Consider the following 109,940-nt stretch of genomic DNA (forward strand, 5'->3'; position numbering starts at 1 on the left):
GTCGTGGCGGCAGCCGCAGCGGGGCCCGTGGGGCCGCGCGCGGTGGCACCGGCGCCGGGGGCCGCGGCGCCGGTGGCCGTGGCGCGGCCGGGGCCGGCGGCGGCGCCGGGCGCGGCAGCAAGGACAAGAAGAAGGGCGCCACCGGTGAGGACTTCTGGGACGACGGCCAGGACTGGATCGACGACGAGGACTCCGGCACCACGGTGCTGAGGTAGCCGCCACCCGGTCGACGCGCGTGGGGACGACCGTCGGCCGTCAGGGTGCTGCGGTCAGCACTCCTGCTCGACCTGCGCCAGCGCCTCGTTGCGCTCGGCGCGGGCCTCGTTGCGCAGCGCACGGGTGCGCTCGATACGGGTCTTGTTGCCCGACTCCTTGGCCCGGGCGAAGCGCGCCTTGGCCTCCCTCAGGTCGGCCTTGGCCTCGGCGAGGGTGGCGGTGGCCTCCTCGCAGGCGAGGTCGCGCTGGGTGAAGGAGCGCGTCACCGCGGTGCCGGTGTTGCCGGACTCGTCGGTGGCGCGCACGGCGAAGGTGTGGGCGCCGGGCTCGGTGGTCAGCGTGACCGGGCTGGTGCAGGCGGCGAAGGCCGCACCGTCGACCGAGCACTCGTAGCCGGCGACGTCGTCGTCGGCCGAGGTGAACGTGAAGGTCGGCGCCGACTCGACGCTGGCGCCGTCGGTGGGACCAGACGAGATGGTCACGACGGGAGCGGTGGTGTCGGCGGGCTCGTCCGGCACGGCGTCGAGCACGAACGTGCGACGCACCGACTGCCCCTGCAGGCCCGACTCGGCGCGGGCGCGGAAGTCGACGGTGTGGGGGCCGTCCTCGAGCTCGCTGATGTCGACGGTGTAGGGGCTCGTGCAGTCGACCCATGCGCCCTCGTCGACCCGGCACTCCTTGGTGGTGGAGCCCTGCTCGGGCACGTAGAAGGTGTAGGTCGGCGCCGAGGTCACCGTGGCCCCGTCGGCGGGTCCGCCGTCGACGACCACGGTCGGGGCGTCCGTCATGTCCGTACCGAACGTGAGTGAGGCGCTGCTCAAGGTGCCAGTGTCCAAGCCGGCCTCGTCAGCGACACGGATGGTCCACTGACCATCAGGGTCGACTCCCGCGAATGCCTGCGCCAGGTCCACGACTCCTCGGGAATTGGAGGCACGGTACTGCCCACCGGGGATTTCGTAGGACGACGTGGTCGGCGCCGAGAGGAAGGAGTCTGCACCGGAGTCGCTGAAGGTGTAGGTCCCGTTCAACCCGCGGCATGTGCGGTTCTCATCGGCGAGGACAGCCGTCGTGCCGTCGGGCGCAATGAGGCTGATGACCAGGTCGGCGACACAGCTGTGGTTGAGGGTGATCTGAGCAGTGATCGCCGAGCTCGTGGCAGACGAGACCGGTATGCCTGCATTGCTTGTCGTGTAGTCGCCGATGAAGGCCGGCACCCCGGACGTGGCCGGGAAGGAGGTCGGGGCGGCGGAGGCCGGGGCCGCGGCGCTGACGGCGAGCCCGCCGGCAGCGAGCAGCAGGGTCGAGGCGAGGGCGGCGGCACGGCGGACGGTGCGGCGGCCACCCCCTGTCGGTGCGGTGGTGAGGTTCATGGATCGTCCGTTTCGGGTTCTGGTCAGACCCCAGAGAGCTGACGCGTGGATGCGGGACCATCGTCGGTCGTCGCGATCGCCCGCGAAGAGTTTTTGCTTTCTTTCACTCAGGTCGCAATGACCATTGCCACCCGTGCAGACGGAAGCTCGGGCGGAGTCCCCCTGGCCCTCTCGGCACCGGAGGCATGGCCCGTTCGGGCTAGTACCCCGATCGATCGGGTGGCGGACGGCAGGAGGGCCCCCGGTCGTCCGACCGGGGGCCCTCCTCAGCGCCGTGACGCGGGGCTCAGCTTCCTTCGCAGGCGTTGGTGCCGGCGGTGCCGGAGAACGCCGGGAGGCGCTCGCCGCCGCTGGCCACCAGGGAGAGCTCCGCGGCGCCGACGGATCCGGTCGCCTCGGCCAGGCGGGTCAGCGCCGTGACCATCGTGGACTCGGCGACGTCGACGACCTGGTTGGCCGTGCCGGAGCCGCTGCACACCAGGTAGCGGTTGTAGGAGGCCGTCCAGTCGACCAGGCGGTCACCGGCGACGCGGCCCTGGTCGTTCTGGTCGGCCTGCAGGGCGTCGTGCCCCTGGCCGCCGTAGATCAGGTCGGAGCCGTTGACGGTGATGCGTCGTCCGTCGGTGTCGACCGACGGCGCCACGGCCATCCACAGCGCCGGGACGCCGATCCACTTCTTGGTGTCGAGCAGGTCGTCACCGGCACCACCGAAGATCCGGTCGTGGTCGGCGCCGCCCCAGACGACGTCGTTGCCGTCGCCGGCGAAGGTGACGTCGTCGCCGTCGCCGCTGTTGACGAGGTCGTCGCCCGCCCCGGCGTGCAGCGAGTCGAGGCCCGTACCGCCGAGCAGGAGGTCGGCGCCGCCGACCGTGGGCTCGGTCTGGGTGACCACCCGCACCAGCGAGTCGTTGGGTCGCACCGTCTCGGTGAGGAAGCCGGTCTGGTTGCGGATGACCTCGTTGGTGCGGCCCAGCGTCGCCGCCGCCGTCGGGACGTCGACGCCCTGGTCGCCCAGGAGCGCGTCGTCACCGTCGCCGCCGTCGAGCACGTCACCGGAGACGGCCTGCCCGGCGTAGGACGACTGCGGCCGGCTGGTGCCGGTGGCGTCGAACTGGCCGTAGAGGTCGTCGTCGCCCTGACCGCCGATCAACGTGTCGCTGCCCGCCCAGATGCCGGGGCCGGAGTCGGCCATGGCCACCTGGCGCACCACGCGCGGGCCCGAGGGACCGCCGGCGAGGAGCTGGTTGGGCCCGCCGCGGGTGATGCGGCCGTTGTCGCCGAGCACGACGTCGGTGTCGGCTCCACCGTCGATGGAGTCGTTGCCGTCGACCAGACCCGTCGCCGAGCTGTCGGACGTGGCGCGCACGACGCTGAGCAGCCGGTCGTCGGTGCCGTTGCCGCTGATGACGACCCCGGTGTTGGAGGAGCCGCCGCCCAGGAGGTCGTCCTGACCGGTGCCGCCGAGCAGCGTGTCGTCGTCGGCTCCGCCCTCGGCGTAGTCGTCGCCGGTGCCGGTGTCGACGCGGTCCTTGCCGCCCTGCCCGAAGGCGAGGTCGCGGCCGTCGCCCCCGACGAGGGTGTCGGCACCGCCCGTGCCGGCCGCGGCGCGCGCCGTGGCGCGGTCGAGGTCGAAGAGCGCGATGTCGCGTCGGGTCGTGCCGTCGGCACGCAGGCCGTCCTGACGGACCAGGCGGGCGTTGTCGCCGGCCAGCACGTCGTCGCCGGTGCCGCCGTCGAGGGCGTCGGCCCCGTCGAGCTGACCGGTGCCGGTGCGGGTCGCCCCGATGACGCCGTCGGCCGAGGAGCTGCCGCCGGTGAGGGCGTCGTCGCCCGCCTCGCCGAAGAGCCGGTCGGAGCCGGCGTCACCCTCGAGGCCGTCGTAACCGTCGCCGCCGCGCAGCTCGTCGTCGCCGCCCTGGCCGAAGACCAGGTCGTCGCCGACGCCGCCGCCGAGGCGGTCGGGGCCGTAGGTGGAGACCGGTGCGGTGCCGCCGGTGGCGGGCTGGTTGAGCAGGGTGACCTTGGCCGGGTCGGCCGTGGTGCCCGCACCCGTGACGGTGCCGTTGTCGCCGAGGACGAGGTCGTTGCCGTCACCGCCGTCGACGGTGTCGGTGGAGACCCCGTCGTAGGAGCCGGCCACCCACGAGCCACCGATGAGGTGGTCGTCGCCGGCCTCGCCGAAGAGCGTGTCAGCACCGGCTGCGCCCTCGACGGCGTCGACGCCGTCGCCGCCGTAGACGGTGTCGTTGCCGCCCTGGCCGAGCAGCAGGTCGTCCTGACCGTTGCCGTAGAGCGTGTCGGAGCCCGAGACGGCCGCGGCCGGGGCTTGGGTCGTCGCGGTGTCGTAGAGCGTGATGCCCACCGTCGGACGGATCCGCGCCCACCAGGTGCGCGCGGCCGCGGTGTTCTGCGACGGCGGCACGAGCTTGGCGTTGTCGCCGGCCAGGATGTCCTGGCCGTCGATCTCGTCCACGCCCTCGTCGCCGACGAGGGTGTCGGCGCCGTCGGCCTGACCCGCACCGGAGCGGTTGAGCGTCAGCGGTCCCGAGGTCGAGGACCCACCGACGAGGAGGTCGGCACCGTCGTCGCCCTGCACGAGGTCGGCGCCGTTGCCGCCCTCCACGTTGTCGTCGTCGGGCCCACCGAAGACCTGGTCGTCGCCGGCCTGGCCGAAGACCCAGTCGGAGGCGTAGCCGCCGTAGAGCTTGTCGTTGTCACCCGAGGCCGGGGTGGCCAGGAGGGTGGCGTCGACGCCCTCGACGATCGAGCCCGTGGTGCCGGGCTTGAAGGCCAGGGCGGCGTTGCCGCCCGCGACCACGTCGACACTGCCGTCGCCGAGCACCTCGTCGGCCCCGTCGGCGACACCGGCGGTGTCGCTGCCGCCGGCGAGGAGATCGGTGCCGGAGCTGCCGCGCACGACGTCGTTGCCGGCGTCGCCGTAGAGGATGTCGCCGTCGGCGTCGCCGGAGACCAGGTCGTTCCCGGCATCGCCGTGCAGCAGGTCGGCGCCGTCGCCACCGCGCACGAAGTCGTCACCGACGCCGCCGCGGATCTTGGTCTCGTCGCCCTCGCCGGCGTCGACGAAGTCGCCTCCGGCGCCACCGTCGAGCTCGTCGGTGCCCTCGCCGCCCAGGACGCAGTCACCGTCGCCGGTCGCGCCGGTCAGGCCGGCCAGCTCCACGGTCCCGGTGTCGCCCAGCACGGCGCCGCTGGCCGGGCGGCCCTCGACCCTGCCGTTGCCGTCGAGGTCGGCGCGGCCGTCGCTGAACACGACACCGGCGAGGACCCCGGAGTAGCGTCCGCCGCCGGCGGCCAGGACGTAGCCGTCGGTGACCTGGAGGCCCTCGAGCTGCCCGTCGTCCTCGGCCGTGCCGGAGAGGTCACCGTTGAGGTCGACCAGACCGACCACGATGCTCGTGGAGGGGCGGCACACGATCGAGCGCCCGGCGCCCAGCGGAGCCGACGGGTCGGCGGGCTCGCCCTTGACCACGTCGTCGCCGGCGTCGCCGACGAGCAGGTCGCTGCCGGTGCCGCCGGCCAGGGTGTCGTCACCCTCGCCACCGCGGGCCAGGTCGTCGCCGGCGTCGCCGGAGAGCGTGTCGGTGCCGCCCGAGCCGTAGATGCGGTCGCGACCGTCGCCACCACGGACCACGTCGTCGCCCTGGTCGTCGACCAGCACGTCGGAGCCGTCGCCGTCGAGGAGGTCGTCGCCGCCGCGGCCGCAGACGATGTCGTCGTCGCCGCCGCCCGACAGGGTGTCGGCCCCGGCGCCGCCGAGCACGTAGTCACGGGCGTCGCCGCCGGTGACGGAGTCGACGCCGCCGTCGGAGGCCGCGCCCTGCTCCTGGCAGGAGGCGAGCACAGAGGCCTCGCTGGGCAGCGCGACGGTGAGCACCGAGACGTCGTTGTCGATGATCTGGGTGCCGCTGGCGGAGCTCACGGTGATGGTGACGCGCTGGTCGCGGCTGATCCCTGCGGTGTCGAAGGCGCCGCCGACGGTGAGGTCGGAGCCGTCGCCGCCGTTGACGGTGTCGGATCCGTTGCCGCCCACGAGGACGTCGCCGGAGTCGACGAGGGCCGCGATCGCGGCGTCGTCGTCGGTCGGGAAGAGCGAGTCGACGTCCATGCCGAGACCGCCCTCGACGACGTCGTTGCCGTCGCCGCCCTTGACCTCGTCGGTCGAGGGGCCGCCGCTGGTGCGGTCGTCGCCGGCGCCGCCGTCGACGGAGTCGCGGCCGGCGCCGCCGTCGAGGATGTCGTTGCCCGAGGCGTCACTCACTGTGTCCTCGCCGTCGCCGGCGTCGACGGTGTCGTTGCCGGACCCGCCGGTGACGGTGTCGGCACCGCCGCCGGTGACGACGGCGTCGTTGCCCGCGCCGGCGTCGACGACGGCCTTGGTGGTGACGGGCACCGTGGTGACCTTGGTGGATCCGCCCTCGGTGCTGAGGAGCTGTCCGGGGTAGAGCCGCACGATGTCGTTGCCGCTGCCGGCGTCGGCGAGGATGCGACCGGTGGCGGGCACGTCGTACTCCTGCACGATGTTGAACGCGGTCACCTCCACCCGGGTCGGACTGAGCTGGCGCACGGTGAACTTCTCGTTCTGCTGGCCGGTGTAGACCTTGCGCTCGCCGGCGTAGGACTCGCCCATCAGCAGGCGCAGGTCGTCGCCCTCGCGCTTGGCGAGCACGGGCTCCTCGGTGGCGCAGTTGAACTCGAAGAGGGTGAGGCGGGGGCTGCGGACGATGTCGAACTCCTCCTCGATGGAGAAGAGGAACAGGTCGATGCTGAAGTAGAACTGCAGGAAGAAGACGATCCCCGAGGAGACGTTGAAGGCGCAGCTGGGTCCGGCGCTGGCTCCGATGAACTCGTCGGTGTAGATCTTGCCGCTGCCGTCGGGGTCGAAGGCGTCGAGACCCAGGTCGAGCACCACGCCGCCCTTGATCCCGGCCTCGGCGAAGCCGATGCTGACCGCGGCGCCGGCCTCGACGGTAAAGGTGAGCTCGATCTCCGGGACGTCGTCACCCTCCTCGAGGTCGTCGATGTAGAAGCCGTCCTTGAAGACCGACCCACCGCCGGTGAGCTGGTCGGTGGCGCCGGGGTCGATGGCCTCGATCTTCTGGGTCAGCCCGCGGGTGTCGAAGCCGAAGGCCATGCGGCCGTCGATGCCGATCTCACCGCCAATGGAGGCGCTGACCGGCACCGGGCCCACCATGAAGGGGCCGAAGCTGCGCGAGACGCCGACGTTGAAGCCGAGGTGGCCCAGGTCGACGTAGAGCAGGGTGGCGTCGCCCTCGCCGAGCAGCAGGTTGTAGACCTGCTCGGAGTCCTGGAGCACGGGCACGCTGATGCTGGGCAGGTCGAAGTAGGCCTCGGAGGAGACCTCGGTGACGGTCTTGGGCTTCTCCTGCTCCTCCTCGGCGGGCACCTCGGCGCCCTCCTCGCCCTTCTTGTCGTCCTCGTCCTCCACGTCGCAGGCCGACTCGGCGCCGACGTTGCTCTTGCTGCTCTTCTCGGTCTTGGTCGTGCCGTCGTCGAGCTTCTCCACCGCGGTCGAGGAGCAGGAGCCGACCTTGAGGGAGTCGGCGTCCATCTCGAAGCTGCCGCCCTCGTCGATGCTGCTCAGGCTGACCAGCTCGGGCTCGTCCTTGAGCTCGGGCAGGTTGCCGACGAGCTGCTGGAAGGCGATGAGGTTGGTGATGAGGCCGAGGTTGGGGTAGCGCTTGACCAGGATCGAGAGCATCGAGACCGGTCCGGCCCCGACCAGGGTGGCGAGGTCGTTGATGACCGGGATCGGGGCGCTGAGGGTCTCCACGACCGGGTTGAGCGGGGCCAGCCACTGGCGGGCCTTGCCGAAGCCCTCGCCGACGGCCTTGTAGAAGGTCGTGGCGTCGAGGTAGGTGTTGTCGAAGGACAGGTCGGAGAACACCTCGTCCTCCCAGGTCAGCGAGATCGCTCCGACGGTGTCGAAGAAGCCGAGCTCACCGGCGAAGGACTCGGCGTAGACGTCGAGGCCGCCGGTGCCGGTGGCCGAGGTGTTGAAGCCGAGCTCGCGGTCGTAGATGGAGGGCAGGTAGACCCGGCCGTCGTTGCCATTGGCGTCGGCAGCGTCGATCTCGACCGCGACGTCGGCCTGCAGGCCGGTGTCGCCGAGGTCGACGAGCACGCTCGGCATGGTGCCGACCACGGCGTCGATGCACCGGGCAGCGGTCGGGGCCGGCACGGAGCCGGCACCGGCGGCGTCCTCCCAGTAGGAGGCACGCGTCCAGGCGTGGCAGCTGTCGTCGGTGCGGTCGGGCAGCCGTGCCTCGACGGTCGCGGTCAGCGGGGTGGAGGTGTCGGGCAGCTGGAGGTAGGGGCCGGTGCCCTTCTGGATGCCGACGGTGACCGAGAGGTCCCAGTCGACCGTGGTGACGACCTCGGCGACGGTGTCGATGGAGACGCCGGGCAGGCCGGCGTCGAAGGCGACGGGCTGCTCGGTGACGGTGCCGCTCAGGGCCAGCGGCGCCGAGATCGAGGTGACGTCGGCGACCTTCGACGACGACGTGCACGAGCTGGTGCAGCGCAGGGTGACGTCGACGGGGGCGAGGGTGGTCTCGGGGGTGTCGGCGATGCCGTTCAGGGCGTTCTCGACGGCGGTCTCGAGGGTGCCGGCGTCGGCGGTGGTGGCGATGCCGGTGACCGACTGGACGTCGAGGGCCTGGCGGGCCGCGCCGCTGAAGGCACGGACGGCGGCCGGGACGTCGGCGGCGGCGTCGAGGTCGGCGCCGACGAGCGGCATCGTCACACCGGCGAGCTCGCCGTCGAGGGAGTCGCCGAGGGTGCGGTCGAAGCCGCTGAGGGCGTCGACGAGGAACTGGGTGGCGAGCGGCTGGCCGGCCAGGTCGGCGCCGGTGCCGCCGGAGCTGTCGGTGGCCTTGAGATCGAGCCGCACGGTGTCGGAGCCGTCGAGCGGCACGGTCGCGCAGGCGGCGACGTCGGCCCCGCCGGTGTTGCCGGGGCACTGCTGGGCCGCGCCGGCGAGGGCCCGGTCCTGCGTCAGGGAGTCGCGGAAGTCGGCGAGCGGCACGAGGGCCTCGGTGCTGCCGGAGTCGGTGGTGACGGTGACGCCGATGCGCAGGTCGGAGCCGGTGGCGCCCACGGTCAGCGCGGCCGAGCCGTACTCGGCGTCCTTGCCGCCCAGGGCTGCGATGTCGGCGGACGCCACGTCGGTGACGGTCTCGACGGTGCGGGTGTCGGAGCCGACGTAGGAGGCGGCGGTGGCCAGGTCGACGGTGAGGTCGACGGTGGCGCTCGACTCCGAGCCGAGGAGCACCTGGGCGGGCTTGCGGACCCCGTCGTCGTCGACGGCGTCGGTCACGATGCGCAGCTGGCTCTCGCCGGCGGCCAGGCGCAGCGGCACGCTGTCGCTCTGGTCGCTCTCGCTGCGGGTGGTGGCGAAGCTGAGGCGGTCGCCGTCGAGGCCGAAGGTGGCCTCGGTGCCCGGCGCGATGGCCGGGATGGCGGCGGCGAAGGCCTGCAGGGTCGAGACGTCCTGGGTGTCGGCGGGCGCCGCGGTCCCGGTGGCCGAGCCCTGGAGCCCGAGCAGCACGGCGTTGAGGCCCTGGCGGGCGCGGTTGAGCTCGGAGGGCACGACGTCGAGCAGCGGCAGCGTCTTGTCGGCGCCGAGCTCGGGAGAAGGCGAGGCGAAGGAGAGCAGCACCGCGGCGTAGTCGTCGATGAGCTTGTCGCGCAGCGCCTCGGGGTCGCCGTTGATGACGTAGGGGTGGCCGGCGGTGAAGCCGACCTCGGCCAGCGGACCGTCGGTGCAGGTCACGGTGGTGGCGCTGTCGACGGTGAACTGCGTGCAGATGCTCGCGGTCGGGTCGGTGGGGGCCAGGTCGTAGAGCTGACGGTTGACCACGCGGTCCTCGGCGGCCGTGTCGTCGGCGACACCGAACTGGGCGTAGAAGTCGGCGGACTCGTCGACCAGGGTGGCGCCGTCGGAGGCCTCCCCCATGGTGCCGTTGCGCGAGGGCACGAGGTCGAGCAGGCGCAGGTCGTCGTAGGCGCCGCCGGTGGTGACCGTGGGCAGGGCGCCCGCGGCGAGGGTGGCCCAGGTGGCGTCGATGGTGCCGTCGGCGCCGACTAGGCGCTCCCCGGCTCCGCCGCCGGCGGCGATGGTCGGCGCGTCGGCGACGTCGAGGGAGGCGGTGGCGCTCAGGGCGACCGAGCCCTCGGGCTCGGCCACGACGGTGCTCTGGCCGTCGTCGAGCAGGTCGGCCACCGGGAGGGCGCCGGCGACCTCGCCGTACTGGAGGGCGACCGTGCCGGTGGGCACGGTGACGCGGGCCGCGGGCTGCCCCGCGGCCTGGGTCAGGTCGTAGTCGGTGACGTCGACGTCGACCTTGAGGAAGCCGATGCGCGCGGCCATGGCGGTGTCGCCGTCGAGGCCCGCGTCGACCGAGCCGATCTCCCAGAGCCTGCCGTCGGGGCCGGGCTTGAGGTAGGCGACCGGGGTCTGGTCGGCCTCGGCGAGGGTGGGCTGGTCACCCTCCTCGAGCGGGGCGGGGTCGACGAGCCCGAGACCGAAGGTGGCCTCGAGGTAGCGCCCGGCGGTGGCGACCGTGGCGTCACCCGCGGGCGGCTCCACGGCGCCGGGGGCGTCGCCGGTCTGGGGGCAGGAGCGCACGCCGTCGGCGACGACGGCCTGGCAGAGGCCGGTGAGGCCCGTGAGCGGGGCGAGGCTGCCGCTGCCGCCGGTGAGCACGTCGGCGCTGCGGGAGGCGGCGTCGTCCTGGCGGACCGCGACCTCGAGGGCGCGGGTGTCGGGGGCGTAGGTCACCGTGCCGTCGAGGCCGAGGTCGCCGATGGCGCGACCGAGCTCCTGGATCGAGCCGGTGACGGTGCGGGCGGTGCGCTTCTCGCCGTTGCTGGCGAAGCTGGTGGTGAGCACGGGGAAGCCGCCGCCGCCGGTGACCTCGACGTTGTCGGTGGGGGCGGTGCCGACGGTGGCGGCGGTGACGCCGGTGATCCTCACCGTGGGGTCGGGCGAGGCCCACGTGACCGTGGCGCCGTCGTCGACGCTGACCCCGGTGGTGGTGGCCTGGCAGTACTGCACCTGGCCGGGGCGCGGGGCGCCGCTCGGCGGGTTGGTGTCGGCGGCACCGCAGGTGATGGTGGCGGTGGCCTGCTGGCTGAGCAGGTCGATGAGGTCGTCGGCCGGGGAGTACAGGTCGGACAGGTTCGCGTCGAGCAGGGGCAGCTCGGCGTCGGCGGCCCCCTCGGCGCTGCGCAGCGCGGTCGCGTACTGGGTGAAGCCGGTGAGCGCCTGGGTGCGGGTCAGGGCCGTGAGCTGCTCGAGGGCGGTCTCGCGGGCGATGACCGGCGTGGCGTAGGGCGTCTCGGCGTCGGCGGCACGCGTGCCGACGGTGACGGCGCCGTGGGGGCCGCCGTCGAGCAGGTCGCTGGTGAGCGAGACGTCCATCGAGACGTCGTCGGCGCCGGGGAGCCGGCGGGTCGCGAACATCTCGGCGGGGTCGCTGAGCTGGAGGTCCTCGGTGGTCAGCGCGCCGCGGCCGTTGGGGTCGCGCAGCCGCAGGACGGTGGTGGTGTCGATGCGCCCGGCGCCCTCGGCGGCGAGCTCGACGAACCCGTCGCGCACCGTGAAGGGGGCGATGGGGAGGTCCTGGCCGGCTCCGGCGCTGCTGCCGGCGGGGCGGGTCCATACATGGGTGGTGAGCTCCGACTGACCCACGACGGAGAACTCGCGCAGGTCCTCGGCGGAGTCGTCGAAGCGGAGGCGGACCTGACCGGTGAGACGGCCGGTGGCCTCACCGGCGAGCTCGGCCGCCCCGAACTGCATGCGGTCGTCGGCGTAGGTGAGGGCGACCGGGGCGGTGCCGGTGAGGTCGATGTCGAGTAGCCACTCGATGCTGTCGGCCGGGGCGCTGGCCAGCGGGGTGACGGCACGCATCTCGAGGGCGGGGTCGGCGGAGATGACGTCGTCGATGGTGTCGAGCGTGGCGTTCTTGTTCAGCACGGCCGCCGTGACGCGACGGCCCAGTGCTGTGTCGAGCTGGAGCACGTCGCGCACCGAGAGGTCGGTGAGCGGGAAGTCGTCGGCGAGCGCGGGCTGCTGGGCCGCGGCTCCGAGCGCGTTGCCCAGGCCGAGCAGACCGATGACGACGTCGGAGGCCGACGTCGAGCCCACCGGCGGGGCGGCCTCCGACGGGCTGACGGACAGGGTCGCCGCGGCGACGGCCAACGCCGTGGGGGCCGCGACGACCCCCAGCAGACGGCGGGAGCGACGCAGGACGGCAGGACGGGAAGCACGCACGAGGAACTCCGGACTCACACGGCCGGGGCAACCCCCTGTTGCGCACACTCGGCCAGGAGAACCTCACCACGTCTTCACCCTCGTGGCCCATAGTCGGTTCGAGCCTGAGAGAACAGTAAAAAGGGATGGTTCTGGGTCAAACGCTGGACAGACGCCCCGCCGCGGGGTAGGGCCCTTCGACCCTTCCCTGCGGCGCGGCTGTCACTGCCGGCTCTTGCCCCCGCGGCCGCAGGAGAAGGTGGCCGCGAGGTCGGCGGAGGTGTCGTCGGCGCCGGTCAGCGGGAGGTCGGCGGTGGCCTCGCGTCGGGTGATCTCGATGCCCTCGGAGCCCTCGCTGGCGAAGTTGGCGCCGTCGAGACTGAGCACGGCGCTGGTCTCGATCTCGCCGCCGGCCTGGTAGACGTTGAGCGTGTTCTGGTCGTCCTTGCCCCACGCGGCCATGTAGATCGCCTTGGGCTGGCCCTCCTGGGCTGAGCGGATGACACGGGCCTCGCCGGAGTAGGTGGCCTCGGCGCCGCCGGAGACGGTGAGCTCGACGGTGCAGCCCTTCTCGGCGTCTCCCACCGGGCCCGAGGCCGAGGGCGACGGGGCAGGGTCGGCCTGGCCGCCGTCGCCGTCGTCGCCGCTGCACGCACCGAGGGTGAGGGCGAGGCTGAGGGAGGGCAGGACGAGGAGGGCACGGCGCAGTCGCATGGGTAAAGTCAAGCACCCTTCGACGTCGGCGCGACGCCCCGTCAGCGGCGTGTCCGGGTCGCGCGGACCACACGGTCGGGGCCTGTGGATCCTCCCCCGAAATGCCCACCGGGGCGACACACATGACGTGTGTCGCCCCGGTGGTGCAGCCGGACGGCCCTGGTGTCCTAGGGTGGACAGGCGGTCCGGACCATTCTCAAGCAGCGGCAACAGAGAATGGCCCGGACCGCGTCTGTGTCTCCCGGCTGGTGGTGGTGCTCAGCTGTGCGGAGAAGCGTGGGGGTCGTGGACCCCCGGGAGAGTCACCCCGGGGCGGCTCGCGCCGCCCCGGGGCTCCTCACGTGTCACACGAGGGTCAGCGGACCCGGGTGTTGTTGGAGCGGTCGCGCAGGGTGGCCGCGGTGCCCTTGACGATGGCGAAGTACTTCGTGAAGCGCTTGCCGTTGACGTCGGGGGCGTTGACCTTGGCGATGCCCTCGGAGTTGAGGACGGCGGTGCCGACGAGCTTGGAGCTGCCGTCCTTCTTGATCCGGTAGAACTCGGCGACGGCCTCGTTCGCACCGGCGGTGACGCCGGCGGAGACGCGGAGGCGGTCGGCCTGGGCGCCGTTGTTGTTGGCGCTGAGGACCGCGGTGACCGGCTCCTTCTCGACCGGGTCCGGGTTGCCGACGAAGACGACCTGGTCCTGGGCGGTGACGACGCCGTTGCCGTCCGTGGCGGTCACGGTGATGTTGGCCGTGCCCTCCTCGGTGCCGACGAAGGTGTAGAAGGCCTCACCGTTGGCGTTGGTCGTCGTGGTGAAGTTGGCGTCGCCGTCCTGGCCGGAGCCGGGGCCCTGGCGGATGAACTGGACGTCGAGGTTCGACACCGGGTTGCCGTTGCCGTCGACCACGCGCACGGTCTCGGTGACCGGCGAGCCCACCTGGACCTCGCCCTCGGGCGAGGACGTGATGGTGGCGGTGGCGTCGGCGATGTCGAAGTCGTACCAGTTGATCGTGTACGTGTCGGTCAGCGCCTCGGTCGGGCCGGCGACGGCGGCACCGTTGACGACGGTGGTCGTCGGGGCGTTCCACGTCGCGGTGATGGTCTGGTCGACCTCGCGGATGCTGAAGGCAGAGAACTCGACGTCGTCGATGAAGTCCGTGGTGACCGTGTTGTTCGACAGATCGGCCAGCGTCGTGTTGTCGGTGAGCTGCACCGTGACGTCGGTCAGGTTGCCGAACTGGTCGGTGGCGTAGACGTCGAAGTAGACCTCATCGCCGGTGCGGGCCTCGGGCAGGAAGTCCGCGTCGTCGTTGAACCGGTCGTTCGGGACGATGGTGACGTCGCCGCCGTTGAGCGGGTTCGACGAGTCGAAGTCCGCGGTGGCGGTGTCGGAGGCCGACGGCGTGGTGCCGGCGGTCGCGACGGTGGCGGTCACGGTGGCGGTGGCGTCGCCGTCGTCGTCGAAGTCCTCCGAGCGGCCGATGCCGACCAGGAACTCGGCGACACCGGCGTTGTCGGTGGCGACCGTGATGGTCTGGCCGAGGTCGCGCAGGTTGCCGCCCTCGGTGCCGTTGGCGCCGGTGTAGGTGCCGTCGGTGAAGAACGCGTCGCCACCGATGGTGAGCGTGACGTTCTGGTTGGCGACCGGGGCGCCGTTGGCGTCGACGACCTCCACCTGAGCGAGGTCGGCCTCACCGGGGGTGGTGTTGGCGTCGAGACCGGTGATGTCGACCGTCGAGGCCGCCGGGGCGGTGGCCTGCGAGAAGATCACAGCGAGCGTGTCGCCCTCGAGGGCGTTGTCGATGTCGCCCTCGGAGTCGTCGTAGTCGGCCGTGTCGGCGGTGACGGTGCCGTTCTCGGTGGGCTGGGCCACGCCGGCCGCGGTGGCCACGTCGTCCAGGGTGGCCGAGAAGCCGCCGTTGGCCCCGGTGGTGACGGTCAGCGTGGGCTGGTCGGCGCCGGTGGTCTGGTTGAAGCCGGCGTCGCCACCGGTGTAGCTGAGGTCGATCGGGCGACCGGCCAGGGCCGTGCCGTCCTCGAGCAGCAGCGTGCCGGAGACGACGATCTCGCCGCCGGCCGGGGCCGAGGCGGGGTCGGCGTTGGTGATGTCGAGGGTCGCGTCACCGGCCTTGAAGGTCAGCACGTTGCTGACCGGGACCGCACCGTTGCCGGTGTTGGGGTCGGCGGCCACGCCGGCGAACAGCGTGAAGGTGCCACCCTCGGTGACGGTCGGCAGCGGGATGTCGGCCTCGCCGTTGGTGTCGGTCGGCACGGTGCTGGTGCCCGTGGCCGGGAAGCGGCCCTGGGTCGTGGTGCCGTCGAAGGCGGTGAAGGTGAAGTAGTACTGCACCTGCTGCACGCCACCGAAGTCGATGCCCTGCTGGTCCTGGACCTGCACGGTGATGTCGTCGGCGTCGTACTCGTTGAAGTCGAAGGCCGCACCGTTGGAGGAGTCGGCGTCGAGCGAGGAGGCGACGGGCACGTACTGGCCCAGGGCGACGTCGTTGGAGCGCTTGTCGCCGAGGTTGGCCTGGTAGCCGGTGGCGGCGGTGGCGTCGGCGTAGTAGTAGGCCGAGGCGTCGGTCTGGGTGAAGGTGGCCTGACCCTGAGCGTTCGTCAGCTGCGTGGCGCCGGTGGTGGAGCTGGCGACGCGGGCACCGGCGATCGGGCGCTGGTTCTGGTCGAGCACGGTGACCGTGACCGGCACCTGAGCGCCACCGGCGGTGGGCTGCCCGGCGACGGCGTTGACCGTGGTGATGGTCTGCTGGTAGAGCGCGAAGGCCTCGGTGTCCTCGGAGGCCTCCGAGGCGCGCACCAGGAGCTCGTTGGTGGAGCCGTACTGGTAGCCCGCGATGTTGAGGATGCCGGCCCAGGTGCCCGTGGTGGGGTTGGTGCCGGTGGTGGTGCTGACCGCGGTGCCGCCGGCGGCGAAGGCCGCGCCGTTGAGGAACTCGAGGTCGGGGGTGGCGGCCGGGTCGGACGAGGTGCCGTTGACGATGACGTTCTGCTGACCGCCGCCGTAGGGGGCCTGGAAGACGCCGACGGTGTCGCCGTTGGTGATGTTGACCGTCTCGACGGTGTTGTTGGCGGCCACGGGGGCGGCCGCGGTGTCCTGGTCGGTGTCGGTGCCGGCGACGTTGCCGGTGGCGCGGATGGTGACCGCGGGGGCGCCGGCGACGGCCGAGGCGTCCCACTCGATGCCGAAGACGCCGTTGTCGTTGCGCGTCGTGGAGCCGATCTCGGTGAAGTTCACACCGTTGAGGCTGTAGGAGAAGGTCACCGAGGTGACGCCGGTGCCGGCCTGCGCGGTGAGGCGGTAGGTCGAGTTGGTGCCGTCGGCCTGGGCCGAGATCGGCAGGGTCGGGTCGACGAGGGTGACGACGTTCTCGGACCCGGTGCCCAGGGTGAGGGGCGCCGCGTTGGCGATCGCGGGGACGCCCGTGACCGCGAGGGCGGCGATGGCCGTGGTGGCCAGTCCCCGCTTGATGCCGCTGCTGTTCATGTGGAGATGTTCCTTCCGGAAGGTGAAGTGAGCCTCCGACACCTGCCGGACGACTCGCCAGGCCCCCGCTGGGACCCGGGCCCAGGTCTGCCGAGCAGACCCAAACAGTGAGGACCCTAGGAAGGTAAAGAGGTGAGCACCCCCTTTTATGTGTGCCGATTTTTGATCCGCAATAACTATGTTGGCGCTCCGTCGTTGTGGTTCCTGAGACGGAGCCCGAGGTGCTCCTCTACCTTTCTCCTGCACGACGACGTGAGGAGTACGAGACCCCCATGAGCCTTGCGTCCCCCCCGACGCGCTCGCCGCAGCGACCGACCCCCCGACCGCAGGGCCCGGCATGACGGGCCGGCGACGCGGTCGTCCGCAGCAGATGCCCGACGACCCCAGCTCGCTGCGCTCGCGCACGTTCGGCGCCTGGCCCCGCTCGGCGTGGCTGCTGGCCACCTCGCGCATGCTCGGCACCGACCTGGAGCTGGCCAGCCGCTCGGCCTTCGTGGAGAGGCTCAAGGGCCTCGGCCTGGCCGCCGACCTCAGCCGTGTCAGCCGCTGGGAGTCGGGCCAGCAGGCCGTGCCGACCAAGGTGGTGCTCGCCTACGAGGGGGCCCTCGGTCTGCCGTCGGGCTCGATCCTGGCGACCTCGCGCAGCCTGCTGCGCAACTCCGCCCCCACTCCCCCGCCGCCCGAGCGGGCGACCTACGGCGAGGAGGACAAGGGGCCCCAGCTCGTGCAGGGGCTCCTCGAGCGCGCCCTGGCCGGCGACGCCCTCTGCGGCGGCGAGTGGCTGCAGCTCACCGTGGAGTTGGCGCGCTTCGACTACTTCTTCCTCATGGCCGACTCCTGGCAGGTGCTCTGCGGCCGGCTGGTCAACGAGCTCTCGCGCACGATGGGCATCGACCACCTGCGCCGCTACGAGGCCTGCGTGACCCTCATCGGCCACGACATCGCGCGCCCCCACATGCTCCACGCCCTGGGCTCCTGGCTGACCCACCCCGACGTGCAGCTCGCCGCCCCGGCGGTCTCGCTGCTGCGCGAGATCCCCGACGCCCCGGCCGGCGAGCTCGTGCTGCGGCTGCTGCGCAGCGACAACGCCACCCTGCGCGAGGCCGCCATCGGCGTCGCCGCCGGCAAGGCCGCGCGGGGCCACTTCGACACCCTGGCGCTGCGCAAGCTGGAGAAGGTCGCGGCCCGGCGCCTCGACGCCCACGAGACCACCCGGGCCGCGGTCGACACCATCGACCTGGTCGCCCACCTGCCCGACGACGGCTTCGAACGCGTCATGCGCGGCCTGCGCGACCCGGCCAAGCGGCCCCGGCTCCAGCTGACCCGCGACAAGGGCCTGCTGCTGCCGGCCCAGCACATCAACGCACTGTGCCGCACCATCGCCGGTCAGGCCCAGGCGGTCACCCCCACCGCGCGACCGGCCGAGCCCGACGCGCTGCTGGAGAAGCTGGTCAAGGAGCTGCTCTTCCACGTGCACGGCGTGCGACGCCGCATGGCCGGGCGGGTGCTGGCGCTCAGCCCCTACGGCCCCGCGGTCGCCGACGCCTGCGTGCCCCTGGCCGGCGGGGTCAACGAGGTGCTCGCCGCCCGGGCCTGGGACTCCCTGCTCGTGCTCGGCCACGGCAATCGTCGTGACGAGGTCGTGGCGCTGGCGGTCGGCGAGCCCCGCACCGGTCTCCAGGGCGAGGCGTTGGTCAGCGTCGGGCTCGGCCGGCGCCACCTCGACGAGGACGAGGCCGAGAAGCTGCTCGCCGTGGCCCGGGAGACCCCCCACGCCGACGTCAGGGCCTCGGCGGTCTTCGCGCTCGGCATGGCCGGCCCCGGGCACATCGCCGACGCGGGCCGCGCCTCGGAGGAGTCGGCGCGCGCCGCGCGCTGGTGGGCGGCCACCGGCCCTGCGATCTACGACGCCGACAGCTCCCCGGGCCCCGCCGCGACCGCTCTCTGAGCCCCTCGGGAGATCGGTGGGGCACGAGTCGGCCTCGTCCGGACCGACTCGTGCGACCGCGATCACCCCTGCGGGTGGAACGACCACCCGGACGTGGTGAGTTCACTCGCGACAGGTGCAAGACAACAGGCCGCGAGCCCTGGGGGGAACCGCCCGTCGGGGTGGGGCCGGCCGGTGACGCGCCACCGGGGCCCGCGGCCGGGGCGACCGACCAGCGGCACGGCGCCCGCCGCCCGCCGTGCGACCCCGCGGGGGATGATCAGCGCGTGAGCGCCACTCCTCCCGGACCCGTCCCCGGACCCACCGGCCCGAGCCTGCCCGTGCCCGACGGCCTGGTCGAGGCCTTCTGGGCCTACGAGCGGGCCCTGATGGCCGACGACGTCGAGACCCTCGACCGGCTCGTCGCGCGCGCCTCCACCACGCTGCGCGGCGACGCCGCCGGGCTGCTGGTGGGCCACGACCAGGTCAGCGCCTTCCGCCGGTCGCACGGCCCATCACCGCGGCGACGGATCGTGCAGACCCACGTGCAGGTCACCGACCCCGACCACGCCCTGGTCGTCGCCGTCACCGAGCTCGAGCGCGGCGGCCGCGGTCAGCAGACCCAGCTGTGGGCCCGCGGCGTCGATGGCTGGGTCGTCACCGCCGCCCACGTCTCGACGCCCGCCCCCGCCCTCGACAGCCGCATCTGGCGCGTGGTCGGCGACCCCCTCGTGCCCGGCGCCGCCGGCGGCCCGCTGGCCGGGGAGAGCCTCGCGGTCAAGGACCTCTACGCCGTGGCCGGCCAGGTCGTCGGCGCCGGCAACCCCGCCTGGGAGGCCGCCGCCCCCGTCGAGCGCGGCGACGCCCGCGTCGTCGACCTGCTCGTCGAGGCCGGCGCCTCGGTGCGCGGCATCGCCCGCACCGACGAGTTCGCCTACTCCCTGGCCGGCACCAACCACCACTTCGGCAGCCCGCCCAACCCGCGGGCGCCGTACCGCGTGTCGGGGGGATCCTCCTCCGGCTCGGCCTCCGCGGTCTCCCTGGGTCACGCCACCATCGGTCTCGGCACCGACACCGGCGGCTCGATCCGCGTGCCGGCGGCCTACCAGGGCCTCTACGGCATCCGCACGACGCACGCCGCCATCGCCACCCACGGGCTGCTCGCGCTCGCGCCGAGCTTCGACACCGTCGGGTGGATGACCCGCGACGCCGACCTGCTCGCCCTCGTCGGCGAGGTGCTGCTGCCCGACTCCCCCGGCGGCTCGAGCGACCTCGTCGTGGTGCCCGAGCTTCTGGGACTGGCCACGCCGCCGGTGCGCGCCGCGGTGGAGGGCTGGATCGGCGACCAGGGGCTGGTCGTGCGGGAGAGCTGGCCGCTCGGGGAGCTCGACGCCTGGCGTCGCGCCTTCTCCACCTGGCAGGCCTGGGAGGCCTGGCAGGTGCGCGGGGCGTGGCTGGCCGAGCGGCTCGACACCCTCGGGCCCGACGTGCGCGGCCGCTTCGCCGCCGCCTCGGCGGTCTCGCGCGCGGAGGCCGACGCAGCCCAGGCGGTCGTCGCCGGCGCCCGCGCCCGGGTGCGCGAGCTCGTCGGCGACCGGGTGCTCGTGCTGCCCTCCGCGCCCTCGGTCGCCCCGCTGATCGGCGAGGACCTCGGCCGCGTGCGCGAGGCCACCCTCGCCCTCACCTGCCTGGCCGGGCTCGGTGGCCTGCCCGCCGTGTCGCTGCCGGTCACCACCAGCGACGGGCTGCCCGCGGGCGTGTGCCTGGTCGCCGGCCCGGGTCGCGACCGCGACCTGCTCGCGCTGGCCGCCAGCCTCGCGGGCTGACGCAGAGCGCGACGGGGTCACAGCGGCCCGGGTCGCCGTAGCCGGGTCGCCGTAGCCGGGCCGCCGCAGCCGGACGGGCACTGTCGGCGTACGCGGCGGCAGCGGCCGGACGACAGCCCGTAATCGCGCGGCGCCCGCCCACCCGCGGTCGTCGGTGGCGGCACAGTGCCCGTCCGGTTACGCCAGGGTCGAGGGAGCCACCCGGGCGGCCAGCCGGGCGTGGACCGCTCCGAGCAGGGTCGCCAGGGCGACCAGACCCCCGGCGACCACGAGCCCGGCGCCGAGGTGCCAGCGCAGCAGGGCCGCCCCGGCGGCGGCGCCGAGCAGGATCAGCGCGACCGCGAGCACGCGGCGCCCGGAGCCGCCGCCCTTGCCGCTGCCGAGCACGGAGTCGGCGGCGAGGCCGGTGATGGTCGAGGTGACCACGACGGTGGTGACGTCCTTGACCGCGATGAAGCGCGCGGTGGCGGCCTGCACGCCCATCGCCGCCCCGAGCGCGGCGGTGACCGGCAGCGCGACGGCCTCGGCGGGGGTCTCGCCCGGGGTCTCGCCGAGCGCGAGCAGCAGCACCCCGAGGCCCACGCAGACGACGGCCACCGCGGTGAAGAGCAGCGTTGTGCGCCGGGTCCAGGCGCCGCCGGCGCGGCGCAGCACCCGCCCGCCGAGCGCCGCGCCGGCCATGAAGCCCACCAGCGCCACCACGGGCCCGAGCACCGGGAGGTCGTCGGCGCCGACGATCGCCATGCCGAGGATGACGACGTTGCCGGTCATGTTGCCGGTGAAGACGCGGTCGAGGCCGAGGTAGCCCACGGCGTCGACGATGCCGGTGGTGAAGGTCAGCACGAGCATGAGCACCAGGTGCATGCGCTCGTGCGACACGGCGGCGAGGCGGGAGGTCACCGGGTCATCCTCGCCGGGCGTGCGGGTGGGGGTGGGTGGCCGGGTCGTTTCGAGACGCTCGCTGGCGTGGTCCCTGAGGAGCGAGCGCAGCGAGCGTCTCGAAGGGCTCGCTCCTCAACTCCGTGGCGGTCGGGTGGTTTCGAGACGCTCGCTGGCGCTCGCTCCTCAACCACCGTGGCGGTTGCGCTCGCTGGCGCTCGCTCCTCAACCACCGTCGGAGTTGCGCTCGCTGGCGCTCGCTCCTCGACCACCCGAGGGTGGGTCAGGAGCAGGAGTAGCACTCGGTGTCGCGCAGGTACTGCAGCAGCACGGCGGCCTGGGCGCGGGCACCGGCGGCGTTGGGGTGGGCGGGCACGCCGACGGCGGGGTCGTTGACCGAGGGGCCGTAGGTCTCGGCCCAGCGGGTGACGGGGTCCTGGCACAGGTCGTGGCCGCCGGTGTGGCTGAAGGTGTCGACGAACTCCGCTCCCCCTCGTCGCGCGGCCCGCTCGACCATGCGGTTGAGCTGGCGGAACTTCGCGGCGATGTAGGCCATGTCCTCGTCGCTGGCCGGCACGGTCGGGTAGCAGCCGTGGTCGGGGATGACGTGCATGTAGTCGAGCACCAGCACACGGGCGCGCGGGGCGAGCCGGTGCACGGCGCGGAAGGCCCGCACGAGCTTGATCTCCGAGGCGCGGATCTGCTCGGCCAGCTGGTCGGTGCCGCCAGCGGTGTACTTGGCCTTGCAGCCACCGAAGGGCAGGCCCGCGCCGGAGTCGGTGAGGGGGTTGTCGACCGGCAGCACGCCGAGGCAGTCGAGGCCCGCCGAGGCGATGCCGGCGTCGTTGCCGCCGATGCCGATGGTCACCAGCTCGGTGCGGCGGGTGAGCCGGTCGAACTGCGGCGGGTTGGTGCCGCCCAGCGGCAGCCCGGTCTGCGGACGGCGGAAGTCGCGGGTGGTCGCCGAGCCACAGGAGGCGTCGCGGAAGCGGTCGGCGCCGAGGGCCTCGGCCACGATCTTGGGGTAGTTGTGGTGCGACTGCGCGCAGTCGACCGGCACGTGCGTGGTGTCGGGCACCCCGTCGCGATTGACGAGCACCACGTCGGCGGTCCAGGAGTCGCCGAGGGCGACGTACTCGGTCAGCGACGGCAGCCGGCGCCGGTCGGGGGCCTGCGTCGCAGGGGCCCGGGTCTGTGTCGGCGGTGCGGTCGTGGTCGCCGTGTCGGTCGGCGCGGCCTGGGCGTCGGGCCCGGCCAGGGGCGTCACGCCCGGGGTGAGCAGGGCCGCGGCGAGCGCGAGCGCGGCGAGGGGGGCGGCGGGCACGAGTCGGCGCGAGGACCTCATGCGGAGACCAACGTCACACTCCCACCGAGGTCACGCCCCGGACCCGACGTCGTCCGGCGGCGGCGACCTCAGGCCGTACGCCGCTCCCGCGGGCCCGCGAGCTCCTGCGCGGCGCGGGCCAGGTCGTCGACGCCGGCGGCCAGCCACTCGGGCCGGTCGGTGGCGAGGTCGAGGTGGAAGCCCGACAGCGAGGCCTCGACCAGCGTGACCACGCGGCGCACCTTGCGGGGCGGGGCGCCGCAGCGCACGAAGTAGGTGCGCAGCGCGGCCGCCCACAGCTCGTTGGCCGCGCGGGCCTCGGAGAGGTAGGGCTCGTCGCCGATCAGGCCGGTGGCCGCGGCCTGGCAGTAGGCGGTGAGGCAGCCGTGCATCGGCTCCTCCTGGTAGGTCTCCCAGAGCCGGTTGACCCCCGAGCGCACCGTGCGGGCGGCCGGGAGCGCCTCGACGATCTCGATGGCGCGCTCGGTGACGCGCGTGATGACCGCCGAGACCAGGCCGTCGCGGCTCTCGAAGTGGTAGATCAGCATGCGGTCGCTCGTGCCGATCGCCGCGGCCACCGGGCGCAGCGTCAGCCCGGTCAGACCGTGCTCGAGCACGTGGTCGGTGACCTGGTCGAGCAGCTGGGCGCGTCGGGACATCCCTCGAGTGTAGCGATCGCTACGGATCGAGGGATGTCCCGGCACCCGGGACGCTGCTCGCCGCGGGTCAGGAGGTCGACACGGAGGCGCAGATCGCCGTGGAGGTCAGGGCGAACGGGTCCGACGAGACCGCCTGGACGCGCCAGACCTTGGCGCCGGGTCCGAACGACGCCGCCTGGTTCTGCGTCACCAGGATGTCCTGGACCGGCTGGCTCCCACCCGGCGCCAGCACGTAGCCACCACCGAGCGGAACCTTGGCCCCGGGGCAGACCGCGTTCGCCGCCGCCGTGAACACCGCACCCGCCGGCGTCGCCGTGACCGTGGTGGAGGCGGAGCTGTCGTCGTAGCCCGACACGCCGGCCGGGCCCTGGATGCCCTGGGGCCCGGTCTGCCCCTGGGGCCCGGTCGCGCCCTGGGGCCCGGTCCCGCCCTGGATGCCCTGGAGGCCGGTCTCGCCCTGGACGCCCTGCTCGCCCTGGGGTCCGCGCTCACCCGTGGCGCCGGTCAGGCCGCGCTCGCCCTGGGGGCCGGTCGCACCGGTCTCGCCGCGCGGGCCCTGGGCGCCGGTCTCACCCTGCTCACCCTGCTCGCCCTGCGGTCCCACGAGCAGCGCGCCGTCGGCGAAGTCGGCGGCCTGGAGCGTGCCGTCCTGGATGTCGACCGACTTCACGCCGTTGTCGCGCAGGTCGACGCTGCGCACCCGGTTGTCGATGATGTCGACGCTGCGCACCATGCCCTGCACCGCGGCGTGGGCGGTGCCGGAGCCGATGAGCACCGCCAGGCACAGCCCGGAGGTGACGTTGGCGAAGGTGAGTCGCGAGCCGATCGCACGGGCGGAGGGGCGGGAGGGGCGGGAGGGGAGGCGCATGGTGGTGCCTTTCGGACGAAGCGCCCGCGAGCGCGGGCGGGTCGGGTGATCGCCCACACCCTGCGGAAGGACGGCCGGAGCCGACCGGGACTCGCGCGGCTCTTTACCGTCCCACCGCAGTCTTTACCGGCGCGACTAGACCAGTCGACGCCCGCCGGCCGGCATCACCGCAGCGCCGCGCGCTGGGCCGCGACGACGGCGTCCATGGCGGGCCGCGCGGAGCGGGCGAGGTGGGGGAAGCCCAGAAAGCCGTGCGGCATGCGGTGGAAGTCCTCGACGCGGGCGGGGACACCGGCGGCGGCGAGCGCCTCGGCGTACCGCACACCCGAGTCGTGCAGCGGGTCGAGCCCGGCCACCACGACCAGCGCCGGGGGCAGGCCGGCGAGGTCGGGCGCCAGCAGCGGGGAGAGCCGCCAGTCGGAGGCGTCGACCGCGGTAGGGCCGGGCTCGGGCAGGTAGTGGCCCAGGAAGACCTCGAGGTCCTCGAGGCTGACCACGACGCCGTGGTCGTTGGCGGTGAAGGAGTCGTGCTCGCGCAGGGCCTCGGTGAGGTCGGTGGCGGGGTAGAGCAGCGTCTGGTGGCGCAGCCGCGGACCGCCGCGGTCGCGGGCGAGCAGCGCGACCACCGCCGCGAGGTTGCCGCCGGCCGACTCCCCCATCACCGCTACCCGCTCGGGGTCGGCGCCGAGCTCCGCGGCGTGCTCGACCGCCCACAGCAGGGCGCCGAGGCAGTCGTCGAGCGCCGCCGGGAACCGGTGGGTCGGGGCGAGCCGGTAGTCGACCGAGACCACCACCGCGCCCACCTCACGGCACACCACGCTGGAGGCCCAGTCGCCCTGCCGCGCGCTGCCCAGCACGAAGCCGCCGCCGTGGAAGGCCAGCACCAGCGGGCGCCCCGCGGCCGGCGGCGGCCCGGGCGGGGTGTAGACGCGCAGCGGCACCTCGCCGTAGGCGGCGGGGTAGGCCGTCGTCCGCACGACCACGCCAGGCTGCACCCGCCCCAGCACCACGCCGAGGGCTCGGCCGACGGGCCCGCGGTCGGGCAGGGCGAGGGCCTGCACCCGCTCGAGGCGGGCGGGGTCCATGCGCGCCACCGAGAACGACGGGCTGGCGCGCATCACCGCGTCGACCAGGCGGATGCCCGGGGTGAGTCGCGGGCGAGGGGTGGGCACGCAGGGATCGTAGGTCGGCGGGGTGGTGGTGGTTTCGAGACGGTCGTCGCTGGCGCTCCTCCCTCCTCAACCACCGGGGGCGTCGCTGGCGCTCCTCGCTCCTCGACCACCGGGCCCCGCGGTGGTTGAGGAGCGAGCGCCAGCGAGCGTCTCGAAACCACCCCACCGGAGAGTGGGCGGTGGTTGAGGAGCGAGCGCCAGCGAGCGTCTCGAAACCACCCCACCGGAGAGTGGTTTCGAGACGGTCGTCGCTGGCGCTCCTCCCTCCTCAACCACCGGAGGCCGACGCTGGCGCTCCTCCCTCCTCAACCACCGGGGGCGACTACTCGGGGAGCGGCTCGGTGGGGAGGTCGCCGAGGCCGGCGAAGGCGTCGAGGTAGGGGGTGATCTCGCCGCGCACGGTCCAGGAGCGCAGCTGGTCGGCGGTGCGGCGGCTGGTCAGGGCCCGGAAGAGGTCGAAGCCGGAGGCCTCCAGCCGCACGGGCGCGTCGTCGGGGTCGACCCCGCCGTCGCCGCCGTGGCTGCACCAGCGCCAGCCGCCGGGAACGGGGTCGACCAGGGCGATCGGGGGGAGGTCGCCGACGGCGTCGGCGAGCCGGCCCGCCATGCGCCGGCGTACCTCGGCCAGGCCCGGGGTGTCGCGCGCGCCGGGCTCGCCGACGGCGCCGCGCAGGTCCTGCTCGTGGATGACGACGTCGTTGAGGGGGCGGCTGCCGTGCTCGCCCATCCAGGCCACCAGCCGCGGTGCGACGTCGTCCCACTCGGCGACCAGCTCGGCCACCGGACGGCCCCGGCGCCGGTCGACGTGGGCCTGGGTCCAGGCGGGGTCGTGGTCCTCGGGCTCGTCGCCGTCGAGCACGTCGACGGGCAGACCGACGACGTGGCTGAGCAGGTCGCGCACGGTCCAGTCGGGGCAGGCCGGCACGTGGCGCTGCACCTGCTCCTCGTCGAGCCCGGTCACCAGCGCTCGCACCCGCTGTCGTGCGACCTCCCACTGCGACACCGGGTCGTTGCCCGGGTCGGCGCCCGCACCGGTCAGGTCCTCGCCACCAGCCACGTCGGCCTCCTCCTCGTCGTTCTTGCTCGTCGTTCTTGCTCGTCGTCCCTGCACGTCGTCAGGGGCCCACCACCCCGCGGCCGGCGCGCCCCGGGTCCTGCCTATCGGCGCGCCGGGCCGGCCAGGAACCCCCGCCCGGGTGACCCCGGAGACGTGCTCGCGCCCGCCTCGGCGACTCACGTGACGTGTCCCTCAGATTGGTCCTCACCCATCGTGGGTAGATCATGGGCTGACAGTTCCTCCGGGGGGAGGTTTCGCCGTGCCTGCAGGAGGAACCGCACGATGATCGAGACAGTTCGCCGCGCACTGCGCTGGCGGTGGCCGTGGATGGTGCTCGTGCTCGTGCCCGTCGCGGTCGTCGGCATCTGGTGGGTCGAGGCCCAGCCGACCCGCGCCGAGGCCGTCAGCGTCGTCGGCGTGACCCCGGCGTCGGTGGAGTACGCCAACCCCGACCTGGTGCAGCTCACCGTCAACCGGTACGCCGTGCTGCTCGCCTCGCCCACGGGGCTGCAGGGGGTCTCCGACGACACCGGCATCGACGTCGACGAGCTCGAGCAGGCGGTCTCGGTCGAGTCCAGCCTCGACTCGGCCAACCTGCGCATCGTGGTCGACGCCGCCACCGAGGAGCGCGCCGAGGAGATCGCCGACGCGGTCGCCGCCCACGCCCGGGTGCTCGGCGCCGACGACGACGCCACCGACGTCTCGGTGCTCTCCCCCGCCGTCGTCCAGGCCCCGCCGCTCACCGCCTCCAAGCGCGTGCTCGAGGCCGTGCTCCTGCTCATCGCCCTCGTGGTCGCCCTGGGCGCCGCCTGCGCCGTGGAGCTGGCCCGCCCCCGCATCCGCACCGGCGGCGACGCCGAGGCCGCCACCGGCGCGATGGTCGTGGCCGGCATGCGCCGCTTCCCCCAGCCCGGCCTGCTGCGGCGCAACGTCGTCAGCGACGACGAGGTGCTGCGCGCCGCGCGCGCCCTGCGCACCGGCCTGCTGGCCAGCGAGCGCAGCGCGCCGAGCGGCCCGATCTGCGTGCTCGGCAGCGAGCTCGGCGCCGGCGGCACCACCATCTCCTTCCTGCTCGCCCGCTCGGCCAGCGACGCCGGCGAGGCCGTGCTGCTCATCGACGGCGACCTCGAGGGCACCGGCCTGAGCAAGCACCTGCTGCTCCCCCAGGACGTCGGCCTCGACGACGTGCTCGCCGGGCGCGCCGACCTGGAGGCCGCCATCGACCGCGAGGGCCGCGTGCCCGTCGTCGGCACGCGCCGCAAGCTCGGCTCCGACGCCCTCACCGAGCGCCGCCTCGGCGAGGTGCTCAAGGAGGCCGCCGGCTCCTGGGAGCGCGTGATCGTCGACGCCCCGCCGGTCGGCAGCCAGGGCGCCGACGTCGTCGGTCTCCACGCCGCGTCGGTGCTGCTGGTCGTGCCGCTCGGGGCGCCGGTGCACCGGGTGCGCCGCGCCGCGCGGCGCCTGGCCCGCCACGGCATCCCCGTGCGCGGCGTCGTGCTCAACCGCGCGCCGCGAGGGGTCGTGGAGTCGATGCGCACCGTCGCGACCGTCAGCCACGCCGATGGCTGAGCCGCAGCCCGCCACCACCGGCTCCACCGCGGCCGCCGGTCGCCGCTCGCCGCTGCGCCCGTCGCGCTCGACGGTGGTGCTGATGTACCACGGCTTCTGCACCACCCGCCGCGCCGACGACCCGGAGAACCTCTTCGTCGAGGTCGCCCGCCTCGAGGAGCAGATGACCTGGCTGCTGGCCCACGGCTGGGAGGCGCTCGACCTCGACGGCTACCGCGACGTGCGCGCCGGTCGCCGCTCGGGTCACCGCACCGTCCTGGTCACCATCGACGACGGCTTCGACTCCGTGGCCGACCTCGCCGCACCGGTGCTGCACCGGCTCGGCGTGCCCGCGGTGCTCTTCGTGCCCTCGGGCCTGGTCGGCGCCACCGCCACCTGGCTGCCCGAGCCCGCCTCCAGCCCGCTGCTGCAGCCCGAGCGGCTGCGTGGGCTGCCGGCGCTCGGGGTGGAGATCGGCCTCCACGGTCGCGACCACCGTGACCTGCGCGGCATCGACCCCGACGAGCTGCACCGCCAGACGGCGCTGGCCCGCGCCGAGCTCGCCGACTTCCTGGGCGCCCCGGCCGTGCGGTGCGTGCGCTCCTTCGCCTACCCCTACGGCGCCCACGACCGCGCCGCCCGCGCCGCCGTCGCCGCGGCCGGCTTCCTGGAGGCCTTCTCGGTCTTCGACGACGCCGGGCCGATGGCGGTCTCCCGCGTCGACGTCAACGCCACCGACACGCTGCGCTCCTTCCGGGTCAAGCTGATGCCGCAGTACCGCCGCGCCTGGCGCGCCCTCGAGAGCGCCCCCGCCCTGCGCCGCCTGGTGCACAAGGTCAGCACCCGCACGCCCAACCGCACCCCCGACGGCCCGCCCGAGGCCGCACCCACCGCCGTGCCGAGCGAGCCCCCCGTCGTCGAGGCGCCGGTCGCCGAGGCGCCGGAGCAGGCGGCCTCGGAGCCGACCCCCATCAGGCGCCCGCAGCACACCGGCGCCGCACCCACGACCACGCACCGCACCACGACCCAGCGCGCGGCCTTCGCCTCCGCCCCCGAGCCCGACCCGTCGACCGGCACCACTCCGCCGGCCGACGGCAGGGGGCCCCGGGGATGACCACGCTGCTGCCGGCCGCGCCCGCGCGACCGGCCCGCGGACCGGCCTTCCTGGGGCCGCTCCGGCCCCTGGTGCCGCTCCTGCCCGCCGCGCTGACCACGCTGGCCTGCGTCGTGGGCTGCGTGGTCGGCGGGATCGCCGCCGGGCTGCTGCTGGCCGAGCTCGGCGTGCGCTTCGGCCCGGCCGCGGTGGTGGCGGTCGTCGTGGCCACCGGCCTGGCCGCGGTGGTGCCGCGCCGCCCCGAGACCATGCTCGCGGCGGTCGGGCTGACCCTGCCGCTCGGCCCCGTGCCGGTCGGCCCCGTCGAGGTCGTGCAGCTCACGGTGGCCTTCGCCGTGGTCGCCCTGCTGGGCCGCGCCGCGCTGACGCACGGGCTGCGGCTGCCGGCCCCCGCGCTGGCGGTGCCGCTGCTGGCGATGCTGCTCAGCGCCGCGCTGGCCACGCCGCTGGCCCGCGGCAGCGACGTGGCCTTCAGGCTCGACGTCCAGCTGCTGCTGCTGGTGCTGCTCGCCGTGGCCGCCGCCAGCGCGCTGCGCAGCCGCCGGGCGCTGGTGCTCGTCACCGCCTCGACCGTGGCGGGCGGGGCGGTCGCGGCCGGCTGGGCGCTGGTGAGCTCCGGGCCCTCGACGACGTTCTACGGCGGCGCGGTCGTCAGCGGCCGCGCCCAGGGCGTCTTCTCCCAGCCCAACGAGCTCGGCCTCTTCAGCGCCGTGCTGCTCGTGGTGGCCATCGGCTTCGGCACCACCGCGACCTCGCGCCGCCAGCAGCTGCTGTGCCTGGTGGCCGGTGGGCTGCTCGCCGCGGCGCTGGCGCAGTCGCTCTCGCGCGGGGCCTGGATCGGGGCCGTCGTCGGGCTCGTCACGCTGGCCCTGCTCAGCCCCCAGGCGCGCCGCCCGATCGGTGCGCTGGCCGGAGCCGCCCTCGCGGTCGTGGTGGTGCTCCAGCTCGCGGGCGCCGGCATCGCCGAGGCGCTGCTGGCCCGCCTCGACAGCGTGCTCAACGCCAGCGACAACCCCTACGACCAGCGTGGCCAGATCTGGGCCGAGGCGCTGCGCCAGCTCGCCGAGCGCCCGGTGACCGGCCAGGGCCCCGGCGGCTTCCCCTACGCCGCGCGCGGCCTGAGCGGGGAGGGCATCGTGCTGGAGATCGAGCACGCCCACAACCTCTTCCTCGCCGCGGCCAGCGAGTACGGCGTGCCGGGCCTGCTCGCCCTCCTCGCGCTCATGGCCGGTGTCGTGGTGACCGCGGTGCGCGCGACGCGGCTGCTGGCCGCCGGGCCGCACCCCCGCGACGCCGGCGTGCCCGTGGCCCTGGCCGCGGCCCTCGTGGCCGTGGTGGCCCACGGCATGGTCGACTACCCGCTGCGCAACGCCGCCGTGGTCACCACCGTCTTCCTCGTCGTGGCCCTGCTGGGCGCCTGGCACCTCCACGGTGCCGACGTCGCCGCGCCGCCCGCCCCCGACCCCGCCCGCGCGCCCGACCTCCACCTCGCCGACGTGCCGGTCGTGGCCGTGCACCCCAGCCTCGTGCCGACCCCGGCCGGTCGCGCCGCATCCGCCGGCGGCGGCGCAGCGCGCCCCGCGGCCGAGCGCCCGCGGGCCGCGGCACGCTCCGGCGCGCGCCTCGCCGACCTCGCCGGCCGGGTGCGCGGCACCGAGCGCCCCGACGGCCCCGGTGAGACCCGCGCCGCCGACCTGGCCGGCGTCGTGCGGCCCCTCGCACCGCGGCGCCGGACGTCCTCCGACCCCGACCTCCCGGCGCCCGACCCCGGCGCCCGCCCCGAGCCCGCCGACGCCCGGCCCATCGGCGACACTGGAGCCGGTGAGGTCGATCTCGACCCCGCCCACCGCACCACCCGCACCCCCCTCCCGCCGCACCAGCCCACCCGCGCCCCGCGCAGCACGGAGGACACCCGATGAGCAGCACCAGCACCGGCCCGACCGACCCGCTCGGGTCCGAGACCGGGTCGCGCGGCGGCGCTGACTCCGCATCACGCGGCGGGTCGGCCACCGGAGCCGTCACCGGGTCGGCCGCCGAGCCGGTCGCGACGCATGACGCCGCCGACCGCCCGGCCACGCCCCCGCTGCGGTGCGTGGTGGTGACGCCCTACGCGACCCTCGGCGGCTCCGAGCGCTGGCTGCTCGCGCTGCTCGACGGCGCCGCCGCCCGCCTCGACGCCGAGGTGTGGCTGCTCGAGGACGGTCCGCTGCGCGCCGAGCTCGAGCGGCGCGACGTGCCCACCCTGGTGCTGCCCACCGGCCCCGACGCCCGCTCGCTGGCCGCCCGCGGCGCCGACCTGGCGCGCCGGCTGCGCGCGGGAGCAGCCGACGTGCTGCTCGCCAACGGCGTGAAGGCCGCGGCCGCCGCCGTGCCCGCCGCCCGGCTGGTGGGCGTGCCCGTGGTGTGGGCCAAGCACGACTTCTCTTTCGACTCCACCCTGGCCCGCCCCCTGGGCGCGCTCGCCGACGCCGTGCTCGCCACCTCGGCCGCCGTCGCCACGGCCACCGGCCGGGACGACGCCGTGCTCGTGCCGCCGCCGCGGCCCTCCCGCGAGGTCGCCTCGCGCCTGGAGGCCCAGTCCTTCTGGTCGGCGGCCGGTGTGCCGGTGCCCGACCAGGCCCCGGCCGGGGCGCCCCCCGGCGAGACCCGCGCGACCGGTCCCGCTCACGCCCCGACCGCCGGGCACCGCACCCTCGCCATGCTGACCCGTCTGGTGGCCTACAAGGGCGTCGACACCGCCATCGCGGCGCTCGCCGAGCCGGCCGCCGCCGGCTGGGACCTCCTCGTCGTCGGCCCCGACGACCCCTCCGAGCCCGGGGAGCGCGCCCGCCTCGAAGCCCTCGCCGCCGACCTCGGCGTGGCCGGACGGGTGCGGCTCGTGCCCGAGGTCGACGACGCGGGCCACTGGCTGGCCGCCGTCGACGCCGTCGCCGTGCTCACCCGCAGCGCCGGGGCCTTCGGCCGCGAGGGCTACTCCCTCGTCGCGCTCGAGGCGCTCGCCGCCGGCGTGCCGCTGCTCGGCGGCCGCGGCAACCCCGAGGTCGAGCGGATGGCCGCCGCCGCGGGCCGGGTCGTCGCCACCGGCGACCCCGCGACGCCCGACGGGGCGCGGGCCGTCACCGACGTGGCCCGGGGCCTCGCCGAGCTGGCCGACCCCGACGTACGCCGCGCGACGCGGCTGGGCGCCGAGCGCCTCCACAGCGCCCACCCCGACGCCGCCACGTGCACCGCCCTCACCGTCGGCCTGCTGGCCGAGACCGCCGGACGCCCCGGCGCCGGCCTGGCCCCGGCCGAGCCGGTCACGGTGCTCACCTGCTTCAAGGACGAGGCCGGCCACGTCGACGGCGTCGTCGCCCGCGTGGTCGAGCAGCTCGGCCCCGACGACGAGTACCTCCTCGTCGACGACCACTCCACCGACGGCACGAGCGAGGAGCTGGCCGCCTGGGCGCGCCGCGAGCCCCGCATCCGCGTGCTGCCCGGCCCCGGGGTCAACCTCTCCGCGGCGCGCAACCACGGCTTCGCCCACGCCACGCACGCGGTCGTCGCCTGCACCGACGCCGGCGTCGAGCCCGCCCCCGGGTGGCTCGACGCGCTGCGCACGCCCTTCGCGGAGCGGCTGCCCGCAGCGCCGAGCGACACAGCGGCCGCGGCCGACCAGGGCGGCCCCGTCAGCCCCGCAGGCCCCGACGCGGTGGGCTCCAGCGGCCGGGGCGTCGACCTCGTGGTCGGCGTCTACGAGGTCGACGGCGGCGACCCCTGGCGCGACGCCGCGCGGCTCGCGCTCTTCCCCGCCGTGGCCGAGGCACGCCGGCGCACCCCGCTCGTGCGGATGGCCGGCACGCTGACCGGTCGCCGCTTCGACGCCGCCCGCCTCGACGGTCGCTCGATGGCCTGCACCGTGGAGGCGTGGAAGCGGGCCGGCGGCTTCGACGAGTCCCTCTACTCCTCCGAGGACGCGGTCTTCGGCACGGCGGTGCGCGCCGCCGGCGGGCGCAGCGTGCTCGCCCTCGACGCGTGCGTGACCTGGGCCCAGTCGGGCCGGATCGGTGAGACGGCCGCGATGTACCGCAAGTACGGCGAGTGGGGCGGGCGCGCCGGCTCCTGGCCCCTGGTCAGCCGCGACCTCGTGCGCGGCTCGGCCTACCTCGTCGCCCCCGCGCTCGCCGTGCGCGGCGGAGCCGCGACCCGCGCGCTGCTGGCCCTGGGGGCACTGGGCTACCTCGCGGTGCCGCTCAGCCGCGCCCGGGCCGAGCACGCCGACCCCGCCACGGTGGCCCTGATGCCCCTCGCCCTGGCCCTCAAGGACGTCGCCAAGGCCGTGGGCTGCGCCCGGGGCAGCCTCGGCCGGCTGCGAGGGGACCGCGCGTGACCTCACCGCACCCGCCGGCCCCCGCGAGCGGCCCGGCCGGCCCCGACGAGCCCCCGGCCGACACCCCGGCCGACACCTCGACCGGGACCTCGGCACCGACCTCGGGCGTCGGCGAGCTCAGCCGCCGGGCGGCCCTCAACACCGCCGTGCGCAGCGTGGCCGAGATCCTCGGCAAGGTGGCGACCCTGGCCTGGACGGTCGCGGCCGCCCGCACCCTGAGCACCGAGGACTTCGGTGCGGTCTCCTACGCCCTCACCCTCATGCTGCTGCTCAGCTCGGTCGCGGCGTGGGGCTTCGACTCGGGCCTGGTGCGCCGCGGCGCCGCCGAGCCCGACTCGCTGCCCCGGCTCTACCGCGCCACCCAGGTCGAGAAGACCGGGCTCGGGCTGGTCGTCTTCTCCGTCGCCTCCCTGGTGGCGGTGCAGTCGCGCGCCGACACCGGCACCTGGGTGGTGATCGTGCTCATGGTGCTGGCCGGCTTCCCCGAGATGTGGAGCCAGAGCGCCCGCGGCGCGGCCGCCGTGCGCCAGAGCGCCGCCGCGGTCTCCAGCGCCCTGGTCGTGCAGCGGCTGGTCACCGCCGTGGTCATCGTCGCCGCGCTGGGCCTCGGCCTCGGACCGGTCGGCGTGGCCTCGGGCTTCCTCGTCGGCACCCTCGCGGGCTGGGGCGCGCACGTGCTCGCCGTACGCCACCTCGACCTGCACACCCGCACCCGCGAGCTGACCCGCGAGGACCTCGCCGCGGCGGCCTCGGGCACCTTCCTGCTCGGGGTCTCCAGCCTCGTGCTGATGCTGCTCTTCCGCCTCGACGCCGTGCTGCTGGCCGCGCTCAAGGGCGACGAGGCGGTGGCGGTCTACTCGGTGGCCTACCGGCTGCTCGAGACCGTGCTCTTCGTCGCCCACGCCATCAACCAGGCCGTGCTGCCCGTGCTCAGCTCGACCTCCTCGACCCTGCGCCGCCGCAACGCCTTCGAGCGGGGCGTGGCCGTGGCCGGCTTCGTCTACCTGCCCTTCGCCGTGGTCTGCGTCGTCGAGGGCGAGCGGGTGCTGCGGCTGCTCTTCGGGGCGCCCTACGGCGAGGCCGCGGCCCCCGTGCTGGCCTGGCTGGCGCCCGCGCCGATGCTCTTCGCGATCGCCTTCTTCGGCAACTCCCTCATGCTGGCCCAGCAGCGCAACCGGCTGCTGCTGGCCTCCTCCGTGCTCGCCCTGGCCGTCAACACCGGGCTCAACCTGGCCCTCATCCCGGCCTACAGCGGGGTCGGCGCCGCGATCGCCACCAGCGTGGCCTACCTCGCCCAGAGCCTGCTGGTCGTCTACGTCGTGCGCGACCTGGAGGACCGCCCCCGGCTGCTGCAGCCCCTGACCTCGGCCGCCCTGGGCGGCGTCGTGCTCCTCGGCGTGCTGCTCGCCCTCGACCTGCCCGTGGTGGTCGAGCTCGCCCTCGGCGGCGTGGTCTACCTCGCGGCGTGGGCGCTGGCCTCGCGGCGCCTGGCCCCCGACCAGTACGCCGTGGTCGCCGGCGTCGCCCGCCGGGTCGCGCGTCGGTGAGCGGCCGCTACGCCCGCCTGCGCCGGCCGCGGCGGGTCCTGGTCTCGACCGACCTGCCCTGGCCGGCGCTCTTCCTGGGCGAGCAGCTCTCCCACGCCCTCAACCACGGGCTGCCCGCCCGCCGGCGCAGCGGGCCGCTCGCCGCCGCGGTCGGACGCCGCGGCCTGCCCGCGCCCGCCGTCGCCTCCCTGGTCGCCCGGCTGCCGCACCGCCCCGCCCCGGCCACCGACGCCGTGCTCGACGCGGTGCGCGAGGCCTGGCCGACCCTCGTCGCGGCCGCCGGTGGTGCCGGTGACCCGGGCGACTCGGGTGACGCGGGTGACGCCGGTGGCTCGGGTGACGCCGGGGCGCCGGGGGCCGGACGCCTCGTCGGCGACGTGCCCGCACGGCTGGCCGCGCTCGAGGTCGACCGCTCGGGGCGCCGCTTCGTCTTCGTCTTCGCCGACGACCCCCACCCGCTGCTGGTGCTGAAGTCGCCCGACGCGACGGCCGACGGTGCCGCCGAGGCCGAGGCCCTCACCCGCGCCGCCGCGCTCGGTCTCGCGCCCCGCTGCCTGGGCCGCATCGCCGGGCTGGAGGCCCAGGAGGGGCTCGCGGGCCGGCCGCTGTGGGTGCGGCCCCCCGGGCGTCCCGGCTGGAGCGGCGCCTACAGCGACGCCTACGCCTCGCTGGGCTCCGGCCTGGAGCGGCTCGCCTCCGCCACCGCGGTGCCCGGCGGGCCCGACCGGCTGCTCGCCGACGCCCAGCCCGCGCTGCCGCTGGTGCGCTCCCCCCGCACCCGGCTGCTGGTCGAGGCGGCGCTGCGCGACGTACGCCACCTCACCCACCGCAGCCTCCAGCACCACGACCTCTCGGCGCAGAACTGGCTGGTGCGCGACGACGCGCTGGTCGGGCTCGTCGACTGGGACACCGCGATGCCCGACGGCGTGCCCGGCCACGACGCCCTCCACGCCGCCGTGTCGCTGCTCGAGCACGGCGTCGGCCTGCGCTCCCGCTCGCCGGAGCGCGTGCTGAGCACCTTCACCCGCGCCTGGCACGAGGAGCCGCTGCTCGCCCAGGCCCGGCGCGCCCACCGCGCCTGCCTGGTCGCCGCCACCGGCTCCGAGGCCCTGGCCGACCGCCTCGCGGAGCCGCTCCAGCTGGCCTTCTTCGCCCGCCGGCTGGGCTGGGTCGCCGTCGGCGACGGCCACGCCGCCCTCGACGTCGACACCGCCGAGCGCATGCTCGACCACGTCGCCCGCGGCTGAGGGTGCGCCGCCCGCGCCCCGTCCTACTGACCGTTGCGACCACTGGCTGACAGTCCTGACGGTCGGCCAGTGGTCGCAACGATCAGTAGGACGCCCCGCCGACCCGGCCCCTCAACGGGCGGCGGCCGGCTCCGACACCGCGGCCCGCTCCTCGGCGGCGACCTCGCGGTGGTGGCGGCGCACGAGGGCGGCGCGCACGGCCACCCGGCCCCGGGCGGTGCGGGCGTGGGCGATGCTCTCGATCATCGGCTCGCGGGTGGCGAAGCGGCCCTTGTAGCCCTCGTCGCCGCGCAGGAAGCGGAACTCGCGCAGCCCCGACTCCAGGGCGGCGCGGATGATGCGCACCATGAGCACGAAGCCGACCGACTCGTGGTCGTGGTCGGGGTCACGGCCCAGCTGGTAGCAGTACGACGCCCCCGCGAACTCGAAGACCAGCGCCGTGGCCACCGGCCGGCCCGCGATCTCCAGGAACCACAGCCGCAGCCAGCCCTGGGCCAGCGCGGCGCGGGCGAAGGCGGCGGTGAAGCCGCCCTGCCGCTCGTCGAGCAGCGGGCTCTCGCCCTCCCAGCGGCGCGCGTGCAGGTCGAAGAGCGTGGCCAGGTCGGCCTCGATGGTCGCCGTGGTGGCCAGCCGGTAGGTGACGTCGTGGGCGCCCTCCAGCTTGGCGGTCTTGCGGCGCATCTGGGCGCGCAGGTTGCGGCTGCGCGAGGCGAGGAAGGACTCCCAGTCGTCGTGCTCCACGAGGTCGACCACCGGGCTGACCTCGCTGCTCACCTGACGCCCGCCGAGCGGCTGCCACCACGGCTCGTCGAGCGGCATGTCCTGGAGCAGCACCACGTCGGCGCGGACCCGTCCGCCCTCGAGGGCCTCGCGCAGCAGCGCCTGGGCGCGCGGGCGGTGCTCGGGGGCGCAGACGGGGCCGAGCTGGTCGGCCGGGCCGTGGCCGATGAAGCGGGCCTGGCGCAGCACCCGGCCGGTGACCACCAGCGGCAGCACCACCGTGGGGTCGGCGAGGTCGTCGCACAGCACGTCGGCCTGCGCCCCATCGCCGTAGAAGTCCCACCAGCACGACGCCCAGGTGTGGGTGGCGAAGAGGTTGCCGGCGTCGTGCGCCAGACGGTTCCACGCGGCCGGGGAGGGGCCGGCGGTCAGAGGCATGCGCGGAGTCTAGGGTCCGCGCGGCCCCACCGTGGGGCGTTGGGCCTCTACCCGACCACCGGGGTGAGGTGCGCCCCGCACGTGCCGCGGGCGCTCCACCCGCGGCCCGACCGGCCGCGGCTCCTGCCTAGGCTTGCCCGATGCGCACGGCAGCGGCACCCGACCTCGGCGCGGTGCGCCGGCTGCAGGGAGCGGCCACCTCGGTGGTGCAGGACGCCGAGTGGCTCGAGAGCTGCGCCGCCGTCTTCGCCGAGCCCCGCCGCACCCGCGTCGTCGCCGTCGACGGCGCGGTGGCCGTGCTCGCCCACGGCGGGCCCCGCGCCCCGTGGTGGGAGGTGCCCGGCGCGGTCGAGGTCACCGAGCCCGTCGACGTGCTCGCCGCCGACGCCGACGCCGCCGCCCGGCTCGCCGAGGCCCTCGCCGCGCAGGCGCTGCCGCTGATGCTGCGACGGGTGCCGCGCGACTCCCCCGTCGTCGACGCGCTCGAGCGGGCCTACGGACCCCGCGCCGTGCGGGTGCGGCGCGACGGGCCCGGCACGCCGTACGTCGACCTCGCGGGGCTGGACGCGCCCGACGCGGTGCTCAACTCCGGGCGCCGCTCCGACCTGCGCCGGGCCCGCCGCCGCGCCGAGGCCCTCGGGCCGGTCGGCGCGCAGGTGCACGCGCCCGGGCCCGGGGAGGTCGACGCGCTGCTCGACGCCGCCCTGGCCGTGGAGCTGCGCAGCTGGAAGGGCCCGGCGGGCACGGCCCTGCTGCGCGACCCGGTGCGCGAGGGGTTCTACCGCCGCTACGCCCGGGCCGCGGCCGGCGCCGGCGTGCTGCGCGTGGCGCTGCTGCACGTGGGCGACGACCTCGCCGCGATGCAGCTGGCCGTGGAGCGCCACGGGGCGCTGTGGCTGCTGAAGATCGGCTACGACGAGGCTTTCGCCCGGGTCTCCCCGGGCCAGCTGCTCCTGGCCGAGGTGATCGGCTGGAGCCTGGGGCGCGGACTGGACCGCGTCGAGATGCTCGGCCAGGAGGAGGCGTGGACACGGGTGTGGACCCCCCGCGTGCGTCCCCACGTGCAGCTCGGCCTCTTCCCGCGCTCGTCGCGCGGACTGGCCGCGCTCGGGGTCGGCGCGGCCCAGCAGACCCGGCGTCGGGTCTCCGACCGGCTCGCCCGCGGCTGAGCCGCCCGGGTCGCCGAAGGGCGCCGCGGGCGGTGCCGCGACGCGTGCGACACGGCGTCGGGCGAACCTCGGCGTACCTCTTGAACTGTGACAGTACCGCTGTCACAGTAGGGCGTGCAGGCACCGTCCCGACCCCCGAGAGGCCGCCCCATGAGCACCGCCAGCTCCATCTACGAGACCGAGCACGACGACTTCCGCGCCATGGTGCGCTCCTTCATGGAGAAGGAGGTCGTGCCCTTCCACGAGCAGTGGGAGAAGGACGGCCAGGTCAGCCGCGAGGTGTGGACCAAGGCCGGCGCGCAGGGCCTGCTATGCTTCGACGTCGACGAGCAGTACGGCGGCATGGGCATCCAGGACTTCCGCTACAACATGATCGTGGCGGAGGAGATCTCCAAGGTCGGCGCGAGCGGGCTCGGCTTCCCCGTGCACACCGACATCATCGTCCCCTACATCTCCTCCCTCGGCACCGAGGAGCAGAAGCAGCGCTGGCTGCCCGGCCTGGTCAGCGGCGAGCTGATCTCCTCGGTCGCGATGACCGAGCCCGGCGCCGGCTCCGACCTGCAGGGCATCAAGACCTCCGCGGTCGACAAGGGCGACCACTACGTGCTCAACGGGTCGAAGACCTTCATCTCCAACGGCATCATGAGCGACCTGGTCATCGTCGTCGCCCGCACCGACCCCGACGCCGGCCACCAGGGCATCAGCCTGCTCGTCGTCGAGCGCGGCATGGAGGGCTTCGAGCGCGGCCGCAACCTCGACAAGATGGGCCTCAAGGCCCAGGACACCGCCGAGCTGTTCTTCGACAACGTCATCGTGCCGAAGGAGAACCTGCTGGGCGAGGAGGGCCAGGGGTTCATCTACCTCATGGTCAACCTGCCGCAGGAGCGGATCTCCATCGCCGCCATCGCCGTCGCCGCCTGCGAGCACGTGCTCGACCTGTGCCTGTCCTACGCCAAGGAGCGCGAGGCCTTCGGCCGCCCGATCGGGAAGTTCCAGCACAACCGCTTCCTGCTGGCCGAGATGGCCACCGAGGTCCACATCGCGCGCGTCTTCGTCAACGACTGCGTGATGCGGCTCAACGCCGGCGACGTCGACACCTCGCTGGCCTCGATGGCCAAGTGGTGGACCACCGAGCTGCAGAAGAAGCTGGTCGACCAGGGCGTGCAGCTGCACGGCGGCTACGGCTACATGATGGAGTACCCCATTGCCAAGGCCTACGTCGACAGCCGCATCCAGACCATCTACGGCGGCACCACCGAGATCCAGAAGGAGATCGTCGGGCGCTCCCTCGGCATCTGAGCCACGCACGCCGGCGACGGCCTCGTCACGACGGGGGTGTCGCCGGCGTCTGCTTGGGTGGAGCCCCACGTCTCGGAGGTCCCCCGTGCCCCTCGCTCCTCCCCGCGCCCTGCGCCGCTCCCGGCGCCCCGGCGCCCCCCTCGTCGCCGGTCTCGTCGGTCCCGTCGCCGGTGCCGTCGTCTCCGGGTTGCTGCTCGGCGGTCTGCTGCCGGCCGGCCCGGGGGTCGCGGCCGCCCCGTCGACGTCCTCGGCGACGGCGGCCGACCGCCCGGTCCACGCGTCCGCCGAGGTCCGCCGGGCCCCGCGGCGCAGCCTGGAGGAGCGGATCGAGCGGCTGCCGCACGTCGTGGGCGTGAGCCGGCGCGGGCCGCGCGTGCTCGACGTACGGTTCCGCCAGCCGGTGGACCACACCGTGCGCGGCGGGCCGACCTTCGTGCAGCGGGTCGTGGTCACCCACCGCGGCGTGGGTCGGCCCACCGTCGTGACGACCAGCGGCTACTCCCTGCCCGGGCCCGCCCCGACCGAGCCCACGCGCCTGGTCGACGGCAACCAGGTCGGCTTCGAGCACCGCTTCTTCGGGCGCTCGCGCCCCACCGATCTCAGCCCCGAGTCGTGGCGCACCTACCTCACCCTCGAGCAGGCCGCCGCCGACGAGCACCGCATCATCGCCTCGCTGCGCCGCCTCTACCCGCGCCCGTGGCTGAGCACGGGCGTCTCCAAGGGCGGCATGGCCGCGGTCTACCACCGCAGGTCCTACCCCGACGACGTCGCCGGCACGATCCCCTACGGCGCACCCGACGACGTCGTCGACACCGACGACGCCTACAGCGACTTCCTGGACCGGGTCGGCACGAGCGCGGGCTGCCGCGACCGGCTCGTGGCCCTGCAGCGGGCCGTGCTGGTGCAGCGCGAGGCGCTGGCGCCCCGGTTGGCCGACCTCGGCCCCACGAAGATCCTGGGCGGGCCCGACCGGGCGCTGGAGTTCCTCGCCACCGACCTGGCCTTCGGCTTCTGGGCCTACCGCGGGCAGGAGGCCTGCCCGACGCTGCCGCGCGACCCCGCCGCCCTGAGCCCGCGACGGCTGTGGGCCGAGGTCATCGACGTCTCGCCCCCGATCGCCTACGTCGACCCCGTCCTGCGCCGCTACGCGCCCTACTACGTGCAGGCCGCCACCCAGCTGGGCTCACCGCAGCTCGACGAGTCGGCGCTGGCCGACCTCCTGCGCCATCCCGGCGCCAACACCGCCGCCGAGCTCGTGCCGCGACGGCTGCGCCCGCTCACGCTCGACCCCAGCGCCATGCCGGCGGTCGACGCGTGGGTGCGCGAGGAGGGGCAGCGGATGCTCTTCGTCGACGGCGGGGTCGACCCGTGGCACGCCGAGCCCTTCAGCTGCGGCGACGACCCGGCCGCCGCCGCGGCCCGCGCCTGCCTCACCACCGTCGTGCCCGGCGGCACCCACGGCGCGCCGATCGCCGACCTACCCGACGCCGAGCGCGACCGGCTGGTGCGCACGATCCGCCGGTGGGCCGGCCTGGCGACCTCGAGCGCCGACCTCGCCCCGCGGGGATGGGCCGTCGCCGAGGACGGCCCCACCCCTGCCCGCCTGAGGGGCCTCGCCCCGGCGCGGGTCCTGCGGTGAGCACCGGCCTCGAGCTGCGGGTGGCCGCCACGGGCGAGCTGGGCGCCGCGGAGCTGACCGCGCTGCGCGCGCTGTGGCACGACGCCTTCGACGGCGACTTCGCCGACACCGACGCCGACCACGCGCTCGGCGGCGTGCACGTGCTGGCCCACCTCGACGGGGTCCTGGTCGGCCACGCCAGCGTGGTGCCCCGCAGCATCCTGGTCGGCGAGGGCGACGCGCTCACCGTGTGGGACGCGGGCTACGTCGAGGCCGTCTGCACGCTAGGCCCGGTCCGCGGCCGCGGCGTGGGGCGCGCCGTGATGCGCGCCCTGCAGGAGGAGCTCGTCGCCCGTCACGACCTGGGCGTGCTGAGCACCGGGGTGCCGCTGTTCTACGAGTCGCTGGGGTGGCGCTCCTGGCGCGGCCCGTCGTACGCCGTGCGTGCGGGCGGGCGCCAGCGCACCCCCGAGGACGACGACGGCCTCATGGTGCTCGTCGTCGACCCCGACCGCCCGCTCGACCTCACCGCGCCCATCGCCTGCGGGGAGCGCCCCGGCGACGACTGGTGACGGCACCTGCGTGCGGCGGCCTGCCGGCGTCTGCGCAAGTAGCGCAATTGCGCGCGGGCGACCACGGCCCCGGCGGAGATTTGCGCGGTCCGTGCCTCGTGCGGGGCCCGGCGTCTGCGCAACTGGCGCAATTGCGTGCGGGCGACCACGGCCCCCGCGGAGGTTTGCGCGGTCCGTGCCAGGCGCGGGGCCCGGCGTCTGCGCAACTGGCGCAATTGCGTGCGGGCGACCACGGCCCCCGCGGAGGTTTGCGCGGTCCGTGCCAGGCGCGGGGCCCGGCGTCTGCGCAAGCAGCGCAATTGCGCGCGACCGGCCGCGGCCGCCGCAGAGGTTTGCGCGGTCTGTGCCGCGTGCGGGGCCCGGCGTCTGCGCAAGTGGCGCAATTGCGCGCGGGCGACCCCGCCCCCCACGGAGGTTTGCACGGCCCGTGCCAGGCGCGGGGCCCGGCGTCTGCCCGGGCAGCGCACTTGCGCGCGCAAGACGACGGCCACCGCACGAGTGGGCGCTGTCTGCGCAGCGCCGGGGCCGCGGGCGGTCGGGGGCCGGGTCAGCCGACGACGGCGTCGCCGACGATCAGCCAGGTGCCGTCGGTGGGCTGCAGGGTGAGTCGGCGCACCTCGCTCTGCTGGCCGCCCCCGGAGGAGTAGGTCAGCGACACGTCGACGGTGCGGCCCGAGCCCGACGTGCCCGTCACGGTGACGGCGTCGATGCCCGACCAGAAGGACGCGTAGTCGTCGTAGCTGCCGACCCGTGCCTGCAGCTGCGGCGACAGGGCCGGCCAGGTCTGCGACGGGTCGCCGGGCAGGGCTGCGTAGTAGGACTGCACGAAGGCGGCCGGGCTGCTGCTCGGGGCCTGGTCCGCGGGCGTCGGCGTCGGGGTCGGCGTGGGAGTGGGTGTCGGGGTCGGCGTGGGGGTCGGAGTCGGCGTGGGCGTGGGCGTGGGGGTCGGTGTGGGGGTCGGCGTCGGCGTGGCCGAGCGATCCCGCCCGTTGCCGTTGCCGTTGCCGTTGCCGGCGCCGTTGCCGGTGCGGGCGGAGGCCTGCTCGGCGCGACCGGCCTCGTCGACGCCGTCGTCGCCGACGACCAGTGCGACCGCTCCGCCGGCCAGGGCCAGCACGAGGAGCACGACCGCGGCGACGAGCCACGGCGCCCGACGCCGCCGCGAGCCGTCGTCCGAGGCCCCGGCCGGGGTCGGCGCCGGGACGGGCACCGGGGCCACGGCGGGCACGGTCCTCGTGGCGACCGCCTGGGTCGCGATCACCTGCGTGGCGTCGGCCCGGGCGGCGCCGGCGGGCACGGCGCGACCGGCGGCCAGCGCGCGCAGCGACTCCGCCGCCTCGGGCATGCTCGGGCGACGGGTGGGGTCGGGGTCCATCATCCGCTCGATCACGGGGCCCAGGGCCTGCGCGCGCTGCGGCGGCGGGGGCGGACCGTCGGCGATGCGAGCCAGCACCTCGAGCGCGCTGCCCTCGCCGTAGGCACGGCGGCCCTCGACCGCGGCGTAGAGCGTGGCGCCCAGGGCCCAGACGTCCGCGGCGGGCGTGGGGTCGCCGCCGCGCGCCAGCTCGGGCGCGAAGTAGGCGGGGGTGCCGAGCACCAGACCGGTGCCGGTGAGCTGGTCGTCGCCGGCGGTGCGGGCGATGCCGAAGTCGGAGATCTTGGCCGTGCCGTCGGAGGTCACCAGCACGTTGCCGGGCTTGACGTCGCGGTGCATGGTGCCGCGGGCGTGGGCCGCGGCGATGCCGTCGGCCACCTGGGCGCCGATCGCCGCCGCACGCCGGGGCGTCAGCGGGCCGTCCTGGTCGACGACCTCGGTGAGGTTGCGCGACGCGACGTACTCCATCACCAGCCACACCTCCCCGCCGTCCTCCACCGCGTCGAGCACCGAGACGACGTTGCGGTGGTTGAGCGCGGCGGCCGAGCGGGCCTCCCTCAGCGCGCGGGCGCCGTCGATCGCGACGCCCGGCAGCGCTCCCGCCCTCTTCACCGCGACGTCGCGGCCCAGGGTCTCGTCGTGGCACAGCCAGACCGCGCCCATCCCTCCACGGCCGATCTCGCGCACGATCCGGTAGCGGCCTGCGATGGGGTCCGGCGTCATCTGGCTCCTCCGTCGGGCCCGCGGCCCGGGGTCTGTCGGCGCGACGGGGGTCTCCCCGGCGCGTGGTCGACCACCCAGTGCACCACAGGCCGCCAAGCACGACGACCACCCCTGAGGGTGCCGCCTTACGGTGTACGTCACATCGTCAGGGGCCTCAGGCTCCCACCCAGTACGCCGGCGGGTCCTCCCCGACCCGGCCGTCGGCGGCCTCGCGCAACAGGTCGGCGTGGCCGGTGTGGCGGCCGTACTCCTCCAGCAGGTCGCACAGCAGCCGGCGCAGGCTGGCGTGCCGCCCGGCGTCGTCGGCCATCGCCACCTCCTGGTCGAGCCCGCCGGCGGCCAGAGCGGCGGCCAGGCGGACGCGCGAGCGCGCGACGGCGCCGTCGTAGAGCGCGTAGAGCACCGCGGGCGGCTCGTCGGCCGCGGACGTGAAGGACCAGTCGTCGCCGGGCGGCGCGGTCATCCCTGCGAAGTAGGCGTCCCAGGTCGGACCCAGCGGGTCGTCGGACAGGCGGCAGGCGAAGACGTCGTCCTCCACCAGGGCCAGGTGCTTGAGCAGGCCCCCCAGCGTCATGGCCGAGACGCCCAGCCGGGCGGACAGCCCGGCGGCGTCGAGACCCTCGGCCTTCCAGCGGAAGGTCGCCCGCAGCCGGTCGAGCGACCCGACGAGGTGGTCGACCTCGTCGCCGGCCGGCGGGATCTCCCAGGGCATCGCGGCAGCGTCGTGTCGGTCCATGGCCACACGCTAGGCCCGGGCGCCGACGTCCGTCGCTAGCCTGCCGTCATGGCCCCCTCCCCCCACGACGAGCGGGCGCTGCTCGCCGACGCCCTCGACCGCCAGCGCGAGGAGGTCGCGGCCATCCTCGACGGGCTCGACGACACGGCGGCCCGCGCGCGCCTCGTGCCCTCCGCGACCACGCCGCTGGGCCTGGTGAAGCACCTGACCTTCGTGGAGCGGGTCTGGTTCCACTCGCGCGTCGCCGGCGTGCCCCGCGCCGAGCTCGGCCTCCCCGACACCGTCGACGAGAGCTTCGTGATCGACGAGGAGGACACCGTCGCCTCGGTGCGCGCGACCTACCTCGCCGCCTGCGAGCGCTCGCGCGAGATCGCGGCCGGCCGCGACCTCGACGAGACCTACTCCTCCCACCACGGCGAGACCAGCCTGCGGGCGGTGCACCTGCACCTGCTCACCGAGCTGGCCCGCCACGCCGGGCACGGCGACATCCTGGTCGAGCTGCTCGGCTCCGAGGGCTGAGCCACGCGCGCACCAGCAGGCGTGGGAGTCACGTGGGGAGGACCGCCAGGCCCTCCCCACCCCCGGCCGGCTCGGACGCCGGAGCCCCGAGCGGCGACGACACCGCCGGCGACACCATCGAGGGCATCACCAGGGGCAGCACCACGGTCACCGTGGTGCCGACACCCGGCGCGGAGTCGACGCCGACCCGACCCCCGTGCAGCTCCACGATGGCCTGCACGATCGACAGCCCCAGACCCGTGCCCTGGATGGCGCGGAGGTTGGCCTCGGCCGAGCGGAAGAAGCGGGTGAAGAGCTGCGCCTGCTCCTCCTGGGCGATCCCGATGCCCGTGTCGCTGACGACCACCACGTGCTCGTCGGCCCCCCGCTCGACCGCCACGGTGACGGCGCCCCCGTCGGGGGTGAACTTCAGCGCGTTGCTCACCAGGTTGGTCACGGCCCGCTCCAGCTTGACCGCGTCGCCGCTGAGCTCGACCGGGCCGGGCGGCAGGTGGAGCGCGACGTCGAGCGAGCGCTCGGGCACGCAGTCGACGACCGCCGCCGAGGCGCGCGCCACGACGTCGCGCAGGTCGAGGCGCTCGACCTGGAGCCGCACGGTCGCCTCCTCCACGCTGGAGAGCATCAGCAGGTCCTCCACGAGCGCCGAGAGCCGGCGCGAGTTGCTGCTGATCCGGGTGAGCACGGCGCGCTGCGGCCCGGTGAGCTCGCCGACGTCGCCGTCCTCCAGCACCTCGGCGAAGCCCAGGATGCTGGTGATGGGGGTGCGCAGCTCGTGGCTGACCGTGGCGACCAGCTCGGTCTTGGTGCGCTCCAGCGCGCTGAGGCGCTCCACCGCCTCGCGCTCGGCCTCGAGGGTGGCCAGCAGTGAGCGGTGGGCGCGCTCGCGGTCGGTGACGTCCTCGGCCGTGGCGAGGTAGCCGGTCAGTCCGCCGAGCGAGTCGGGCACCGCGGTCAGCGTCATCCGCAGGATGCGCTCCTCCTCGCCCCGCCGCACGCGCCAGTGGGCGTCGCGCACCCCCTGGGCCACCGAGGCCCGGCAGATGTCGGCGAAGACCGGCGCCGCGCCCACGGCGTCGGCGTGCCGGCGCAGCTCCTCCTCGGCGAAGAGGGCGTCGGGCCGGCAGCCCACGACCTCGTCGGCGCGGCGGCCGAAGACCGCGGCGGCGCCGGGGTTGAAGAGGGTGACCGTGCCGTCGGCAGCGGTCGCCACCACGGCGGTGCCGGTGGCGGCGTCGACCAGGCGGATCATCGTCTCCCGCTCCTGCTCGGCGCAGGCGGTGGCCACCCGCTGCTGGGTGACCATCACCGACAGCGGGAGCAGGATCAGCCCGCAGTCGAGCAGGAAGAGCTGGAGCACCCCCAGCGACACCTCCGGCGGCAGGTCGAGCAGCGCCCCAGCCGCGGCGACCGGCCCGAGGCCGGCCGTGGTCAGGGTCGTGCTGACCACCGCCACCACCACGAGCACCACCATCGACTCGCGCAGGCTGCCGCGGAAGGCGTGCCAGGTGAACATCGGCATCACCGCGAAGATCAGCTGCGGCAGGTCGGTGGGCACGAAGACCGCCACCGTCGTGCCGACGGTGAGCGCGAGCTGCACCGCCCTCTCACCCGTCGAGGCCAGCGCCTGGAACTCCAGCTTGTCGAGGAAGAGCGGCACCAGCACGACCGCGGCCGCGGCGTGGGCGCCCCCCGCGGCCAGCGCCACGCGCCACGTGCTCTCGACCGGTGCCCCGGTGAGCAGCAGCGTCGTCACCCAGCCCGCCCCGGCGACGGCGGAGCCGACGGCGATGGCCCCGATCATGCGCGAGACGTCGCCCTGGTCGCGCAGCCGTGCGCGCCCGTCGGGGCGGCGGGCGACGAGGAGGGTCTCGGTGACCACGGCCCCGAGCACCGTCGAGACGCCGAGCCCGAGCGAGACTCCCCCGCCCGCGCCGTCGAGCAGGTGGGCCAGCACCAGGAGGCCGAGCAGCGCAGCGACGACGTGCGGCCTGCGCCGCGGCGGCGTCGTGAGGTAGAGCCCGGCGGCCAGACCGGCCGGGGGCCAGACCGTGGGGGTCAGGCTGTCGGCCGCCACGGTCTGCATCCCCGCGAGCGCGCCGAGGAGCACCGCGAGGAGCAGCAGGACCCGGCGGGGGGTGCCGTGGGTGACCGGGACGGGCGGTGCGAGGCGCGCCCGAGAGCGTCGCGCACTGGTCGTGGACATCGTGCCTCCGTGTGCTCGCCCTGCCGCGTCGCTCAGGGGGGTCGACGCACTCAGCGTCCGCGGTCACCGGTGGAGCCCGTACGGCGCCACCCCGCGGGGGCACCCCCTCCGATCGGCCGGTCGGGCCGCGGGGTGATCAGCCGGGTGGCGGGCGCCGTGCACCCGCTGGCGCACCCCGCCGGGCCACCCCGCGGCGCGGGCGACTCGTGGGCCCGGGCTAGGCCGTCGGCCCGGCCCCCGGCGTACAGCCCTGGCGCGGGGTGCGGGTGATCCCCCGGACCCGCCGCGACCGGGCCCAGGCGAGCACGGTGTCGCGCCGCAGCGAGGGCCCTCGCCCGGCGCGCTGCTCGACGTGGCCCGCGGCCACGGCTTCCCACAGTGCGTGCTCGGTGCAGTCGGCCAGGTCGGCGGCCTCGCGCCACGACACCCACCCCCGCCGCTCGGCGGCGTCGGCGCGCACGTGGGCGGCGTCGAAGACCCACCGCCCCTCGCGCTGCTCGGCCGGGATCCTCCCCCGCCGCGCCAGCCACACCGCCTGGCTCCGCGTCAGGCCGAGCACCTCGGCCGCCTGCCTGCTGTCGATCCACTCCCGAGAACGCACCCGAGAATAATTCCGTGCCACGTGCGGCGGACCGCACCCCAGCGGCGCCGGATCGCAGCAAGTCCTGCACCACCTGGCGCGCCCGGTCGAGGAGGGCCCGGCGGACCCTGGACAGACACGGCGAGGCCGGCGGGCCCGGCGCTGTCGGGTCTGCGCGCGGCGCGGGCGACGCCGCCGCCGTCGGGCTGCCATCATCAGCCGATGAGCACACGATCCAAGGACGCCCCGTCGAGCGAGGAACGCCGCGCCGAGGTCATCGACCGCGCCATCGGCTGGCTGGAGGACACCCTCTACGTCGTCATCGCCGTCGTCCTCGCCATCTGCGCCACGGCCCTGGTGGTCGACCTGGCCCGCGGCGTGCCCGACCTCTTCGTCACCGGCGGCCAGGCACCCGTGCTCGAGGTGCTCGACGCCGTCCTGCTGGTCTTCATCGTCGTGGAGCTGCTCTTCGCCGTGCGTGCGACGGTCGCGCGCCGCGAGCTCGTGGCGGAGCCCTTCCTCATCGTGGGCATCATCGCCTCGATCAAGGAGATCGTGGTCGTCTCGGTCAAGGCCGCCGAGGCCACCGGCAAGGGCGACGTCTTCCGCGACGACGTGACCCTCATCGGCGTGCTCGGCGTGCTGACCCTGCTGCTCGCGGCCGCGGCCTACCTGCTGCGGCGCAAGGAGCGCGAGCCCGACGAGGGCCGCGAGGACGACGACGCCGTGGCCGACAGCACCGCCTCGCCCGACAGCGAGCAGCACGCGTCCTGACCCGGCACGACGAGCGCCGGGTCGCGCGGGTCAGACGTTGAAGCGGAACTCCACCACGTCTCCGTCGGCCATGACGTAGTCCTTGCCCTCCATGCGCACCTTGCCGGCCTCCTTGGCCTTCTGCATGGTGCCGAGCTCCATGAGGTCGTCGAAGGAGACGATCTCGGCCTTGATGAAGCCGCGCTGGAAGTCGGTGTGGATCACGCCGGCGGCCTCGGGGGCGGTGGCGCCCTTCGGGATCGTCCAGGCCCGGGTCTCCTTGGGGCCGGCGGTGAGGTAGGTCTGCAGGCCGAGGGTGTCGAAGCCGACCCGGGCGAGCACGTCGAGGCCGGGCTCCTCGACGCCCATCTCCTCGAGCATGGCGCGGGCCTCGTCGTCGTCGCCGAGCTCGACGAGCTCGGACTCGAACTTCGCGTCGAGGAAGATCGCCTCGCTGGGGGCGACCAGGGCGCGCATGCGGTCCTTGAGCTCCTCGTCGGCCAGCTCGTCGGCGTCGCAGTTGAAGACGTAGATGAAGGGCTTGGCGGTCAGCAGCGACAGCTCGCGCACGAGTGCGCGGTCGACCTTCGTGTCGATCACCGGGGTGCCGGCCTCGAGGTGGCCGAGGGCCTCCTTGGCGGCCTCCAGGTTGGCGGTGACGGCCTTGTTGCCGCGCGCCTCCTTCTCCAGGCGCGGGATCGCCTTCTCCACCGTCTGCAGGTCGGCCAGGATCAGCTCGGTCTGGATGGTGGAGATGTCGTTGCCGGGGTTGACCTCACCGTCGACGTGGGTGACGTCCTCGTCGCGGAAGACGCGGGTGACCTGGCAGATCGCGGCCGACTCGCGGATGTGGGAGAGGAACTTGTTGCCCAGGCCCTCGCCCTCCGAGGCGCCGCGCACGATGCCGGCGATGTCGACGAACTCCACCGTCGCCGGCAGCACCTTGGCCGAGGAGAACACCTCGGCCAGCCGGGCCAGACGCCCGTCGGGCACCCCGACCACACCGACGTTGGGCTCGATGGTGGCGAAGGGGTAGTTCGCCGCGAGGACGTCGTTCTTCGTCAGGGCGTTGAAGAGGGTCGACTTGCCCGCGTTGGGGAGACCGACGATGCCGATGGTGAGTGCCACGGGCGGAGACTCTACGGGCGGGCGCCGACCCGGCCGCAATCGCGCCCGGGCCGGGCCGCCGCGCCCCCGGCCGGGCCGAGGCGGGCCCGGGGCCGACCCAGCGCGGGCTCAGCGCGGGCTCAGGGCGGGCTCAGGGCGGGCTCAGCGCAGGTCGACCTGCTCGTTGTCGCCCTCGATGCGCGAGCCGGTGAGCTTGGCCTTGACCAGGTTGGTCAGCGAGATGATCGTGCTGCCGCCCGGCGCCGACCAGTACTCCGCGGAGTCGGGGGTGACCTCGACGAGCACGTTCTCCGGGTTCTCCGGGCCGCCCTCGAGCCAGGAGTCGGTGAAGCTGCTCCACAGCTCCTTCAGCTTGGTCTCGTCGTTGACGACCGAGGCGGTGCCGGCCACCGAGACCCAGGAGCCGTTGTTGGAGTAGGACACGTTGACCCGGGAGTCGGCCACGAGGGCCTGGACCTTGTCGGAGCCGCGCTCGGCGATGAAGTAGAGGGTGCCGTCGAAGTCGACGTCCTGGGTGGCCATGGGCTTGCTGAGCAGCTTGCCGCTGGGGTCGAGGTAGGTCAGCATCGCGACCTTCGAGTCCTTCAGCAGCTCGACGACGCGCTGCTCCTGCTCGCTCGTGCTCTGGTCGTGGGCGCTCATGGTGCCTCCTGGGGATCGTGGGGCGGACAGGTCCTGCCCGCCCCTCGAACGTACGTCGACCCCGCGGCCCCCACCCTCACCCCGACGGGCCCCGCCCGGCCCGCCCCGCCCGACTGCGGACCCGCCCGCCGACCCGCCCGCCGACCCGCCCGCCGACCGCCCATCCGACCGGGTGGTCCAGTCCGGTGTGGCACCAGTCACACTGGGCGCAGCAGGGCCGGCGTACGTCGGCCACGCCCAGCCGCTCGGAGGCACGATGACCGATCTCAGCGCACGACCCGCCCGCGAGGCCGACCAGAGGATGCGCGAGGCCGGCGCCGCCGACGCCCCGGGCCCCGGCGAGCTCGCGACGCCCCTCGACCTGCTGCTCGCCGACGCCACGCGCGGCCCGCTGCGGCGGCTGCTGCCGGGCATGTCGGGGGTGCGCTTCGGGGTCGGGCTGGCCCGTCACCCGCGTCGGGTGGTCGTCCGCGTCGCCGGCCTGGGCGCCGAGCTGGCCAAGGTGCAGGTGGGCCGCTCCGAGCTGGCCCCGCACCCCAAGGACCGCCGCTTCAGCGACGAGGCGTGGGAGAAGAACCCCTTCTTCCGCCGCACCCTGCAGAGCTACCTCGCCACGGGCGCGGCGCTGCGCGGCCTGGTCGCCGACGCGGGCCTCGACCACGGCGACGGCCAGCGGATGGGCTTCGTGGTCGACAACCTCGTGGAGGCCTCTGCGCCCACCAACAACCCCGCGCTCAACCCGAAGGTGCTCAAGCGGGTCATCGACACCGGCGGCGGCAACCTCGTGGCCGGCGGGCGGCGCTTCGTGCGCGACTTCGCCACCGCACCGCGGGTGCCCTCGATGGTGGAGGCCGACGCCTTCGAGGTGGGCGAGGACATCGCGGTGACGCCCGGCGAGGTGGTGCTGCGCACCGACGTCTTCGAGCTGATCCAGTACACCCCGCAGACCACCAAGGTGCGCTCGGTGCCGCTGCTCATCGTGCCGCCGACGATCAACAAGTACTACGTCATCGACCTCGCCCCCGACCGCAGCCTGGTCGAGCACCTCGTGCGCGCCGGGCAGCAGGTCTACTGCATCTCGTGGCGCAACCCCGACGCCCGCCACGCCGACTGGGGCCTCGACACCTACGGCCAGGCCATCGTGGAGGCGATGGGCGCCGCCCAGGACATCGCCCGCCAGGAGCAGGTCGCGATCCTCGGCATCTGCTCCGGCGGCATGCTCGCCTCGATGGTGATGGCCCACCTCGCCGCCACCGGCGACCTCGACCGGGTCGCGGCCTTCAGCCTCGCCGTGACCGTGCTCGACCAGTTCGAGGCCGGGCTGCCCAGCGCGCTGCTCTCGCACAAGGGCGCCGCCGCCTCGACCCGCGCCTCGCGGGAGAAGGGCTACCTCGACGGCGCCGCGCTGGCCGAGATCTTCGCCTGGCTGCGGCCCAACGACCTGATCTGGAACTACTGGGTCAACAACTACCTGATGGGCCACGCCCCCAAGGCCTTCGACATCCTCTACTGGAACGCCGACCCCGTGCGGATGACCGCCGCCATGCACCGCGACTTCATGGACCTCGCGATCCGCAACGCGCTCACCGAGCCCGACGGCTCCACGATGCTCGGCTCGCCGGTCGACCTGGCCAAGGTCGACACCGACGCCTACGTCGTGGCCGGCATCGCCGACCACCTGTGCAAGTGGGAGTCGTGCTACCGCACCACCCAGCTCTTCGGCGGCGAGACCCGCTTCGTGCTCTCCACCAGCGGCCACATCGCCGCCATGGTCAACCCGCCCGGCAACGAGAAGGCCAGCTTCCAGACCGCCGAGGACAACCCCGACACGGCCGAGGCCTGGCTGACCGGGGCCCGCAAGGTGCGCGGCAGCTGGTGGGAGGACTACGCCGCCTGGCTGGCCGAGCGCACCGGCCCGGAGCGCAACCGGCCCCGCCGGCACGGCTCGGCCCGCTACGAGCCCGTGGGGGCCGCGCCCGGCGCCTACGTCCACGACCGGTGAGCCCCACGATGGCGACCCGGGGCCCCGGCGGGCCCGGCGGCCCGCGCGCCGACGACCGCGGCCCGGCCGCCCCCGACCGGATCCGCACCATCGCCGTACGCCGCATCCCGGTGCGGGTCTCCGTGCGCCCGGGCACCGGCGCGCTGACCGGCGAGCCGCCGCTGCTGCTGTGCAACGGCATCGGGGCCAGCCTGGAGGCGCTCCAGCCGCTGGTGGACTCCCTCGACCCCCGGCGCGGGGTGGTGCGCTTCGACGTGCCCGGCGTCGGGGGGTCGCCGGCGCCGCCGGTGCCCTACACGATGGCCGGCATCGCCTCCTGGCTCACCGCGCTCATGGACCGCCTGGGCCACCGGCGCTTCGACGTGCTCGGTCTCTCCTGGGGCGGCGGGCTGGCGCAGCAGCTGGCCTTCCAGTCGCCGCGACGGGTGCGCCACGTCGTGCTCGTGGCCACCGGCACCGGCTCGCTGATGGTGCCCGCCCACCCGCGGGTGCTCTCGCGGATGCTCACCCCCAAGCGTCACCGCGACGCGGGCTACGCCGCCTCGATCGCCGGCGACATCTACGGCGGCACCATGCGCACCGACCCCGCCCGTGGCGCCGCCCTGCTGCACGAGGCCACCCGCAGCGGCCCCCGCCGCGGCTACTACCTCCAGCTGCTCGCCGGCGCGGGCTGGTCGAGCCTGCCCGCGCTGCCCCTCCTGCGCCAGCGGGTGCTGGTGATGGCCGGCGACGACGACCCGATCATCCCGCTGGTCAACGCCCGCGTCATCGCCCGCCTCGTGCCGCGCTCGCAGCTGCACGTCTACCGTGGCGGCCACCTGGGGATCCTCACCGAGAGCGACGAGCTGGCCCCGCTGATCGACCACTTCCTCGACGACCAGGAGCCCGACCGATGAGCACCCCTCCCCCCACCTCCGGCACCGCGACCTCCGGCACCACGACCTCCGGCACCGCCACCGAGCACGCGGCCGAGGCCGCGGCACGGCCCGACGGCGACCTCAGCGGAGACCCGAGCACCACCGGCCTGGAGGGCGTGGAGCTCACCGACTCCCCCTTCTCGGACTTCCTCGGCTTCGAGCTGCTGCTCGAGGACGACGACCGCGAGCTGCTCGGCCGGGTGCGCGCCTTCATGAACCGCGAGGTCGAGCCGGTCATCAACGAGCACTGGACGCGCGGGGAGTTCCCCCACGAGCTGGTGCAGGGCATCGCCGACCTCGGCATCGCCGGCCTGGCCTACGACGCCCCGGGCTGCCCCGCCCGCGGCGCACTGGTCGACGGCCTCGTGGCCATGGAGCTGAGCCGCGTCGACCCCTCCATCGGCACCTTCATGGGCGTGCACGGCGGGCTGGCCATGGGCTCGATCGCGCTGTGCGGCTCCCCCGAGCAGCAGCAGCGGTGGCTGCCGGCGATGGCGCGCCTGGAGCTCATCGGCGCCTTCGGCCTCACCGAGCCCGAGACGGGCTCGGCCATCTCCCAGGGGCTGTCGACCACAGCGCGCCGCGACGGCGACGCCTGGGTGCTCAACGGCGAGAAGAAGTGGATCGGCAACGCCTCCTTCGCCGACCTCGTGGTCGTCTGGGCCCGCGACGAGGACGACGGCCAGGTCAAGGGCTTCGTGGTCGAGAAGGACACCGAGGGCATGACCTTCGACGTGCAGCGCGACAAGATCGCCCTGCGCGTGGTGCAGAACGCCGAGATCCACCTGCGCGACGTGCGGGTGCCGGAGGAGAACCGGCTGCAGGAGGCCCACTCCTTCCACGACACCTCCCAGGTGCTGCGGGTGACCCGCATGGGCGTGGCCTGGCAGGCCGCCGGCTGCGCGCGCGGCGCCTACGAGCACGCGCTGCGCTACACCAAGGCTCGCGAGCAGTTCGGGCGCCCGATCGCGTCCTTCCAGATGGTGCAGGACCTGCTGGTCAAGATGCTCTCCAACGTCACCGCCTCCACCGCGATGAACGTGCGCGCCTCGCAGCTGCAGGTCGCCGGTCTGCTGCGCGACGAGCACGCCTCGCTGTGCAAGGTCCACAGCACCGTGCGGATGCGCGAGACCGTCGGCTGGGCCCGCGAGGTGCTCGGCGGCAACGGGATCCTGCTCGAGCACCACGTGGGCCGCTTCGTCGCCGACGCCGAGGCCATCTACTCCTACGAGGGCACCCGCGAGATCAACACCCTCATCGTCGGTCGCGCGATCACCGGCGAGAGCGCCTTCGTCTGACGGGCGCGCCGCGCCGGCGGTGCGAGCGGAGGCCTCGCACGAGCGGGTCGAGGCCGGGCGGGTCGCGCAGGTGGGTCCCGCGGGCGGGTCCCGCGGGCGCGTCGGGGCCGCCCGAGCGATGGCGCGCAGGTGGTGCGTAGGTTCGGTCCCATGAGCCACGCACCCGTCCTGCGACCGATCCGCGACGACTTCCCGGCGCTGTCGCTGGGGGTGGCCCACTTCGACGGGCCGGGCGGCTCGCAGGTGCCGCGCGCGGTGGCCGACGCCGTCGCGGGCGCGATGACCGCGGGCCTCGGACAGCGTGGGAGCGACACCGCCACGGAGCGTCGTACCCAGGCGGTGGTGGCAGACGCCCGGGCCGCCGCCGGCGACCTGCTCGGCGCCGACCCGGCCGGCGTCGTCTTCGGCCGCTCGATGACCCAGCTGACCTTCGACCTGGCCCGCACGCTCGCGCGCGGGTGGGCGCCCGGCGACGAGGTGGTGGTCAGCCGCCTCGACCACGACGCCAACGTCAGGCCCTGGGTCATCGCCGCCGAGCGCGCCGGCGCCACCGTGCGCTGGCTCGACCTCGACCCCGTCACCGGCGAGCTCGACGACCCCGCCACCGCCATCGGCCCCCGCACCCGGCTGGTCGCGGTCACCGCGGCGTCCAACCTGATCGGCACCCGCCCCGACGTCGCCGCCGTCACCCGGGCCGCCCGCGAGGTCGGGGCGCTGTCGTACGTCGACGCCGTCCACCTGGTGCCCCACGCGGCCGTCGACGCGACCGCCCTCGGCGCCGACGTCGTCGTCTGCTCGCCCTACAAGCTCTTCGGTCCGCACCTCGGCGTGCTCGCCGCGCCGCCCGCGCTGCTGGAGCGGCTGCACCCCGACAAGCTGCTCCCCTCGACCGATGCCGTGCCGGAGCGCTTCGAGCTCGGCACGCTGCCCTACGAGCTGCTGGCCGGCGTCACCGCCGCCGTGGACTACGTCGCCGGTCTCGTCGAGGCCTCCTCGGTGCCCGCCGAGCTGACCCGGCGCGAGCGGGTCGTGGCCTCGATGGGCGCCGTCGAGCGCCACGAGGAGACGCTGCTGGCCCGGCTGCTCGACGGTCTCGCCGCGCTGCCCGGCGTCACGCTCGTCGGCTCCCCGGCCCACCGCACGCCCACCGTGCTCTTCTCCGTCGCCTGCCACCCCGGACCCCGTGTGCACGCCCACCTCGGGGCGCTCGGCGTCAACGCCCCCGCCGGCAACTTCTACGCCCTCGAGACCTCCCGGCGCCTCGGGCTCGGCGACGAGGGGGCCGTGCGCGCCGGGCTCGCGGCCTACAGCAGCGACGACGACGTCGACCGGCTGCTGGCCGGGGTCTCCGCGCTGGTGCGCTGACCGGCTGGGGCGCCGACCAGCTGGAGCGCTGACCCGGCGGCGTACCGACCCGGGCCCGCCGGACCGGGGCCCACCCGGGCGCCCGCGGCGTCGGTGGCGGCGCCTAGGTTGTCAGGGTGCGCCTCGCGACCTGGAACGTCAACTCCCTCCGCTCCCGCATCGAGCGCGTCGAGGCCTTCGTGCAGCGCCACGACGTCGACGTGCTGGCCCTGCAGGAGACCAAGGCCCGCGAGGAGCAGCTGCCGCTGATGGGGCTGCAGTCGCTGGGCTACGAGGTGGCCTCGGTCGGCTACAGCCAGTGGAACGGCGTGGCCCTGCTCAGCCGCGTCGGCCTCGAGGACGTGCAGGTCGGCTTCGAGGGCATGCCGGGCTACGGCGACCCCGTGGCGCCCGAGGCCCGCGCGATCGGCGCCGTCTGCGGCGGGGTGCGGGTGTGGTCGCTCTACGTGCCCAACGGCCGCAAGCCCGACGACCCGCACTACGTCTACAAGCTCGACTGGCTGGCGCGGCTGCGCGAGGCCTCCCGCTCCTGGCTGGGCGAGGACACCGCGCTGGTCGGCGACTGGAACATCGCGCCGCTCGACTCCGACGTCTTCGACATCGAGCAGTTCCGCCGCTCCACCCACGTCACCCCGCCCGAGCGCGCGGCCTTCCAGGGCTTCCTCGACGACGGCTACGCCGAGGTCACCCGCGAGCACGCCCCCGGCTACACCTACTGGGACTACTACCGCCAGCGCTTCGAGCGCGACCGCGGCCTGAAGATCGACTTCGTCCTCGGCTCCCCCGGCCTGGCCGCCCGCACCACCGGCGCCTTCATCGACCGCGATGAGCGCGCCGGCACCGGCGCCTCCGACCACGCCCCCGTCGTCGTCGACCTCGCCGACTGAGCCCCACCTGCCCCGGCCGGCCCCGCGCGCGAGCCGCCCCCTCCAGCCCCTCCTGTCACACCGGTCGGCCCGGACCCGCACCTGTCGGCCCGTGCGTCGGCCGACCGGTGCGGGTTTCACCAGCCGGCCGGTGAAACCCGCGACCGCCCCGCCGCGTGACGCCCCGCGGAGGTCGCCGTACCGGAGGCTCCGGCCGGAAATGGCGCCAGACGACGACCCCGGGGCCGGCCGAGCTGTCGTAAGCCGCCACTTCCCGCACCCCACCGCGCGCCCCGGGGGACGTCGAGCGCCGAGCCCCACCCGTCACCTCAGCCCCACCGGTCGGCCCGGACCCGCACCTGTCGGCCCACGCGTCGGCCGACAGGTGCGGGTTTCGCCAGCCGACCGGTGAAACCCGCGACCGCCCGCGACCACCCCCGCCCGTCCCCACCCCACTGTCGGTGGCGTACCGCATGCTGCGGGCATGGAGATCACGACGGTGCTGGGGGTGCTCGGGGCGGGGCTGGTGCTGGGGCTGGGCCTCGGGGTGGCCCTGGGGGTGCTGTGGGCCCGGTCGCGGCCCGAGCACGTGGGCGCGCTGGGCCAGGGGCTGGTGGAGCAGGCCGAGGTGATGCAGGGGCTCGACCGGCTCAGCGACCAGCTGGTCGACCTGGAGCACCAGCGCGCGACGTGGCAGGGCCAGCTGCGCGAGCAGGTGGCCGACGTGCGCCACTCCACCGACGTGCTGCGCCGCGAGACCCAGTCGCTGTCCACGGCGCTGCGCAAGCCGCAGGTGCGCGGGCGCTGGGGCGAGCTGCACCTGCGCCGCGCCGTCGAGCTGGCCGGCCTGGTCGACCGGTGCGACTTCAGCGAGCAGCACCGCCTCGACGACGGCGCACGACGCCCCGACCTGGTGGTGCACCTGGTCGGCGAGCGCCACGTCGTCATCGACGCCAAGGTCCCGCTCGACGCCTACCTCGACGCCACCTCCACCGACGACGAGACCGAGCACGCCGCCCACCTCCAGCGCCACGCCCGCCAGCTGCGGGCCCACGTGGCGCTGCTGTCGTCGAAGGCCTACTGGCGCTCGCTGCCCGAGACCCCGGAGTTCGTGGTGCTCTTCGTGCCGGCCGAGTCGTTCCTGGCCGCCGCGCTCCAGGCCGACCCCGGGCTCATCGAGCACGCCGCCGAGCGGCAGGTCGTGCTGGCCACCCCGACCACCCTCATCGCGCTGCTGCGCACCGTGGCCCACGGCTGGAGCCACGAGGTGCTCGCCGAGCGGGCCGCCGAGATCCACCGCCTCGGGCGCGACCTGCACTCCCGGGTCGCCACGCTGGGCGGCCACCTCGACCACGTCGGCCGCTCCCTCAACGCCGCGGTGGGCCACTACAACTCCGCGGTCGGCTCGCTGGAGTCGCGCGTGCTCGTCACCACCCGCCGCTTCGCCGACCTGGGTGTCACCGACGACCCGCTGCCGACGCCGCGCACCGTGGAGCTGCGCGCCGTCGACCGGCGCGCCGCCCCCGAGGAGCCCGACGAGCGCCCTAGCGTGGCGTGGTGACCGGTCGCTCCCGGCCCGTCACCGAGGCAGTGAGGTGATCAGGCGATGACGTCGCACACCCTGTGGGAGGAAGGCCGCGCTCCCGCGCACGAGATGGTCGCGCTCGGCGTGGCCGTGCTGCTCACCGCCTCCGCCGTCGAGCTGCTGGTCGGCGCGGCCGTGATCGGCTGGCTCTTCGACCTCGCCTTCGTCGCGCTCGCCCTCGCGCTGGCCCTGCTGGTGCGCCCCCGCGACTTCTTCACCGTCGGCGTCCTGCCGCCCCTGCTCATGGTCGGCGTCTTCGCGATGCTCGGCGCCACCCGCCCCGGTGCGCTGGCCGACCCCGGCGACGGCGTGGTGCAGGTCGTCGTCACCGGGCTGGCCGACCACAGCCTCGCCCTCGTCGTGGGCTACGCCCTGTGCCTGCTGGCCCTCGCCGCGCGCAACCAGGTACGCCGCACCGGCGCACCCCTCCCCGGCTGGGCCACCGCGTGGCTGGAGCAGCGCGCGGGCGGCCCGGGCGGCCGCGGCGACCTCAGGCGAAGCGGTCCGGGTCCCCGGCACCCCGCCGGATGACCTCGGGAGCCCCCTCGGACCAGTCGACCACCGTGGTCGACTCCGCCGGGGTCTCACCCGCCTCGATGACCAGGTCGACCTGGTGGTCGAGCTCCTCCTTGACGTCCCAGCCGCTCGTGCGGGGCTCGGACTCCCCGGGCAGGATCAGCGAGCTGCTCAGCAGCGGCTCCCCGAGCTCGGCGAGCAGCGCCTGCACCAGCACGTGGTCGGGGATCCGCACGCCGACGGTCTTCTTCTTGGGGTGCAGCAGCCGCCGCGGCACCTCGGGGGTGCCCGGCAGGATGAAGGTGTAGGGCCCCGGAGTCGCCGCGCGGATGGCGCGGAAGGCCGAGTTGTCGACGTGCACCATCTGGCCCAGCTGGGAGAAGTCGCGGCACACCAGCGTGAAGTGGTGCCGCTCGTCGAGGCCGCGGATCCGCAGGATCCGGTCGCGCCCCTCGCGGTTGCCCAGCTGGGCGCCCAGGGCGTAGCCGGAGTCGGTCGGGTAGGCGATCAGCGCGTCGTCGCGCAGCGCCTCCACCACCTGGGCCAGGAGCCGGGGCTGGGGGTTGTCCGGGTGCATGTCCACGTACCTCGCCACCGCTCGAGACTACGCCGCCCCGGCCCACAGCATCCGCCCGCCACTCACGGCGGGTCCGGGGGCGGCTCACAGCCCACGCAGAGGTGACCCGGGCTGACTGGGACCAGACCACCCCAGCCCCCGACCCGTCTGCGAAGGGACCCGGCCATGCCCGCCCGCACCAGCCCCCGCGCCCTGCCCGTCCGCACCCCCGACACCCCGCGCCCGAAGATCGCCTACGTGCTGCCGGTCTACGACGAGGCCGACAACGTCGCGCCCTTCCACGCCGCGCTCACCGAGGCGACCGCCGTCCGCGACGACCTCGACTGGGAGTTCCTCTACGTCAACGACGGCAGCCGCGACGAGTCGCTGGCCCGGCTGCTCGAGCTGCGCCGCCACGACCCGCGCGTCGGCGTGCTCGACCTGGCCCGCAACTGCGGGCACCAGATCGCGGTCACCGCGGGCCTCGACGCCGCCGGCGACGCCGACGCGGTCATCGTCATGGACACCGACCTCCAGGACCCGCCCCGGGTCAGCCTGGAGATGGTCGGGCTGTGGGAGGACGGGGCCGACGTCGTCTACGCCCAGCGCCGCTCGCGGCGCGACACCCTCTTCAAGCGCACCACGGCCTGGGCGTTCTACCGCGTGCTCGACCGGCTGGCCTCGGTCGACATCCCCCGCGACGTCGGCGACTTCCGGCTCATGGACCGCCGCGTCGTGGCCGAGGTGGCCCGCTACCGCGAGCAGGACCGCTTCCTGCGCGGCATCGTCGCCCACGTCGGCTTCCGCCAGGAGGCGCTGCTCTTCGACCGCGACGAGCGCCACGCCGGCACCAGCGGCTACCCGCTGGGGCGCATGCTGGCCTTCGCCGCCAACGGCATCCTCGGCTTCTCCACCTCCCCGCTGCGCATGATCACGCGGCTCGGCTTCGCGCTCTCGGCGCTCAGCGTCGTCATGGCGGCCTACGTCGCCTCGGTGCGGCTGCTGCGCCCCGAGGACTCGGTGCCCGGCTGGGCCTTCCTCGGGGTGGGGATGTTCCTGCTCGCCGGGCTGCAGCTGGTGATGATGGGCGTCATCGGCAGCTACGTCGGGCGCACCTACACCCAGGTGCAGGGTCGCCCGCTCTACTCGTTGGCCCTCACCGCCCGCGGCGAGCACTCCGGCGTACGCTCGCTGCCGCAGACCCCGCCCGACCTCCGGACCCAGCACGGGAGCGTGTCCTGACCTCCTCTCACCCGGCCCCGCAGCCCGTGCCGCCGCGCGAGCCCGCGAGCGAGCCCCCGAGCGCCACCCCGAGCACGCGGCCGTCGCGTCGCGAGCGTCTGCGCACGCTGCACGAGAGCACGCTGGTGCGATTCGTGGCGGTCGGCGCGGTCAACACCGGCATCGACGTCGGGCTCTTCTGGCTGCTCCACGACACCCTGGGCATCGTGCTGGCCAACGTGGTCTCCACCGCCGCGGGCATGACCTTCAGCTTCGTGGTCAACGGCCTGCTGACCTTCCGCGCCGAGCGGCTGCGGCTCGGCGACGCCGTGCGCTTCGTGGCGAGCACCGGCACCGTGCTCTTCCTCGTGCAGCCGCTGGTCATCTACGCCCTGCTCGCCGTGCTCGGCGACGACGCGGTGCTGCTGGCCAAGCTCGGAGCGATCTGCGTCGTCATCGTGCTCAACTTCTGCGCCTACCGCTTCGTCGTCTGGCCCCGCCGCCGCACCCGCGCCTGACTCAGCCGGGCCCCACCACCGGCCCCACGTCGACCACCGCGTCCGACACCGTGCCCAGCACCGCGTCCAGCACCGCGGCGGCCATCGCCCGGCGAGCGGCGCAGCGGGCGGGCATCGTGCGCCCGTAGTAGGGGAAGGTGATGAGCGCGAGCAGCAGCGCCCAGCCCTGGCCGACCCGCCACGTCGCCTCGTCGACGTCGAGCAGCTCGCGCAGCAGGGCGCGGCCGGGGGCGTCGAGCACCTCCCACGCCACGACCAGGTCGACGGCCTGCCGGCCGACCCCGAGCGCGCCGAGGTCGAGCACGGCGGCGAGGCGGCCCTCGCGCACGAGCAGGTTCTCGGCCAGCAGGTCGCCGTGCAGCCAGCCTTCCGCGACCGGGCCGGCGACCTCGAGCGCCGCCTCCGCCACCAGCGCGCTCTGCCAGACGACGCGCACGCGGTCGAGGTCGAGCCCGAGGTCGGCCCACCTCGGCAGGGCGGCGCACACGGCCGCCGTCTCGCGCAGGTCCTCGTCGAGGTCGCCCAGCCGGCCGCCGCGGTAGCCCCGCAGCGCCGGGTCGGCCGCGGCCTGCGCCGGCACCGGGGCGGCCCACAGCCCCCGCAGGACCGCGGCCAGGTCGCGCGCCAGCGGCCCCGACGACCCGGCGTACGGCGTGAGCGCCGGCACCGCCGGCGGGGTGCCCTCGATCCACCGCGTCACCGACCAGGCCTCGGGGTAGCCCTCCCCGGGCCGCCCGCTCGCGACCACCTCGGGCACGACGACCCCGGGCGGCAGCGCGGCCGCGACCAGCGGTCCCCAGCGCCGCTCGGTCACCAGCGCGCGCGACCCGCCGTGCTGACGGGGCAGGCGCACCAGCAGGTCGTCGCCGAGGCGGAAGAGCCGGTTGGAGGAGCCCGACGCCTGCCCGTCGCCGCCCAGCGCCCGCAGCGGCAGGTCCGCGAGGTGTGGGTGCTGGGCCGCCAGCAGCCGGCGCACGAGCGGCTCGTCGACCTCGAGCTCGTCGTCGTGCAGCCTCACCCGAGCACCCTTCCGCGCCGTCCGGGTCCCGTCCGGGGGCCTACTGCGCGCGGGCCGCGGCCTTCATGTCGCGGCGCAGCTCCTTGGGCAGGGAGAAGATGAGCGACTCCTCGGCGCTGTGGACGGCCTTGGCGTCGGGGTAGCCGCGCTCGGCGAGGTAGGCCAGGACGCCCTGCACGAGACTCTCGGGCACGCTGGCGCCGGAGGTGACGCTGACGGTGCGCACGCCGTCGAGCCAGGCCTCGTCGATCTCGGAGGCGTCGTCGACGCGGTAGGAGGCCTTGGCGCCGGCCTCGAGGGCCACCTCGACCAGGCGCACGGAGTTGGAGGAGTTGCCCGAGCCGACCACGATCAGCAGGTCGCAGCCGTGGGCGATCTCCTTGACCGCGAGCTGACGGTTCTGGGTGGCGTAGCAGATGTCGTCGCTCGGCGGGTCGAGCAGCTCGGGGAAGCGCTCGCGGATCGCGGCGACCGTCTCGAGGGTCTCGTCGACCGAGAGCGTGGTCTGGGAGAGCCAGGCCACGCGGGAGGGGTCGCGCACGACGATGCCGGCGACGTCGGCGGGGCTCTCGACGAGCTGGATGTGCTCGGGGGCCTCGCCCGCGGTGCCCTCGACCTCCTCGTGGCCGGCGTGGCCGATGAGGAGGATGTCGTAGTCGTCGGCGGCGAAGCGCTTGGCCTCGTGGTGGACCTTCGTGACCAGCGGGCAGGTGGCGTCGATGGTCTTGAGGGTGCGCTCCTCGGCCTGGCGGTGCACCTCGGGCGAGACACCGTGGGCGGAGAAGACGACCGTGGCGCCCTCGGGCACCTCGACCAGCTCCTCGACGAAGATCGCGCCCCGCGCCTCGAGGTCGGCCACGACGTGCTTGTTGTGCACGATCTGCTTGCGCACGTAGACCGGGGCGCCGTAGAGGTCGAGCGCCTGCTCCACGGTGACGACCGCCCGGTCGACGCCCGCGCAGTAGCCCCGCGGCGCCGCCAGCAGGACGGCCTTCTCGGCCTCGTCGGGCGACAGGATCGGGGGCATCCCCATGTCGGTGCTCATGGCCCCCATCCTAGGCGGGCCGCGGGGAGCCTCCCGGCGGGCCGCCGGGCGGGGTCGGCGCCCTCCCCCGGGCCGGGTCCCCGCCGTGTCCCGTGCCCTCCCCCGCGCTGTCCCCCCGCGCTGTCCCCCGTGCTGTCCCCCGCGCGGTCCCGTCGTGCAGTCCCCCGTGCTGTCCGTCGTGGTGTCCCCACCGTCGCCTAGGGTCCTCGCATGGCCATGGAGACCTCCGCGCAGTCGCCGGCCCCGGTGCGCCAGGTCGCCAACGCCATCGCCGGCTGGATCGACCGGCTGGGCGCGATCTGGGTCGAGGGCCAGATCGCCCAGGTCAACCGTCGCCCCGGCGTCCAGACCGTCTTCATGACCCTGCGCGACGCCGTGGCCGACCTGTCGGTGACCGTGACCTGCTCGCGCACCCTCTTCGACGGGCTCAACCCTCCCCTGGTCGAGGGCGCGAGCGTCGTCGTCCACGCCAAGCCGTCCTACTACGCCAACCGCGGCACGATCTCGCTCTACGCCCGCGAGATCCGCATGGTCGGCCTGGGCGAGCTGCTGGCGCGCCTCGAGCGGCGCCGCCAGCTGCTGGCCGCCGAGGGCCTCTTCGCCGCCGAGCTCAAGCGCCCTGCGCCGTTCCTGCCCACCCGCGTCGGCCTCGTCACGGCGCCCGGCTCGGCCGCCGAGCGCGACGTGGTCGACAACGCGCGTCGCCGCTGGCCGGCGGTGGAGTTCGAGACGGCCTACGCCGCGATGCAGGGTCCCCGGTGCGCCAGCGAGGTGATCGAGGCGCTGGGCCGCCTCGAGCGCCACGCCGACGTCGACGTGGTCGTCGTCGCCCGCGGCGGCGGCGCGGTCGAGGACCTGCTGCCCTTCTCCGACGAGGCCCTGCTGCGCGCGGTGCACGCGATGCGCACCCCCGTGGTCTCCGCGATCGGCCACGAGCCCGACTCCCCGCTGCTCGACCTGGTCGCCGACGTGCGCGCCTCCACGCCCACCGACGCCGCCAAGCTGATCGTGCCCGACGTGGCCGAGGAGGCCCGCGGCGTGGCCTGGGCCCGCGACCGGGTGCGCTCCACCCTCGACGCCTGGCTGCGCCGCGAGGCCGAAGGGCTCGCCGCCCTGCGCTCGCGTCCGGCGCTGGCCGACCCCCGCACCCTGCTCGACGCCCGCTCCGCCGAGCTCGACGCCCTGCTCGAGCGGGCCCGCCGCACGCTGGGCCACCGCCTCGACCGCGCCGCCGACGACGTGGGCCACCAGCGCGCCCGCGCCCGCGCCCTCTCCCCGCTGGAGACCCTGCGCCGCGGCTACGCCGTCCTGCAGGACGCCGAGGGCCGCGTCGTCACCTCCGTCGACGACCTGGCCCCCGCGGGCGTCGAGGTCTCCGTGCGCGTCGCCGACGGCCGCATCCACGCCACCACCACCCGCACCACCCGCCTCGAGGAGCCCACCGATGCCTGAGCAGCCGCAGACCCCGTCCTACGAGGCCGCCCGCGAGGAGCTCGTGGAGGTCGTGCGCCGCCTCGAGGCGGGCGGCACGACCCTGGAGGAGTCACTCGCCCTGTGGGAGCGCGGCGAGCACCTGGCCCGGGTCTGCCAGGACTGGCTCGACGGCGCGCGCCAGCGACTCGACGCCGTGGTCGCCGCCGACCGCGAGGGCTCCGAGGACTGAGGCGCGACCCCGGGGGCCGGTGCCCCGGCAGACCTCGTCAGGCGCCCGAGCCGCGCTCGGGCAGGGTCTCCACGGTGAGCTCGCCCAGCAGCTCCTGCAGCTCCTCGGGCGTCGCCGAGCCGTAGACGACCACGGTGCGCTCGTCGTCGCCGCTGCCGGTGGTCGCGACGTAGGCCGTGTCGCCGCCCTCGTCGGTGAAGGTCTGCCAGCTCGTGGCGACGTCGGAGTCGGGAGTGGCCAGCGCCTCGCCCTCGACCGCCTCGGGGTCGACGAGCTCCTCGACGAGGTCGTCGACGTCCTCGGCCTCCTCGTGGAGTCCGGCGAAGCTCTCCTCGGGGGTCAGCAGCGCGAGCTCGAAGACCGGCTGCTCGCCGGGGGTGTAGGTGACGTCGTTGACCATCCAGCCCTCGGGCACCGCGGCGGGGTAGACGATCTCGCTGCCGGCGCCCTGCACCGGGCGCACGACCTCGCTGAGGTAGTCGACGCTGGTCGGCTCGAACTCCGGGGTGTCGCGGAAGGCGCCGCGGAAGAGCACGATGCCGATCACCGCCACGACGAGCACGATCATCGAGCCGATGAGACCGCCGGTGGTGCGCTGGTAGCGACCCGGCTTGCCCTGGGGCTGACCGGCGCCCTGGCCGGGGGTCTGTCCGGGGGTCTGTCCGGGTGCCTGGCCCTCGGGCGCGGGCTGCGACGGGGTGCCGGGGGTCTCGCTCACGTGTCCATGCTGGCAGACCACCGGTACGACGGCGCCCCGTGGGCTGCCATGCTCGCCGGGTGCAGATCCAGGAGGCCCTCGCCGGGAGCCTCGCCGACGTCGTGGCCGTGGTCGCCCTCCTCGCGCTGCTGGTCACCGCCTACGCCCACCCCCGCCCGCTCGTCGAGGCCGCCGTGGCGGTCGTCGCCGGGCTGGCCGCGCTGGCCACGGGTCGGCTCGGGCTCGACGCGGTGGGCAGCACGCTGGGCCACCTGGCCCCGGTGGTGGTGTTCCTCGCGGCCGTGCTCGTCGTGGCCGAGGTGTGCTCCCGCGCGGGGCTCTTCGCCGCCGCTGCCGCCGTCGTACGCCGCACCGACCGCGGCGACCCGCGCCGGCTGCTGCTCGGCGCCTTCGTGCTGGCCGCGGCCGTCACCTGCGTGCTCAGTCTCGACGCCACCGTCGTGCTCGTCACCCCCGTCGTGGTGGCCGCCGCCCGCGGCGCGGGCTGGTCCTCGCGGCCGGTGGCCTGGGCCTGCCTGCGCATGGCCAACTCCGCCTCGCTGCTGCTGCCGGTCTCCAACCTCACCAACCTGCTGGCGATGCGCGACCTCGACCTCACCTTCGCCGGCTTCGCTCTCGCGATGGCCCCCGTGCTCGTCGTGGTGCTGGTCGTCGAGTGGGTCGCGCTGCGCGTGCTGTTCCGCCGCGAGCTGAGCCCGGCCACGGCCTCCGGGGCGGGCGCGGTCGGCGCGGTCGGCGAGGCCGGTGCGGGCGAGGACGGCGGCGTGGCCGCGGTCGCGCCGCCCTGGGAGCGCGTGCCGCTGGTGGTCGTGGCGCTCATGCTCGCGGGCTTCGCGGTCGGCTCCCCGCTGGGCGTCGAGCCGGGCTGGGTGGCCGCGGTGGCCGCGGTGGTGCTGGTGGGCTGGGCCGCCCGCCGCGGGCTGCTGACGTGGCCCGAGGCGGGGCGCGCCACCCACCCGTCGTTCGCGCTCTTCGTGCTCGGTCTCGGCGTCGTCGTGGCGACCCTGACCACCGGCCCGCTCGGCGACGCGGTGGGACGCCTGCTCCCCGCGCCCTCTGGCGCGCCGTCGTGGACCGACCTGCTGGTCGTCGCGCTCGTCGCCACGGCGCTGGCCAACCTCGTGACCAACCTCAGCGCGACGCTGCTGGTCGTGCCGCTCGTGGCCCCCCTCGGCACCGACGCCGTGCTCGCCGCCCTGCTGGGCCTCAACATCGGCTCCGGGCTGACCTACACCGGCTCACTGGCCAACCTGCTCTGGCGCCGCGGCCTGGGCCACAGCACGGCCGCACCGTCGATGCGCACCTTCCACGCGTGGTCGCTGACCACCACCCCGGTCGTGCTCCTCGCCGCGGTCACCGCCCTCGCCCTGACCTGACCCCAGCCGACCCGACCCGAGCCGGCCTGGCGCGGCCCCTGGTGACCGCCGCCTCGCGGCACCTGTCGGCCCAGACCCGCACCTGTCGGCCGACGCGTGGGCCGGCAGGTGCGGGTATCACCAGCCGACCGGCGAAACCCGCCGTCGTACGCCGCCGCCGCACCGGGCACCTGTCGGCCCAGACCCGCACTTGTCGGCCGACGCGTGGGCCGACAGGTGCGGGTATCGCCAGCCGACCGGTGAAACCCGCCGCCGCAGTCAACCACCGCAGAAGCGGCTCAGGATCCGGGTTTCGTCCGCTGACGCGGGCACGTGGGGGACAGATCCGCCGCGGATGAGGCATGATGCGGGTGTGACGACGTACCGGATCGCCGAGGCCGCCGAGCTGCTCGGGGTCAGCGACGACACGCTGCGCCGGTGGGTCGACTCGGGCCGGGTGGCAGCGATGCGACCCGACGGGCCGGCGGTCATCGCCGGCGCCGACCTCGCCGGCCTGGCCGAGACCCTGGTCGACGAGCCCGACCGCGAGCGCACCCGCGCCTCGGCGGTGAGCGCGCGCAACCGCCTCGTGGGCATCGTCACCCGCGTCAGGAAGGACACCGTCATGGCGCAGGTCGACCTCGTCTGCGGGCCCTACCGGCTGGTGTCGCTGATGAGCGCCGAGGCCGCCGACGAGCTCGGCCTCGAGCGCGGCGTGCGCGCCATCGCCTCGGTGAAGTCCACCAACGTCGTCGTCGAGCGGCCCACCTGAGGTCGGTCGGGCCGCACCCGCACCGCAGATCCCGCCGCAAGACCCCGCCTCAGAGCCCGCCCCAGCCCACCGCACCACCCCGCACCACCACGCAGCCGCCGCCGCAGACCAGGAGCGAGACATGAGCAGCACCACCCCCCGCCGCACCCGCACCAGCCGCCGCCTCGCCGCGACGGCCGCCGCGGTCGCGCTCGTCCTCCCCCTGGCCGCCTGCGGCGACGACGCCGACGGCAGCAGCGACACCGGCGGTGGCGCGGGGGACGGCGCGGGCGACACCACGATCACCGTGCTGGCCGCCGCCTCGCTCACCGAGACCTTCACGACCCTGGCCGAGCAGTTCGAGGCCGACCACGAGGGCGTCGAGGTGGAGCTGGCCTTCGACTCCTCCGCCACCCTCGCCGGGCAGGCCGTCGAGGGCGCTCCGGCCGACGTCCTCGCCACCGCCGACTCCCGCACCATGGACACCGCCGCCGACGTGCTGGCCGCCGACCCGCAGGTCTTCGCCACCAACACCCTGGTCATGGCGGTGCCGGCCGGCAACCCGGCCGACCTGTCGGGCTTCGAGGACGTCGCCGACGGCGACGCCACCTACGTCGTGTGCGTCGACACCGCCCCGTGCGGTGCGATCTGGGCGGCCATCGCCGCCGAGGAGGGGGTGACCTCCCAGCCGGCCAGCCTCGAGGTCGACGTCAAGGCGGTGCTGGCCAAGGTCACCGGCGACGAGGCCGACGCCGGCTTCGTCTACGAGACCGACGCGGTCGCGGCCGGCGACCAGGTCGAGACCTTCGAGGTTCCGGGCGCCGAGGACCAGGTCACCGACTACCCCATCGCCCAGCTCGACCAGGCCGGCGACCCGGAGCTCGCCCAGGAGTTCGTCGACCTGGTGCTCTCCGAGGCCGGCCAGCAGGTGCTGGCCGACGCCGGCTTCGGGCAGCCGTGACCCCACCCCCCGACGCGGGGGCGACCACGCTCTCCGGCTCCCACCTCGGCCGACCGCCGCTGGTGCTCGTCGTGCCCGGCGCGGTGGCCGCGGCGCTGCTCGTCGTGCCCCTCGTGACCCTCGTGCTCGACACCCCCTGGGGCGACTTCCTCGACCAGCTCGGCTCGGCGCCGGTGCTCGCGGCGCTGCGGATCACCGCGCTGACCTCCGCGGTCACCGTGCTCGCCTGCCTCGTGCTGGGCACCCCCCTGGCGTGGCTGCTGGCGCGGGTCGACTTCGCCGGCCGCTCGGTGCTGCGCGCGGCGGTGGCCGTGCCGCTCGTGCTGCCCCCGGTGGTGGCCGGCGTCGCGCTCGTGACCGCGCTGGGCCGCAACGGCGTCGTGGGCTCGCTGCTGCGCGAGACCACCGGCCTCACCGTGCCCTTCACCACGACCGCCGTGGTCATCGCCCACACCTTCGTGGCCATGCCCTTCTACGTGCTGAGCGTGGAGGGCGCGCTGCGCACGGCCGGCGAGCGGTACGACGTCGTCGCGGCCACCCTGGGCGCGACCCGCTGGCACGCCTTCCGCCGGGTGACCCTGCCGCTGGCGATGCCGGGCGTGGTGGCCGGCGCCGTGCTGGCCTGGGCCCGCTCGCTGGGCGAGTTCGGCGCCACCATCACCTTCGCCGGCAACTTCCCCGGCACCACCCAGACCATGCCGTCGCTGATCTACACCCAGCTCCAGGCCGACCCCGCCGTGGCCCGCACGCTGAGCATGATCCTGCTGCTGGTCTCCGTCGGCGTGCTCGCCGGCCTGCGCAACCGATGGCTGACCACCTCGTGACCGGCTCCGAGGAGGCCCTGAGCGGGCCCGGCCGGGCCACCGGGCCGGGCCTCCACGCCCGGGTCAGGGTGCCCGGCCGTCTCGACGCCGAGGTCACCGCCGCCGCGGGGTCGGTGGTCGCGGTCATCGGGCCCAACGGCGCGGGCAAGTCCACCCTGCTCGGCGCCCTCGCCGGCACGACCGCGATGGCGGGCGAGGTCGAGGTCGGCGGGCGCAGCTGGACCGCCCCGCCGCTGGCCGTGCGCCACCGGCGCGTCGGGCTGGTCTTCCAGGACCAGTCGCTCTTCCCCCACCTCAGCGCGTTGGAGAACGTCGCCTTCGGCCTGCGCGCCCGCGGCCGGGCCCGCACCCCCGCGCGGGCCCGCGCGCAGGAGTGGCTCGACCGGCTCGGGGTCGGCGAGCTCGCCGCACGCCGGCCCCGCCAGCTCTCGGGGGGCCAGGCGCAGCGGGTCGCGATCGCGCGGGCCCTGGCCACCGAGCCCGAGCTGCTGCTGCTCGACGAGCCCTTCTCCGGCCTCGACGTCGGCGTGGCCACCGCGCTGCGCATCGAGCTGGCCCGCCACCTCGCCGACTTCGCGGGGGTGGCACTGCTGGTCACCCACCACGCCCTCGACGCGCTCACCCTCGCCGACGAGGTGCTGGTGCTCGACGGGGGCCGCGTCGCGCAGACCGGCACCCCCCGCGACGTGGCCGCCCACCCGCTCACCGACCACGTCGCTCGCCTGGTCGGGCTCAACGTCGTCGCCGACGCCGAGACCAACCGGTCCTTCCCGCCCAGCGCCGTCACGGTCTCGCTGCGCGCGCCCGAGGGGTCGGCGCGCAACCGGTGGCGGGCCTCGGTGCTCAGCGTGGTGCCGCACGGTGACGCCGTACGCCTGCTCGCGCGCACCGACGGCGCGCAGGAGCTGATCGCCGACGTGACGCCCGAGGCCGCGGTCGAGCTCGGGCTCGACCCGGGCCGCGAGGTCTGGCTGACGGTGAAGGAGACGTCGGTCAGGACCTATCCCCGGACCGCTAGCATGCGCCCATGACCCGCCCCACGCCGCACCCCGCCGAGCCGGAGGCCCTCCGGGTCGCCCCGATGTCGCCCGACCGCAACCTGGCCCTCGAGCTGGTGCGCGTGACGGAGGCGGCCGCGATGGCCGCCGGACGCTGGGTGGGGCGGGGTGACAAGAACGGCGCCGACGAGGTCGCGGTCAACGCGATGCGCGTCATGATCTCGACCATCGGCATGAACGGCACCGTCGTCATCGGCGAGGGCGAGAAGGACAACGCCCCCATGCTCTACAACGGCGAGTCCGTGGGCGACGGCACCGGCCCGGAGTGCGACGTCGCCGTCGACCCCATCGACGGCACCACGCTGACCGCCAAGGGCATGAGCAACGCCGTGGCCGTGCTCGCGGTCTCGCCGCGCGGCTCGATGTACGACCCCTCCGCGGTCTTCTACATGGAGAAGCTGGTCGCCGGCCCCGAGGCCGCCGACGTCGTCGACATCCGCAACCCCGTCTCGGAGAACATCCGCGCCGTGGCCAAGGCCAAGGGCGCCAGCCCCTCCGACGTCACCGTCGTGCTCCTCGACCGTCCGCGCCACGCCGACCTGGCCGAGCAGATCCGCGCCACCGGCGCCCGGATCAAGTTCATCGTCGACGGCGACGTCGCGGGCGCGATCTCCGCGGCCCGCCCCGACAGCGGCGTCGACCTGCTGCTCGGCATCGGCGGCACGCCCGAGGGCATCATCGCCGCCACCGCGCTCAAGTGCATGGGCGGCGTCATCCAGGGCCGACTGTGGCCCACCGACGACGACGAGCGCCAGCGCGCCCTCGACGCCGGCCACGACCTCGACCGCGTGCTGTCGACCGACGACCTGGTCACCGGCGACGACTGCTTCTTCGTGGCCACCGGCATCACCGACGGCGACCTCATGCGCGGCGTGCGCTACCGCGCCGGTGGCGCCACCACCGAGTCGTTGGTGATGCGCTCGCGCAGCGGCACGGTGCGCACCATCACCGCCGAGCACCGGCTGCAGAAGCTGAGCGCCTTCTCCTCCATCGACTTCGGCGGCTGAGCACCGCGGCTGCGGACGTCATGCGAGGCGTGGATGCGCCTCCACCCTCCGCATGACGTCCCACCCGCAGCCCACCCGCGGCCGGCCCGTGCGCCCCTCGGCCCGCCCGCGGCGGAGGTCTCAGGCGATCTCGGCCGCCTGCAGCTCGCCGGCGGCACCGGCGCGGTGGCGGTGCAGGGCGGCGACGACCTCGGCGGCCACGCGCGGGTCGACGGCCATGCCGAGGTGGGAGGCGCGCACCTCGACGGCGTGCGCCTCGGGGTCGACGCAGGCCTGCCAGTCCACGACCCCGTCGCGGCGGGAGTAGATCGCGGTGAAGCCCACGCCCGCGGGCATCGGCGAGCGGCTCTCCTCGAAGCTCTCCCGCGCGCAGGCCCCGGCCACGCACTCCTCCGACATCAGCCCGGGCACGCCGGCGCGGCTGAGCCGCACGAGGGTCTCGACGCCGGCGCTCAGCGCGCGGTGGTGGGCGCCGGGCGCCAGCATCGGGCTGCCCATGGTGACGATGCCCGAGACCAGGTCGGGGCGGCGTACGGCGACGCCGCGCGCCAGCATGCCGCCGAGGCTGTGCCCGACGATCTGCACGCGGCTCTCGCGACGGATGGCGATCGACTCCAGGCGCGCCTCGAGACGGGTCGCCGCGGCCAGGGTGCAGCCGATGTTGACGTGGATCATCGAGCGGTAGGTGCGGAAGCCCTGGTGGCGCAGCGAGGAGCGCATCCACTGCAGCGACCCGTCGCCGGCCATGAAGCCGGGCACGAGCAGCACCGGGTCGGCGTCGCGGCCCCCCGCCCGCGTGGCGTAGGGCCGGCCCAGGCGCTCGCGCCGCTCGCCCACCGACCGCACGACGTGGCGCCCGGCCTCCCCGACCACGCGGCCCTCGCGCAGCATCGCCACCAGGGGCGGGCGGCGGAAGCCGTCGGGCAGCAGGAAGGAGCCGAGGGGGTCCAGCGAGCCGGGGGTCGCGTCGTTCATGCTCCGACGTTACGCCCACGTAACGCCGGTATGTGACCCCACTCACCCCATCGGGTCCGTTCGGGGGGGCGGTATGGCCCATGCGGTTCACTGGGGCCATGGCCTCCCGGACGCCCCAGCAGGACGACCGCACCGACGACGCCCACGACGTGGCCGTCTCCGAGGAGCTCCTCGCTCCGGTGCGCCCCGACCTCGAGCTGTGCTACCAGACCTTCGGCGACCCCGACGACGAGCCGCTGCTGCTCGTGATGGGCCTCGGCGGCCCGATGACCTGGTGGGACGCCGAGCTGTGCCGCATGCTCGCGCGCCGGGGCTTCTACGTCGTGCGCTACGACAACCGCGACACCGGCCGCTCCAGCCGGATGCCCGGGCGGGTCGGGCGCACCGCCCTGGTGCGGGCCTTCGCCGGCACCAAGGTGCGCGCTCCCTACTCCATGGCCGACCTGGCCGGCGACGCCGTCGCGCTGCTCGACCACCTCGGGGTGCAGTCGGCCCACCTGGCCGGGGTCTCGATGGGCGGCATGATCGTGCAGACCGTCGCGATCGCCGAGCCCTCCCGGGTCAGGTCGGTGGCCAGCATCATGTCGACCACCGGCAAGCGCACGGTCGGCTGGCAGCACCCCTCCCTCCTGCCGGCGCTGATCGCCCGGACCGGCGCCGGCCGCGAGGCCTACGTGCGCTCCAGCGAGAAGATGTGGCAGCTCATCGGCTCCCCCGCCTACCCCCAGACCGAGGAGGAGCGCCGCGCCCGCGCCGAGGAGACCTTCGACCGGGGCGTCAGCGCCCACGGCGTGATGCGCCAGATGCTCGCCATCCTCACCCAGCCCGACCGTGCCCCCCGCCTGCGCGCGGTGACGGCGCCCGCGGTCGTCGTGCACGGCCTGGCCGACAAGATGGTCCACGTCTCCGGCGGCCGCGCCACCGCCCGCGCCCTGCCCGGCGCGGAGCTGCTGCTGGTCGACGGCATGGGCCACGACATGCCCCCCGCCCTCTTCGAGACCTTCGTCGCCGCGATCCGGCGTACGGCGGACCGCGCCCGGCCGGCCTGACCCGGCCCGACGCGGCCCGGCCCGCCGGGGCCACCGGTGCTCACCCCTCGCGGTGGAAGGGGTGGACATCCGCTCCGGGGAGGACTAGACGTGTGGGTCCACCCCGGACCGGAGAGGCTCCCCCATGCATCGAAGCGCCCCACCCTCCACCAGCGCGGGGGGCGGTGACACTCCCCTCCCCGCGCCCCCGCACCGATCCCGGCTCCCCCGTGCGGCCCGCCGGCCGCGCCGCACGATCGCGGGCCTGGCCGGCCTGGCGCTGGCCTCGAGCCTGCTGGCCGCCTGCGGCAGCGACGGCAAGCCGGTGCTCAACTGGTACATCAACCCCGACGGCCAGGCCACGCTCACCCAGCTCGCCGCCGACTGCAGCACCGACGACTACGACATCGAGATCCAGCTGCTGCCCACCGGCGCCACCGACCAGCGCACGCAGCTGGCCCGGCGCCTCGCGGCCTCCGACTCCGAGACCGACCTGATGAGCCTCGACCCGGTCTTCGTGCCGGAGTTCGCCAACGCCGGGTGGATCGCGGAGTGGCCCGAGGAGCTGGCCTCGCAGGTCGTCGACGACGACGTGCTCTCCGGCCCCGCCGAGACCGTGCGCTGGGACGACGGCGTCTACGCCGCGCCGCAGTGGGCCAACACCCAGGTGCTCTGGTACCGCAAGTCGCTGGCCGAGGCCGCCGGCCTCGACATGAGCCGGCCGGTCACCTGGTCGCAGGTCATCGAGGCCGCCGCCGACCAGGGCGGCACCGTCGGCGTGCAGGCCGACCGCTACGAGGCCTACATGGTGTGGATCAACTCGCTGGTCGCCGGCGCCGGGGGCGACATCGTCTCCGACACCGAGGCCGGCAGCGAGGCCCAGGTCGACATCGACTCCGAGGCCGGCCGGGCCGCCGCCACCGTCGTGCAGGAGCTCGCCGAGTCGGGCGCCGCCCAGCCCGACCTGTCGGTCTCCCGCGAGGGCACCAGCCTGCCCTTCATGTTCGACGGGCCGGGTGAGTTCATGACCAACTGGACCTTCGTCTACAAGAACTACGAGCCCACCGAGGGCGGCGCCTTCACCCAGGAGCAGTTCGACGACCTGGGCTGGGCGCGCTACCCCCAGACCGTCGAGGGCGAGGAGTCCCGGCCCCCGGTCGGCGGCATCGACATCGCGGTCGGGGAGTTCACCGAGAACAAGGACTGGGCCTTCGAGGCCGCGCAGTGCGTGTCCTCCCCCGAGGCCCAGCAGCAGCTGGCCGTCACCGACGGCCTGATGCCCTCGCGGCAGTCGGTCTACGACGCCCAGGAGCTCGTCGACGCCTTCGACCCCAGCCTGCTGAGCCTCTTCCAGGAGAGCCTCGAGGCCGGCGCCCCGCGACCCAAGAGCGCCTACTACAACCTCATCTCGGGTGCGATCCAGGCCTCGTGGCACTCGCCCACCGAGGTCGACCCCGACACCACGCCCGCCGAGTCGGCGGACTACCTGCGTGAGGTCCTGCGCTCGGAGGCCCTGCTGTGAGCGCCGTGGCGCCCCCGGCCCGGGGCGAGGAGCGCGAGGCCACCGACAACCGTCGCGACCGGCGCAAGGACAAGCGCCCGGAGCTCTCCGACCGGGCCCGTCACGAGCAGCGCCTCGGCCAGCGGCTGGTCGCCCCGGCCGTGGTCATCATGCTGCTGGTCACGGCGTTCCCGATCCTGCGCGCGCTCTACCTGTCGTTCTACACCTACTCGCTGACCTCTCCCGAGGACCGCGCGTTCATCGGGATCGACAACTACGTCACGGCCCTGACCGACGGGCTGTTCTGGCGCGACATCGGCGTGACCGTGCTCTACATGGTGGTCACGGTCGCCATCGAGCTGGTGATCGGCTTCGCCTTCGCGATGGTCATGCACCGCGTGGTCTTCGCCCGCGGCATCATCCGGACCTCGATCCTGATCCCCTACGGCATCATCACCGTGGTCTCCGGCTTCGCCTGGCAGTTCGCGTTCACATACCAGAACGGCTTCATCAACGGCTGGCTGCCGGGGATCAGCGACTCCTTCAACTGGTTCGGCGAGACCACGCCCGCGGTCATCGCGATCATGGTCTCGGAGATCTGGAAGACCACGCCCTTCATGTCGCTGCTGCTGCTGGCGGGCCTGGCCCAGGTCAGCGACGACATGATCGAGGCGGCCAAGGTCGACGGGGCCACCTGGTGGCAGCGGCTGTGGCGGGTGATCCTGCCCAACATGCGTGCGGCGATCATGGTCGCGGTGCTCTTCCGGGCCCTCGACGCCTACCGGATCTTCGACAACATCTTCGTCATGACCAGCGGTGCCGTGGGCACCGAGTCGATCTCGTTCCTGGTCTACCGCCAGACCATCGAGCAGTTCCAGCTCGGCATGGGCTCGGCCCTGTCGGTGCTGCTGTTCCTCTCGGTGCTGCTGGTGGCCTTCCTGATCGTCAAGCTGTTCCGGGTCGACCTGGCCAAGGCACGAGGAGAGGGGTGAGCGGCATGAAGCAGAAGATCGGACTCGTGGTCGGCGTCGGCCTGATCCTGGTGTGGTGCCTGCTGCCGGTGGTGTGGATCGTCTCGCTGTCCTTCAAGGACGCCGTCGCGGTCACCAACGGCAGCCCGGGCTTCTTCCCGGCCGACGGCGCGTTCGCCGGGCTCGACAACTACCGCGACGCCTGGGGCAACGACCAGTTCCGTCGCGCGATCGTCAACTCCCTGGGCATCAGCCTGATCTCGACCACGCTGTCGGTGATCCTGGCGACGCTGGCCGCCTACGCCATCGCGCGCCTGGAGTTCCGCGGCAAGAAGCTGGTGCTGACCACGGCGCTGGCCATCGCGATGTTCCCGGTGGTCTCGCTGGTCAGCCCGCTGTTCGACATGTGGCGCGCGATCGGGCTCTACGACACCTGGCCCGGCCTGATCATCCCCTACATGTCCTTCACGCTGCCGCTGGCGATCTGGACCCTGTCGGCCTTCTTCCGCGAGATCCCGTGGGAGATGGAGCAGGCGGCCCAGGTCGACGGCGCCACGTCGTGGCAGGCCTTCCGCAAGGTGATCGTGCCGCTCGCGGCGCCCGGGGTCTTCACCGCGGCGATCCTGACGTTCTTCTTCGCGTGGAACGACTTCGTCTTCGGCATCACCCTGACCTCGACGGAGGCGGCCCGGCCCATCCCGGCGTCGCTGTCCTTCTTCGTCGGCGCCGACCCGTTCAACCGGCCGGCCTCGCTGCTGGCCGCGGGAGCCGTCATCGCGACGATCCCGATCGTCATCATCGTCCTGATTTTCCAGCGCAAGATCGTGGCCGGGCTGACGTCCGGCGCGGTGAAGGGGTGACCTCGTCGTGGCTTCCATCCAGATGAAGAACATCGTCAAGAAGTACGGCGACGGCTTCCCGGCCGTGAACGACGTGTCGATCGACATCGCCGACGGGGAGTTCGTCATTCTCGTGGGCCCCTCGGGCTGCGGGAAGTCGACGCTGCTGCGGATGATCGTCGGCCTGGAGGACATCACCTCCGGCGACATGGTCATCGGCGAGAAGCGGGTCAACGACCTGGCCCCCCGCGACCGCAACCTGGCCATGGTCTTCCAGAACTACGCCCTCTACCCCCACCTCAGCGTCTACGAGAACATCGCGTTCCCGCTGCGCCTGGCCGGGGCCAAGGACGAGGAGGTCGACGCCAAGGTGCGCGAGGCCTCGAAGACCCTCGAGCTCGACGAGCACCTCGAGCGCAAGCCGGCCAACCTCTCGGGCGGCCAGCGCCAGCGGGTGGCGATGGGGCGCGCGATCGTGCGCGACGCCGACGCGTTCCTCTTCGACGAGCCGCTGTCGAACCTCGACGCCAAGCTGCGCGGGCAGATGCGCAGCGAGATCGCGCGGCTGCAGAAGAAGCTGGGCATCACCACCGTCTACGTCACCCACGACCAGACCGAGGCGATGACCCTGGGCGACCGCGTCGCGGTGCTCAAGCGCGGCCTGCTCCAGCAGCTGGCGAGCCCGCGCGAGCTCTACGGCAATCCGTGCAACCTCTTCGTGGCCGGCTTCATCGGCTCCCCGCCGATGAACTTCCTGCCCGCCGAGGTCGACGGCACCACCGTCACGCTGCCCTTCGGCAGCGTGCAGATCTCGGCCGAGAAGGCCGAGCGGGTCGCCGGCAAGGGCCTGCTCATCGCGGGCATCCGCCCCGAGGCCTTCGAGGACGCCTCCGTGGTCGACTCCGGGCGCGAGGGCTCCACCTTCCGCGCGACCGTCGAGGTCGTGGAGTGGCTGGGCAACGAGGCCTACGCCTACATCCCCTTCGAGGCCCCGCCGGAGGTGCAGCAGCAGCTGCAGCAGCTCGAGCGCGACCTCGACGGGGAGTCGCTGCGCACCCAGCTGGTGGTCGGGCTGGACGGCTCCAGCCGGATCGCGGAGGGCGACGAGGCCGAGATCTGGGTCGACACCTCCAAGATGCACCTTTTCGACCCGAGCACGGGTGAGAACCTCACCATCGACCACGACCACGCCGGCGAGGTGCCCGCCCGGGCCCTCGAGCCCACCCCGGGCTGAGCCGACCCGCACGACGCGAGACCGGCGCGCCCCCCGTGGGGGACGCGCCGGTCTCGTCGTACGTCGGGGGCCTGCGGCTCAGGCGGAGAGCCGCTCCCCGGTGTCGGTGTCGAAGACGTGCACGTGCTGGGGGTCGGTCGTGACGTGGATCGTCTCGCCCTTGTGCACGTGGTCGCGGCCGTTGACGCGCACGATGATGTTGTTGGGCGTGCCCTCCACCCCGCTGGTGCCGTAGACGAAGGCGTCGGCGCCGAGCTCCTCGACGACCGTCACCCGCACGGGCAGGCCGCCCTCGCCCTCGCCGACGATGCGCCACGACTCGGGGCGCACACCGACCGTGACGTTGCCGCGCATGACCTGGGCGGCGGTCGGGTCGACCGGCACCTGGTAGTCGCCGATCTGCGCCTTGCCCTCGACCGCGGTGGCCTCCAGCAGGTTCATCTGCGGGGAGCCGATGAAGCCGGCGACGAAGAGGTTGGCGGGCCGGTCGTAGAGCGCCAGGGGCGTGTCGACCTGCTGGATGTAGCCGTCCTTCATCACCGCGACGCGGTCGCCCATGGTCATGGCCTCGACCTGGTCGTGGGTGACGTAGACGGTCGTGACGCCGAGGTCGGCCTGCAGCCGGGCGATGTCGGTGCGGGTCTGCACGCGCATCTTGGCGTCGAGGTTCGACAGCGGCTCGTCCATGCAGAAGACCTGCGGCTGGCGCACGATCGCACGGCCCATGGCCACGCGCTGCCGCTGTCCGCCGGAGAGCGCCTTGGGCTTGCGCTCGAGGTACTCCTCGAGGCCGAGGATGGCGGCGGCCTCCTTGACGCGCTTGTCGCGCTCGGCGGTGGGGACCTTGGCCATCTTGAGCGCGAAGCCCATGTTCTCGGCCACGGTCATGTGGGGGTAGAGCGCGTAGTTCTGGAACACCATCGCGATGTCGCGGTCCTTGGGCGGCATCGTGGTGATGTCGCGGTCGCCGATGCGGATGGTGCCGGAGTTGACCTCCTCCAGCCCGGCGAGCATGCGGAGGGTGGTGGACTTGCCGCACCCCGACGGGCCGACGAGGACCATGAACTCCCCGTCGCGCACCTCCAGGTCGATGCCGGGCACCGCGGGCTTGTCCGCCCCGGGGTACCAGCGCTGTGCCTTCTCGAACGTCACTGAGGCCATGATGACCAGCTCCCTTCACCGGCAGGTACGTGCCGGACGATCCGTTGTGAAGTGACTCGGGTCACCCTAGAGCAGGGCAAGCGGTTGCGCGAGCAGTGCTCACGGCCGGCGGCCCAGTCGGCGCCGGGGCTCGCCGGGCATCGGCTTGCGCACCACCGTGACCGCCCCCATGAGCGCGAGTCCGCGCACGCGGACCACCGGGGAGTCCGCGCGCAGGTCGGGCTCGGTCCTGGCCCGGCCCTCCTCGAAGCTGCCCATGATCCCGGTGCCCTCCACCACGACCCGGGTGCCGGCGTTGACGGTGAGGTCGACCGAGCCCATGATCGCGCAGGCGTTGACGACGACCTCGCGGGTGGCGAACTGTGCCTGCCGCAGGTCGAGGGTGACCCCGCCCATCAGCGCGAACGCGGTGTGGGTGGGGCCTACCAGCCAGGCGCCCCTCCGGTCGCACCCGCTGAGCACCGCGCTGCTGGTGCTCGGCGCGGGCAGCGCGCCGGGCTGGGAGGCGGCCGGGTACGCCGGGTCCGGGTGGGCCGGCGGGCGCGGGGCCGCGGGCGGGAGCACGGGGAGCCCGCCGTGGCCGGGGAGGTCGGCCAGCAGGGGCACCAGGTCGGCGTAGGTCTTGGCGGCCTAGGTCGCCTCCAGTCGCTCGTCGAGCTCCTCGAGGTCGAGCCGTCCCTCGCCCGCCGCCCGGCGCAGGTGCTCGGCCACCTGGTGGCGCTCGGCGTCGGAGATCCGCAGCAGCATCGGGTCCTGGTCGGGACGGGGATCCATGCGCCCCAGCCTAGGCGGGCCGGGCGGGGCTAGCCGTCCACCCGGGCCGCCCCCTCCTCGGCGGCGGACCCGGTCGGAGCCTCGACGTAGACCGTGCCGCCGAGCTCGACGAACTGCGCCGACATCCGCGCCATGCCAGCCGCCGGGTCGAGGTCGGGATCGAGGGCGGGGTCGAGTGCGGGGTCGAGGTCGCCGAAGCGGTCGCGCACGTCCTGGCTGATCCGCATGGAGCAGAACTTCGGCCCGCACATCGAGCAGAAGTGGGCGGTCTTGGCGTTCTCCGCCGGCAGGGTCTCGTCGTGGAAGGCCTGGGCGGTGCGGGGGTCGAGGGAGAGCGCGAACTGGTCGTGCCAGCGGAACTCGAAGCGCGCCCGCGACAGCGCGTCGTCCCAGTCGCGTGCCCCGGGGTGGCCCTTGGCGACGTCGGCGGCGTGGGCGGCGAGCTTGTAGGTGATGACGCCGGTCTTGACGTCGTCACGGTCGGGCAGGCCGAGGTGCTCCTTCGGCGTGACGTAGCAGAGCATCGCGGTGCCGTGCATGGCGATGGCCGCGGCGCCGATGGCGCTGGTGATGTGGTCGTAGCCGGGCGCGACGTCGGTGGCGAGCGGGCCGAGGGTGTAGAAGGGCGCGCCGTGGCACCACTCCTGCTGCAGCCGCACGTTCTCCTCCACCAGGTGCAGCGGCACGTGCCCGGGGCCCTCCACCATGACCTGGACGTCGTGCTCCCAGGCGCGGGTGGTGAGCTCGGCCAGCGTGCGCAGCTCGGCGAGCTGGGCCTCGTCGTTGGCGTCGGCCACCGAGCCGGGTCGCAGCCCGTCGCCCAGGCTGATGCTGACGTCGTAGGCGGCGAGGATCCCGCAGAGCTCGTCGAAGCGGGTGAAGAGGAAGTTCTCCTCGTGGTGGGCCAGGCACCAGCCGGCCATGATCGAGCCGCCGCGGCTGACGATGCCGGTGACGCGGCGCGCGGTGAGCGGCACGTGGCGCAGCAGCACCCCGGCGTGGACGGTCATGTAGTCGACGCCCTGCTCGCACTGCTCGACGACGGTGTCGCGGTAGACCTCCCAGGTCAGCCGGTCGGCCTCGCCGCCGACCTTCTCCAGCGCCTGGTAGATCGGCACGGTGCCGATCGGCACCGGCGAGCTGCGCACGATCCACTCGCGCGTGGTGTGGATGTCGTCGCCGGTCGAGAGGTCCATCACCGTGTCGGCGCCCCAGGTGGTGGCCCAGGTGAGCTTCTCGACCTCCTCGGCGATCGAGCTGGTGACCGCGGAGTTGCCGATGTTGGCGTTGACCTTCACCAGGAAGCGCCGCCCGATGACCATCGGCTCGGCCTCGGGGTGGTTGACGTTGAGCGGGATGATCGCGCGGCCCGCGGCGACCTCGCTGCGCACCAGCTCGACGTCGCAGCCCTCGCGCGCCGCGACGTACTCCATCTCCCGGGTCACCTCACCCCGGCGCGCGTAGTGCAGCTGCGTGACGCGCGCCCCGGGCACGGCGCGGCGGGGGGCCGCGGTCTCGCCGCGCCACGCGTCGGCCGCGGCCCCGCGACGCACAGCGGCGCGGCCGTCGTCGAGCAGCTGCGGGGCGCGTCCGGCGTAGGTCTCGGTGTCACCGCGCGCCGCGATCCAGTCGCTGCGCAGCCGCGGGAGGCCGACCTCGGGGTCGCAGCCGGGCCCGGCCGTGCAGTAGCGGTCGAAGGTCTCGCCGTTGGTCAACGCCACGCGGGTCACCGGCGTGCCGGCCTCGGTCAGCACGCGGGAGTGGGCGGGGTGGGTGGTCATGGGGGGCTCCTCGGGTCGGGTCGGGTCGGGTCAGGTCAGGTCAGGTCGGGGCGGGTCGGGCGCCGCGCGTCGTCACGCGCGGTTCGCTCGTCCACCGCCCCGTCGTGACGGGTCAGCGGAGGGGCTGGCGGGCCGGCAGAGCGGTCGACGGGGCGTGACAGCTCGCGCGCGCGGGTGGCTCGGGCGGCTGGCGCTCGGGCGGGTGTGAGGTGGGCGGCCGGGAAGCGGGTGGTGGGCCCCCGGGTGCGTGACGCCCAGGTGGCTGGGCAGCGAGTGCTCGGTAGGCGGGTGGGGGGCAGGCGAGCCAGGAGGGCGGCCACCTCGGCGGCGGGGTCGCGGGCGCGCATGACGGCCCCCATCACGGCCACCCCGTGGGCGCCGGCGTCGAGCGCGGCGGCCACGTCGTCGCGGCCGATCCCGCCGAGGGCGAGCACCGGCACGCCGGCGTCCGCCGCCTCGGCGTACGCGGTCCGCGGCAGCGGCGGGAGGTGGCCGGGCTTGCTCAGCGAGACGCCGAACGGCGACAGCACGACGTACGCCGCGCCCTCGGCCGCCGCCGAGCGGACCTCCCCCACCGCGTGGCAGGAGCGGCCCACCACCGGGCCGGCCGCCGAGGTCGCCCAGCGGCCGGGTCGCTGGTGGGCGGCCAGGTGCACGCCGTGGGCGGCGGGGTCGGGCAGCCGAGAGGAGATCACCACCAGGCCGGGCAGCCGGGCGAGCGCGGCCAGGAGCGCGTGGCGCGCACGCGGGTGCAGGTCGGGCTCGCGCACGACCACCGCGCGCAGGCCGGCCTCCACGCACTCCGCGACGGTGCCCACCAGGCTCCGACCCAGGCTCAGCTGGGAGCGGTCGGTGAGCAGCAGCAGGCGCGGCGGTCCGCCGGGTCCGGGCCACGGCGCGGGTGCCGGCACAGGACGCGGCACGGGTGGCTGCCCGACGGCGCTCACGACACCGCGCCGATCCGGCCCCCGACGGGGCTGGAGGCCCGGGCGGTGCGCCGGCGGGGCACCCGCCCGGCGTGCCGCGCGGCGTGACCGGCCTCGACGGCCAGCCGCAGGGCGCGCGCCATGCGCACGGGGTCCTCGGCGCGGGTCACGGCGGTCGCGGCGAGGACGGCGTCGCAGCCCAGCTCGAGCGCGAGGGCTGCGTCGCTGGCGGTGCCGACGCCCGCGTCGAGCACGACCGGCACGTCGACGGCGGCGACCAGGGCCTCGACGGCGTGGGGGTTGAGCACGCCCAGGCCCGAGCCGATGGGCGAGCCCAGCGGCATCACCGCGGCGCAGCCGAGGTCGGCCAGCCGGCGCGCCACGACGGCGTCGTCGGTGGTGTAGGGCAGCACGGTGAAGCCGGAGCGCACCAGCGTCCCGGCGGCCTCGAGCAGCTCGACGGGGTCGGGCATCAGCGTGGCCTCGTCGCCGACGACCTCCAGCTTGACCCAGTCGGTGCCGAGCGCCTCGCGGGCCAGCTCCGCGGTGAGCACGGCCTCGCGGGCGGTGGTGCAGCCGGCGGTGTTGGGCAGCACCCGCACGCCGGCGCGGTCGAGCACGTCGAGCACCCCGCCGGGGCCCTGGGCGCCGGTGCGCCGCATGCTCACCGTGACCAGGCCGGGACGGGCGGCCGCCAGCACGGCGGGCAGCAGCGCCACCGAGGGCAGGCCGCCGGTGCCGAGCAGGAGCCGGGAGGCGAGCGCGACGCCACCGACCACGAGGTCGTCGTCGGCGCTCATCCGCCCTGCACCGCCGTCACGACCTCGACCACGTCGCCGTCGGCCAGGCGTCGGTCCGCCAGCTGCGCACGGGGCACGACGACGCCGTTGACGGCGAACGCGCAGCCGCGCCCGGCGCCGGTGGGGGCCAGCAGCTCGGCCAGCGTGGTGGTGTCGTCGAGGCTGCGCGCCTCGCCGTTGAGCACGACGTGGGTCATGGGCGGTCTCCATCCGGTTGGGGGTGCGGTGGGTGGGAGCGCGGCGGGGCCGGCGGCTCGAGGCGGCGCGGGTCGAGGGCGGGCTCGACGTGGCCGTGGTCGAGGTGGTCGGCCACCAGCGCGGCCACGAGCGGAGCGAGCAGCACGCCGTGGCGGAAGAGACCGACGGCCAGCACGGTGTCGCCGTCGGTGCCCGTACCGCCGTCGGTGCCCGTACCGCTGTCGGTGCCCGTAGCGCCGTCGGTGGCCGTGTCGCGGGCTCCCTCCGACTCGCGCCCGCCGGTGCCCGGGTCGTGGCCGCGGCCGGCCCGACCCGCGGACCAGCGCGGCCCGGCCGGCCCCACGAGCGGCAGGTTGTCGGCCGTGGCCGGACGGTCGCGCGCGGTCGCCTCGAGCAGCTCGGCGCGGTCGAGCCCGGGCAACAGGCGGCAGGCCGCGTCGAGGAGGCGACGCACCCCGCCGGCGGTGACCACCGGGGGCGCGTCGTGCTCCTCGCTGGTCGCGCCGACGACCACCTCGCCGTCGGCGCGGGGCACGACGTAGACGGGCTCGCCGTGGACCCACCCGCGCACCGTGCGCTCGGGCGGGTCGTCGCTGCGCAGCCGCAGGATCTCCCCGCGCACGCCGCGCACCAGTCCGGTCGCGGCGATCCCGGTCGCGACCACCGTGCGGTCGGCCGGGGCCGCCGACGGGGCCGGGAGGAGCCGGGCGCGGTGCCGGTCGAGCAGGGCGGCCACGACCGCGCGCGGGGCGACGCTTCCCTCGTCGGGCAGCAGGGCGGCTCCGGCGATCCCGGTGCCGAGCCGCGGCTCCAGGCTGCGGGCGGCGCGGCCGCCCACGACGTCGACGGGCCGGCCCAGGCGGGCCAGCAGCGCGGCCTGGCGCTCGACCTGCTGGAGGTCGGCGTCGTCACGGCCGACGAGGAGCGTGCCGCCCGTGCGCAGCGCGACCCCCCAGCGGCGGGCGGCGGCCGGCCACAGCGCGAGGCTGCGCAGGCCGAGGTCGAGCAGCGCCTCCTCGCCGTGCCACACCTCGGCGGTGGGCGCGAGCATCCCCGCGGCGGCGTAGGACGCACCACCACCGGGGGCCGGGTCGACGACCTCGACCTCGTGGCCGCGTCGCACCAGCTCGTCGGCGCAGGCCAGGCCGACGACCCCCGCGCCGAGCACCCGCACGCGCACGGGTCAGCTCCTCCGGGCCGGGCGGGGCGGAGGCCCGGCACACCCCCTGGTCGGCTGGGTCGTCGGGGGTCTCGACGGAGCGCTCGACGGCGGGCTCGGACGACGGGTGGTGGGACGTGACGACAGCACGGCTGCTCCTCGCTTCCTTCGCCGGCATGACCCGGATCAGGTTCGACGGTCGGAGCGGCTCAGCTCCCTCTCAGCTCGCTGCCGCGAGCTCCCGTGGTGGACGCCGTCGACCGTAGCAGCCGCCCCGGGCGCCTTCCAGGGGTCGACCGCGGAGCGGGGTCCTGACCCACGGGGGCGCGTCCAGGCGTAGCCTTGCGGCCCGTGGCCAGCGAACCCGACTTCCGGTACTCCGACCTCCTCCCCACCGGCAAGGACGACACGCCCTACCGGTTGGTGACCGACGAGGGGGTCTCCACCTTCGAGGCCGGCGGGCGCACCTTCCTCCAGGTCGAGCCGGAGGCGATCCGGCGGCTGACCGCCGAGGCGATGCACGACATCAGCCACTACCTGCGCCCGGCCCACCTGGCCCAGCTGCGCAAGATCATCGACGACCCCGAGGCCTCCGGCAACGACCGCTTCGTCGCCCTCGACCTGCTCAAGAACGTCAACATCTCCGCCGGCGGCGTCCTGCCGATGTGCCAGGACACCGGCACCGCCATCGTCATGGGCAAGAAGTCCGAGGGCGTGCTCACCGGCGCCGACGACGGCGAGGCCATCAGCCAGGGCGTCTTCGACGCCTACACCCGGCTCAACCTGCGCTACTCCCAGCTGGCCCCGCTGACCACCTACGAGGAGAAGAACACCGGCAGCAACCTGCCGGCCCAGATCGAGCTCTACTCCACGCCCGCCGCCGACGGGTCACCCGAGTACAAGTTCCTCTTCATGGCCAAGGGCGGTGGGTCGGCCAACAAGTCGTTCCTCTTCCAGGAGACCAAGGCGATCCTCAACCCGAAGCGGATGCTGGAGTTCCTCGACGAGAAGATCCGCTCCCTCGGCACCGCCGCGTGCCCGCCGTACCACCTCGCCGTGGTCATCGGCGGCACGAGCGCGGAGTTCGCGCTCAAGACCGCCAAGTACGCCTCGGCGCACTACCTCGACAACCTGCCCACCGAGGGCTCGATGAGCGCCCACGGCTTCCGCGACCTCGAGCTGGAGGAGCAGGTCTTCGAGCTGACCCAGTCCTTCGGGATCGGCGCGCAGTTCGGCGGCAAGTACTTCTGCCACGACGTGCGGGTCGTGCGCCTGCCGCGCCACGGCGCCTCGTGCCCGGTCGCGATCGCCGTCTCCTGCTCGGCCGACCGCCAGGCGCTGGGCAAGATCACCGCCGAGGGCGTCTTCCTCGAGCAGCTGGAGACCGACCCCGCGCAGTACCTCCCCGAGCCGGAGGTGCAGGACCTCGTCGGCGCCGGCGACGTCGTGCGCATCGACCTGACCCGCCCGATGGACGAGATCCTCGCCGAGCTCACCCGCCACCCGGTCAAGACCCGTCTCTCGCTCACCGGCCCACTGGTCGTCGCCCGCGACATCGCGCACGCCAAGATCCAGGAGCGCCTCGACGCCGGTGAGGAGATGCCGCAGTACCTCAAGGACCACCCGGTCTACTACGCAGGCCCCGCCAAGACCCCCGACGGCATGGCGTCCGGCTCCTTCGGTCCCACCACCGCCGGGCGGATGGACTCCTACGTGAAGGCCTTCCAGGCCGCCGGCGGCTCGAAGGTGATGCTGGCCAAGGGCAACCGCTCCAAGCAGGTCACCGAGGCGTGCGAGGCCCACGGCGGCTTCTACCTCGGCTCCATCGGCGGACCCGCCGCCCGGCTGGCCCAGGACTGCATCACCTCGGTGGAGGTGCTGGAGTACGCCGAGCTCGGCATGGAGGCGGTGTGGAAGATCGAGGTCGAGGACTTCCCGGCCTTCATCGTCGTCGACGACAAGGGCAACGACTTCTTCACCGACCCCTCCGGCGCCGTCACCGTGCCGCTGAGCGCGCTGGGCGCCGGCCTGCGGGTGCGCTCGCAGGAGTAGCCCGCCCCCGCGACGCACGACGCCCCCGCACCGGTCCGGTGCGGGGGCGTCGTGCGTCGCCGGGGGTCGCTCAGGTACGTCGGGCGCCGGCGTTGGGGTTGGCGTTGGGTCCCGCAGGCCCCTCGTCGACGGATCCGCTCTCGGCGTCGGGGGCGCCGGCGACGGCCTGGTCGGGCATGATCGGGTCGCCCGCGTCCTCGAGGTTGCCGACCTCGGAGAGCTGGCCGTCCTGGTCGCCGGGGCCGGGGCGCTCGTGGGCGTTGTCCTTCTCCGCGGCGCGCTCCGGGTCGTGCTCGGTGTAGAGCTTCGAGTCGGCGGCGTCGGGCTTCGGCGTCGCGTGCTGGGATCCCTGGCCGGTGCCGGCCTCGTGGTCGCTCATCGGTCCTCCTCGCGGTCGGCGGGTCCGACCGTCTCGAACGTACTGCGCAGCGGGCCCGGCCCCGAGCCCACCGGGGGTCCCAGGGCCGATCCGGTCCCAAAGGGTGGGCGCGCCGGCCCGGTGGACGGGTCAGGCCGCGACGGGCTCGCGGCGTGCGCCCCGGCCGGCGAGCACGTGGTCGAGGGCGAGCCGCCCCGGCACGACACCGAGCACGAGCGCGCCGAGCCCGAGCGCGGCCACGAGCTCCCAGCCGCCCTCGGCGGCGAAGAGGCCGCTGCCGCGGTGCACGAACCACCACGCGCCGGCCATCGTGGCCGCCACCAGCAGGCCGGCGACCGGCGTGAGCAGCCCGAGCACGAGCAGGACGCCGCCGCCGAGCTCGGCCACGATCGCGAAGACGGCCGCGGCCGTGGGGGCGGGGATGCCCAGCTGGGCGAAGCCGTCGGCCGTGGCGCCCACGCCCTGGTCGACGAGCTTCTGCCAGCCGTGGGCGATGAGCACGGCGCCGAGCAGCAGGCGGGCGATCAGGAGCACGACGTCCTGCGCGGCGGGGGGCAGACGGTTCCCGAGAACGGTCGACATGGGGGTTCCTCCAGAAGGGGGCGGGGGTTGGTAGTTGACGTTTCCACCACCGTAGGGAGCCCGACTGAGAGCGACCTGAGCCCCGCGTGACGGCCGTGTGACGCCCGGGTGACGTCGCGTCCGGCGATGGGCGAGGATGACGGGGTGCAGCCCGGAGCCGGTCCCGTCGAGGTCCACCACGTCGAGGTCGCCCGCGCCGAGAGCGCGCGCGGCGAGCTCGTGCTGCGCGAGCGCCGCGGCGACGACGGCTCGCGGGCGCTGGAGCTGCGCGCCAACGGCGTCTTCGTCATGGACACCGTGGAGGTGCACACCGAGCGGGCGCTGGCCCGTGCCGCGCTGGAGCTGTGCGAGGACCCGCGCGACGTCGTCGTCGGTGGTCTGGGCCTGGGCTACACGATGCACGAGGTGCTGGCCGACCCCCGGGTCGAGCGGTGCGCGGTGGTCGAGGTCGAGGAGGCGCTGGTCGCCTGGATGCGCGACGGCACCGTGCCGCACGGCCCCGCGCTGATGGCCGACGCCCGGGCCCACGTGGTGGTGGCCGACGTCGCGGTCGCCCTCGCCGAGGCGCGCCCCGCGTCGTACGACCTGCTGCTGCTCGACGTCGACAACGGACCCGACCACCTCGTGCACGACGCCAACGCCTCGCTCTACCAGGCGCCGTTCCTCGACCGGGCCCGCAGCGTGCTGCGCTCCGGCGGGGTGCTGGTGGTGTGGTCGGCCGACGCCTCCCCGCGCCTGGAGGAGACGATGCGCGCGGTGCTGGGCGAGGTCGAGGCGCGCCCCTTCCCCGTGCGCCTGCAGGAGCGCGAGGAGACGTACTGGCTCTACGTCTCGCGGGTACCGTCCCAGGTGTGAGCGACTCCGACCACCCCACCGACCACCCCGGCTCCCCCACCTCCACCTCCCCGGCCTCCGACGGCCCGCCGACGCGGGTCGAGCACGACAGCATGGGCGAGGTGGAGGTGCCGCGCGACGCGCTGTGGCGGGCCCAGACCCAGCGTGCGGTGGAGAACTTCCCGATCAGCGGCACGCCGATCGAGCCGCGGTTGGTCGCGGCCATCGGCCAGGTCAAGGCGGCCGCGGCGCGTGCCAACGCCGCACTCGGCATCCTGCCCGAGGAGCAGGCCGCCGCCATCGCGGCCGCCGCCGACGAGGTCGCCGCCGGCGCCCACGTCGAGGCCTTCCCCGTCGACGTCTTCCAGACCGGCTCCGGCACCAGCTCCAACATGAACGCCAACGAGGTGATCGCCTCGCTGGCCGCCCGCGCGGGCGTCGAGGTGCACCCCAACGACCACGTCAACGCCAGCCAGTCGAGCAACGACACCTTCCCGACCGCGATCCACGTGGCGGCCACCCTGGCCGTCACCGAGGACCTGCTGCCCGCCCTCGACGTGCTGGCCTCCTCCCTGGAGGCCAAGGCCGTGGAGTTCGCCGGGCTGGTGAAGTCGGGGCGCACCCACCTCATGGACGCCACCCCGGTGATGCTCGGTCAGGAGCTCGGCGGCTACGCCGCCACCGTGCGCTACGCCGCGGAGCGGCTGGAGTCGGTGCTCCCCCGGGTGCGCGAGCTGCCGCTGGGCGGCACGGCCGTCGGCACCGGCATCAACACCCCGCAGGGCTTCCCGCAGCGCGCCATCGCGCTGCTCGGCGAGCAGACCGGGCAGCCCTTCACCGAGGCCCGCGACCACTTCGAGGCCCAGGGCACCCGCGACTCCCTCGTCGAGCTGTCCGGGGTGCTGCGCACCTACGCCGTGGGCCTGACCAAGATCTGCAACGACCTGCGCTGGATGTCCTCGGGGCCGACCACGGGGCTGGCGGAGATCCACCTGCCCGACCTCCAGCCCGGCTCGAGCATCATGCCCGGCAAGGTCAACCCGGTCCTGCCCGAGGCCACGCTCATGGTCTGCGCCCAGGTCATCGGCAACGACACCACCGTCACCGTGGCCGGCGCCAGCGGCTCCTTCGAGCTCAATGTCGCGATGCCGGTGATCGCGCGCAACCTGCTGGAGTCGGTGCGCCTGCTCGCCACCTCCTCGACCCTGCTGGCGCGTCGCTGCGTCGACGGCGTCACCGCCGACGCCGGGCGCATGCGCGGCTACGCCGAGTCCTCGCCCTCCGTGGTGACCCCGCTCAACAAGCACATCGGCTACGAGGCCGCCGCGGCGGTCGCCAAGCGGGCCCTCGCCGACGGCGCCACCATCCGCGAGACCGTCGTCGCGATGGGCTTCCTCGAGCGTGGCGAGCTCACCGAGGCCCAGCTCGACGAGGCCCTCGACGTGGAGTCGATGACGCACCCCTGAGCCCGGCGGGCGAGCCCGCCGGGCGCGGGTCAGCCCAGCTGGAAGGGGTCGCGGGTGCCGCCGGTGAGCTCCACGAAGACCGACTTGTCCTCGAGGTACTCCCCCACGGCGTCGCTGCCGTTCTCCCGACCGATGCCCGACATCCCGAAGCCGCCGAAGGGCATGTTGGGCGCCACGACGCGGTAGGCGTTGATCCACACCGTGCCGGCCCGCAGCCTGCCGGCCACCCGGTGGGCGCGGTGCACGTCCTTGGTCCACACCGCACCGGCCAGGCCGTAGGGGGTGTCGTTGGCCAGGCGCACGGCCTCGTCCTCGTCGGTGAAGGTGTAGGCCGACAGCACGGGTCCGAACACCTCCTCGCGCACGATGGTCGCCTCGGGCTCGGCGACGACCACCGTGGGGCGCACGAAGAGACCGCCGAGGTCGTCGTTGGGACCGCCGCCGGTGGCGATGGTCCAGCCCTCCTCGCGGGCGCCGTCGAGGTAGCCCAGCACCTTCTCGTACTGCGGGCGGTTGGCGACCGGGCCCATCTCGGTGCCGGCGTCGGTGGGGTCGCCCTGCACGATGCTCTCGGCGCGAGCCACGACCTTGGCGACGAGCTCGTCCTTGACCGACTCGTGCACGATCAGGCGGGAGCCGGCCATGCAGGTCTGGCCGGTGGCCGCGAAGACCCCGGCCACCAGGCCGTTGGCCGCCGCGTCGAGGTCGGCGTCGGCGAAGACGACCTGGGGCGACTTGCCGCCCAGCTCGAGGGTGACCTTGTTGATGTTGGCCACGGCGGCCTGGGCCACCTTCGCCCCGGTCGCGGTGGAGCCGGTGAAGGCCACCTTGTCCACGCCCGGGTGGGCGGCCAGGCGCTCGCCGGTGGAGCGGTCCCAGCCGGTGACGACGTTGAGCACCCCGGCGGGCAGGCCGGCCTCGTGGAGCACCTCGGCGAAGGCCACGGTCGAGGCCGGGGCGTGCTCGGAGGGCTTGACCACCGCGGTGCACCCGGCGGCGAGCAGCGGCGCGAGCTTGAAGGTGAGCAGCAGCAGGGGGCTGTTCCAGGGCGTGATCGCGCCGACGACGCCGACCGGCTCGCGCACGGTGTAGCCGAAGTAGGTCTGCGGCGCGAGCGCCGGCACGGTCTTGCCCTCCAGCTTGTCGGCCAGGCCGGAGAAGTAGAGGTACCACGCGCCGAGGCCCTTGAGCTGGCCGCGCATCTCCCGCATGAGCTTGCCCGAGTCGCGCACCTCCAGCAGCGCGAGTCGCTCGGCGTTGGCGGTGATCGCGGCGGCGATGTCGCGCATGACCGCAGCGCGCTCGAAGCCGCTGCGCGCCCCCCACTCGCCCTCGAAGGCCGCGCGTGCGGAGGCCACGGCCCGGTCGACGTCCTCCGGCCCGCCGTCGGCCACGACGGCCCAGGGGCGGCCGGTGTAGGGGTTGGTCGACTCGAAGGTGCGGCCCGACAGGGCGTCGACCCGCTCGCCGTCGATGAAGAGCTGGAAGGTCTCGAGGTCGCCGGACTCGCTCACGTGGACTCCCGTGGTCGGGGGCCGGCTCCGACGCCGGCCGTCGTCACGACGCTAGGCGGCCCGGCGGCGGGCCGACTATCCGTTGCGCGCCCGCCCCCGGCCGCTCAGCGCAGCGCCCACGTGCGGGCTCAGCGCTGCAGGGTGGCGCTGGGCAGCTCGTCGAACTGCGCGCGGTACTGCTGGGCGAAGCGCGACTGGTGGAAGAAGCCCCAGCGCGTGGCCACGTCGGTGACGCGGGTCTCCAGCGGGTCGCTGGCCAGCAGCTCGGCGCGCACCTTGGCCAGGCGCACCCGGCGCACGTGGGCCATGGGCGACTCGCCCAGCTGCTCCTGGAAGGCGGCGTGCAGCGTGCGGACGCTCACGCAGCCCACCCGGGCGAGCACCTCGGGGGTCAGCGCCTCGTGGGCGTGCTCCTCGATGTGGCGTACGACGGGCGCCAGCCGTCCCAGCCGGGCGCGGTCGTCGCGACCGGTGAGGTCGTCGGTGTACTGGTGGCGCCCGGCCAGCAGCAGCTGGGTCAGCACGTAGGACTCCAGCTGGCGGCGGGCCAGCGGGCTGTCGGCGAGCCCACCGGGCCGGTCGAGCTCGGTGGCCAGGAACTGCACCGAGCGCAGCAGCGACTGCCCGGCCGCCGACTCGAGGTCGAGGAAGAGGTCGAAGGCGACGACGTCGACCACCGGACGGCCCAGCAGGTCGGCCAGGTGCGACTCCAGGCCCGCCCGCGAGATCTTGAGGATGAGCTGCTCGGCGTCGTGGGACCACCGCACCGTGGTCTGCACGTCGGGGGTGAGCACCGTGCCGCCGCGCCGGGGCCGGGTGTGGGCGCTCGACCGGCCACCGCGCGAGGCCCAGGTCTCCCCGACGAGGTCGAGGTTGACGTGGTAGCACACGTCGGTCGGCGGCATCCACAGCTCGGTCTCGGCCTGGTAGGTGAGGTAGCCCAGCGTGAGGTGACGGTCGGTGACGGCGTTGAGACGCATGTCGAGCACGTCGCTGCCGCCCTCGAGGCGGTGCGGCAGGTACACCGACGTGACGGCCTCCCGTGCCTCCTCGAAGCTCGTGGTGTGCACCACCGGAGCGCTGGTCAGGTAGTCGCCCACGTCGTCCCTCCCCGGCCGGGGAACCGCCCCGTGACCGTCGTCACGCATCGTAGGCGAGGCGGTGTAGCCGCCCCCCGAGCGGCCCGCCCCGGGGCGGACCGCTCGGGGCCCCTCAGCGGCCCAGGAGGTCGAGCGCCGCCGAGGCGATGCTCGTGACGTCGATCCCGTGGAGGGCGTAGGCGTCGGGCAGGCTCGTGGACTGCCCGAACTGCGACACCCCGAGGCAGCGCATCCGGTCGCCGCGCGCGCCGGCGAGGAAGGCCAGGGTGTGGGGGTGGCCGTCGAGCACGGTGACCAGCGGAGCGGGGTGGCCCGGCGGGAGCAGCAGGTCGAGCACGCCCGAGCCGGTGCCGCCCTCGCGGTCGCCACGCTGCTGGAAGGAGCGCCAGACCAGGTCGGGGCTGGTCAGGCAGACCACGCCGGCCACGATCCCGCGCTCGCCCAGCCGGGCGGCGGCGGCGAGCACCTCGGGCATGACCGCACCGACGCCGACGAGGGTCACCTGCTCGGTGGCGGGGTCGTGGTCGGTGATGCGGTAGCCGCCGGAGACGGCCTGGCGGCGACGCCGCTCGCGGCCCTCCGGGTCCTCCGGCACCCGCGCCAGCGCCGGGTCGACCGGGCGGGTCGAGAGGCGGAGGTAGGCCGAGGTGCCGTCGGGGCGTCCGACCTGGTCCATGGCACGCAGCACGCACCACTCCAGGTCGTGGGCGAAGGCCGGCTCCCAGGCCACGCAGCCCGGCTGCTCGAGGCCGATCGAGGGGGTCGACACCGACTGGTGGGCGCCGCCCTCGGGCGCCAGCGTGACCCCCGACGGGGTGCCGACGAGGATCGACTGGCCGCCGGCGTAGAGGCCGAAGGACCACGGCTCGAGCGCGCGCCCGACGAAGGGGTCGTAGAAGGTGCCGATGGGGATCAGCCGCTCGCCCCAGCGCGACCAGGTGGCGCCGAGCTCGCCGAGCAGGCCGACGGTGTTGACCTCCGCGATGCCCAGCTCGATGTGCTGGCCGCTCTGCGACTCCGACCAGCGCAGCAGCCGCTCGGCGTCGTCGGCGAACCAGTCGCGCCGCTCGGCCACCGACCACACGCCGGTCTTGTTGATCCAGCCGCCGAGGTTGGTCGACGAGGCGACGTCGGGGCTGCAGGTGACGACCCGGGCGGCGGTCTCGGGCGCGTCGCGCACCAGGTCGGCCAGCAGCCGGCCGAGGGCGGCCTGCGTCGAGACGGGCTTGCGGTGCTCGTGGCCGAGCTCGGCGGGCACGCTGAGCCGGCCCACCTCGGAGACCGCCGGCCTCGCCAGGTCGGCCGCGCGGCGGGCGGCGAGGCGACCGGCGGGCGAGTCGGGGGCGAAGCCGACCCACGGGTCGTCCAGGGAGGTGCCGGAGGCCTCCGCGAGGGCCTGCATCTGGGTGGCGTTGAGCAGCACGGAGTGGTTGTTGGGGTGGCCCTCGGTGGGCAGGCCGCGTCCCTTGACGGTGTAGGCGAAGACCACGGTGGGCCGGTGGTCGTCGACCGCCGCGAAGGTGTCGACGAGCAGCCCGAGGTCGTGGCCGCCCAGGTCGCGCACGGCCGCCGACAGCTCGGCCGCGGGCACCGCGGCGAGCAGCTCGCGCAGCGCGGGGTCGTCCTGGTCGCCCTGGTCGCCCAGCACGCGTGCGGCCAGCTCGGAGGAGTCGGCGCGCAGCAGTCGCTGGTACTCCTCGTTGGGCATCGACTCCATGCGCCGGCGCAGCGCCTCGCCGCCGGGGCGGGCGAAGAGCTCGCCGATGCGGCGGCCCCACTTGAGGGTCACCACCTGCCAGCCGGCCGCCTCGAACATCGCCGCGAGCCGCTGGATCTGGATGTCGGGCACGACCCGGTCGAGGGACTGCCGGTTGAGGTCGACCACCCACAGCAGCTCGCCCAGGCTGGCGACCTGCGGGTCGGCCACGGCCTCCCAGATCGCGCCCTCGTCGAGCTCCGCGTCGCCGAGCAGGCTGATGAAGCGGCCCGCCTCGGGGGTCGAGCCGGGGAACTGCGAGCGCACGTAGCGGTGGGCCATCGCCGCCCACAGCGTGGCGGTGGCACCGATGCCGACCGAGCCGGTGGAGAAGTCGACGGTGTCGGGGTCCTTGGAGCGCGACGGGTAGGCCTGGAGCCCGCCGCGCTCGCGCAGGGTCGGCAGGTAGGAGGCGTCGAGGTCGCCGAGGAGGTGGTTGACCGCGTGGAGCACCGGGGAGGCGTGCGGCTTGACCGAGACGCGGTCACGGTGGTCGAGACCGTGGAACCACAGCGCCACCATGATGTCGACCATCGAGGCCGACGACGACTGGTGGCCGCCCACCTTGACCCCGGTGTCGTTGGGACGGCCGCGGTTGGCGGCGTCGACGATGGCGCTGGCCAGCCACAGCACGCGCTGGGAGACCTGTCGCAGGGTGTCGACGTCCACGTCGCCGGTGGCCGCGCCGGCGCCGCTCGTGGGCTGGGTCGCCTGCTCGGGGGTGCTGGTCACGCTGTCTCCTGGGGTCCGGTGGCGGGGTCGGCCGGGTCGCACTCTGCCTCGGGGGCGCACGCGCGGCACGGGCAGGGTCGCCCGAGCAGGCCCGCGACGACCTGGTGGGTGTGCTCGCCGAGGTCGGGGCCGACCTGGCCCAGCGGCAGGGAGCGCTCGCCGAGCACGGGCACGATCCCCGGGAAGGCGACCTCGCGGGTGGTGCCGCCGACGTCGACGGGGCGCCACTGCACCATGTCGCGGGCGAGGTACTGCTCGTCGGCCACGATGTCGTCGGCCTGGTAGATCGGCCCCGCGGGCACGCCCGCCTCCTCGAGGCGCGCGAGGACCTCGGCCCGGTCGAGGGTGCCGGTCCACGCCTCGATGGCCCCGTCGAGCTCCTCGCGGCGCTCCCAGCGCTGGGCGTTGCGCGCGAGCCCGGGGTCCTCGGCGAGGTCGGGACGGCCGATGGCGCGCATGTAGCGCCCGAAGATGCCGTCGGCGTTGCCGGCCACGACCACCGACTGGCCGTCGGCGCACCGGTAGGCGTTGGAGGGGGCGATGCCCTCCATGCGACCGCCCGTGCGCTCGCGGAGCACGTCGTGGGCGCTGTAGTCGGGCACCAGCGACTCCATCATCGAGAACACGGCCTCGTGCAGGGCGACGTCGATGTGGCGCGCGGCAGGGCCCACCGGGGGCGCGGCCAGCCGGCGGCGCTGCTCGCGGTCGAAGAGCGACATCACGACGCCGAAGGCGGCGTAGAGGCCGGCGATGGAGTCGCCGATCGAGACCCCGACCCGTGCCGGTGGACGGTCGGCTTCCCCGACCAGCTCGCGCATGCCACCGAAGGCCTCCGCGACCGCCGCGAAGCCCGGCCGCGCCGACAGCGGCCCGGTCTGGCCGAAGGCGGAGACACGGGCCACCACGAGCTCGGGGTTGACCCGCTCCAGGGTCGCGGCGTCCAGGCCCCACCGGTCGAGCGTGCCCGGGCGGAAGTTCTCCACCAGGGCGTCGGAGCGGGCGACGAGGTCGAGCACGGTGTCGCGCCCCTCCTGCGTGCGCAGGTCGAGCTCGACGGAGAGCTTCCCGCGGTTGATGGTGCGGTAGAGCATCGAGGTGTCGCCGGCGTAGAGGCGCCAGTTGCGCAGCTCGTCGCCGGTGCGCGGGCGCTCGATCTTGACCACCTCGGCGCCGAAGTCGGCCAGTAGCCGCCCGGCGGTGGGCGCGGCGATGAAGTTGCCCAGCTCCACGACCCGCAGGCCGGCCAGGGGCCGTTCGCGGTCGGGTCCTGCGGCGCTCATGCCGGGCCGCCGAAGTCGCCGGCGGGCACGAGCAGGCCCTGCACGGGGCTGTCGAGCCGCTCCGAGAGCCACCGCGCGACCTCGGCCGCGGCCGGCTGGTCGAGCCGGGCCGGCCCCGTCACGTCCACCCCGCCTCGCCGCAGCAGCCAGGCCAGGTCCTCGGTGGCGATGTTGCCGGTGGCGGCCGGCGCGAACGGGCAGCCGCCGAAGCCGCCGATCGAGGCGTCGAGGGCCACGCTCGCGCCCTCGCGCAGCGCCAGCCCGGTGGCCGCCCAGGCGTTGGCGTAGCCGGTGTTGCGGGTGTTGTGGAAGTGGAAGCGCAGCCCGGCGGCACGCGCGTCCTGCGCCACGTGGGAGCCCAGCTCCTCGACCTGCGTGGGCACGCCGACACCGACCGTGTCGGCCAGCGCGAGCTCGTCGGCGCCCAGGTCGAGGGCACGGTCGACGACGTCACGCCAGCGCGCGGCGGGCACGTCGCCCTCGAAGGGGCACCCGAAGGCCACGGCCAGGGTGACCGAGACCGTGCGGCCCGCCTCGTGGCCGATCCTCACGACGTCGCGGGCCTGCTCGAGCAGGGCCGCGGTGTCGGCGCCCTGGTTGCGCACAGCGAAGGTGTCGGTCACCGGCACCACCATGTTGAGCTCGTGACAGCCGGTGAGCACCGCGCGCTCGGCCCCGCGGCGGTTCAGCACCAGCCCGACGTACGTCGCGTCGCTGCGGTCGGGCAGGGCGGCGAGGAGCTCCTCGGCCCCTGCCATCTGCGGCACCCGGTCGGGGCGCACGAAGCTGGCGACCTCCAGTCGCCGCAGCCCGAGGTCGAGCAGCCGCTCGACCAGGGCCACCCGGGTCTCGACGGGGAGCGCGCGGTCCTCGTTCTGCAGGCCGTCGCGCGGGCCGACCTCGACCAGCTCGACGGGGGTGCGGGGGGCGCCGGTCACGCGGGCTCCTTCTTCCGAGCGGCCTCGCGGCCGCGTGGTCGGGACGGCAGGACGCACCGCCGGACGGTGCGTCCTCCCGCAGTCTGGTCGGGCCCCCGCGGGGTCACTATCCGGCCTGCGCACCCACCTGACCGATCCGTGCACACCTGGCCCCCAGGCATGGCCGAGCGCCCCCCGCTGTGGTCATCATCACGTCATGGACTACGCCGAGGCCCGAGCCGCCTTCTTCACGCCCCGCGAGGGCACCACCCACGACGTCGGGTGGAGCACCCCCGCCCGCCGCCTGCGCGACACCATCGAGCCGCTGGCCGCGGTCTGCTACTGGAGCGAGCCGGCCTACGACGCCTACGCCGCGCACGGCCTCGACTTCCTGCTCGGCTACGTGTGGGGCCGCTCCAGCAGCCTCGGCGAGCCGGAGGCCATGGTCGCGGTGTCGTCCTTCGGGGTCTTCGAGCCCGGACTGGTGAGCGGGCTCTACGACGCCGGGCGCGCCGCGCTGCCGCTGGCGCAGATGCGCGCCGCCCGCGCCGCAGGGTCCTCGGCGGCCCTGGCCGCCGTGCTGGGCGAGGACCCCGACGGTCTCGACGAGGTCCTGGCGCTGCTGGAGCGGGCGGTCGCGGCCGCGCCGCTGCCGGGGCGGCCGATGTTCGCCGGGCTGCTCGGGGCCGGCTGGCCCGAGGACCGCCTGGCCCGGCTGTGGCACGGCTGCAACCTGCTGCGCGAGCACCGCGGCGACGGGCACCTGGCGGCGCTCGCCGGCGCCGGCCTCGACGGCGTGGAGGCCAACGTGCTGACCGAGCTGTGGGTGGGCTGGGAGCCGCTGGCCTACACCGCGAGCCGCGGGTGGTCACCGGAGGAGATGGAGGCGGCGACCGCCTCGCTCACCGACCGCGGCCTGGTGGCCGACGGACGCCTGACCGAGGCCGGCCGCGCGCTGCGCGAGGAGGTCGAGGAGGCCACCGACCGTGGCGAGCAGCGGGTCGTCGAGGCGCTGGGCGACGACCTCGACGGTCTCCTGGAGCGGCTCTCGGGGTGGTCGCAGGCCGTGGTCGACCGCGGCTGGTTCCCGCCCGACCCCTACAAGCGCGCCGCGGGCTGAGCGCGCCCCACGGCCGCGCCGCCCCGAGGGTCACGGGGCGGCGCGGCCGTGGCGCTGGCGACAGCAGTGCGGGTCAGGGCGTGACGACGACCTTGATCGCACCGTCGCTCTTCGAGGCCGCGGTCGCGAAGGCCTCCTCGATCTGGTCCAGGCCGAAGCGGTGCGTCACCACGGGGTCGAGGTCGATGCGCCCGGAGCGCACCAGCTCGAGGCTGCGCTCGTACTGCCCGCGCCCACCGTTGCCGCCCACGCCGTAGACCGTGAGGGTCTTGGCCATGATCGGGATGACCGGCAGCGGGGGAAGGTCGTTGGCCCAGCCGATGTGCGCCACCTTGCCCTCCTTGCGCACCGCGTCGAGCACCATCGCCGACGACGCCGGGAAGCCGCTGGTCTCGATGACGATGTCGGCGCCCACCCCGTCGGTGAGGTCGAGGATCGCCTGGGTCGCGTCGGTCCGGGTGACGTCGATGCAGTCGCTCGCGCCGTAGGCCCGCGACACCGCGAAGGGCGCCTCCCGGGCGTCGGTGACGATCAGCCGGCCGGCGCCCGAGAGCGCGCAGAGGCGGGTCAGCGCGAGCCCGATCGGGCCCTGCCCGAGCACGACCACGCTCTCGCCCAGCACGATCCGCAGCCGGTCGACGGTGTTGAGACCCACGGCCAGCGGCTCCAGCAGCGCGGCCTGCCAGGCCTCGACGCCGTCGGGACGCGGGATGAGGTTCACCACGGGCACGGCGATCCGCTCGGTGAGGCAGCCGTCGGACCACAGGCCGATGAGCTTCTTCTTCTTGCAGTCGAAGGGCTTGTCGGTGTGGCACTCGGGGCAGTCGCCGCACGGCAGCGACGGCTTCACCGCGACGGCCCGACCCACCCACGACTCGTCGACGCCCTCGCCCACGCTGAGCACCCGGCCGGAGAAGTCGTGGCCCGGGACCCGGGGGAAGGGGGTGTCGATGCGCCCGTCGTACTGGTGGACGTCGGTGCCGCACAGCGACGCCGCCTCGACCGTGAGCACGACCCACCCGGGGCGGGCCTCGGGCTCGGGGCGCTCCTGCAGCTCGACGGACTCCAGGCCCGTCAGCACCGCGGCGCGCATCAGACGCCCTCGGGCGCGAAGCCGCGGTCGCGCATGATCTCGAAGGCCTGCTCGGTGTGGCCGGAGGCGTGGCCCACGATGAGCGGCGTCCACTCCTCGACCGTCATCGTGCCGAGGTCGGGGATCGTGACGGTGCGTGCGAGCAGCTCGGCCGGCACCACCGCACCAGCGGTGGCCAGGGTGCGCCGGGTGCGTGCCAGCTGCCCACGGGCGAGGTCGATGGTGGGCGGCGGGTAGCCCGTGAGGTCGTGACCGACCTCCTCGCGGAAGAAGAAGTCGAGCTCGGGGTCGGCCTCGAGGCGTCGCATGTCGCCGAGCCACAGGATCGCGCACATGTTGATGTGCGAGACGACCTGGGCCACCGTCCAGCCACCGTCGCGGTGGGCGCGGTGCAGGTCGCCGTCGGTGAGCGCGGCCAGGGCGGCGTCGAGCCGGCCCAGGTCGCGGTCGGCGTCGGCGAGGGCCTGCGCAATGGCCGCAGGGGGGCCGGTGGTGGTGGCGTCGGTGGTGTCAGCGTCGACCACGGTGTGTCCTCTCGGGCAGGGCCAGGTCGGCGACCCGGCGCTGCTGCGATCCTCCGACCGCCCGCACGGCGTCCACAAGGCCGCTGAGCGCAACGCCGCACCACCTCGTCGCAGCCGTGCGCGGCTGCGGCGCGGCGCTGCGGGTCGGTTACATTGCGGGCGTGGAGACCGAGACGCAGCCCCGCCCCCGCTACCGCGCGTCGCTCGGCCTGGGCCACCTCGTGCTGGGCGTGGTCGCCCTCGTGCTCGGCGCGCTGCTCGTCGACGCCGTCGAGGGCGACCCGGTCTTCACCGCGGCCGGGTGGGTGCTCGGGGTCCTCGGCGCCCACAGCGTGCTGACCGCGGCAGTCGCCCGAGGCGTGCAGCTCTTCCACGACGCGTGAGCGCGCCGCGGTCCCGACGTCGACCGGTGACGGTCGACGCGCCGGTCAGTACCAGCCGACGCTCTCACTGTGGGCCCAGGCGCCGCAGGGGCTGCCGTAGCGGTCCTGGATGTAGCCCAGCCCCCACCGGATCTGCGTGGCGGGGTTGGTGGCCCAGTCGGCGCCGGCGGAGGCCATCTTCTCGCCGGGCAGCGCCTGCGGGATGCCGTAGGCCGAGGACGTCGGGTTGTCGGCGTTGACGGTCCAGTTCGACTCGCGCGTCCACAGCGAGTCGAGGCAGCCGAACTGGTCGGAGGAGAAGCCGAACTCGCCCATCAGCGACTGCGCGATCGAGCGCGGGTCGAGGTCGGCGATGTCCTCGGTGCGGGTCAGCGCCGGGCCCTCGTCGGCCGAGAGCGCAGCGACCTTGGCCGGGTCGCTGGCGACGCGGCGGTCGGCGGAGCGCGACACGGCGGGCTGGCGCTCCTCGAGCACGGCGCTGCCGGTGACCAGCTCGACGCCGGTGGTCGCGTCGTCGGGGTCGACCGCCGCCGCGACCGGCGAGGCGGCGTCGGCGCTCACGGAGTCGGCGGCGCTCACGGCCGGGTCGGACCCGACCACGCCGCCGGCGACGCTCACGCCGGTGGCCGCGACGGCCAGCGAGGAGAGGACCACGGTGCTGCGCAGGGCCTGGCGGGGCACCTGGGTCACGCGCGAGGGCGCGGGAGCCGAGCGGTGCTTCGGGACGTACTTCACGTGCTTCGACAAGGCGATGGACTCACGGGTAGACGACACGGGCCGATGCTCTGGTCACGCGATCGGGCGGTCTGCCCCGGTGGATCACGAGTGACGAACGCCGTCCACCTTGCATGACCATCCAGGGGCACGCAAACCGAACCGCCACACCGGTGGACAAAGATGGTGCGGGTCTCGTCACACCCGTCACAGCAGTGCCGTGCCGCCCCACCGGCCCCGCCCGGGGGTGGGCGGGGCCGGTGGGAGGCCGAGGGCCGGAGCTGCAGGGTCCGGGCTAGAGCGCGACGTTCTCCAGCATCTCGGTGACCAGTGCGGCGATGGGCGAGCGCTCGGAGCGCGTCAGCGTGACGTGGGCGAAGAGCGGGTGGCCCTTGAGCTTCTCGATCACCGCCACGACCCCGTCGTGGCGCCCGACCCGCAGGTTGTCGCGCTGCGCGACGTCGTGGGTGAGGACGACCTTGGAGTTGGCCCCGATGCGGGAGAGCACCGTGAGCAGCACGTTGCGCTCGAGCGACTGCGCCTCGTCGACGATGACGAAGGCGTCGTGCAGCGAGCGGCCGCGGATGTGGGTCAGCGGGAGCACCTCGAGCATGCCGCGGTCGAGGATCTCGTCGATGACGTCGCGCGAGGTCATCGCGCCGAGGGTGTCGAAGACCGCCTGGCCCCAGGGCGACATCTTCTCCGACTCCGACCCGGGCAGGTAGCCGAGCTCCTGGCCCCCCACGGCGAAGAGCGGGCGGAAGACCACGACCTTCTTGTGCTGGCCGCGCTCGAGCACCGCCTCGAGCCCCGCGCACAGCGCCATGGCCGACTTGCCGGTGCCGGCGCGGCCGCCGAGCGACACGATGCCCACCTCGGGGTCGAGGAGCATCTCCAGCGCGATCCGCTGCTCCGCGGACCGGCCGTGGACGCCGAACGCCTCCCGGTCGCCGCGCACGAGGTGGACCTGCTTGTCGGGTCCGACGCGGCCGAGCGCGGAGCCGCGGTCGGAGAGCAGCACGAGACCCTGGTGGCACGGCAGGTCGCGGGCGGCGTCGAGGTCGACGACACCGTCGTCGTAGAGCTCGTCGAGGTCGCCGGCCGCGACCTCCAGCTCGGCCATGCCGGAGTAGCCGGTGTCGGAGTCGCTGATCGCCTCCGCGCGGTACTCCTGCGCGTCGAGCCCGACCGCCGAGGCCTTGATCCGCAGCGGCAGGTCCTTGGAGACCAGGGTGACCGCGAGGCCCTCGGTGGCGAGGTTGTGGGCGACGGCGAGGATGCGGGTGTCGTTGTCGCCGAGGCGGAAGCCCGAGGGCAGCGAGCTGGCGTCGGTGTGGTTGAGCTCGACGCGCAGGGTGCCGCCCTCCTCCCCCACCGGCACCGGCTCGTCGAGGCGGCCGTGGAGGATGCGCAGCTCGTCGAGCGTGCGCAGGGCGGTGCGGGCGAAGTAGCCCAGCTCGGGGTGGTGACGCTTGCCCTCGAGCTCGGTGATGACCACGACGGGGAGCACCACCTCGTGCTCGGCGAAGCGCTTGAGGGCGCCGGGGTCGGCCAGCAGGACGCTGGTGTCGAGCACGTAGGTGCGCACCGCCGGCGCCGCGGCGCGGGCGGGGGCCTTGCGGCGGGTGCGGGTGGATCCGGGGGACTGCTGCGACTGCTGGGCCTGAGACGGCACGGGACACCCCTCACGGACCGCCGCGCGCACTCCTCGCCGCGGTCCTACTTCACACGGATGGACCGGGAAGGAACCCGCAGGCGGGAGTGCCCGCCTCCGTCCGCGCACGGCGAGGAGCCGTGCGTGGTGCAGTCGTGGGTGAGCACGATCGGGCCTCCTGGTACGGCGGGCTTCCCCACCCGCCGATGCTTGCGAAAGTAGCCCCCCGCCGACCGGTTTCGAGGCAACACGCCGTGACGCGCTCGTGAACGTCACCGGGCTGGGACAGGCTTCCGCGCAGGCGCCCCGACGTCGCCGCCGGGCGGGCGTCGGGCAGGTCGGGCTCAGGAGCCGTGGCGGCGGTCGCGCAGGGCGTAGGCGCGGATCGCGCGCAGGAAGTCGACGCGGCGGAAGTCGGGCCAGTAGGCCTCGCAGAAGTAGAACTCCGACTTCGCGCTCTGCCACAGCAGGAAGCCGCCGAGCCGCTGCTCGCCGCTCGTGCGGATGACGAGGTCGGGGTCGGGCTGGCCCTTGGTGTAGAGGTGGGCGGAGATGTGGTCGACCTCCAGCTGGGCCGCGAGCTCCTCCAGCGAGGTCCCGCGCTCGGCGTGCTCGAGCAGCAGCGAGCGCACGGCGTCGGCGATCTCGCGCCGTCCGCCGTAGCCCACGGCGACGTTGACCAGCATGCCGTCGACCTCGCGCGTGGCCTCCTGCGCCGCCTTGAGCCGCTCCGCGGTGGCCGCCGGCAGCAGGTCGAGCGCCCCCACCGGGTGCAGCCGCCAGCGCTGCTGGTCGGCCAGGGAGGCCACGGCCTCCTCGATGATCTCCAGCAGCGGCTCGAGCTCGTCGGGCGGCCGGTTGAGGTTGTCGGTGGAGAGCAGCCACAGGGTGACGACGCCGATGCCGACCTCGTCGCACCAGCCGAGCAGCGGCTCGATGTTGGCGGCCCCGGCGCGGTGGCCGTGGGCGGTGTCGCGGCCCACGGCGCGGGCCCAGCGACGGTTGCCGTCGAGCATCACCCCGACGTGCTGGGGCAGGTTGGCGGGCATGCGCCGCAGCACCCGCGCCTCGTAGGCCGGGTAGAGCACGCTCCTGAGCCCGCGCTTCCAGTCCGCCACCGGACAAGGTTAGCGCCGTCGGGGCGGTGGTCACCGCCTCGCCGACCGGGCGTCCTGGCTTCGGCGGGTCGACGTGCCGGCCGGTAGTGTCGGGCCATGGACCAGCACATCCCCCAGGCGGTGCGCTCGAGGGTCGACTCGGTGCAGGAGACCATCAGCGAGACCCTCGCCGACATCAAGCCGAAGCTGCGCGGCTGGCTGCACCTCGGCACGGCCCCGCTGACCCTGGCCGCGGGCATCGTGCTGGTCGTGCTGTCGCCGACGGAGACCACGAAGATCGGCTCGGCCGTCTTCACCGGCTCCGCGCTGCTGCTGTTCACCGTCTCGGCGATCTACCACACCGGCACCTGGTCGCCCGCCGTCTGGGGCTTCCTGCGCCGCTTCGACCACTCCAACATCTTCATCCTCATCGCGGGCTCCTACACCCCGCTGACGCTGATCCTGCTCGACGGCTCGCAACAGGTCGTGCTGCTGACGACCATCTGGTCCACCGCCCTGCTCGGCGTCGGCTTCCGGGTGCTGTGGACCGACGCGCCGCGCTGGCTCTACACCCCGATCTACATCGCGATGGGCTGGGCCGCGGTGTTCTTCATCCCCGGGTTCATCGAGGGCGCCACCGAGCAGCTCGGCACGTCGATGGCCATCGGCGTGCTGGTGCTCGTGGCCGCCGGCGGGGTGCTCTACACCCTCGGCGGCGCGGTCTACGGCTTCAAGCGGCCCAACCCCTCGCCGCGCTGGTTCGGCTTCCACGAGGTCTTCCACACCTTCACGATCCTGGCCTTCGCCAGCCACTACGTCGCGGTCTCGATGGCCACCTACTCGCTGCGCTGAGCGACGGCGTGGAAGCATCGGCGCATGCCTGACGCCCTGCCCGACCCGTCCTTCCCCGACAACCGCTCGATGCGCGAGCGGATGCTCGCCGGCGACCCCTACATCGCCGACGACCCCGACCTGGAGCGCGAGAGCCTCGCCGCGCGCGACCTCGCCCACCGCATCAACCACCTGCCGCCCTCGGAGGCGCTAGAGCGTCGCGCCCTGCTGGTCGAGCTCCTCGGCGCGATCGGCGCGGAGACCGAGATCCGCCCGCCGCTGCACGTCGACTACGGCTACCGCACCCGCATCGGCGCCCGCACCTTCGTCAACTTCGGCCTCGTCTGCCTCGACGTCGCCGAGGTCGTCATCGGCGACGACGTGCAGATCGGACCGAACGTCCAGCTGCTCACCCCCACCCACCCCGTCGAGCCCGAGCCGCGGCGCGCCAAGTGGGAGGGGGCGCGACCCATCACCATCGGCGACAACGTCTGGCTCGGCGGCGGCACGATCGTGTGCCCCGGCGTCACCATCGGCGCCAACACGGTGGTCGGCGCCGGCTCCGTGGTCACCCGCGACCTGCCCGCCGACGTCGTGGCCGTGGGCAACCCGGCCAAGGTCATCCGCCGACTCTGAGGGCCGGCCCTCACACCGCGGCGGTGGTGGCGCGCACGACCAGCTCGGTGGCCAGCTCGACGTGCTCGGGCGCGACCTCGGCCGGGCCGTCGGCACCGCCCAGGGAGCGCAGGATCTGCTGGGCGGCGATGCGGCCCTGCTCGTGCACGGGCTGGCGCACCGTGGTGAGGTCGAAGAACCGCGCCATCTCGTGGTCGTCGACGCCGACCACCGAGACGTCCTCGGGCACGCGCAGCCCGGCCTCGCGCAGCGCGCTCATCAGCCCGATCGCCATCTCGTCGGAAGCGCAGAAGACCGCGGTGGGGCGCTGGTCCATGGCCGCGACGGCGCGACCGCAGTCGACCCCGCCGTCGAGGGTGAAGCGACCGTCGAGCTCGAGCGCGGCGTCGAGCGGGAGCCCGGCGTCGTGCAGCGAGGAGCGGTAGCCCTCCAGCCGCGCGGTCGGCGTGGTGAAGTCGAGGCCGTCCTCGCCCAGACCCCCGACGAAGGCGATCCGGCGGTGACCCAGGTCGAGCAGGTGACGCATCGCGGTGCGCGACGCCTCGACGTCGTCGATCCTCACGCTCGACCACTCCTCGACCCGTGCGCCCAGGGTCACGACGGGGCTGCCCTGCCGCTGCATCGCCGCGATCTCCTCGGCGGTCGGCCCCAGCCCGACCACCAGCACGGCGTCGACGCGCTTGGTCAGCACCTGGGTCCGCAGCACCCGGTGCCGGGCCGCGGAGTCGCCGGCGAGGTTGTAGAGCAGCAGGTCATAGCCCTGCTCGCGCAGCACCTGCTCGGCGCCGTGCACGACCGCGGCGAAGTACCACCGGGTCACGAACGGCACGACGATCGCCACCGAGCGGGTCTGGCCCCCGCTGGCCAGCCCGACCGCGTGCGGGGAGGGCACGTAGCCCAGCCGCACCGCGGCCTCGAGGACCCGCTCGCGGGTGGACTCCGAGACCCGCGGCAGCCCCCGCAGCGCGCGCGAGACCGTGGCGGTCGAGACACCGACCTCGCGGGCGAGGTCGTGGATGCCGGTCACCGGCGCCGTCCTGCCGGTCGGGGGGCCGCGGGCCGTACGGTGTGGCCATGAGCACAGTGGACCCGCGCCCGGCAGACACCGCAGCCCGCCTCCCGCACCGCCTGCCCGACGGGTCGGTGCTCGAGCTGGGCACCGCCACGGCGGCCTACCAGATCGAGGGCGCCGTCGACGTCGACGGCCGCGGCCCGTCGGTGTGGGACACCTTCACCGCGCGCCCCGGCACGATCAAGGACGCCAGCAGCGGCGCCACCGCGTGCGACTCCTACCACCGCCACCTCGAGGACGCCGACCTCGTGGCCGGCCTGGGGGTGCGGTGGTACCGCTTCTCGATCGCCTGGCCCCGCATCCAGCCCGAGGGCCGCGGCCGCGTGGAGACCCGCGGGCTCGACCACTACGACCGCGTCGTCGACGCGCTGCTGGAGCGCGGGATCGTGCCGACCGCGACGCTCTACCACTGGGACCTGCCGCAGGCCCTGGAGGACGAGGGCGGCTGGCTGGTGCGCAGCACGGCCGAGGCCTTCGCCGACTACGCCGAGGTCGTCGCCGACCGGCTGGCCGACCGGGTCGGGGTCTGGGCCACCCACAACGAGCCGTGGTGCACCGCCTACCTCGGCCACGCCGCGGGCGTCTTCGCCCCGGGTCGCCGCGAGGGCGCCGGCGCGCACCGCGCCGTGCACCACCTCAACCTCAGCCACGCCCTGGCCGCCGAGCGCATCCGCGCCGCGCACGCCGTCGACGTCGGCACGGTGCTCAACCTCGCCCCGGTGTGGCCGGAGCGGCCCGAGGCCGAGCCGCTCGCCGAGCGCATCGACGCGCTGCGCAACCGGGTGTGGCTGGACCCCCTCGTCGACGGGGAGTACGGCGAGAGCGTGCTCGCCGTGGCGCCGGAGCTCGCCGACGCCGAGCTCGTCCGGCCCGGCGACCTGGAGCTCGTGCAGGGCTCGGCCGACTGGCTCGGGGTCAACTACTACACCCCGACCCGCCCCGACCTGGTCGTGCCCGGCCGACCGCCGCACCCCGAGGGCGCGGCGTACCCGGGGGTGGGCGACTTCGACCTGGTCGTGCGCGAGCCGCGCACCGACATCGGCTGGGAGGTCGTGGCCGACGGGCTGGAGGAGCTGCTCGTCGAGACCCACCGCCGCACCGGGCTGCCGATCCTCGTCACCGAGAACGGCGCCGCCTGCGCCGACGCCGAGCGGGTCGACGGGGTGGTGCAGGACGACGACCGCATCGACTACCTGCGCGGCCACCTCGCCGCCACCCACCGCGCCCGCGCGGCCGGCGCCGACGTGCGGGCCTACGTCGTGTGGACGCTGCTCGACAACTTCGAGTGGGCCGAGGGCTACACCAAGACCTTCGGCCTGGTCCACATCGACCCGGCGGACCAGACCCGCACCCCGAAGGCCTCCTACCGGTGGCTGGCTCAGGTCGCGCGGGGTGAGGTCACCCCTTGACACTGCCGGCCAGCAGCCCGCGCACGAAGTAGCGCTGCAGCGACAGGAACACCACGAGCGGCACGATCAGCGACACGAACGCCCCGGCCGAGAGCAGGTGCCAGTCCTCGCCGCGCTGACCGGCCAGGGCGGCCAGGCGCACGGTGAGCGGTGAGATGTCGAGGTTGCCGCCGCCGAAGACGAGGGCCACGAGCAGGTCGTTCCAGACCCACAGGAACTGGAAGATGCCGAAGGCGGCGATGGCCGGGGCCATCAGGGGCAGCATGATGCGGGTGAAGATCTGCACGTGCCCGGCGCCGTCGACGCGTGCCGACTCGATGAGCTCGCCGGGGATCTCGCGCATGAAGTTGTGCAGCAGGAAGATCGCCAGCGGGAGCGCGAAGATCGCGTGGGAGAGCCAGATCGTGTAGAAGCCGCCGCCGGGGGCGTCGCGGCCGGCCAGCGGCATCAGGTTGAACGGCGGCTCGACGTAGAGCGAGAGCAGCGGGATCAGCGTGACCTGGATCGGCACGATCTGGAGGGCGAAGATCGCCACGAAGAGCGCGTCGCGGCCCTTGAAGTCCATCCAGGCGAACGCGTAGGCGGCCAGGGTCGCCAGGCTGATCGGGATGAGCACGGCCGGGATGGTGATCACCGCGGAGTTGACCAGGTAGGTCGCCAGGTCGGTGTCGGCGCCGTTGATGACCTGCTTGTAGTTGTCGAGGGTGACGTCGGGGTCGGTGAAGAAGTTCCACCAGCCGCTGCCCTTGACCTCGCCCTCGGGGCGCAGCGAGGAGATGAAGAGCCCGAAGGTCGGCACGGTCCACAGCGCGGCGATGACGACCGCCGCGAGCGAGGCCCATCGGTTGGTGAGCTGCTGCTTGGCCGCGGTGGACGCCGGGACCACGGGCTGGTCGCTCCCGGTCTCGGGGGTGCCGGGCGTGCCGACGAGGGGCGTGGCGGTGGTCATCGGGCCTCCAGCTTGCGCATCTGAACGATGTTGTAGATGACGATGGGCGTCACGAGGATGAAGATGACGACGGCCAGCGCGGTCGCCAGCCCTTCGTTGCCCGCGACGAAGTACTGGCGGTAGAACTCGTAGGCCAGCACGCTGGAGTCGAAGTTGCCGCCCGTGCTGGTGCGCACGATGTCGAAGACCTTCAGCGTGGCGATGCTGATGGTGGTCAGCACGACGATCAGCGAGGGCCGGATGCTCGGCACGGTGATGTGGCGGAAGAGCTTGAGGCCGTTGACGCCGTCGAGCCGCGCGGCCTCGACGATGTCCTCCGGGATGGCCTTGATCGAGGCCGAGAGGATCGTCATGGCGAAGCCGGCCTGGACCCAGACCATGATCACGATGAGGAACAGCGTGTTCCACGGGCCCGTCAGCAGCACCTGGTAGGTGTCGAAGCCCAGGCTCTTGAGCACCTGGTTGAGCAGGCCGATCTGGTCGGCGGAGGTCTGGCGGTAGTCGTAGACGAACTTCCAGATGATCGAGGCCCCCACCAGCGAGATCGCCATCGGCAGGAAGATCAGCGCCTTGGCGACCTTCTCGAAGCGGGACTTGTCGATGATGACGGCGTAGACCAGGCCGATGCCGGTGGCCAGCAGCGGGGTCAGCACCACCCACAGGGCGGTGTTGCGCAGCACGGTCAGCTGCTCCTTGTCGGTGACGACCGTGACGTAGTTCTCCAGCCCGACGAACTCCTCGCCGTTGGGGCCGTGGAAGGACTGCCAGACGGTCAGCACCGCGGGGTAGAGCAGGCCGACGGCGACGAGGAGCAGGGAGGGGCCGAGGAAGGCCGCCGCCTGCACGCGCTCGCCGCGCCGTGAGCGCAGCCGCTGGGTGGCCAGGAGGATCAGGGCCATCACGCCGAAGAACAGCACGACGGCGATCAGCATGTGGAGGAGCTTGTCGGAGGTGGTCACGTCTCACCGTTCCTGTCGGTGACCGCGTCGGGGCCCCGAGGGCTCGTCCGCCTGGTCACGCCGTACCTGGGGCTCGACGCTGTGCGCCGGCCGGCTCTGGGCGCCCCGGGAGCCGGGGCGGGGTCGACGGGGGGGGGGGGGGGGGGGCCCCCGCCCCCCCCCCCGGGGGGCCCCCCCCCCTGGGGGGCGCCGCCCAGCCCGGT

90 protein-coding genes, 1 pseudogene and 1 riboswitch are annotated in these 109,940 nt (G+C 74.6%); of the genes and pseudogenes, 45 read left to right on the forward strand and 46 right to left on the reverse strand.

The genetic code is table 11. The features are described from left to right. A partial coding sequence (locus IR170_RS09030) for a hypothetical protein (protein WP_227489009.1) occupies positions 1-215 on the forward strand: 215 nt, incomplete at its 5' end. A gap of 54 nt (positions 216-269) precedes the next feature. Here the strand turns inward: IR170_RS09030 and IR170_RS19430 are convergent. The 5 genes and pseudogenes from IR170_RS19430 to IR170_RS09050 all read right to left on the reverse strand — a co-directional run bounded on the left by IR170_RS19430 (position 270) and on the right by IR170_RS09050 (position 16,081). Further along, positions 270-1,004 carry an ATP synthase subunit B family protein gene (locus IR170_RS19430; protein WP_227489010.1) on the reverse strand — a complete coding sequence of 245 codons (735 nt, stop codon included), beginning with the start codon at positions 1,002-1,004 and terminating at the stop codon, positions 270-272. Between the two features lie 21 nt (positions 1,005-1,025). Then, a pseudogene (locus IR170_RS20530) lies at positions 1,026-1,586 on the reverse strand (proprotein convertase P-domain-containing protein); the annotation flags it as partial. 286 nt (positions 1,587-1,872) lie between these two features. Beyond that, positions 1,873-11,901 (reverse strand): calcium-binding protein, encoded by a 10,029-nt coding sequence (locus IR170_RS09040; protein ID WP_193662148.1) that lies wholly within the window; start codon positions 11,899-11,901, stop codon positions 1,873-1,875. 201 nt (positions 11,902-12,102) lie between these two features. Beyond that, positions 12,103-12,594: a hypothetical protein gene (locus tag IR170_RS09045; protein ID WP_193662149.1), complete on the reverse strand. Its 492-nt coding sequence runs from the start codon at positions 12,592-12,594 to the stop codon at positions 12,103-12,105. Between the two features lie 355 nt (positions 12,595-12,949). Continuing rightward, positions 12,950-16,081 (reverse strand): beta strand repeat-containing protein, encoded by a 3,132-nt coding sequence (locus IR170_RS09050; RefSeq protein ID WP_193662150.1) that lies wholly within the window; start codon positions 16,079-16,081, stop codon positions 12,950-12,952. 337 nt (positions 16,082-16,418) lie between these two features. On the opposite strand from IR170_RS09050, the gene IR170_RS09055 reads away from it, so the two are divergent. Further along, positions 16,419-18,029, forward strand: a complete 1,611-nt coding sequence (locus tag IR170_RS09055) for a hypothetical protein (protein WP_193662151.1) — start codon at positions 16,419-16,421, stop codon at positions 18,027-18,029. 266 nt (positions 18,030-18,295) lie between these two features. Continuing rightward, positions 18,296-19,834 carry an AtzH-like domain-containing protein gene (locus IR170_RS09060; RefSeq protein ID WP_319804984.1) on the forward strand — a complete coding sequence of 513 codons (1,539 nt, stop codon included), beginning with the start codon at positions 18,296-18,298 and terminating at the stop codon, positions 19,832-19,834. Positions 19,835-20,011: 177 nt separating this feature from the next. Here IR170_RS09060 and IR170_RS09065 read toward each other — a convergent pair whose 3' ends face one another. From IR170_RS09065 to IR170_RS09090, 6 genes are all read right to left on the reverse strand, one after another. After that, positions 20,012-20,734 carry a YoaK family protein gene (locus tag IR170_RS09065; protein ID WP_319804985.1) on the reverse strand — a complete coding sequence of 241 codons (723 nt, stop codon included), beginning with the start codon at positions 20,732-20,734 and terminating at the stop codon, positions 20,012-20,014. A gap of 262 nt (positions 20,735-20,996) precedes the next feature. Further along, positions 20,997-22,058: an SGNH/GDSL hydrolase family protein gene (locus IR170_RS09070; RefSeq protein WP_193662152.1), complete on the reverse strand. Its 1,062-nt coding sequence runs from the start codon at positions 22,056-22,058 to the stop codon at positions 20,997-20,999. A 68-nt stretch (positions 22,059-22,126) separates the two neighbouring features. Then, a complete protein-coding gene (locus IR170_RS09075) occupies positions 22,127-22,696 on the reverse strand; it encodes a TetR/AcrR family transcriptional regulator (RefSeq protein ID WP_193662153.1) in 570 nt (189 codons plus the stop codon). A 67-nt stretch (positions 22,697-22,763) separates the two neighbouring features. Beyond that, positions 22,764-23,564, reverse strand: coding sequence for a collagen-like protein (locus tag IR170_RS19930; protein ID WP_264674799.1), 801 nt, complete (start codon positions 23,562-23,564; stop codon positions 22,764-22,766). Between the two features lie 164 nt (positions 23,565-23,728). Beyond that, a complete protein-coding gene (locus IR170_RS09085; protein ID WP_193662154.1) occupies positions 23,729-24,736 on the reverse strand; it encodes an alpha/beta hydrolase in 1,008 nt (335 codons plus the stop codon). Positions 24,737-25,058: 322 nt separating this feature from the next. After that, complete coding sequence (locus IR170_RS09090; protein ID WP_319804986.1) at positions 25,059-25,793, reverse strand: maleylpyruvate isomerase family mycothiol-dependent enzyme; 735 nt, start codon at positions 25,791-25,793, stop codon at positions 25,059-25,061. Positions 25,794-26,075: 282 nt separating this feature from the next. On the opposite strand from IR170_RS09090, the gene IR170_RS09095 reads away from it, so the two are divergent. The 6 genes from IR170_RS09095 to IR170_RS09120 are packed head-to-tail and all read left to right on the forward strand — an operon-like array spanning position 26,076 to position 35,618. Beyond that, positions 26,076-27,362, forward strand: a complete 1,287-nt coding sequence (locus tag IR170_RS09095) for a hypothetical protein (protein ID WP_193662155.1) — start codon at positions 26,076-26,078, stop codon at positions 27,360-27,362. Beyond that, a complete protein-coding gene (locus IR170_RS09100) occupies positions 27,355-28,455 on the forward strand; it encodes a polysaccharide deacetylase family protein (RefSeq protein WP_193662156.1) in 1,101 nt (366 codons plus the stop codon). The genes IR170_RS09095 and IR170_RS09100 overlap by 8 nt, the downstream gene beginning before the upstream one ends. Then, positions 28,452-30,374 (forward strand): O-antigen ligase family protein, encoded by a 1,923-nt coding sequence (locus IR170_RS09105; protein WP_193662157.1) that lies wholly within the window; start codon positions 28,452-28,454, stop codon positions 30,372-30,374. Before IR170_RS09100 ends, IR170_RS09105 begins: the two co-directional genes overlap by 4 nt. Then, positions 30,371-32,824, forward strand: coding sequence for a glycosyltransferase (locus IR170_RS09110; RefSeq protein WP_193662158.1), 2,454 nt, complete (start codon positions 30,371-30,373; stop codon positions 32,822-32,824). The genes IR170_RS09105 and IR170_RS09110 overlap by 4 nt, the downstream gene beginning before the upstream one ends. Next, positions 32,821-34,371 carry a flippase gene (locus IR170_RS09115; protein WP_193662159.1) on the forward strand — a complete coding sequence of 517 codons (1,551 nt, stop codon included), beginning with the start codon at positions 32,821-32,823 and terminating at the stop codon, positions 34,369-34,371. Before IR170_RS09110 ends, IR170_RS09115 begins: the two co-directional genes overlap by 4 nt. Beyond that, positions 34,368-35,618 carry an aminoglycoside phosphotransferase family protein gene (locus IR170_RS09120; RefSeq protein WP_193662160.1) on the forward strand — a complete coding sequence of 417 codons (1,251 nt, stop codon included), beginning with the start codon at positions 34,368-34,370 and terminating at the stop codon, positions 35,616-35,618. The genes IR170_RS09115 and IR170_RS09120 overlap by 4 nt, the downstream gene beginning before the upstream one ends. Positions 35,619-35,729: 111 nt before the next feature. Here the strand turns inward: IR170_RS09120 and IR170_RS09125 are convergent, their stop codons facing one another. After that, positions 35,730-36,776: a GNAT family N-acetyltransferase gene (locus tag IR170_RS09125; RefSeq protein WP_193662161.1), complete on the reverse strand. Its 1,047-nt coding sequence runs from the start codon at positions 36,774-36,776 to the stop codon at positions 35,730-35,732. Between the two features lie 140 nt (positions 36,777-36,916). Here IR170_RS09125 and IR170_RS09130 point away from each other — a divergent pair, with 140 nt between their 5' ends. The 4 genes from IR170_RS09130 (at position 36,917) to IR170_RS09145 (ending at position 41,434) form a co-directional block, all read left to right on the forward strand. Further along, a complete protein-coding gene (locus tag IR170_RS09130) occupies positions 36,917-37,945 on the forward strand; it encodes a GNAT family N-acetyltransferase (protein ID WP_193662162.1) in 1,029 nt (342 codons plus the stop codon). 150 nt (positions 37,946-38,095) lie between these two features. After that, complete coding sequence (locus tag IR170_RS09135; protein ID WP_056904701.1) at positions 38,096-39,244, forward strand: acyl-CoA dehydrogenase family protein; 1,149 nt, start codon at positions 38,096-38,098, stop codon at positions 39,242-39,244. An 85-nt stretch (positions 39,245-39,329) separates the two neighbouring features. Then, positions 39,330-40,883 (forward strand): S28 family serine protease, encoded by a 1,554-nt coding sequence (locus IR170_RS09140; RefSeq protein ID WP_193662163.1) that lies wholly within the window; start codon positions 39,330-39,332, stop codon positions 40,881-40,883. Next, positions 40,880-41,434: a GNAT family N-acetyltransferase gene (locus IR170_RS09145; RefSeq protein WP_319804987.1), complete on the forward strand. Its 555-nt coding sequence runs from the start codon at positions 40,880-40,882 to the stop codon at positions 41,432-41,434. Before IR170_RS09140 ends, IR170_RS09145 begins: the two co-directional genes overlap by 4 nt. Positions 41,435-41,981: 547 nt before the next feature. Here IR170_RS09145 and IR170_RS09150 read toward each other — a convergent pair. Both IR170_RS09150 and IR170_RS09155 read right to left on the reverse strand, forming a co-directional pair. Beyond that, positions 41,982-43,532 (reverse strand): serine/threonine-protein kinase, encoded by a 1,551-nt coding sequence (locus IR170_RS09150; protein WP_193662164.1) that lies wholly within the window; start codon positions 43,530-43,532, stop codon positions 41,982-41,984. 154 nt (positions 43,533-43,686) lie between these two features. Beyond that, complete coding sequence (locus IR170_RS09155; RefSeq protein WP_227488980.1) at positions 43,687-44,268, reverse strand: mycothiol transferase; 582 nt, start codon at positions 44,266-44,268, stop codon at positions 43,687-43,689. 48 nt (positions 44,269-44,316) lie between these two features. Here IR170_RS09155 and IR170_RS09160 point away from each other — a divergent pair, with 48 nt between their 5' ends. Beyond that, positions 44,317-44,787 carry a DinB family protein gene (locus IR170_RS09160; RefSeq protein WP_193662165.1) on the forward strand — a complete coding sequence of 157 codons (471 nt, stop codon included), beginning with the start codon at positions 44,317-44,319 and terminating at the stop codon, positions 44,785-44,787. Between the two features lie 28 nt (positions 44,788-44,815). Here the strand turns inward: IR170_RS09160 and IR170_RS09165 are convergent, their stop codons facing one another. Next, on the reverse strand, positions 44,816-46,990 hold the full coding sequence (locus IR170_RS09165; RefSeq protein WP_193662166.1) for a PAS domain-containing sensor histidine kinase: 2,175 nt from the start codon (positions 46,988-46,990) through the stop codon (positions 44,816-44,818). Positions 46,991-47,207: 217 nt separating this feature from the next. Further along, positions 47,208-47,591 (reverse strand): helix-turn-helix domain-containing protein, encoded by a 384-nt coding sequence (locus IR170_RS09170; RefSeq protein WP_193662167.1) that lies wholly within the window; start codon positions 47,589-47,591, stop codon positions 47,208-47,210. A 201-nt stretch (positions 47,592-47,792) separates the two neighbouring features. Between IR170_RS09170 and IR170_RS09175 the strand changes: the two genes are divergently transcribed. Continuing rightward, positions 47,793-48,344 (forward strand): phosphate-starvation-inducible PsiE family protein, encoded by a 552-nt coding sequence (locus IR170_RS09175; protein ID WP_193662168.1) that lies wholly within the window; start codon positions 47,793-47,795, stop codon positions 48,342-48,344. Positions 48,345-48,374: 30 nt separating this feature from the next. Here the strand turns inward: IR170_RS09175 and ychF are convergent, their stop codons facing one another. Together ychF and IR170_RS09185 are read right to left on the reverse strand one after the other, a co-directional pair. Continuing rightward, positions 48,375-49,451 (reverse strand): redox-regulated ATPase YchF, encoded by a 1,077-nt coding sequence (gene ychF / locus IR170_RS09180; protein ID WP_193662169.1) that lies wholly within the window; start codon positions 49,449-49,451, stop codon positions 48,375-48,377. A 141-nt stretch (positions 49,452-49,592) separates the two neighbouring features. Continuing rightward, positions 49,593-50,093, reverse strand: a complete 501-nt coding sequence (locus tag IR170_RS09185) for a pyridoxamine 5'-phosphate oxidase family protein (RefSeq protein WP_056904709.1) — start codon at positions 50,091-50,093, stop codon at positions 49,593-49,595. A 256-nt stretch (positions 50,094-50,349) separates the two neighbouring features. On the opposite strand from IR170_RS09185, the gene IR170_RS09190 reads away from it, so the two are divergent. The 7 genes from IR170_RS09190 to IR170_RS09220 all read left to right on the forward strand — a co-directional run bounded on the left by IR170_RS09190 (position 50,350) and on the right by IR170_RS09220 (position 58,657). Next, the gene (locus IR170_RS09190; protein WP_227488982.1) at positions 50,350-52,095 is read left to right on the forward strand and encodes a PHA/PHB synthase family protein; all 1,746 of its coding nucleotides are present in this window, start codon (positions 50,350-50,352) and stop codon (positions 52,093-52,095) included. Continuing rightward, positions 52,092-52,991 (forward strand): poly(3-hydroxyalkanoate) depolymerase, encoded by a 900-nt coding sequence (gene phaZ / locus IR170_RS09195; RefSeq protein WP_319804988.1) that lies wholly within the window; start codon positions 52,092-52,094, stop codon positions 52,989-52,991. The genes IR170_RS09190 and phaZ overlap by 4 nt, the downstream gene beginning before the upstream one ends. Next, the gene (locus IR170_RS09200; RefSeq protein ID WP_193662170.1) at positions 52,988-54,310 is read left to right on the forward strand and encodes an acyl-CoA dehydrogenase family protein; all 1,323 of its coding nucleotides are present in this window, start codon (positions 52,988-52,990) and stop codon (positions 54,308-54,310) included. The genes phaZ and IR170_RS09200 overlap by 4 nt, the downstream gene beginning before the upstream one ends. A gap of 150 nt (positions 54,311-54,460) precedes the next feature. Then, on the forward strand, positions 54,461-55,675 hold the full coding sequence (locus IR170_RS09205) for a cysteine desulfurase-like protein (RefSeq protein ID WP_193662171.1): 1,215 nt from the start codon (positions 54,461-54,463) through the stop codon (positions 55,673-55,675). A gap of 116 nt (positions 55,676-55,791) precedes the next feature. Then, positions 55,792-56,562 carry an exodeoxyribonuclease III gene (locus IR170_RS09210; protein WP_056862229.1) on the forward strand — a complete coding sequence of 257 codons (771 nt, stop codon included), beginning with the start codon at positions 55,792-55,794 and terminating at the stop codon, positions 56,560-56,562. A gap of 463 nt (positions 56,563-57,025) precedes the next feature. Beyond that, positions 57,026-58,102, forward strand: coding sequence for a DNA recombination protein RmuC (locus IR170_RS09215; RefSeq protein ID WP_193662172.1), 1,077 nt, complete (start codon positions 57,026-57,028; stop codon positions 58,100-58,102). A gap of 45 nt (positions 58,103-58,147) precedes the next feature. After that, positions 58,148-58,657: a DUF6542 domain-containing protein gene (locus IR170_RS09220; RefSeq protein ID WP_156697677.1), complete on the forward strand. Its 510-nt coding sequence runs from the start codon at positions 58,148-58,150 to the stop codon at positions 58,655-58,657. Here the strand turns inward: IR170_RS09220 and IR170_RS09225 are convergent. Beyond that, positions 58,617-59,237 carry an L-threonylcarbamoyladenylate synthase gene (locus IR170_RS09225; protein ID WP_056862227.1) on the reverse strand — a complete coding sequence of 207 codons (621 nt, stop codon included), beginning with the start codon at positions 59,235-59,237 and terminating at the stop codon, positions 58,617-58,619. The genes IR170_RS09220 and IR170_RS09225 overlap by 41 nt on opposite strands. Before the next feature lie 147 nt (positions 59,238-59,384). Here IR170_RS09225 and IR170_RS09230 point away from each other — a divergent pair, with 147 nt between their 5' ends. Then, the gene (locus IR170_RS09230; protein ID WP_193662173.1) at positions 59,385-60,440 is read left to right on the forward strand and encodes a glycosyltransferase family 2 protein; all 1,056 of its coding nucleotides are present in this window, start codon (positions 59,385-59,387) and stop codon (positions 60,438-60,440) included. A gap of 125 nt (positions 60,441-60,565) precedes the next feature. Next, positions 60,566-60,937 (forward strand): GtrA family protein, encoded by a 372-nt coding sequence (locus tag IR170_RS09235; protein ID WP_193662174.1) that lies wholly within the window; start codon positions 60,566-60,568, stop codon positions 60,935-60,937. Between the two features lies 1 nt (position 60,938). Here IR170_RS09235 and IR170_RS09240 read toward each other — a convergent pair whose 3' ends face one another. Both IR170_RS09240 and IR170_RS09245 read right to left on the reverse strand, forming a co-directional pair. Beyond that, on the reverse strand, positions 60,939-61,955 hold the full coding sequence (locus IR170_RS09240) for a phosphotransferase (protein ID WP_193662175.1): 1,017 nt from the start codon (positions 61,953-61,955) through the stop codon (positions 60,939-60,941). A gap of 40 nt (positions 61,956-61,995) precedes the next feature. Further along, complete coding sequence (locus tag IR170_RS09245) at positions 61,996-63,000, reverse strand: 4-hydroxy-3-methylbut-2-enyl diphosphate reductase (RefSeq protein ID WP_056904715.1); 1,005 nt, start codon at positions 62,998-63,000, stop codon at positions 61,996-61,998. A 210-nt stretch (positions 63,001-63,210) separates the two neighbouring features. Between IR170_RS09245 and xseA the strand changes: the two genes are divergently transcribed. Together xseA and IR170_RS09255 are read left to right on the forward strand one after the other, a co-directional pair. Beyond that, positions 63,211-64,452, forward strand: coding sequence for an exodeoxyribonuclease VII large subunit (xseA, locus tag IR170_RS09250; RefSeq protein WP_193662176.1), 1,242 nt, complete (start codon positions 63,211-63,213; stop codon positions 64,450-64,452). After that, the gene (locus tag IR170_RS09255) at positions 64,445-64,663 is read left to right on the forward strand and encodes an exodeoxyribonuclease VII small subunit (protein WP_056862222.1); all 219 of its coding nucleotides are present in this window, start codon (positions 64,445-64,447) and stop codon (positions 64,661-64,663) included. Before xseA ends, IR170_RS09255 begins: the two co-directional genes overlap by 8 nt. A gap of 37 nt (positions 64,664-64,700) precedes the next feature. On the opposite strand, the gene IR170_RS09260 is transcribed toward IR170_RS09255, so the two are convergent. Next, a complete protein-coding gene (locus IR170_RS09260; RefSeq protein ID WP_193662177.1) occupies positions 64,701-65,381 on the reverse strand; it encodes a DUF4245 family protein in 681 nt (226 codons plus the stop codon). A gap of 59 nt (positions 65,382-65,440) precedes the next feature. Here IR170_RS09260 and IR170_RS09265 point away from each other — a divergent pair, with 59 nt between their 5' ends. The 6 genes from IR170_RS09265 to glpX all read left to right on the forward strand — a co-directional run bounded on the left by IR170_RS09265 (position 65,441) and on the right by glpX (position 71,337). After that, positions 65,441-66,757 (forward strand): SLC13 family permease, encoded by a 1,317-nt coding sequence (locus IR170_RS09265; protein WP_193662178.1) that lies wholly within the window; start codon positions 65,441-65,443, stop codon positions 66,755-66,757. A gap of 352 nt (positions 66,758-67,109) precedes the next feature. Then, positions 67,110-67,508, forward strand: a complete 399-nt coding sequence (locus tag IR170_RS09270; protein ID WP_319804989.1) for a TOBE domain-containing protein — start codon at positions 67,110-67,112, stop codon at positions 67,506-67,508. 121 nt (positions 67,509-67,629) lie between these two features. Then, complete coding sequence (gene modA / locus IR170_RS09275; RefSeq protein ID WP_193662180.1) at positions 67,630-68,448, forward strand: molybdate ABC transporter substrate-binding protein; 819 nt, start codon at positions 67,630-67,632, stop codon at positions 68,446-68,448. Beyond that, on the forward strand, positions 68,445-69,272 hold the full coding sequence (locus tag IR170_RS09280; RefSeq protein WP_319804990.1) for an ABC transporter permease: 828 nt from the start codon (positions 68,445-68,447) through the stop codon (positions 69,270-69,272). The genes modA and IR170_RS09280 overlap by 4 nt, the downstream gene beginning before the upstream one ends. Then, positions 69,254-70,303: an ABC transporter ATP-binding protein gene (locus tag IR170_RS09285; protein ID WP_193662181.1), complete on the forward strand. Its 1,050-nt coding sequence runs from the start codon at positions 69,254-69,256 to the stop codon at positions 70,301-70,303. Before IR170_RS09280 ends, IR170_RS09285 begins: the two co-directional genes overlap by 19 nt. After that, complete coding sequence (glpX, locus tag IR170_RS09290; protein WP_193662182.1) at positions 70,300-71,337, forward strand: class II fructose-bisphosphatase; 1,038 nt, start codon at positions 70,300-70,302, stop codon at positions 71,335-71,337. The genes IR170_RS09285 and glpX overlap by 4 nt, the downstream gene beginning before the upstream one ends. Positions 71,338-71,457: 120 nt before the next feature. On the opposite strand, the gene IR170_RS09295 is transcribed toward glpX, so the two are convergent. Further along, on the reverse strand, positions 71,458-72,312 hold the full coding sequence (locus IR170_RS09295) for an alpha/beta fold hydrolase (protein ID WP_056862214.1): 855 nt from the start codon (positions 72,310-72,312) through the stop codon (positions 71,458-71,460). A 98-nt stretch (positions 72,313-72,410) separates the two neighbouring features. On the opposite strand from IR170_RS09295, the gene IR170_RS09300 reads away from it, so the two are divergent. The 5 genes from IR170_RS09300 to IR170_RS09320 all read left to right on the forward strand — a co-directional run bounded on the left by IR170_RS09300 (position 72,411) and on the right by IR170_RS09320 (position 77,885). Next, positions 72,411-73,361 carry an alpha/beta fold hydrolase gene (locus IR170_RS09300; RefSeq protein ID WP_193662183.1) on the forward strand — a complete coding sequence of 317 codons (951 nt, stop codon included), beginning with the start codon at positions 72,411-72,413 and terminating at the stop codon, positions 73,359-73,361. A 124-nt stretch (positions 73,362-73,485) separates the two neighbouring features. Further along, positions 73,486-74,862, forward strand: coding sequence for an extracellular solute-binding protein (locus IR170_RS09305; protein WP_193662184.1), 1,377 nt, complete (start codon positions 73,486-73,488; stop codon positions 74,860-74,862). Next, a complete protein-coding gene (locus IR170_RS20275; RefSeq protein WP_235557664.1) occupies positions 74,859-75,833 on the forward strand; it encodes a carbohydrate ABC transporter permease in 975 nt (324 codons plus the stop codon). The genes IR170_RS09305 and IR170_RS20275 overlap by 4 nt, the downstream gene beginning before the upstream one ends. A gap of 5 nt (positions 75,834-75,838) precedes the next feature. Further along, a complete protein-coding gene (locus tag IR170_RS09315; protein ID WP_056862863.1) occupies positions 75,839-76,672 on the forward strand; it encodes a carbohydrate ABC transporter permease in 834 nt (277 codons plus the stop codon). A 7-nt stretch (positions 76,673-76,679) separates the two neighbouring features. Continuing rightward, positions 76,680-77,885, forward strand: coding sequence for an ABC transporter ATP-binding protein (locus IR170_RS09320; protein WP_193662185.1), 1,206 nt, complete (start codon positions 76,680-76,682; stop codon positions 77,883-77,885). A 78-nt stretch (positions 77,886-77,963) separates the two neighbouring features. On the opposite strand, the gene IR170_RS09325 is transcribed toward IR170_RS09320, so the two are convergent. From IR170_RS09325 to IR170_RS09355, 8 genes are all read right to left on the reverse strand, one after another. Continuing rightward, the gene (locus IR170_RS09325; protein WP_193662186.1) at positions 77,964-79,046 is read right to left on the reverse strand and encodes an ABC transporter ATP-binding protein; all 1,083 of its coding nucleotides are present in this window, start codon (positions 79,044-79,046) and stop codon (positions 77,964-77,966) included. A gap of 99 nt (positions 79,047-79,145) precedes the next feature. After that, complete coding sequence (locus IR170_RS09330) at positions 79,146-79,652, reverse strand: hypothetical protein (protein ID WP_227488983.1); 507 nt, start codon at positions 79,650-79,652, stop codon at positions 79,146-79,148. A 24-nt stretch (positions 79,653-79,676) separates the two neighbouring features. Beyond that, on the reverse strand, positions 79,677-79,820 hold the full coding sequence (locus IR170_RS19445; RefSeq protein ID WP_227488984.1) for a DUF1707 SHOCT-like domain-containing protein: 144 nt from the start codon (positions 79,818-79,820) through the stop codon (positions 79,677-79,679). A 29-nt stretch (positions 79,821-79,849) separates the two neighbouring features. Then, positions 79,850-81,601 (reverse strand): phosphomethylpyrimidine synthase ThiC, encoded by a 1,752-nt coding sequence (gene thiC / locus IR170_RS09335; protein WP_193662187.1) that lies wholly within the window; start codon positions 81,599-81,601, stop codon positions 79,850-79,852. A 35-nt stretch (positions 81,602-81,636) separates the two neighbouring features. Beyond that, entirely contained in the window at positions 81,637-82,524 is an 888-nt protein-coding gene (locus tag IR170_RS19450) for a thiamine phosphate synthase (RefSeq protein WP_319804991.1), read from the reverse strand. Between the two features lie 20 nt (positions 82,525-82,544). Then, a complete protein-coding gene (locus tag IR170_RS09345) occupies positions 82,545-83,327 on the reverse strand; it encodes a thiazole synthase (RefSeq protein ID WP_193662188.1) in 783 nt (260 codons plus the stop codon). After that, positions 83,324-83,524 (reverse strand): sulfur carrier protein ThiS, encoded by a 201-nt coding sequence (gene thiS / locus IR170_RS09350; RefSeq protein WP_193662189.1) that lies wholly within the window; start codon positions 83,522-83,524, stop codon positions 83,324-83,326. Before thiS ends, IR170_RS09345 begins: the two co-directional genes overlap by 4 nt. Beyond that, positions 83,521-84,705: an FAD-dependent oxidoreductase gene (locus IR170_RS09355; RefSeq protein WP_193662190.1), complete on the reverse strand. Its 1,185-nt coding sequence runs from the start codon at positions 84,703-84,705 to the stop codon at positions 83,521-83,523. The genes thiS and IR170_RS09355 overlap by 4 nt, the downstream gene beginning before the upstream one ends. Before the next feature lie 124 nt (positions 84,706-84,829). Further along, a riboswitch (TPP riboswitch) is annotated at positions 84,830-84,939 on the reverse strand. 96 nt (positions 84,940-85,035) lie between these two features. Between IR170_RS09355 and IR170_RS09360 the strand changes: the two genes are divergently transcribed. Next, entirely contained in the window at positions 85,036-86,736 is a 1,701-nt protein-coding gene (locus tag IR170_RS09360) for a fumarate hydratase (RefSeq protein ID WP_319804992.1), read from the forward strand. Between the two features lie 70 nt (positions 86,737-86,806). On the opposite strand, the gene IR170_RS09365 is transcribed toward IR170_RS09360, so the two are convergent. Then, on the reverse strand, positions 86,807-87,115 hold the full coding sequence (locus tag IR170_RS09365) for a hypothetical protein (protein WP_193662192.1): 309 nt from the start codon (positions 87,113-87,115) through the stop codon (positions 86,807-86,809). A gap of 129 nt (positions 87,116-87,244) precedes the next feature. Then, the gene (locus tag IR170_RS09370; protein ID WP_193662193.1) at positions 87,245-87,697 is read right to left on the reverse strand and encodes a DoxX family protein; all 453 of its coding nucleotides are present in this window, start codon (positions 87,695-87,697) and stop codon (positions 87,245-87,247) included. Between the two features lie 126 nt (positions 87,698-87,823). Here IR170_RS09370 and IR170_RS09375 point away from each other — a divergent pair, with 126 nt between their 5' ends. After that, on the forward strand, positions 87,824-88,552 hold the full coding sequence (locus IR170_RS09375) for a spermine/spermidine synthase domain-containing protein (RefSeq protein WP_193662194.1): 729 nt from the start codon (positions 87,824-87,826) through the stop codon (positions 88,550-88,552). Further along, complete coding sequence (locus IR170_RS09380) at positions 88,549-89,997, forward strand: class II fumarate hydratase (protein ID WP_319804993.1); 1,449 nt, start codon at positions 88,549-88,551, stop codon at positions 89,995-89,997. Before IR170_RS09375 ends, IR170_RS09380 begins: the two co-directional genes overlap by 4 nt. Before the next feature lie 29 nt (positions 89,998-90,026). On the opposite strand, the gene IR170_RS09385 is transcribed toward IR170_RS09380, so the two are convergent. The 5 genes from IR170_RS09385 to IR170_RS09405 form a co-directional block, all read right to left on the reverse strand. Beyond that, positions 90,027-91,511 carry an aldehyde dehydrogenase gene (locus IR170_RS09385; RefSeq protein WP_193662195.1) on the reverse strand — a complete coding sequence of 495 codons (1,485 nt, stop codon included), beginning with the start codon at positions 91,509-91,511 and terminating at the stop codon, positions 90,027-90,029. A gap of 128 nt (positions 91,512-91,639) precedes the next feature. Further along, complete coding sequence (locus IR170_RS09390) at positions 91,640-92,611, reverse strand: AraC family transcriptional regulator (RefSeq protein ID WP_200918911.1); 972 nt, start codon at positions 92,609-92,611, stop codon at positions 91,640-91,642. Positions 92,612-92,723: 112 nt separating this feature from the next. Then, positions 92,724-95,099, reverse strand: a complete 2,376-nt coding sequence (locus tag IR170_RS09395) for a transketolase-like TK C-terminal-containing protein (RefSeq protein WP_193662196.1) — start codon at positions 95,097-95,099, stop codon at positions 92,724-92,726. Continuing rightward, positions 95,096-96,379 (reverse strand): CaiB/BaiF CoA transferase family protein, encoded by a 1,284-nt coding sequence (locus IR170_RS09400; RefSeq protein WP_193662197.1) that lies wholly within the window; start codon positions 96,377-96,379, stop codon positions 95,096-95,098. The genes IR170_RS09395 and IR170_RS09400 overlap by 4 nt, the downstream gene beginning before the upstream one ends. Then, a complete protein-coding gene (locus tag IR170_RS09405) occupies positions 96,376-97,317 on the reverse strand; it encodes a hydroxymethylglutaryl-CoA lyase (protein WP_193662198.1) in 942 nt (313 codons plus the stop codon). Before IR170_RS09405 ends, IR170_RS09400 begins: the two co-directional genes overlap by 4 nt. 196 nt (positions 97,318-97,513) lie before the next feature. Here IR170_RS09405 and IR170_RS09410 point away from each other — a divergent pair, with 196 nt between their 5' ends. After that, entirely contained in the window at positions 97,514-98,416 is a 903-nt protein-coding gene (locus IR170_RS09410; RefSeq protein WP_193662199.1) for an SCO6745 family protein, read from the forward strand. Between the two features lie 73 nt (positions 98,417-98,489). Here IR170_RS09410 and IR170_RS09415 read toward each other — a convergent pair whose 3' ends face one another. Together IR170_RS09415 and IR170_RS09420 are read right to left on the reverse strand one after the other, a co-directional pair. Beyond that, entirely contained in the window at positions 98,490-99,509 is a 1,020-nt protein-coding gene (locus tag IR170_RS09415; protein ID WP_193662200.1) for a zinc-dependent alcohol dehydrogenase, read from the reverse strand. After that, entirely contained in the window at positions 99,509-100,033 is a 525-nt protein-coding gene (locus IR170_RS09420) for a DinB family protein (RefSeq protein WP_193662201.1), read from the reverse strand. Before IR170_RS09420 ends, IR170_RS09415 begins: the two co-directional genes overlap by 1 nt. A gap of 161 nt (positions 100,034-100,194) precedes the next feature. On the opposite strand from IR170_RS09420, the gene IR170_RS09425 reads away from it, so the two are divergent. Beyond that, the gene (locus IR170_RS09425; RefSeq protein WP_193662202.1) at positions 100,195-100,416 is read left to right on the forward strand and encodes a hypothetical protein; all 222 of its coding nucleotides are present in this window, start codon (positions 100,195-100,197) and stop codon (positions 100,414-100,416) included. A gap of 45 nt (positions 100,417-100,461) precedes the next feature. On the opposite strand, the gene IR170_RS09430 is transcribed toward IR170_RS09425, so the two are convergent. The 3 genes from IR170_RS09430 to IR170_RS09440 form a co-directional block, all read right to left on the reverse strand. Then, the gene (locus IR170_RS09430; RefSeq protein WP_319804994.1) at positions 100,462-101,190 is read right to left on the reverse strand and encodes an aggregation-promoting factor C-terminal-like domain-containing protein; all 729 of its coding nucleotides are present in this window, start codon (positions 101,188-101,190) and stop codon (positions 100,462-100,464) included. Between the two features lie 235 nt (positions 101,191-101,425). Then, the gene (locus tag IR170_RS09435; RefSeq protein ID WP_193662203.1) at positions 101,426-102,805 is read right to left on the reverse strand and encodes a PhoH family protein; all 1,380 of its coding nucleotides are present in this window, start codon (positions 102,803-102,805) and stop codon (positions 101,426-101,428) included. Positions 102,806-103,128: 323 nt separating this feature from the next. Beyond that, positions 103,129-103,902, reverse strand: coding sequence for an isoprenyl transferase (locus IR170_RS09440; RefSeq protein ID WP_056862192.1), 774 nt, complete (start codon positions 103,900-103,902; stop codon positions 103,129-103,131). A 96-nt stretch (positions 103,903-103,998) separates the two neighbouring features. Between IR170_RS09440 and trhA the strand changes: the two genes are divergently transcribed. Next, positions 103,999-104,733: a PAQR family membrane homeostasis protein TrhA gene (gene trhA / locus IR170_RS09445; RefSeq protein ID WP_056904735.1), complete on the forward strand. Its 735-nt coding sequence runs from the start codon at positions 103,999-104,001 to the stop codon at positions 104,731-104,733. 24 nt (positions 104,734-104,757) lie between these two features. Then, positions 104,758-105,348, forward strand: a complete 591-nt coding sequence (locus IR170_RS09450) for a sugar O-acetyltransferase (protein ID WP_227488986.1) — start codon at positions 104,758-104,760, stop codon at positions 105,346-105,348. A gap of 10 nt (positions 105,349-105,358) precedes the next feature. Here the strand turns inward: IR170_RS09450 and IR170_RS09455 are convergent, their stop codons facing one another. Beyond that, complete coding sequence (locus IR170_RS09455) at positions 105,359-106,375, reverse strand: LacI family DNA-binding transcriptional regulator (RefSeq protein WP_193662204.1); 1,017 nt, start codon at positions 106,373-106,375, stop codon at positions 105,359-105,361. A 47-nt stretch (positions 106,376-106,422) separates the two neighbouring features. Here IR170_RS09455 and IR170_RS09460 point away from each other — a divergent pair, with 47 nt between their 5' ends. After that, positions 106,423-107,829, forward strand: coding sequence for a GH1 family beta-glucosidase (locus IR170_RS09460; RefSeq protein ID WP_193662205.1), 1,407 nt, complete (start codon positions 106,423-106,425; stop codon positions 107,827-107,829). Here IR170_RS09460 and IR170_RS09465 read toward each other — a convergent pair. Further along, positions 107,819-108,778, reverse strand: coding sequence for a carbohydrate ABC transporter permease (locus IR170_RS09465; protein WP_193662206.1), 960 nt, complete (start codon positions 108,776-108,778; stop codon positions 107,819-107,821). The genes IR170_RS09460 and IR170_RS09465 overlap by 11 nt on opposite strands. Further along, on the reverse strand, positions 108,775-109,737 hold the full coding sequence (locus IR170_RS09470) for a carbohydrate ABC transporter permease (protein WP_082499881.1): 963 nt from the start codon (positions 109,735-109,737) through the stop codon (positions 108,775-108,777). Before IR170_RS09470 ends, IR170_RS09465 begins: the two co-directional genes overlap by 4 nt. Between the last annotated feature and the right edge of the window lie 203 nt (positions 109,738-109,940).

This window comes from Nocardioides kribbensis, from assembly GCF_015070375.1.
Classification (GTDB): domain Bacteria; phylum Actinomycetota; class Actinomycetes; order Propionibacteriales; family Nocardioidaceae; genus Nocardioides; species Nocardioides kribbensis.

What these genes read in the sequence shown, in the direction of transcription:
- IR170_RS09150 (WP_193662164.1), bottom strand. Translation starts at nt 43,532, where the DNA reads ATGACGCCGGACCCCATCGCAGGCCGCTACCGGATCGTGCGCGAGATC.
- IR170_RS09315 (WP_056862863.1), top strand. Translation starts at nt 75,839, where the DNA reads ATGAAGCAGAAGATCGGACTCGTGGTCGGCGTCGGCCTGATCCTGGTG.
- thiC (WP_193662187.1), bottom strand. Translation starts at nt 81,601, where the DNA reads ATGACCACCCACCCCGCCCACTCCCGCGTGCTGACCGAGGCCGGCACG.
- IR170_RS09045 (WP_193662149.1), bottom strand. Translation starts at nt 12,594, where the DNA reads ATGCGACTGCGCCGTGCCCTCCTCGTCCTGCCCTCCCTCAGCCTCGCC.
- IR170_RS09365 (WP_193662192.1), bottom strand. Translation starts at nt 87,115, where the DNA reads ATGAGCGACCACGAGGCCGGCACCGGCCAGGGATCCCAGCACGCGACG.
- IR170_RS09185 (WP_056904709.1), bottom strand. Translation starts at nt 50,093, where the DNA reads ATGAGCGCCCACGACCAGAGCACGAGCGAGCAGGAGCAGCGCGTCGTC.
- IR170_RS09255 (WP_056862222.1), top strand. Translation starts at nt 64,445, where the DNA reads ATGCCTGAGCAGCCGCAGACCCCGTCCTACGAGGCCGCCCGCGAGGAG.
- IR170_RS09155 (WP_227488980.1), bottom strand. Translation starts at nt 44,268, where the DNA reads ATGGACCGACACGACGCTGCCGCGATGCCCTGGGAGATCCCGCCGGCC.
- IR170_RS19445 (WP_227488984.1), bottom strand. Translation starts at nt 79,820, where the DNA reads ATGGATCCCCGTCCCGACCAGGACCCGATGCTGCTGCGGATCTCCGAC.
- trhA (WP_056904735.1), top strand. Translation starts at nt 103,999, where the DNA reads ATGGACCAGCACATCCCCCAGGCGGTGCGCTCGAGGGTCGACTCGGTG.
- IR170_RS09055 (WP_193662151.1), top strand. Translation starts at nt 16,419, where the DNA reads ATGACGGGCCGGCGACGCGGTCGTCCGCAGCAGATGCCCGACGACCCC.
- IR170_RS09230 (WP_193662173.1), top strand. Translation starts at nt 59,385, where the DNA reads ATGCCCGCCCGCACCAGCCCCCGCGCCCTGCCCGTCCGCACCCCCGAC.
- IR170_RS09295 (WP_056862214.1), bottom strand. Translation starts at nt 72,312, where the DNA reads ATGAACGACGCGACCCCCGGCTCGCTGGACCCCCTCGGCTCCTTCCTG.
- IR170_RS09160 (WP_193662165.1), top strand. Translation starts at nt 44,317, where the DNA reads ATGGCCCCCTCCCCCCACGACGAGCGGGCGCTGCTCGCCGACGCCCTC.
- IR170_RS09135 (WP_056904701.1), top strand. Translation starts at nt 38,096, where the DNA reads ATGAGCACCGCCAGCTCCATCTACGAGACCGAGCACGACGACTTCCGC.
- IR170_RS09105 (WP_193662157.1), top strand. Translation starts at nt 28,452, where the DNA reads ATGACCACGCTGCTGCCGGCCGCGCCCGCGCGACCGGCCCGCGGACCG.
- IR170_RS09285 (WP_193662181.1), top strand. Translation starts at nt 69,254, where the DNA reads ATGGCTGACCACCTCGTGACCGGCTCCGAGGAGGCCCTGAGCGGGCCC.
- IR170_RS09460 (WP_193662205.1), top strand. Translation starts at nt 106,423, where the DNA reads ATGAGCACAGTGGACCCGCGCCCGGCAGACACCGCAGCCCGCCTCCCG.
- IR170_RS09175 (WP_193662168.1), top strand. Translation starts at nt 47,793, where the DNA reads ATGAGCACACGATCCAAGGACGCCCCGTCGAGCGAGGAACGCCGCGCC.
- glpX (WP_193662182.1), top strand. Translation starts at nt 70,300, where the DNA reads ATGACCCGCCCCACGCCGCACCCCGCCGAGCCGGAGGCCCTCCGGGTC.
- IR170_RS09075 (WP_193662153.1), bottom strand. Translation starts at nt 22,696, where the DNA reads ATGTCCCGACGCGCCCAGCTGCTCGACCAGGTCACCGACCACGTGCTC.
- IR170_RS09190 (WP_227488982.1), top strand. Translation starts at nt 50,350, where the DNA reads ATGACCGATCTCAGCGCACGACCCGCCCGCGAGGCCGACCAGAGGATG.
- thiS (WP_193662189.1), bottom strand. Translation starts at nt 83,524, where the DNA reads ATGACCCACGTCGTGCTCAACGGCGAGGCGCGCAGCCTCGACGACACC.
- IR170_RS09215 (WP_193662172.1), top strand. Translation starts at nt 57,026, where the DNA reads ATGGAGATCACGACGGTGCTGGGGGTGCTCGGGGCGGGGCTGGTGCTG.
- IR170_RS09400 (WP_193662197.1), bottom strand. Translation starts at nt 96,379, where the DNA reads ATGAGCGCCGCAGGACCCGACCGCGAACGGCCCCTGGCCGGCCTGCGG.
- IR170_RS19930 (WP_264674799.1), bottom strand. Translation starts at nt 23,564, where the DNA reads ATGCGCCTCCCCTCCCGCCCCTCCCGCCCCTCCGCCCGTGCGATCGGC.
- IR170_RS09450 (WP_227488986.1), top strand. Translation starts at nt 104,758, where the DNA reads ATGCCTGACGCCCTGCCCGACCCGTCCTTCCCCGACAACCGCTCGATG.
- IR170_RS09465 (WP_193662206.1), bottom strand. Translation starts at nt 108,778, where the DNA reads ATGACCACCGCCACGCCCCTCGTCGGCACGCCCGGCACCCCCGAGACC.
- IR170_RS09095 (WP_193662155.1), top strand. Translation starts at nt 26,076, where the DNA reads ATGATCGAGACAGTTCGCCGCGCACTGCGCTGGCGGTGGCCGTGGATG.
- IR170_RS09110 (WP_193662158.1), top strand. Translation starts at nt 30,371, where the DNA reads ATGAGCAGCACCAGCACCGGCCCGACCGACCCGCTCGGGTCCGAGACC.
- IR170_RS09325 (WP_193662186.1), bottom strand. Translation starts at nt 79,046, where the DNA reads ATGGCCTCAGTGACGTTCGAGAAGGCACAGCGCTGGTACCCCGGGGCG.
- IR170_RS09205 (WP_193662171.1), top strand. Translation starts at nt 54,461, where the DNA reads ATGAGCCACGCACCCGTCCTGCGACCGATCCGCGACGACTTCCCGGCG.
- IR170_RS09050 (WP_193662150.1), bottom strand. Translation starts at nt 16,081, where the DNA reads ATGAACAGCAGCGGCATCAAGCGGGGACTGGCCACCACGGCCATCGCC.
- IR170_RS09410 (WP_193662199.1), top strand. Translation starts at nt 97,514, where the DNA reads ATGGACTACGCCGAGGCCCGAGCCGCCTTCTTCACGCCCCGCGAGGGC.
- IR170_RS09100 (WP_193662156.1), top strand. Translation starts at nt 27,355, where the DNA reads ATGGCTGAGCCGCAGCCCGCCACCACCGGCTCCACCGCGGCCGCCGGT.
- IR170_RS19430 (WP_227489010.1), bottom strand. Translation starts at nt 1,004, where the DNA reads ATGACGGACGCCCCGACCGTGGTCGTCGACGGCGGACCCGCCGACGGG.
- IR170_RS09070 (WP_193662152.1), bottom strand. Translation starts at nt 22,058, where the DNA reads ATGAGGTCCTCGCGCCGACTCGTGCCCGCCGCCCCCCTCGCCGCGCTC.
- IR170_RS09245 (WP_056904715.1), bottom strand. Translation starts at nt 63,000, where the DNA reads ATGAGCACCGACATGGGGATGCCCCCGATCCTGTCGCCCGACGAGGCC.
- modA (WP_193662180.1), top strand. Translation starts at nt 67,630, where the DNA reads ATGAGCAGCACCACCCCCCGCCGCACCCGCACCAGCCGCCGCCTCGCC.
- IR170_RS09370 (WP_193662193.1), bottom strand. Translation starts at nt 87,697, where the DNA reads ATGTCGACCGTTCTCGGGAACCGTCTGCCCCCCGCCGCGCAGGACGTC.
- IR170_RS09125 (WP_193662161.1), bottom strand. Translation starts at nt 36,776, where the DNA reads ATGCCTCTGACCGCCGGCCCCTCCCCGGCCGCGTGGAACCGTCTGGCG.
- IR170_RS09415 (WP_193662200.1), bottom strand. Translation starts at nt 99,509, where the DNA reads ATGCGCGCCGCGGTGCTGACGGGCCTGGAGTCCGTCGAGCTGCAGGAG.
- IR170_RS09305 (WP_193662184.1), top strand. Translation starts at nt 73,486, where the DNA reads ATGCATCGAAGCGCCCCACCCTCCACCAGCGCGGGGGGCGGTGACACT.
- IR170_RS09165 (WP_193662166.1), bottom strand. Translation starts at nt 46,990, where the DNA reads ATGTCCACGACCAGTGCGCGACGCTCTCGGGCGCGCCTCGCACCGCCC.
- IR170_RS09130 (WP_193662162.1), top strand. Translation starts at nt 36,917, where the DNA reads ATGCGCACGGCAGCGGCACCCGACCTCGGCGCGGTGCGCCGGCTGCAG.
- IR170_RS09220 (WP_156697677.1), top strand. Translation starts at nt 58,148, where the DNA reads ATGACGTCGCACACCCTGTGGGAGGAAGGCCGCGCTCCCGCGCACGAG.
- IR170_RS09375 (WP_193662194.1), top strand. Translation starts at nt 87,824, where the DNA reads ATGGGCGAGGATGACGGGGTGCAGCCCGGAGCCGGTCCCGTCGAGGTC.
- IR170_RS09300 (WP_193662183.1), top strand. Translation starts at nt 72,411, where the DNA reads ATGGCCTCCCGGACGCCCCAGCAGGACGACCGCACCGACGACGCCCAC.
- xseA (WP_193662176.1), top strand. Translation starts at nt 63,211, where the DNA reads ATGGCCATGGAGACCTCCGCGCAGTCGCCGGCCCCGGTGCGCCAGGTC.
- IR170_RS09200 (WP_193662170.1), top strand. Translation starts at nt 52,988, where the DNA reads ATGAGCACCCCTCCCCCCACCTCCGGCACCGCGACCTCCGGCACCACG.
- IR170_RS09345 (WP_193662188.1), bottom strand. Translation starts at nt 83,327, where the DNA reads ATGAGCGCCGACGACGACCTCGTGGTCGGTGGCGTCGCGCTCGCCTCC.